Consider the following 112,594-nt stretch of genomic DNA (forward strand, 5'->3'; position numbering starts at 1 on the left):
GCGCGAGCAGGGTCAGCGCCACGAGCGCCAGCGCCTGCGTCACGATCACGGCGATGACGGTCGGGCGCGCGCGGAAGCGCCAGGCGCGTCGGACGAACCGCCAGGCCGGGTAGGCGCAGACGATCGCGAGCGCCAGGCTCAGCCAGGCGAGAATCCCCATTCCTCCACCCTATGTGCACGGCCCGGCGCGTCCCCGCGGCGACAGGAGGGCGCAGGTGAAAAGTCGCCCGAAGCGGGTGAGAGTCGGCTCAGACCGCGGGGGCGGCGGTCGACTCCCGGACGCTCACCCGAACCGGTGGCGCATCCACGCGCTCGACGCGCCCGCCGGACCGCATGGTCGCGTAGGCCTCGACCAGGTCGGCCGCGAGCTCGTCGGCGTCGAACGCGACCGTCGTCAGCCGCGGGATGAAGTCGGCCGAGGCCGCGTGGTCGTCGGCGCCGATGACGGACAGGTCGTCGGGGACGCGCAGCCCCACGTCGGTGAGCGCACGGATCGCGGCGATGGCGAGCCCGTCGTGCGCGGCCACGACGCCGGTCGGGGCCTGCTGGTCGTAGCGCAGCCCCCGCGCCCAGTCGCGCACCGTCGCCGCCGAGCTGGCGGCGTGCGTGATCGCGAGCGTCGCGCCCGCGGCGTCGGCGGCCTCCCGCGCACCCGCCAGCCGCTCGTCGGCCATGGTGGAGGTCGCGGTGGGCATCAGGAAGACGAGTCGCCGGTGGCCCAGCGCGATCAGGTGCTCGGCGGCGGCCTTGCCGAACGGTCGCTGCGGGATGACGAGGGTGGGTGCGTAGGACACCGGCGCCTCGCCGTGCACGATCAGGGCGCGCACGCCCGCGAGCCGCAGCACCTCGGTCGCGACCGCGTCGCAGCGCGCGGCCTCGGCGAGCACGGCCTCCGGCCGCAGCTTCGCCCACAGCTGTGCCGCCTCGGCGCCGGAGGCGGAGACGTCGGCGTGCCGGAGCGCGTCCGTCCCGTCGTCGACGGTGCGCGCCAGCAGTGCCTGGAGGGTGCGCTCGACCGTCGCGCCGTGATCGGCGGCGGAGGCGGCGACCACCAGGCCGGCCACGGCCTCCCCGCTCGCCAGCGACCGGGCCGCCGTGTTCGGCGTGTAGCCGAGCAGGCGGGCCGCTTCGAGCACGCGGTGCCGGGTGTCGTCGGAGACGCGCGAGTTCGGCTTGTCGTTGAGCACGAACGAGACGGTCGCGCGCGAGACGCCCGCCGCGAGCGCCACGTCGGCGCTCGTCGGGGCTTTGACGACCTGGGGTGTGAACATGCTGGGTTCAGTCTAGGTCGGAGCCGACAGGAGGTTACGCGTGTAATCAAAAACCGACCGATGGCTTGTATTCGGGCGCGGGGGTGGTTTATGGTTACGCGTGTTAGCACGCAACGACGCCTGCTCCTGAAAGGACTCCCCCGTGACACCGACGTCTGACGATCTCCCCGAAGGTCCCCGCCCGGTCCAGCCGACCGTCCCCTCCAACCTCACCGGCGTGCCGGACAGCGCCGCGCTCGGCTCGACGCTCACCACCGCCGGCTCCCCGTTCTCCGCCGCCCCCACCACGGCCACCTCCGCCCAGCGCCCCGAGAAGGTGAAGGTGCGCGGACCTCTGCTCAAGCTGATGATCTCGATGCTGGTCGCCAACTTCTCGATTTTCGCGATCTGGGGTGCGGTGCCGGGCATCCTGCTTCCGATCCAGATCGAGGGAATCGTCGGAAGCGCCGACAAGCAGGGGGCGTTCGGACTGGTTTCCGTGATCGGGGCGTTCGCGGCGATGATCGCACAGCCGATCGCCGGGCTCGTCTCCGACCGCACCCGCAGCCGCTTCGGTCGGCGCGCGCCCTGGATGGTCGCCGGAGTCCTTCTCGGTGGCCTCTCGCTGCTCTTCATGGGTGCCTCGAACGGAATCGTGCAACTCGCGGTCGCCTGGGTCATGGTGCAGATCTGCTTCAACTTCGCTCAGGGGCCGCTGAGTGCCATCCTCCCCGACCGAGTGCCGAGCGGTGCTCGTGGCACGTTCGCATCCTTCTCGGGATTCGGCCTGATGCTGGGCTCGCTCGGAGGGTCCATCATCGCGTCTCGCTTCATCGGTGCCATCCCCGCCGGGTATCTGACCTTCGCCGGTATCGCGCTCGTGGTGATCGTGCTGTTTGTCGTGTTGAATCCCGACAAATCGACGAAGAGCGCGCCGAAGCCGGCGTTCGATGTCGTCGTGTTCCTGAGGACGTTCTGGGTCAGCCCGCGCAAGCACCCCGACTTCTTCTGGGGCTTCACCGGGCGTCTGCTGCTCTACGCCGGGTACTTCATGGTGACGGGATACCAGCTGTACATTCTTCAGGACTACATCGGGCTCGGTGCACAAGGAGCGGGCAACTTCGTCCCGATCATGAGTCTCGTGAGCCTGGTCGCGATCCTCATTGCAACGGTGATCGGCGGTCCGCTCTCCGATAAGCTCGGGCGCCGAAAGATCGTCGTCATCGTCGCCGGTGTGGTGCTCGCCGTCTCGTTGGTCTTCCCTTGGATCATGCCGACCACCACCGGGATGCTCATCTTCGCTTTCGTTTCCGGGCTCGGCTTCGGTGCCTACCAATCCGTCGATACGGCCTTGATGAGCGAGGTGCTCCCGTCGAAAGACGACTTCGCCAAGGATCTGGGCGTGCTCAATATCGCAGCCACCCTGCCGCAAACCCTTGCTCCCGGCTTGGCCACTCTCATCTTCCTGGTGTTCGGCTATGTCGGTCTCTTCCCCATCGGTATCGTGATCGCGCTGCTGGGCGCGTTCGCCGTCCTGCCGATCAAGTCCGTCCGCTAGGAGCTCCGCAACCATGACCGACACCATCACCACCGAGGACGTCATCGCGGGCCTCCTCGGCTCCCTCTCGCTCGAGCAGAAGGTGCGCCTGCTCACAGGCGCCTCGTTCTGGACGCTGCACGACGAGCCGCAGATCGGCCTCGGCACGATCGTGGTCTCCGACGGGCCCGCGGGCATCCGCGGCCAGGTCTGGGACGAGCGCGACGCGTCCGCCAACCTCCCGTCGCCGACCGCGCTCGCCGCCTCCTGGGACGTCGAGCGGGTCTACCGGCTGGGGCAGCTGATCGCCGCGGAGGCGCGTCGCAAGGGCGTCGGCGTCGCCCTCGGCCCGACCGTGAACATCCAGCGCTCGCCCCGCGGCGGCCGCCACTTCGAGGCGTTCAGCGAGGACCCGTGGCTCTCGGGCGTCGTCGGCACGGCCTACGTGCAGGGCGTGCAGTCGGGCGGGGTCGGCGCGACGCCGAAGCACTTCGTCGCCAACGACAGCGAGACCGACCGCATGACGGTCGACGTGCAGGTCGACGAGCGCACACTGCGGGAGGTGTACCTCGCCCCGTTCGAGCGGATGGTCGTCGAGGGCGGCGCCTGGCTCGTCATGTCGTCGTACAACTCGGTCAACGGGGTCACCATGACGGAGAACGAGCTGCTGAGCTCACCGCTGAAGGACGAGTGGGGTTTCGACGGCGTCGTCGTCTCCGACTGGATGGGCGTGCGCGACACGATCGCCGCCGCCGCCTCGTCGCAGGACCTCGCGATGCCCGGCCCGCAGGGCGTGTGGGGCGACGCGCTGGTCGAGGCGGTCCGGGCCGGCTCGGTCGCCGAGAGCGCCGTGGACGAGAAGGTGCGCCGCATTCTCCGCCTCGCCGGCCGTCTCGGCGCGCTCGACGGGGTGGAGGCCGCCACGCCGCTCGCCGAGCCCTGGCCGCAGGAGAGCGTGGACGCGCTGCTCCGCGAGGCCGCGGCCGACGGGATGGTGCTGGTGCGCAACGAGGGCGGTCTGCTGCCGCTCGCGGCGGACGGCTCGGTGGCGGTCATCGGGCAGCACGCCCGCGTCGCGCGCAGCCAGGGCGGCGGTTCGGCCACCGTCTTCCCGCAGCACGTCGTCACTCCGCTCGACGGGATCGAGGAGGCGTTCGGCGCCGACCGCGTGCGGTTCGCGCCGGGGGCGAAGTCGACCGAGAGCGTCCTCCCCCTCGACGCCCGCGTCGCGGTCGACCCCGTCACCGGCGAGCCGGGCGTGCACGTGCGGTTCCTGGACGCGGACGGCGGCGTCGTGCTCGACGAGCACCGCCTCTCCGGCCGCCTGACCTGGCTCGGCGACCCCGTGCTCGGCGAGACCGCCGTGGTCGAGGCGACCGCGACCTTCACCGCCCCGGAGGACGGCGAGTACGCGGTCGGCTTCGCCGGCCTCGGCCTGTTCCGGTTCGAGGTCGACGGCGAGCTGAAGAGCGACGGCCTGTTCTTCCCCGACGGCACGGACCCGTTCATGGCGTTCCTCAACCCGCCCAAGCAGTCGTTCCCGGTGCAGCTCACGGCCGGGCAGACCGTGGAGCTGCGGCTCGAGCACCGCCCGCAGATGCAGGCCGGCCTCGCGGCCGTCATGTTCACCTTCGGCTACGAGGAGCCCTTCGCCGACCCGGAGGCCGAGCTGGAGCGGGCGGTCGCGCTCGCCGCGGAGTCCGAGACCGCGATCGTCGTCGTGGGCACGACCGAGACGCTGGAGTCGGAGGGCTTCGACCGCGCCGGCCTCAGCCTCCCGGACGGCCAGGACGAGCTGGTCCGGCGCGTGCTCGCGGTCAACCCGCGCACGGTCGTGGTCGTCAACTCGGGCGGCCCGGTGATCCTGCCGTGGCTGAGCGAGGCGCCCGCGGTGCTGCTCACCTGGTTCCCGAGGCAGGAGATGGGAGGCGCCCTGGCGGACGTGCTCACCGGCGCCCGCGAGCCCGGCGGCCGCATCCCCACCACCTGGGCGGCCAGCGAGGACGACGTGCCGGTCTGGCAGGTCGAGCCCGTCGACGGCAAGCTGTTCTACGACGAGAAGCTGAACGTCGGTTACCGCGAATGGGTGCGCCGCGAGCAGCTCGGCGGCCCGGCCCCGGCCATCCCGTTCGGCCACGGTCTCGGCTACACCGAGTGGGAGCTCGGCGACACCGCCGTCGACGGCCTGACGGTCAGCATCCCGGTGACCAACACCGGCGACCGCGCGGGCAAGCAGGTCGTGCAGGCCTACCTGTCGCGCGTCTCCGCGTCGGAGATCGAGCGCCCCGTCCTGTGGCTCGCCGGCTACGCCGTCGTGCACGCGCAGCCGGGGGAGACCGTGACCGCGACGATCACGGTCGAGCCGCGCAGCCTGCAGCACTGGTCGGTCGACGACCACGCCTGGCGCACCGAGCCGGGCACCTACGCGCTCCAGCTCGGCACCTCGGTCGCCGCGCTCGGCGCTCCGGTGGAGTTCACCGTCTAGCGTCCGTCTGGTCGTCGCAACACGCCGTCTCCGCACCTGCGGAGGCGGCGTGTTGCGTCAGGTGGATGCGGTGCCCGGCCCGCCCAGCTGCGCAAACCGGGCGCGCAGGCCGTCGAGCACGGCGTGCAGACCGACCGCGAAGGCGCCGTCGGCGGGAGGCGCGTCACCGACCGCGGCGGCGCGCGCCCGGTAGGCGGCGGCGAACGCCGGGACCTCCTCCTCGGCTCCCGCGGGATCGAACATATCGCCCGGGGCCACGGCGTCGAGGGCCGAGCCGAGGATGAAGGACTCGACCGCGACGATCGTCGGCAGCACCTCCGCCGCCGGCCAGCCTGCCGCGAGCATCGCGGCGACCACGGCGTCGTACATCCGCATCGTGCGCTTCGCCCCGCGCAGCGGCATCGTCGCGAGCATGGCGATGGTCGGGGGATGCCCGGCGAACGCGACGCGGTACGAGTACGCCCAGTGGAGCATCGCCCGGTCCCACGGCTCGGTCGCGAAGGCGCTGACGTCGATCCGGTCGCTGATCAGCTCCCGGATGCCCGCGATCACGTCCTCCTTGCCGTCCACGTGGTTGTAGAGGGCGCTGGGCCGCACGCGCAGGGCCTGGGCGAGGCGCGCCATCGTGAAGCCCTCCGAGCCGCTCTCGTCGAGCAGCCGGAGCGCGGCCTCCGCGATCAGGTCGCGGGTGAGCACGGTGGTGGTCGGCCGGCCGACGCGACGGGCCGGCCGGTCGGCCCGGGTGTCGTTCTGAGCCTCGGGCACGTTCACACCCTAACGCCCGGCCCGCCGACGAATTCTCCTCTTGCTCTTCCCCTCGCGGGGATCGTGCCCTAGTCTCTGACGAAATAAAAGAACGCCGTTCATTTAGCGGCGGTGGACTTCGGAGGTGCGATGGGCGCGACCGTCTTCGTCAACGGGACGATCCTCTCCGGCTACCGTGCGGACGCACGGGCGTCGGAGGCCGCGGCGGTGGTCGACGGCGTGGTCGTCGCGACCGGTGCCGAGGCCCTGGCGCTGCGGGGCACCGCGGACGAGGTGGTCGATCTGGCCGGCGGCGTGCTGGCCCCGGCGTTCGGCGACGGCCACGCCCATCCGCTCCAGGGCGGCCTCGAGAAGCTCGGCCCGCAGGTGCGGGCGTGCGGGAGCGTCGCCGAGATCGTCGCCTGCGTGAAGGAGTGGGCGGACGCGCATCCCGAGCAGGAGTGGATCTACGGCGGCAGCTACGACGCGACCCTCGCCCCCGAGGGGATGTTCGACGCCCGCTGGCTCGACGAGGCCGTGCCCGACCGCCCGGTCGTGCTGCGCGCCTGGGACTACCACACGGTGTGGGTCAACTCGGAGGCGCTGCGCCGGGCGCGCATCGACGCCGATACCCCGGAGCCTCCGCTCGGCCGCATCCCGCGCCGCCCGGACGGCACCCCGCTCGGCATCCTGCAGGAGCCCGGCGCCGTCGACCTGCTGCTGCCGGTCGAGCCCGGCCGCTCGCACGAGGACCGCGTGGAGGCGCTGCGCCTGGCGACCGCCGAGTACGCCGGCCTCGGCATCGCCTGGATCCAGGACGCCTGGGTCGAGCCGGCCGAGGTGGAGGCGTACCTGACCGCCGCCGAGCGCGGCCTGCTCTCCACCCGGGTCAACCTCGCCCTGCGCGCCGACCCGTTCCGCTGGCGCGACCAGGTACCCGGGTTCGTGGAGGCCCGCCGCCGGGTCGAGGAGCTGGGCGACCCGCTCCTCAGCGCCGCCACGGTCAAGGTCTTCGTCGACGGCGTGGTGGAGAACCACACCGCGGCGATGCTCGCCGACTACACCGACATCCCGGGCGACCGCGGCCTCCCGAACTGGGACGCCGCCCAGCTGGCCGAGGCCGCCGCCACCTTCGACCGCCTCGGCTTCCAGCTGCACCTGCACGCGATCGGCGACGCCGCCTGCCGCACCGCCCTCGACGTCTTCGAGCACGTCGAGGGCACGAACGGCCCACGCGACCGTCGCCCCGTCATCGCGCACGTGCAGCTCGCCGACCCCGCCGACCTGCCGCGCTTCGCCGCGCTCGGCGTCACCGCGAACTTCGAGCCGCTGTGGGCGCAGCTCGACCCGATGATGCTCGACCTCACGCTCCCGCGCCTGGGGCCCGAGCGCGAGCAGCTGCAGTACCCCATCCGCACGCTGCAGGAGAGCGCCCACATCTCCTTCGGCAGCGACTGGCCGGTCAGCGACAACGACTGGCGGCCCGGGATCGCCACCGCGGTCACCCGGCAGACCCCGGCACGCGTGCCCGACGCGGGATGGACCCCCGCCGAGCGCATCGCGTTGCCCGACGCGCTGGAGGCGTACTCCTCCGGCGTCGCCCGCCAGGCCTTCGCCGAGGCGACCCGCGGCGAGCTCGTCGTCGGCACCGCACCCGACCTGGTGTGGCTCGACCGCGACCCCCACGCGGGCGACCCGCACGACCTGCGCTCGGTGCGCGTGCTCGGCGCCTGGGTCGCCGGAGGGCGCCGGGCCTGAACCGCATCTGTTCCGTCCCGTTCCCTGCCGTTCTATCCCTCCCGTTCCGTCCCCTCCCGTTCCGTCCCCTCCCGTTCCGTCCCTCCGACCCCCAGCACGAACCCGAATGCACCACTCGACGTAGAGAGGCCCGCACCACATGACCACGACAGACCTGCCCGTCCAGCCCCGCCTGAAGCGGGCGCTTGGGCCGACCGCCCTCATCCTGTTCGGGCTCACCTATCTGGCGCCCGTCACCGTCTTCACGACGTACGGCATCGTCACGGAGTCCACGGACAACCACCTGCCGTCCGCCTACGTGGTCGCCCTGGTCGCGATGCTCTTCACGGCGCTCAGCTACGGCGCGATGGCGCGGGCCTTCCCCGTCTCGGGATCGGCGTACACGTACACGCAGCAGTCGTTCGGCGGCCATGTCGGCTTCCTCACCGGCTGGACGCTGATGCTCGACTACCTCTTCCTCCCGATGATCAACTTCCTGCTCATCGGCCTGTACCTGAACACGCAGTTCCCCGAGGTGCCGCAGTGGGTGTTCGCGCTCGCGTCGCTGCTGCTCGTGCTGCTGTTCAACGTGCTCGGCATCACCCTGGTCAACAAGCTCAACATCGCCATCGTCGCGCTCTCCGTGCTGCTCGTCGTCGTCTTCGCCGTGCTCGCCATCAAGGAGCTCGCCACCAACCCGTCGTCCGACACCCCGAGCCTGATCGAGCCGTTCCTCCCCGGATCCGGCGGCCTCGGCCCGGTCTTCGCCGGCGCCGCGGTGCTCGCCCTGTCGTTCCTCGGCTTCGACGCGGTCTCCACCCTGTCGGAGGAGGCCAAGAACCCCAAGCGCGACATCCCGCGCGCCATCATGCTCACCACCCTCATCGGCGGCGCCATCTTCATCGTCGTGTCGTGGCTCGGCGCACTGGTCTTCCCCGACTGGCACGACTTCGCCAACGTCGACTCGGCGGGCGTCGACCTGATGGCCAAGGTCGGCGGCACCTTCCTGACCTCCTTCTTCGTCGCCGTGTACGTCGTCGGCGCGTTCGGCTCCGGGATGACGACCCAGGTCAGCGTCTCGCGCATCATCTACTCGATGGGCCGCGACAAGGTGCTGCCCGGGATCTTCGGAAAGCTGCACTCGCGCTTCCACACCCCCTGGGTCGCCGCGATCGCCGTCTCGATCGTCTCCCTGCTGTCGCTCGTGCTCACCCTCGACGTCGCCGCCACGATGATCTCGTTCGGCGCGCTCGCCGCGTTCTCGATGGTGAACCTCTCGGTCATCCGCCACCACCTCTTCCCGAAGGGCGGCCGCGGCAAGCCGTCGGCCGGCGAGTGGCTCCGGTACGGTCTGCTCCCCGCGATCGGCTTCCTGCTCACCGTCTGGCTCTGGACCTCCCTCACCGCCACCACCTTCATCGTCGGCCTCTCGTGGGTCGCCCTCGGCGTCATCTACCTCGCCGTGCTGACCCGCGGCTTCCGCCGCAAGCCCCCGATGATGGACTTCTCCGAGCGCGAGGCCGTCCCCGCCGAGGCCTGACCGGCGGCCACCACCCCCGAACCCCGGCCCCACCCCGGCCGCCTCCGGAACTCCGGTGATCTCCACCGTCGCCCCCTCAATCGCCGTCCGAACGGCGAACTGAGCGGCGTGCCGGTTCGGGTCTCCGGAGTTCCGGAGGCGCCACGCCGCGCGCCGGCGCCCGGCGCCGTGGCACCGGAACTCCGGCGTCGGCCGACGCCGCGCCGGTTGGTTCGCCGTAAGTCCGGTGACTCGGAGGTGGTGGCGGTGGTTCGCCGGAATTCCGGCGTCGGTGGACGCCGCGCCGGTTGGTTCGCCGTAAGTCCGGTGACTTGGAGGTGGTGGCGGTGGTTCGCCGGAATTCCGGCGTCGGCGGACGCCGCGCCGCTTGGGTCGCCGGAGTTCCGGTGGGCAGGGTGTCATGGCGGCGGAACGCCGGGGCTCCGGCCCGGCCCGGCCCGGTCCGGGCCGGGCCGGGCAGCGGGTCTGCTTGACTGGGAGGCATGTTCCCGTACGAGCTGCTGCGCCGCCGGCCCGATGTGGAGGCGCCGAACCTGTTCGCCGCCGACGCGGCGGACCGGCTGCTCGCCGACACGGCCGGCGACGCGGTGCTCCGCCCGGGGCTCGTCGTGATCGGCGACGCCTACGGCGCGCTCACCCTGGCCGCGGCCGAGCGCGGCGCCCGCGGCATCCGCGTGCACCAGGATCCGCTGACCGGCGAGCGCGCGCTCGACGCCAACGCCGCCGACCTCGGCCCCGACCTCGCCCTACCGAGCGACGGCGTCTTCACCCACCACGCGCTCGACGAGTCGCTCGTCCGCGGCGCGACGACCGTGCTGCTGCGGCTGCCGCGCAGTCTCGAGGCGCTCGCCGAGATCGCGGCCCTCATCGCCGAGCACGCGCGCCCGGAGGTGCAGGTCTTCGCCGGCGGGATGCTCAAGCACATGAGCGTCGCGATGAACGGCGTGCTCGGCGAGGTGTTCGGCTCGGTGCAGGTGTCGCTCGCACGGCAGAAGGCGCGCGTGCTCACCGCGACGGAACCGCATCCCGCCGCCGCGATCGTGCTCGGCCGCTGGCCGGAACGCGCGTTCGACGACGAGACCGGCCTCTGGGTGTGCGCGCACGGCGCGGCCTTCGCGGGGGCGTCCGTCGACATCGGCACGCGCTTTCTCCTGAGCGTGCTGCCGCAGGCGGTCCCGGAGGCGCGCACGGCCATCGACCTCGGCTGCGGAACGGGCCTGCTCGCCTCCGCGCTCGCCGGCGCCCGCCCGGGGCTGCGGGTCATCGCCAGCGACCAGTCCGCCGCCGCCGTCGCGTCGGCGCGAGCGACCGCCGCGGCCAACCACGTCGGCGACCGGGTGACCGTGGTCCGGGATGACGGTCTCGCCTCCCAGCCCGACGCCACCGCCGACCTCGTGGTGCTCAACCCGCCGTTCCACATCGGCGGGGCCGTGCACACCGGTGCGGCGCATCGGATGTTCGCCGACGCGGCCCGCGTGCTCGTGCCCGGTGGCGAGCTCTGGGCCGTGTGGAACTCCCACCTGGGCTACCGTGCCGCGCTCGAGCGGACCGTCGGCCCGACCCGGCAGATCGCCCGCAACGCCAAGTTCACCGTGACGGCGTCGCGGCGGCCGTAGCACGCCCCACCACACCGCTGCATGCCGCCTATGGGCGGCTTCGAGCCTTCACACCGCTCCCGCTCCTCCTGGCAGCCCATTGCTATCCACGCGGCCATAGCCTCTCCCTGAGACCGGGGAATCGGGAGACCGGGGGAGCGGGACGGGACGGGAGCGAGATGGCACTGGCGATTCACCGGCCGCGCGTGCTGCGCGGCCCCGCCCTCGACGACCCCGTGATCGCCCCGGTGCTCGGCACCGACCGCCTCCTGCTGCGTCCGTACCGGGCGGGGGATGTCGTGGACTGGCTCGCGATCGAAGCCGACGAGCCGGTGCGCTCGGGCCTCGGCTGGCCGGTGCGCACCGAGCGGCAAGCGCTGGACCACTTCCGCGCGCGCCTGCACCACACCACGCTCAGCCAGGCCGACGACTTCCTCGCGCTCGCCGTGGAGCTCGACGACCACGTGATCGGCGACGTCTCCCTGCACCTGCGCACCATCGCGGTGGAGACGCGGAGCGTCGAGATCGGCTGGCTGCAGCGGTCGGACCGCTGGGGGCACGGCTACGCCACGGAGGCGGCGGAGGCGGCCCTCGACCTCGCGTTCGGGCGGCTGGGAGCGGTGATCGTGACCGCCGTGATCGATCGCGCCAACGAGCGGTCCGCGCGGCTGGCCCTGCGGCTCGGCTTCCGGCTCGCGGGTGCGACGGCCACCCGGACGACCTGGCTGCTCTCGCGGGCGGAGCATCCGGAAGCGACGACCGGATTCGATGGTCGCGTGGCCGATCGGCGACGATTTCCTCAGTAGGTGAGAGAACTCACAACCGGATCCGCATCACTTTTCTCTTGTGCACCCGACCCCTGGTTGCTAACGTCCCCCTATCGCATCGCCGCGACGGCCGCACCAGCGACACAGCCAGGGAGAGTGATGACCCAGACGAATTCCCGGCCGGCCTCCGCCGACCAGAACGGCGCTCCGAGCGCCCACCACAAGCTGCAGGCCGACGGGGTCAGCCGAGCAGGCTCCATCGTGATGGCCGTCGCGGGCAGCGCCCCGGCCTACTCCATCGCCGCCACCACGGCCACGCTCGTCGGGGCCGCCGGCCTGGGCGCGCCGGCCGCCCTGCTCTGGTGCGGCATCCCGATGCTCGGGATCGCGTGGGCCTTCCTCTACCTGGGCCGCATCGACGTGAACGCGGGGGCCACGTACTCGTGGGTTGCCCGGGCGCTGCATCCCGTGCTCGGCTTCCTCTCCGGCTGGGCGCTGGTGGTGTCGGCCACGATCTTCATGGTCGCGGGAGCCCTCCCCGCCGGGGCGATGACCGTCACGCTCTTCGCTCCGGAGGCGGCGGGCAACGTCCCGCTCATCACCGCGGTCGGCGCGGTGTGGTTCCTCGTCATGGCCGCCTGCGTGCTCTTCGGCGTGCACGTGACGGCGCGGGCGCAGTGGATCATGTCGGTGATCGAGGTGAGCATCCTGGTGCTGTTCGCGATCCTGATGATCGTGCGGGCCGCCACGTCGCCGCACGCCGGCCCGGACTTCTCGTGGGACTGGCTCGGCTTCGCGCACCTGACCGGCCCGGGCGTCTTCGTCGCCTCCGCCCTGATCGCGGCCTTCTACTTCTGGGGCTGGGACGTCAGCGCCAACCTCAACGAGGAGACCAAGGACGGCCACAAGAGCGCGGGGTCGGCCGGCATCATCGGCGTCGTCATCGTCTTCCTGCTCTTCGAGGTCTTCACCATCGCGACGCTGGTCATGCTGCCGCAGAAGACGATCGAGGCGAACAGCGCCAACATCCTCTCGGTGCTGGGGGATGCGGTGTGGCCGGGCATCGGCGGCAAGATCCTGGTCGTCGCGGTGGCGCTGTCGACCGTCGCGACGCTCGAGACCACGCTCATCCAGGTGACCCGCACCCTGTTCTCGATGGGACGCGACCACACGATCCCGTCGGCCTTCGGACGCATCCACCCGAAGTGGCGCACGCCCGCCTTCGCCACCCTCATCGTCGTCGGCGTCTCGGTCGTGCTGTTCCTGGGCTCCAACTTCCTCGGCAGCGTCGGCGACATCATGAACAACGCCATCCTGTCGATCGGCCTGCAGATCGCCTTCTACTACACGCTCGCGGGTGTCGCCGTGGTCGTCGCGTACCGCAAGGTGCTGTTCAAATCGGTGAAGAACTTCCTGCTGATCGGGCTGTGGCCGGCGATCGGCGCCGTGTTCATGGGCGTGATGTTCATCGCCTCCATCCCGAACAACGACCCGATCGTGAACCTGCTCGGAATCGGGCTGATCGTCCTCGGGATCCTGCCGCTGGCGCTCTTCTACCGCAAGGCGAAGGGCTACTACACGCGGCGTCCGCTGGAGCTGCCGGACGAGCTGGACGCGACGGCACCCGCCGGCATCGACGACCGCGACCCCGCCGCCTGAGGCCGACCCGGTCGCTGCGGGCGCGACTGCGGTCCCGCGGTACGTCTGCGCCGGGTCGTGCCGCGGCAGACGTACCGGGAGGCCGCCGTCGCCCGGTCAGGGCACGAAGACCACGCGCTCCGTCGCGCCCGGGTCGTCGCGCCACACGGAGGCGACGTCGCTGAGCGGCACCGCCCGCACGTCGATGTCGAACTCGCCCCGCGAGACGGCCTCGGCGATGGCGGGCAGCTCGGCGCCGAACTCCTCCGGTGAGACGGAGCCGATCCCGCTGCCGACGAGGTCGAGGCGCGCGGCGCGGAAGGCGGCCGACGGGATGCTCGCCGTCGGCCCGGCGACGGACCCGATCTCGATCCAGGTCAGCGGCGCGCCGCGATCGGTGCGGGCGGTCACGATGTCGGCCATCGCCTGCGCCGTGGGGGCGCCCCAGACGTAGTCGAGCACCACGTCGACGTCCGCCGCCTGCGACAGCTCGTCGAACCCGAGCGCGCGATCCGCGCCGTGCCCGAGCAGCGCCGCGGTGCGGTCGCGGTCGCGTCCCGCCGCAATGACCTCCGATGCCCCGAGTCTGCGGGCGACCTGCAGGGCGAGGCGGCCGGCGTTCCCGGTCGCGCCGAGGACGAGGACGCGCGCGCCCGGCCGGACGGCGGTGCGGCGCCGGAGCGCCACCCACGACGACATCACCGGGTTCATCGCCGCGGCGACGCGCACCGCGTCGATGCCGTCGGGGAGCGGGACGGTGGCGTTGCGCGGCACGACGGTGCGCTCGGCGAAGGTGCCCAGCTCGCTCTCGTGCACGAGCGCGTACCGGAGACGGCCGTCGGCGTCGCGCACGACGGCGTCGATCCCCGGGACGAAGGGCAGCTCGCCGGTGCTCGTGTAGTGGCTGCCGTCGGCCTGCGAGCGCACGCGCGGGTGGAGGGCGCCCGCGACCACCTCGACGGCCAGGGTGTCGTCGGTCGCGACCGGGTCGGGCCACTCGGCGTACTCCGGCGGGGTGTCGAACGATGTGACGACGGCGGCGCGCATGACTCCTCCAAATGGTTGGTATTGCGAACTATTCCATGATGGTTGGTAATACCAACCTTTGTCAAGTAGCCTCGGAGCATGACCGACAGACCCGACGACGCGCTCGTGGACGCCCTCGTGCAGACCTCGTTCGTCGTCACGGGGGTGCTCACCCGCGTGGCCGCCGAGCGCGACCTCTCCCTCACCCAGCTCCGGATGCTCGGTGTGCTGCGCGACCGCCGCCCCCGAATGGCGCAGCTCGCCGCCCTGCTCGGCCTCGACAAGTCCACCGTCTCGGGCCTGATCGAGCGCGCCGAACGCCGCGGCCTGGTCCGCCGGGTGCCCAGCGCCGACGACGCCCGGGCGGTGGAGGTCGTGGCGACCCCCGACGGACTCGCGCTCGCGCGCGACGGAGCCGAGCAGGTGGGCCGGGCCCTTCAGCCCCTCCTGAGCACGGTGGACGGCGCCGGCCGCACCGCGCTCACGCGGGAACTGGAACGGATGCTCTCCGCGCACTGAGCGCGACCGCCGGAGCCGCCGCCGGGAAGCGGAGCGTCGCGATCAGGCCGCCGCCCCGCCGCGGGACGAGCACGAGCTCGCCGCCGTGGGCTTCCGCGACGCTGCGCACGATGGCCAGACCGAGGCCGTGCCCGCGGGGCGCGTTCGGGGACTGCACCCGCCCCGCGCCGCGGACGAACGGCTCCGTGAGCGAGTCGACGAGCGCGGGCGACAGCTCCGGCCCCGAGTTCTCGATGCGCAGCTCGGCCGCTCCGTCGCGGGCGGAGGAGGTCGAGACTGCGATCGTCCCGCCGTCGCGATTGTGCAGCACTGCGTTCACGACGAGGTTGGCGACGGCCCGCTGCACGAGCGCGCCGTCGCCGACCAGCGGCGCAGGATGCAGCTCCCGCCGCACGCGGATGCCCCGCGCGGCCGCGATGCCGTCCACCTCGTCCAGCGCGTCCCGGGCGACATCGGCGAGATCGGCCGGTGCTGGCCGCACGGTTCCCGCACCGATCTCGGCGAGCGACAGCAGCGCGTCGACCGATTCGATGTTGCGGCGGTTCGTCTCGTAGACCCGCTCGGCCGCGGCGCGCAGGGCGTGCAGGTCGAGCTCGGGATCGCTGAGCGCCACCTCGAGGACGGTCTGGGTGGCGGCGAGCGGCGTCCGCAGCTCGTGCGACGCGTTCGCCGCGAACCGGCGGTTGGCCTGGAAGGCGCGGTCGAGCTTGCCGAGCATCTCGTCGAAGGTGTCCGAGAGCTCGCGGACCTCGTCGTGCGGCCCGGTCGACCCCACCCGGTGGTCGAAGGAGCCGGTGCCGGCCAGCTGCGCGGCGGCGTTGATCGCCTGCAACGGCCGCAGCACGCGCCCGGCGACGACCCAGCCGATCACGGCGCCGGCGGCGGCGAGCACCACGAGCACGACGAGCGAGACGATCAGGAGGGTGTTGAGCACATCCGCCTCGCTCTTGATCGAGATGGTGCTCGCCAGGGACGAGACGGAGTCGGACGGGCGAGCGGTCTCCGCGTATGCCGGCACCTGCGTCAGAGAGTCGGCCTGGACCGCCCCCATCGCCGTGATCTGGTAGGTCGGGATGTAGCGCATGAACACGTAGACGATGCCGAGCATGACGGCGCCGATCGAGGTGATCATCACCGCGTAGGTCAGGGTCAGGCGGGCGCGGATCGTCATCCGGGGGCGCGGGAGGGCGCGCACCGCCGGACCCGTCGGCGCGGTCATGCCGCACCCTCCAGCCGGTAGCCGCTGCCCGGGACGGTGTGGATCACCCAGGGCTCGCCGAGGCGCTTGCGCAGGGTCGACACGGTCACGCGGATCGTGTTGGTGAACGGGTCCGCGTTCGCGTCCCAGGCCTTCTCGAGCAGCGTCTCCGCGCTCACGACCCCTCCCTCCGCCTGAAGGAGCACCTCGAGCACGGCGAACTCCTTGCGGCTCAGCCGCACCAGCCGGCCCTCGCGGTAGACCTCGCGCCGGAACGGGTCGAGGCTCACGCCCGCCGCATCCAGCACCGGCGGGCGTGCCTCGCCCGGGCGCCGGCCGAGCGCGCGCAGCCGCGCGACCAGCTCGGGGAAGTCGAACGGCTTGGCGAGATAGTCGTCGGCGCCCAGCTCGAAGCCCGTCACCTTGTCGTCGAGGCGGCGGGCCGCGGTCAGCATCAGCACGCGGACGTGCGGGCGGTTCGCGGTCACCCAGCGGCACACGTCGTCGCCGTGGACGCCGGGGATGTCGCGGTCGAGGACGACGACGTCGTAATCGTTGACCGACAACTGCTCGATGGCCGTGTCGCCGTCGCCGGCGATGTCGGCCGCGATCGTCTCGCGGCGCAGACCGGTCTGCACGGCCTCGGCCAGGAACGCCTCGTCTTCGACGATCAACGCGCGCATGCCGACCCCTTCCCGGCGCCGCCGTCGGGAGGCGCGGCACCGCGGAGAGTCAAACACGGCGACCCTAACGAAAACGTAAAGGAATTCCTTTACGCCCGGGGAACGGGCCTCCCGGTGGAGTGGGACGTGCCCGCCGACCGGTGGGCGCCGCGAACGGAAGGACCACCATGTCGACCACCACCGGAAAGCGCGCCGTCGTCTCACGGCTCGCGCTCCTGTCCCTCGCCCCCGCGCTCCTGCTGGCGGTCAGCGCCTGCTCGGCCGGCCCCGACGAGCGGGGGCCGAGCGGAGGCAAGCCGTCCGCGGCTCCCGGATCCCTCGCCGAGTGGCAGCTCTCCATGTCCCGGTGCATGCGCGAGCACGGGGTCGATGTCGGCGACCCCTCGGCCGACGGGATGGGCGCGACCATCGACTCCCGCGGGCTGTCGGAGGACCAGCTCTCCGCCGCCAGCGAGGCGTGCTCCAAGAAGCTCGGCACGCCGCCTGCGATGACCGAGGCCGAGAAGAAGGCGGCGGACGAGGCGGCGCAGAAGATGATGATCACGATCGCGAAGTGCTACCGCGCGAGCGGCGTCGACGTCCCCGACCCGAAGCCGGGTCAGGGGCTGGACATCCCGAAGGACGCGCCGGCCGATGTGGCCGACAAGTGCGGCGGATCCGCCGACATGTCGACCACGAGCGTGCGGCCGTGACGGCGCGACGCCGGCGGGCGGCCTTCGTGATCGGGGGCGCCCTGGCGCTGCTCCTGGTCGGCGGGGCCGGGTTCGCCGCCGCCTCCGCGCTCGGCGACACCGCGCCTCCGGCGGCGAAGCGTCCGATGGGGGCGGGGGAGGCCGTCATCGAGCGCGGCACGCTCTCGGGGTCGGTCAAAGCGTCGGGGACGCTCTCGTACGCCGACCCGCACGATGTCGGTGCCGGGCGCGGGGGCGTCGTCACCTGGCTGCCGGCGGGCGGGGCGCAGATCGGCCTCGGCCAGTCGCTCTTCGCCGTCGACAACGTGCCGGTGTTCCTGTTCCACGGAGCCGTGCCCGCGTGGCGCGGGTTCGAGACCGGGATGGACGACGGACCGGACGTGACGCAGCTGGAGCAGAGTCTCGCCGCACTGGGGTACTTCAGCGGGACGCCCGACGCCCACTTCTCTGCGGCGACCGCGTCCGCGATCCGGGCGTGGCAGAAGGCCACCGGGCAGGAGCGCACGGGGGCGATCGAGCTCGGGGCCTTCGTCTTCCAGCCGGGGGATGTGCGCATCGCGGGCACGAAGGCGAAGCTCGGCGACCAGGTGGGCGGGGGAGCCCCGGTCGTCTCGGTCACGAGTCTCACCAAGCAGGTGCAGGTCTCCGTGCGGCTGTCGGATCAGAAGGTCGCGAAGGTCGGCCAGAAGGTCGTCATCGCGCTGCCCGGCGGCGCGACCACCGGGGGCACGGTGACCTCGGTCGGCGTGCCCACTCAACAGGATCCGACGGACGCGAACTCGGCAGTGGTGATCCCCACCGTCGTCGCGCTCGACGATCCGGCGGCGGCCGGCGACTTCCAGCAGGCGTCGGTGGTGGTCGACTTCCCGTCCGACACGCGCGAGAACGTGCTGTCGGTCCCGGTGGAGGCGCTGCTCGCGCTCCCGGGCGGCGGCTACGGGGTCGAGGTGCTGGGCGCCGGCGGCTCCACCCGGCGGGTGCCCGTCACCCCCGGCCTGTTCGCCGGCGGACGCGTGGAGATCTCGGGCGACGGCGTCGCCGAGGGGAAGAAAGTCGTGGTGCCGAAGGTATGAACGCGATCGTGACCCTGCGCGACATCGAGCGCAGCTATGGCGAGCCTCCCGTGCGCGCGTGCGCCGGCGTCTCCCTGACCATCGAGCGGGGTGAGCTGGTCGCCATCGTCGGGCCGAGCGGTTCCGGCAAGTCCACGCTCCTCAACCTCATCGGGACCCTCGACCGGCCCACCGCCGGCACCGCGCTCATCGACGGCGTGGATGTGGCGTCCCTCGACGATGCCGGACTCTCGGCCTTGCGCGCCTACCGCATCGGCTTCGTCTTCCAGCAGTTCCACCTCGCCGACGGCGTGAGCGCGCTCGACAACGTGGCCGACGGCCTCCTCTACTCCGGCGCGCCCCGGCGCGAGCGGAGGGAGCGGGCGCGGGAGGCGCTCGAGCGCGTCGGGCTCGGCCACCGGACCTCGCATCGGCCGCACGAGCTCTCGGGAGGCGAGCGTCAGCGCGTGGCCATCGCCCGCGCGGTGGTCGGCGATCCGCCGCTGCTGCTCGCGGACGAGCCGACCGGCAACCTGGATTCGGAGGCCGGCGCCGTGATCGTCGAACTGCTCCACGAGCTGAACCGGCAGGGCACGACCGTGGTCGTCATCACCCACGACGAGGGCATCGCGGCCAGCCTGCCGCGCCGCATCGCCGTGCGGGACGGCCGCGTGCTCTCCGACTCGGGGGTGGCCGCATGACCGCCCTCGAGACCCGCCCCGCCGACCCCGCGGTCCAGGAGGCTCTTCCGAGCTCCCGGCTGCGCGCCCGCGATCTGCTGCGGCTCGCCACGGCCGGGCTGCGGGCACGGCCGGCCCGAGCGGTGCTGTCGGCGCTCGGCATCGCCATCGGCATCGCCGCCATGATCGCGGTCGTCGGCATCTCGGCCTCGAGTCAGGCGCGGCTCAACCAGCAGCTCGCGAGCCTCGGCACCAACCTGCTGACGGCGACGCCCGGCAACAGCCTGTTCGGCGCACCCGCGAAGCTCCCGGCCGACACCATCCCGAAGGTCAGGATGATCGACGGCGTCGAGCGGGTCAGCGGCACCGCCGCGCTGAAGGCGAACGTCTATCGCAGCGACGTGATCGACGCCGCGGCGACCGGCTCGCTGGTCGTCATGGCCGCCGACCCCGACCTGCTCGACGTGACCGGGGCGACGCTCCGCGCCGGGAGGTGGCTCGACGCCGCCACCGGTCGCTACCCCGCCGTTGTGCTCGGCGCGACCGCGGCGCAGCGTCTGGGCATCGTCTCGCCGGGGTCGCAGGTGTGGCTGGGCGGCCAGTACTTCACGGTCATCGGCATCCTGGATCCGGTGCCGCTCGCGCCCGAGCTCGACACGGCCGCGCTGGTCGGCATGCCGGTCGCCGCGGAGCTCCTCGGCTTCGACGGCAGCCCGACGCGGGTCTACGAGCGGTCGACGGATGCCTCCGTCGCGTCCGTGCGCGACCTCCTGGGCCGCACGATCTCGCCGCAGGCCCCGGACGAGGTCACGGTCTCGCGCCCCTCGGACGCCCTGGCCGCGAAGAACGCCGCCGATCAGGCCTTCACCGGCCTGCTGGTCGGGCTGGGCTCGGTCGCCCTGCTGGTCGGCGGCATCGGCGTCGCCAACACGATGATCATCTCGGTGCTGGAGCGCCGGCGCGAGATCGGGCTGCGGCGTTCGCTCGGCGCCGCGCGCCGCCACATCCGGCGCCAGTTCGTGGCCGAGGCGCTCCTGCTCTCCGCGCTCGGCGGCGTGGCCGGCTCCGTGCTCGGCGCGGTCGTGACCGTCGCCGTCGCGGCGGCCAACGGCTGGCCGGCGACCGTGCCGCCGGCCGCGGTGGGCGTCGGGATCGTGGCGACCCTGGTGATCGGCGCGGTGGCGGGACTGTATCCCGCGATCCGCGCGGCGCGCATCCCGCCCACCGCGGCGCTCAGCGGGTGAGGGGGCACCGCGTGTACACCTGGCCCGCGTACACTCTCGCGCACAGACGACCGGCGACCAGGAGGAACGATGGCCGACGACACCCCTGCGACCGACCTGCGCGAGTACATCGAGCACTTGCGTGCCACCGGGTACACCGTGCAGGGCGGGCACACCCCCGACCCCGACCTGATCGACCCGGAGGGCAACCCGGTCTACACCTGGCAGGAGGGGTACCCGTACTCCGAGCGGATGTCGCGCGAGCAGTACGAGCTCGAGAAGTACCAGCTGCAGGTCGAGCTGCTCAAGTTCCAGTACTGGCTGGAGGACAACGACCGTCGGGCCGTCATCGTCTTCGAGGGGCGGGATGCGGCGGGCAAAGGCGGCACGATCAAGCGGTTCACCGAGCACCTCAACCCGCGCACCTCCCGGGTCGTCGCGCTGTCGAAGCCGAGCGACCGCGAGCGCGGCCAGTGGTACTTCCAGCGGTACGTGCAGCACCTCCCGACCGCCGGCGAGATCGTGATGTTCGACCGCTCCTGGTACAACCGGGCCAACGTCGAGCGCGTGATGGGGTTCTGCACCGACGAGGAGTACGAGACCTTCATGGCGCAGGCGCCCGCGTTCGAGAAGATGCTCGTCGACTCCGGCATCCACCTCACCAAGTTCTGGTTCTCGGTGTCGCGCACCGAGCAGCGCACCCGCTTCGCCATGCGTCAGCTCGACCCTGTGCGCCGGTGGAAGCTGTCGCCGATGGACATCGCCTCCCTCGACCGGTGGGACGAGTACACCGCCGCCAAGGAGGAGATGTTCCGCCGCACCGACAAGCGGCACGCCCCGTGGACGATCGTGCGCTCCAACGACAAGAAGCGCGCCCGGGTGAACGCGATGCGCTACTTCCTGAGCCAGTTCGACTACGACGGCAAGGACACGTCGGTCGTCAAGCGGCCCGACCCGCTGATCGTCATGCGCGGCAAGCGGCTCGACGCCGACGAGTAGGGCCGGGAGGCGGCGCTAGTCGAAGTCCTCGTCCTGCGCCGCCGGTTCGCGCCGGCGGCGCGGGCTGTCGAGCATCGACAGCCAGAACAGCAGCGCGAGCAGCCCGAAGATCACCAGCGCCGCCGCGAGGTCGCTCCACTGGAACGGGATGAACGACCCGTCGATCGACAGCACGAGCACCGTCTCGATCACCCCGAACACCAGGAAGAAGACCCCGAGCAGCAGGCGCGTCACCCGCACCCGGCCCCGGTGGTGCAGCTCCACCCGCCGGAACTCGACCATCAGCGTCAGCAGCAGAAGAGGCAGGATCTGCGCCAGGGCGGCCGCCGAGGCGCTGTCCATCAGGACGATGTGGAGATCCATCGGGTCGATCATCACCGTCAGCGTACAAGTGTGGGAGGCCCGGGTGCCGTATTGCCGTTCCTGTGGGTTTGCTATCGTGGCCGCCATCGTGCGGATCGAAGACAGGGGACCCATGAAGAACACGCTCGCGGCGCGTCTGACGCTCGCCGCCGTCTCGATCGTCACCGTCGCCGCCGCTCTTACCGGTTGCTCGGCGGCAGACCCCGGCGGCTCTGCGTCGACTTCGTCGCCGACGCAGACCGCTGCTGCGAAGGTCTCGCCCGATCAGTCCAAGGCCGAGGCCTGCACCGTGGTCAAGGCGGGATTCGACAAGGTCCAGAGGATGCAGGGCGAGGCGAGCGCTGCGATGTCGGACCCGCAGAAGGCGCTCGACCTGCTCGATCAGATGAACGACACCGTGACGTCCATCAAGGACCAGGTCGGCAACCCCGAGGTGAAGGCCCCGGTCGACAAGGCTGCGGCCGCCGTCAACGACCTCGCCACCCTCCTCCACGGCTACGTGAAGAATCCTGCGACCGCAAATTTCAGCGCGATCGGTGAGAAGTCGACCGCGCTCGCGCAGGCCATCTCCGACGTGAGCGGGATCTGCGCCTGACCGGCTGAGAGAAGGAGAGTCCGCGCGCTCACGGGAAGTTCAGTCTGATCGGGCCGAGGCGGTGTTCGTAGACGCGGAGAACCCGGACGCGATCACGAGCACCCGTGCCGAGGAGTAGTAGATCGCCTGGGCTTCGAGACGCCGTTTGGCCACGTTGCGGTCCTTGCACACGAGCAACTCAGCGCGGGAGGCCGCATCCTGGATCCAGTCCTCGTCCTTCACCGACTGAGACGCATCGGTTCCGTATCGCTCGTCCATCGTCGTGACCGCCCAGCCAGCGGTCCGGAGGCCCTCGGGAACGAGCCGCGAACCGAGACCGCGGTCGAGGAAGAGCGGCAGGGCCACGGCTACGCCGCGAGCTGATTCAGGAACAGCACATCGTCGTGCGCGACGCCGTAGTCGACCGCGACATCGGTCGGGGACTCGCCCGAACGGATCCTCCCGAGCACGTCCGCCACGGCGATTCCACGATCGGCAAGCGTTGGCTGGCCGCCGTTGATCGTGGGCTGCACCGTCACATTGAGTCCGGGATACTGCGGCAGCCGGAGGCGTTCGGCGTAGAGAGTCCCGAAGTCGATGCTCTTCAGATACTGGTCGACGACTTCGCTGAACGCCGCCTGGCCGTTGCGGACGACGATGAGGCGCCGGTCGAGTTCATCGTCCGAGTGGAGGAGGACTTCGACTCCGTCCGTCCGCAGTCGATTCGATGCCAGCGCGTACTCCAGACCGAGCTCGCGCTGGAGCGCCTCGACCGCCGGGCGGATGCGCTGCATCGGCAGGCCCGCCTTGCGAAACGCATTGATGACGAAGGCCTCTGTGAGCCCGATGAAGGGAACCGTGAAACCGCGCCCCCGATCGACCCCTGTGACGAGTGGCGCGCGCTGCGTCGAGCCGTCCGAATAGCCCGTGGTCCATCGCTGTACCGTCGACGGAGTGGCGCGGATGATCTGCGCGACCTCGCTTTGCGAGTACAGCGGCGTGAGGAACGCCTGGTCGATGGAGGGCTTGGCCATGCTCTGATCGTATCGAGGTGCGGGAAGGCGACCGAGATATCCACACAAACATGACGGAGCGCCCCTTCTCCACAGAGATTCGGTGCGACCGGTGCGTCTACCGGCTCGGCCAGTGCCAGGACGGCCGGTCGAGCAGGCCCTCCTGGCCCAGCACCACCGTCTCGCCGAACCGCTTCTCGAGCTCGACGCGACGGACCCCGTCGCCGTCCCCGTCGCCGGCCCCGGTCGCGCGGCCGATCGCGTCGAGCAGCACCTGGGAGTGGGTCACGACGAGGGTCTGCGCGTTCGCCGAGGCCGCGACGATGAGGGAACCGAGGGCGGGCAGCAGGTCGGGGTGCAGGCTGGTCTCCGGCTCGTTGACGACGAGCAGCTGCGGGGGTCGCGGTGAGAGCAGGGCGGTGGCCCACAGCAGGTAGCGCAGCGTGCCGTCCGAGAGCTCGGGCCCGGCGAGCGGGCGCAGGAGGCCGTGCTGCTGCACGGCGAGCGTGAACTGCGTGCCGTCGACGACGACCTCCACCCGGCTGCCGGGGAAGGCGTCCTCGATCGCGGCGTCGAACGCGTCACCGCCGCCGAGCTCGCGGATGGTCTGCACGGCGGCTGCGACGTCGGCGCCGTCCGCGGCCAGCACGGGGGTGCGGGTGCCGAGCTGGGGGAGGCGGGAGGGTGCGGTCGCGTCGGTCCGGAAGTGGTCGTAGTACCGCCACGACCGCAGGTTCTCGCGCATCCGGAGCACCTCGGGGGCGCGCACGGGATCGACGACCTCGGTGAGCAGGCTCTCGAACGGGCGCAGGGAGCGGCCGAGCTCGGTCCACGCGCCGTCGTCGTCCCGCACGCGCACGTGGCCGCCGCGACGCTCGGCGGCGATGCTCGACGGACGCGGCGCGCTGCCCGTCCAGAGCGTCTCCGCCTTGAGCTCGGGGTCGCGCTCGAAGGCGGACTTGCGGATGTTCGGCAGCCCGAGGTCGAGGGCGTACCCGAGGCCGTCGCCGTCGTCGTCGAGCTGGACGCCGAGCCGGAGGGAGATCGGGCCGCTGCGCACCGTGCCCTGCACCGGCGCCCGGCCCTCCCGCACCGCCCGGCCGATCTGCTCGGGACCGGCCCAGAGCGTCGAGTCGAGTCCGCCCTCCCGCGCCACCGCGACGACGACCTCGTCGCGACCGCACCCGGCGAGCAGCCGCAGCGACCGGTAGAGGGACGACTTACCGACCCCGTTCGCGCCGGTCACGACCGTGAGGCGGTCGAGCGGCAGCACGAGGTCGCGCAGCGAGCGGTAGCCGGCGACGGCGACGGTGGTGATCACGGGAGGATCGTACGGGCGACCACCGATGCCGCGGCAGCCCGGATTCGTCCACCAAGAACGGAATACCCCCTGGCCAATCAAAGTTGAGCTAAGTAGACTCAACTTTGCCACCACTCGGGAAAGGACACGAATGGCGAACATGCAGGGCGCGCCCTCCTCCCAGGAGGAGTCCAAGAGCGCGCTGGAGCAGTACGGCGTCAACCTCACGGAGATCGCCAAGAGCGGCAAGCTCGACCCGGTCATCGGGCGGGACGCCGAGATCCGTCGCGTCAGCCAGGTGCTGACCCGGCGCACCAAGAACAACCCCGTGCTCATCGGCGAGCCCGGCGTCGGCAAGACGGCCGTGGTCGAGGGCCTCGCCCAGCGCATCGTCGCGGGCGACGTGGCCGACTCGCTCAAGGGCAAGCAGCTGGTCTCGCTCGACCTGTCGGCGCTGGTCGCCGGCGCGATGTACCGCGGCCAGTTCGAGGAGCGGCTGAAGGCCGTCCTCAAGGAGATCAACGACGCCGAGGGCGAGATCATCACCTTCGTCGACGAGCTCCACATCCTCATGGGCGCGGGCGGCGGAGAGGGCTCCGTCGCGGCGTCGAACATGCTCAAGCCGATGCTGGCGCGCGGCGAGCTGCGACTCATCGGCGCGACCACGCTCGACGAGTACCGCGAGTTCATCGAGAAGGACGCCGCGCTCGAGCGCCGCTTCCAGCAGGTCTACGTGGGCGAGCCGAGCGTGGAGGACACGGTCGCCATCCTGCGCGGGCTGAAGGGGCGCTACGAGGCGCACCACGGCGTCACCATCGAGGACTCCGCGCTGGTCGCGGCGGCCTCCCTCTCGAACCGGTACATCACGGCGCGGCAGCTGCCCGACAAGGCGATCGACCTGATCGACGAGGCGGCCTCCCGCCTCAAGATGGAGATCGACTCGGCCCCGGTCGAGATCGACACGCTCCAGCGCGTCGTCGAGCGGATGAAGCTGGAGGAGTTCGCCCTCAAGAAGGAGAAGGACGAGGCCAGCAAGGAGCGCCTCGCCGCCCTCCAGGAGCGCCTGCGGGTGCAGGAGGACGAGCTCGAGGAGCTGCAGGGCCGGTGGCGTGCCGAGAAGGCCGCGCTCAACCGGGTCGGCGCGCTGCGCTCGCAGCTCGACGAGGCGAAGACCCGTCGCGACGTCGCGCTGCGCGACGGCCGCTACCAGGAGGCTTCGCGCATCGAGTACGAGACCATCCCGAGCATCGAGCGGGAGCTGGCGGAGGCCGAGCAGGCCGAGCACGAGCACCCGCGCATGGTGAACGAGCAGGTCACGGCCGACGACATCGCGGCGGTGGTGGCGGCGTGGACGGGCATTCCCGTCGACCGCCTCACCCAGGGCGAGACCGAGAAGCTGCTCCACCTGGAGGCGGAGCTCGGCCGGCGCATCATCGGCCAGAAGACGGCGGTGCGCGCGGTCGCCGACGCGGTGCGTCGCACGCGCGCCGGCATCTCCGACCCCGACCGGCCGACCGGATCGTTCCTGTTCCTCGGCCCGACCGGTGTCGGCAAGACCGAGCTGGCCAAGGCGCTCGCGGCGTTCCTGTTCGACGACGAGAAGGCCATGATCCGCATCGACATGAGCGAGTACAGCGAGAAGTTCGCCGTCTCGCGGCTGGTCGGTGCGCCTCCCGGCTACGTCGGCTACGAGCAGGGTGGTCAGCTCACGGAGGCGGTCCGCCGCCGGCCGTACTCGGTCATCCTGCTCGACGAGGTCGAGAAGGCGCACCCGGAGGTGTTCGACATCCTCCTGCAGGTGCTCGACGACGGGCGTCTCACCGACGGCCAGGGCCGCACGGTCGACTTCCGCAACACGATCCTCATCCTGACGTCCAACCTCGGCAGCCAGTACCTGGTCGACCCGACGTTGAGCGATACGGAGCGCGAGGAGGCGGTGCTGCAGCAGGTCCGCCAGGCGTTCAAGCCGGAGTTCGTGAACCGCCTCGACGACATCGTGGTGTTCTCGACGCTGAGCAAGGACGAGCTGGGCGAGATCGTCGAGCTCAACATCGACCGTCTGGTGAAGCGACTGACGGAGCGCCGGCTGGAGCTGGCGGTCACCCCGGACGCCCGCGCCTGGCTGGCCGAGCGCGGCTTCGACCCGATCTACGGGGCCCGGCCGCTGCGCCGCCTGATGCAGCGCGAGATCGACGACCGGCTCGCGACCGCGCTGCTGGCCGGCGAGATCCGCGACGGCGACCTGGTGCGCGTCGACCTCGCACCGGAAGGCGACCGGCTCACGGTCGCGGCCGCGCGGGACGTCGCCTAGCAGCGGCACGACGGCGGACGAAGGGGCGCACGGCATCCGCCGTGCGCCCCTTCTCTGCGTCTTCGCGCGCCGTCGCTAGGAACGCGGCGGGAAGACGCCCTGCAGGGCGATGATGTAGTTCAGCGCGAGGGACGGCTGGATGTTGTTGTGCGGCTGGCCGCCGCCGGTCACTCCGAAGGCGTTCGGTGCCAGCGACACGGAGGCCGCTGTGCCGTACGCCGCCTCGGTCACCCGGCCGACGCGGGGGATGGCGAACGACGCGTTGGTCGGGTCGCTCGTCGTCCCCGGTGTCGGCGTGGCGAGCACGCCGTGCGTGTGCGCGGGGATCTGGCTCTGCGTCAGAGCGACGGAGGCGGCTCCTCCCGACTCCCCGACGTACGGGAACTGGCCCGACTGGTCGGTGCCCATCGCGGTGGCGTTCTGGAGGTTCGGCAGCGCGAAGGTCGAGCGGCCGTCCCCGCCGTACCAGGTGCCCAGGAGCGAGAACAGCGCCGTGTTCTGCGAGATCGACAGCAGCTGGCCCTGGCAGAACGCCCAGCCGGTCGGCGCGAAGGTGAACCCGACGAGACGGATCTCGCCGACGAACGGGTTGGACATGCTGGCCTCAGTTCTGGGAGGGGAAGATGCCCGTGAGGGCGACGATGTACGACACCACGGTGTAGGGAGCCATGTTCTGGTGCGCCTGGCTCTGCCCGACCGACGCGACGGAGCCGGCGGACATGGTCGTGGTCGGGCTCGCCGCGTAGGCGGCCTTGCCCGGCTGCGCCAGGTAGGAGGTGCCCGTCGGCGTGGTCACGGTCGCCGACGCGGCGACGGAGGCGACATGGGCGTGCGGCGGCAGTTCGGTGACACTGAGCGTGTGGGTCGCCTCGCCGAACTGCCTTCCGAGAGGGTTGTCCATGCTGAACCCGACCGGGATCCGGCCGCGCAGGTCGGGCAGCCCGAACGTCGTTCTGCCGTCGCCGCCGAACTGCGTGCCGAACAGGGCGAAGAGCGGCTGGTTCTGGTTGATCGGCAGCAGCTGCCCGTTGCACAGCGACCAGCCTTTGGGCGGGAAGGAGAACGCGGCGAGGCGGATCTCGCCGATGAAGGGTTCGGACATCGGTGGCTCCTGGCTCAGGTCGGGGAGGGGAAGACGCCGTAGAGGCTGATGATGAAGCTCACCGTCACGTAGGGCTGGCGGTTCTCGTGGGGCTGCGAGCCGCCGGCCGGCGCGAGCTGTTGCAGGGCGAGCGCCGTCGAAGGCGTCGCCGACGAGTACGGCGCATCGGCCCACCCGGCGAGGTACGCACCCGACGCGCTCGACGTGGTCGGCGTGGCCGCCGCGACGGGGGTGTGCGTGTGGTTCGGCAGCTGCGTGAGGGTCACGGTCACCGCATCCGTCCCGCCCATCTCCCCCGGCGTGTACCCGTCGCTCGACGGCGGCACGCCCTGGTGGACCGGGAACCGTGCGCCCAGATCCGGAAGGCCGAAGGTCGATTGGCCGTCGCCGCCGTACGTCGTTCCGATCAGCTGGAAGAGGGTCTCGTAGTCGGAGATCGAGATCAGCTGGCCGCGGCAGAACATCCAGCCGGCCGGCTCGAAGTTTCCGGCGAACATGCGGATCTCTCCGACGTAGGGCTGGGACATCAGCTCTCCTTCTGCGGGGGCGGAGCCGGCGAGGTCGGCGCCGCCTGGGCGAACACCGCTTCGAGCGCGAGTCCGTCGGCGGTGCGGCCGGTCGGGACGAGGAACACCGGTTCGGCGATCGAGCCGACGACGAGCTCGTAGGTCTGCTGCTCGGCGGGCAGGTCGGCCCCGCTCTCGAAGCGGAGCGTGTACGCCACCCAGCCGTTGTCGACCCGGGCGGGGGAGACGTCGACGAGTCTCAGGGTGTACCCGGTGCCGTCGGGCGCCATCGCGCGCACCTCGCTGCCGGAGGCCGACTGCCAGTCGGCGTGGGTCGCGGTCATCCCTCGACCTCCGTGGCCATCAGGACGTAGCCGAACTGCTCGGAGACCACCTGGAAGCCGAACCGCTCGTAGAGGCGGCGCGCTCCGGCGTTCAGGCTCCAGACGGTGAGCGTCGCGTGCTCCGTGGTCCGGACGAGCTCGCCGAGCACCTCGGAGGCGATGCCGCGGCCGCGATGGGAGGCGAGGACGGCGATGTCGACCAGGTGCATCCGCCCGCCGTCGCGGTCGACGGTCACCGAGCCCACCGGGTCGTCGTCGACGGAGATGATCGCGGTCTCCGCGTGGGGGTGACGGGCGCGGCGGTCGGCCGCGTGCGCCCGGTACTGCAGGGCGAGCAGGGGATCGGCCTGGTCGGCGGGCAGGCCCGCGAACTCGGACCGGCGGCTGTCGAGGAACAGACGCCGCAGGAACTCGTCGTCCGCAGCGGTCGCCGCGCGCAGCCCGGCCGTCAGCAGCGTCATCACGCCGTCCGGTCGACGACGGCCTGCAGTGTGCGGGTCAGTCCGCCGCGCCCGATCGGGCTGATGAAGAGGGCGACGTCGGGCGCGCCCGCGCGGCTGAGCGTGAAGATCCCGTCGGCGGGGGAGTAGCCGTTCGCGGTGAAGAGCAGCAGGAAGCGGTGCTCGTCGCCCGCGGCATCCGGCGAGAGGTCCTCGACCGCGGTGAGGACCAGGTGGAGGGTGCGCTCGCCGTCGACGGCCGTGAAGGCCCGGCCGATCGCGGGCGTGAAGAGCGAGCGGACGGGGTCGGCGAGCCCGGCGGCCGGGGAGGCCGCGTGCGCCAGACCGGTGCTGGAGGCGGACACGGTGCGGGCGAAGGCCGGCGCGGCGGGGGCCAGCGCGACGAGACCGAGCCCGCCCAGAGCGGTGGCCATCACGGCGCGGCGCGACACCTCGGGCACGGTTGTCCTCTCTGGATGCTGTGCGCCGGACGGGAGGCGCGCAGCCTGGATGCGAGCTTAGGGCATCCCCGTTCGGCGCCTCTGGCCCTTAGAGAGGGGCCAACGGCCGGGATGGCGCGGCCACTAGCATCGAGAACGCCTGAATTCCCGAGCCCGGCGAGGAGCCCGACACCGATGCATCGCCTGCTTGCTCGTCGCCCGGCCGCTCGGGAGCTGGCCCTCGTCGCGACCGCGACCGTCACCGCCCTCGTCGCCGCCCTCCTCGGAGTCGGCATCGCCGCTCCCGCGTACGCGGCCGATCGGACCATCGCCGTGACGAGCACCGACGACGCCGACCCCAACGACGCGTGCACGACGCCGTCGATGGCGGACCCCGGCAGCCCGGTCACGCTGCGCGCCGCGCTCTGCGTCGCCTCGAACCTCGGCGGATCCACCATCGTCACCGTGCCGAACGGCACCTTCACCCTCGCGGACGGTGCGATCGACGTCGGGACGACGGCCGGGACGAGCATCACCATCCAGGGGACGTCGACGGCCGGGACGGTCCTGGTCGGCTCCGGCACGCAGCAGGTGCTCGCCCTCGACCCGCAGCAGGTCGGCGGCATCGCGGTCGCCATCGACAAGGTCACCGTGCGCGGCGGCGTGGACAACGTCTACGGCGGCGGCGCGATCATCGGCGGGTCCGGCAACGCCGCCGCCTCCGACTCGCTGGCGATCACGGCATCCAGCTTCACCGGGAACACGGCGAACACCACCGCTGGCGGGTCCACGGCGAACCCCGGCGGGGCCATCCAGTTCATCGGCGGCTCGCTGGACGTGCGGTCGACGACCTTCAGCGGCAACTCGTCCGGCATCGCCTCGGGCGGCGCCCTCTACTACCAGGCGACGGGCGCGACCTCGGGCGAGACGCTGAGCATCCAGGGCAGCACGTTCGCGAACAACCGGGCGACGGCCTCCGGAGTGAACGGAGGCGCGGCGGTCGCCGTCAGCGATCCGCACGGCGGCGCCTCGATGTCGATCTCCTCGAGCAGCTTCACGGGCAATGCGCCGGTCGGCGGCGCTTCGTTCCCGGGCGCGGGGCTCTGGCTCGACGGCGGCTCCCTCTCGGTGACGGGATCCACCTTCGCGTCGAACACGAATCCCGCCAACGCGGGCTCCGCGATCGCCGTGACGGGCGGCGCCCTCTCGGCCCGCTACAACCGGATCTCCGGGAACTCGGCCCCCGCGGTGAAGCAGTCCGGCGGCACGGCCGATCTCGCGCGCAACTGGTGGGGCTGCGTGGGCGGCCCCACGGTGACCGGCTGCGACACCGTCTCGGGCGCGGTCACGGCCGCGCCGTACCTGACCCTCGGGCTCACCGCGTCGCCGGCGACACTCGTCGCCCCGCAGAGCAGCACGACGCTCACCGCCAGTCTGCTCGCCGACTCGGCCGGCGCCTCCGTCGCCCCGTCGGACCTGACCGCGTTCGACGGCGCGACCGTCGCCTTCTCACGGACCGCGGGCGCAGCCGTCGTCATGCCTACGACCGCCGCGCTGTCCGGCGGGGTCGCCTCGTCGACCCTCGCGCTGGCGCAACCCGGGGCGGCCACCGCTTCCGCGACGCTGGGCAGCGGTTACGCCGTCACCACCGTCGCCATGTACGCGCCGCCGGCCTTCGTCACCGGGTCCACCGCGACGGGGGTCGTCGGGACGAACGGTGCCTTCACCGTGGCCACCACCGGCTACCCGACGCCGGCCCTCTCGCTGACCGGCACCCTCCCGGCGGGCGTCGGGTTCGTCGACAACGGCGACGGGACCGCGACCATCTCCGGCACGCCGACGGACGCCGCGAAGGACTATCCCGTGACCGTGCGCGCCGCCAACGCCGGGGGCGCCGTGGACCAGGCCCTCACCTACGTCCTGAACCAGACCTCGGCGATCACGAGTCCGAACACGGCCTCCTTCACGGCGGGGTCCGCGGGCTCGTTCACCGTGACCACCACCGGACGCCCGACGGCGGACCCGATCGCGGTCGCCGGCACGCTGCCCGCCGGGCTGACCTTCACCGACCACCACGACGGCACGGCGACGATCGCCGGCACCCCGGCCGCGAAGACCGGCGGCGTCCGCACGCTCTCCCTCACCGCCGGCAACGGCGTCGGAACGGCCGCCGCGCAGACGCTGACCCTGACGGTGCGGGAGGCGCCCGTCCTGACCGGCAGCGCGGTCGCGACGGCGACGGCGGGCCAGAGCTTCGGCTTCACCGTCACCACCGACCGCGGCTACCCCGTCCCGACGATCGCCGTGACGGGCACCCTGCCCGCGGGTCTCGCCTTCGTCGACAACGGCGACGGGACCGGCACCATCTCCGGCACCCCCACCGGCCCGGGCGGCGTCGCCACCCTCGGGGTCTCCGCGGACAACGGCGTCGCACCGGCGGCCTCCGCCGCCCTCGCCCTGACCGTCAGGGAAGTGCCGGTCGTCACGACCGCCCCCGCCGACCAGAAGGTCGTCGCGGGCGCGCCCGTGGTCTTCACGGCGGCGGCCTCCGGCTTCCCCGCGCCGACCGCGCAGTGGTCCGTCTCGACCGACGGCGGCGCCTCGTACGCGCCGATCGCCGGGGCGACGGCCACCACCTACGGGTTCACCGCCGCGGCCGGCGACGACGGCAACCGCTACCGGGTGACCTTCGACAACGCGGCCGGCTCCGTCTCGGCCGACGCCGCGCTCTCCGTCGGCACCGCGCCCGCGTTCAGCAGCGCGGCCGGCGCGACGTTCCTGCTGGACGGAACCGCGCACAGCGTCGCGGTCACCACCACCGGCTTCCCGAACGCCGCGCTCACCGCCTCCGGCCTCCCGGCCTGGCTCACGCTGACCGACAACGGCGACAAGACCGGCACGCTCGCGGGTACGCCGCCGGCCGGTTCTGCGGGAGTCCACACGTTCACGCTCACGGCCTCCAACGGCTATCAGCCGGACGCGACCCAGAGCTTCGCGCTGACCGTCACCGAGTCGCCGGCCATCACGAGCGCGCCGTCCGCCGGGTTCACGGCGGGCGCGGCCGGTTCCTTCACGGTGACCACGGGCGGCGGCTACCCGGCGACGGTCGGGCTGACCGCGACGGGGACGCTCCCGCAGGGGCTCCGCTTCGTCGACGCGGGCAACGGCACGGCCGTACTGAGCGGGACGCCCGCGGCGGGTTCGGGAGGCGTGTACAGCATCCAGGTGACCGCCGACAACGGCGTGGCCCCCGCGACGACGCAGACCCTGGCGGTCACCGTCGCCGAGGCCGCCGTGTTCACCGGCCCCTCGACCCTCGATGTCACCCGTGGCGTGGATGTCGACTTCGGCATCGCGACCGGCCACGCCTACCCGGCGGTCTCGACCGTGACCCTGACGGGCGCGCTGCCCGCCGGCCTGACGTTCACCGCCGGCCCGGACGGGACCGCCCGCATCACCGGGAGCACGACGGACGCCGTCGCGACCTCCACGGTCACGCTCACCGCCGTCGCGCCCGGCAGTGCGGACGTCACGCGCACCCTGACCATCGTCGTCGCCGATGCGCCGACGATCGCCCTGCCGCTCTCGCCGCCGACGGGGGACGGGCCGCTCGCGGGCGTTCCGTCCGGCGTCCAGCCGGGGCAGACGATCACCCTCGTCGCGGACGGATTCGCTCCCGACTCCCCGGTGACCTTCGGCCTCTACTCGGTGCCGGTCACGCTGGGCGTCGTCGACGCCGACGCGCAGGGCACCGCGCGTCTCACCGTCGTCATCCCCGCCGGGTACGAGGGCGCGCACACCCTCGTCGCGCTGGGGACCGCACCGGACGGGGACGAGCGCGTGCTGCGCACCGGCATCGTCCTGCCGACCGCGGACGGCGGCGGCACGGGTGGTTCGGGCGGCGGCACCACGCCGGGCGGTGCGGGTTCGACGTCGGGCTCCGGCGCCTCGGGCTCGGGCGCATCGGGGCTGGCCGACACCGGTCTCGACGCGACCCCGCTGCTGCTCCTCGCCCTCGCGCTGCTGGGTCTCGGCGCCGGGATGTTCGCGCGGCGCCGCGTGCGCGCCTGGCGCCGGCCGCCCATCGCCTGACAGCTGGGCGCAAGGGAGCCGGGCGTAGGCTCGCACCATGCGTGCAACCGTCCTGCACGGGGAGCGAGACATCCGTCTCGAAGAGGTCCCCGATCCCATCCTGTCCACCGGCGGAGACGCCATCGTCCGGGTCGTCGCGGCCTGCGTCTGCGGCTCCGACCTGTGGGGCTACCGCGGCGTCACCCCGACCCCCAAGCCCCGCCGCATCGGCCACGAGTTCGTCGGCGTCGTGGAGGCCGTCGGCCCCGACGTGCACACCATCAAGCCCGGCGACTTCGTCATCGCGCCCTTCTACGACTGCGACATGACCTGCATCAACTGCCGCAACGGCGTCAGCACGTCGTGCCTGCACGGCGGCTGGTGGGGCGGCAACGACCAGGTCGGCGGGTTCGCCGACGGCGGTCAAGGCGAGCGGGTGCGCGTGCCGCACGCCGACGGCACCCTCGTCGCGACACCCTCCTACCCCGCCGAGGAGCTCATCCCGAGCCTCCTGACCCTCTCGGACGTCATGGGCACCGGCCACCACGCCGTCGTGTCCGCCGGCGTCACCGAGGGCAGCACCGTCGTCGTGGTCGGCGACGGGGCGGTCGGACTGTGCGCCGTCCTCGCCTCCGCGCGCCTCGGCGCCTCCCGCATCGTCGCCATGTCGCGGCACGAGTCCCGCCAGGCCCTCGCCCGCGAGTTCGGCGCGACCGACATCATCGCCGAGCGCGGCGACGAGGGCGTCGTCGCCGTGAAGGCCCTCCTCGACGGCATCGGCGCGGACTGCGTGCTCGAGGCCGTCGGCACCAAGGAGTCGATGGACCAGGCCATCCGCTCCGCCCGCCCCGGCGGCATGGTCGGCTACGTCGGCGTGCCCAACGGCGGCCCCGAGCTGCCCGTCCGCCCCCTCTTCAACGGCAACATCGGCGTGAACGGCGGCGTCGCCCCCGTGCGCAACTACGTCGAGGAGCTGCTGCAGGACGTCTGGTCGGGCGCCATCCAGCCCGGCAAGGTCTTCGACCTGGAGCTGCCGCTGAGCGAGATCGCCGAGGCCTACGCCGCCATGGACGAGCGCCGCGCCATCAAGACCCTCGTGCGCCCGTAACCGGCGCCGCCGAAGTTCACGAAACGGCCCTCATTCCGCGCGGGATGGGGGCCCTTTCGTGAACCTCACTCAGGCTGGCGCCCCTGCAGAAGGCTGCGCACGTAGGCCATGACGACGGCGGCACCGATCAGCACGACCCCGAGAGGCGTCACGACACCGCCGACGATGCGGGAGACGAGGTCCAGGAGGGTGAGAATCCCCTGATCCACACCGGTCGCCGCGGTTCTGGCACTCGTGAAGAACCACGCGATGTTGGGGATGAAGATCGTCAGCACCGATCCGCAGATCGTCAGTGCGACGCCCCAGATGAGCACGGGCTTCGGTTGCAGGCGTGGGGATTCCATCACTCACTCCTTGGTCGAGTCTGCCGTGTACCTATGCGCGCCAGTCGTACGTGGCGCCCACGACGCCAGCAAGAGACATGCCCTGCATCTGTGTGTAGGCGAGGACGTTTCCCCACGGCACCGACCAGCTTCCGCTACTGCACGACGTGCTGTACCACGTGGCGTTGTTGCCGTTGAAGCCTTTGCCTTTCGTGCAGACGCTCGTGTCTGAGGTCTTGCTCCAGGAGTATGACCTCTGGTACCCGGGGTAGCCTGCGACCGCGCATCCCTGGACGCTCGTGGTGTAACCGAACATGCCTGCGACAGAGCGAACTGTCTCGCCGCATCCCGCCCGTGATTGCTCGACACGACCATGACTTTGCGGAGACCCCGTCGCGTCCGCGGCTTGCACCTCCTCGATGACCGAAGGAGCTTCACCCGCCTCGACGGTGACAACGACGTCCTGTCCCGAAGGAACGGCCACGATGAGTTCTCCCGCGAACGTGGCCGGGTCCAGTGCCCCATCAATTGCTTCGCCGGGGACGCCGATCGCGGAAGGCTCCGATTCTGGGGGCGTCGCACTTGCACTGGCACTTCCGGCGATGGTGCCGATGCCCGCGAGGACGGCTACGGCGAGGGCCGAGGTGAACTTCGATGTTCTCCGCATGATCTCTCCTTTGAGGACTCCACACGGGCGCGGACGAACACGCGGAACGTGTCTCGCCAGCGAGAGTCCCGGTCACCTCTGCGATCGAGGAGGTCGACCGGCTTACGAGCGTATAAGGCAGAAATACCAAGGTCTCAGCGGGCGCCAGTAGTTTCGCGCTCGGCTCGAGTAGCTAGAGGGACGAACTACGTAATGCATGCATTTCTCGGTGGCGATCGCGGTCGCCCAGGTGCGAGAAAGGGCCCTCATTCCACACGGAATGAGGGCCCTTTCGTGAACCTCGGCAGCGGGCGCGGCCCGCCGGCGCGCGCGTCAGGCGCGGACGATGACGACCTCGTCGAGGGGGCGGCGCACGCGCGGGGCGAGCTCGCGCTCGCGGAGCGGCTCGGGCAGCGCGTCGGCGTCGCCGACGGTGCCGAGCGCGGTGACCGAGACGGGCACGAAGCGCTCCTCGAGGCCGAACGCCTCGCGCAGGCCGTCGGCCTGGAAGCCGCCCATCTGGTGGGTGTGCAGGCCGTCGTGGTGGGCCTGGATGGTGAGGTGCGCGACCGCCTGGCCCACGTCGTAGGTGGCCCAGCGGCGCTCGGCGCCCTCGGCGTCGACGACCTCGGCCACGGCGACGATCAGCACGCTCGCGGCGCCGGCCCAGGCCTGGTTGAAGCCCATCAGGTTGGCGGCGATGCTGTCGAACTCGGGGGTGCCGCGGCGGGCGACGATGAAGCGCCAGGGCTGGGAGTTGTTGGCCGACGGCGACCAGCGCGCGGCCTCGAGGGCGGCGGTCAGCTTGGTCTCGTCGATGACGGCGGCGGTGTCGAACGCGCGCGGGCTCCAGCGCTCGGCGAGCGCGGGGAGCAGAGGTGCGGCGGTGTCGGCGGTGCGGGGCGCGACGTCGGTGAGCGACATGGGTGGATCTCCTCGAAGAGTGGATGGATGGCCTCGAGGCTCCATTGCCCGGCTATATCGATGTAAACACATCAACTCCGGGAGTATTCCGCGAGCGTTGCGATCCGTTACTTCGACGTGGAGGTCGGAGTGGGTGTCGGGAACGGCGTGTTCGTCGGCACCAGGTCGCGGTACTGCGCGAGGCCGCCGTCGAGCACCGGGACCTGCAGGGTCAGCGTCTCGGCGCCGTTCTCGAAGGTCACGTCGGTCAGCGACCCGGGCTTCGCGTCCAGCCCGTCGAACTCGACGGTCTCGCCGTCGGGCACGCCGAGCTGCACGACGCCGGACGGCTCCACCGACACGGACTCGCTGCCGGCCGCGGTGTGCACGCTCACGTCGAGCGACGACCTCCCCTGGTTGACGAGGCTGGCGACGAGGCCCGCGGGCCCCTCGCCGTCGGCCGCGGTCAGCAGCACGGCGTTGGCCACGTAGAGGTCGCCGACGGTGCCGCTGACGCCGTCGCTCGTCTCCTCGATGTGGAGGGTGTCCTGGGGCGCGAAGAGGTCGCAGCCGGTCAGCAGGAGCAGCACGGCGACCGAGAGTCCCGCTGCTGCACCGGCCCGCGCGCGGACGCGCGCCTTCGTCCGTGTGGATGCCATCACAGATTCTCCTCGTCCTCGTCGTCGCGCCAGGCGGCGATGTCCGCCACGTTGCCCTCGGGGTCGGCGAACGACCACCAGTACGGCTCCCGGGTGTTTTCGGTGAGCCGGCCGCCGGCGGCCAGCATCGCATCCACCCGCGCCGCCGCCTCCCCGCTCGGCACGGAGATGTCGATGTGGATGCGGTTGTGGTGCGTCATCGGGTGGTCGAGCTGCTGGAACGCGATGGCGGGGCCGCGGCCCAGCGGGTCGACGAGGTCCGCGTCCCCCATCCGGTCGTAGCCGAGAGCCGCCTGCCAGAAGGCCAGCACGGCCGGGATGTCGAGCGCGTGGATGCTGATCTGCACGGTCTGGGCGCGGGGCGCGGCGGGCTCGATCCCGAGCGCGCGGGCGGCCTGCGAGATGCGGGCCGCGAGGGCCTGATCGCGCGTGCTGATGTCTCCGACGTCGTGGCTGACGAGGCGCACGACGAGCGCTCCGTAGCGGAGGTCGAGGTCGGGATGATGGCCGGCCTCCTCGGCCAGGCGGGCGATCTCGGCGACGAGTGCGGCGCCGCGTTCGAAGGTGCCGGTGGCGAACCGCGTGACCGCTCCGTCGTACAGCACGGACCAGTCCTCGACGCCGTCGGCGTCGTGGAAGCGACGGGGAGTGATGCGGTCGTCCGTGCCCACGGGCCACAGCTTAGACCTCGGCCGGGGCGCGGCAGAAGCCTCCCTCGCGCGGTCGATTCTGTTAACGCCCGATGACGCCTGCGTAACAATTCGTCACATTCGCGCCCGATCCACTCAGCATCTTTGCGGGGTACAGGAATCGGAGTACGGGGTACAAAACCCGAGAGACCGTCACGTCTCGATCCCGAGCGAGCATTAACGCCCTTGATCAGGGATTCCACTCGCGCCACGCCCGGGATTCGCGTCGCCGACACGCCCGAGAAGCACTGTCCGCGTGTCTGCGGACAGCGGCCTCGGAGGGGGTCATCCGACGCGCCGACCCGCCCTGTCCACCCCTACTTGCGGGCCATCCCTGAGAACCAATACAACTTGAGCCACCCGAACAGACCAGATCCCCGCCGTCGTGGATGCCAACCCCATTCCCCCCGTGAGAGGTCCGCTCGTGTTCATCTTCCTGCTGCAGATCCGGCACATGCTGGGCGGCCATCCGGAGATCTATCTCTTCGCCGTCTACTCCGCCCTCATCTGGGTCATCTGGATCGTGAAGGTCCTGATGTCCCGCCGCTACCGGCCGTACACCGACGACTTCCACGGCACCACGAGCGTGGTCGTCCCGGTCGTCGACGAGCCGCTCGACCTGTTCCGCGACGTGCTCGGCCGCATGGTCGAGCAGCGTCCGGGCGAGATCATCGTGGTCATCAACGGCGCCCCCAACCCGGAGCTCGCCGAGGTGTGCGAGGAGTTCGCCCCGCTCGTCCGCTGGGTGCACACGCCGATCCCCGGCAAGCGCAACGCGGTCATGATCGGCACCAGGATGTCGACCGGCGAGATCACGGTGCTGGTCGACTCCGACACCGTCTGGACGGAGAACACGCTCAGCGAGCTGGTCAAGCCGTTCGCCGACCAGCGTGTCGGCGGCGTGACGACCAAGCAGCGCATCCTGGAGCCGGAGCGCAGCTGGATCACCCGCTGGGCCGACTGGCTCGAGAACTCGCGGGCGCTGTACTCGATGCCCGCCCAGAGCGTCGTCGGGCAGATCGGCTGCCTCCCCGGCCGCACGATCGCCTTCCGCCGGTCGATCCTGATGCGCGTCATGGACAAGTTCATGACCGAGAAGTTCCTCGGCGTGTTCCTCGAGGTCTCGGACGACCGCACCCTCACCAACCTCACGCTCAAAGAGGGCTACCGCACCGTCTACCAGCACACCAGCCTCTGCTACACGGACGCCCCGCTGAAGGTGAAGAAGCTCTTCAAGCAGCAGCTCCGCTGGGCACGCGGCAGCCAGTACAACACGCTCCGGATGCTGCCGTGGATGCTCGGCCACGCACCCCTGCTGGCGTTCTTCTTCGTGATGGACATCATCCTGCCGTTCGTCCTCGCCGGCGTGCTCGGCGGCTGGGTCTACCGGTCGATCACCGGCCAGGGCTACAACTTCTACGCGGGCTTCCTGCACGAGTACGGGGTGCAGGCCGGAGTCCTGACCGTGGTGGCGCTGATGGTCGCCTCGTCCGTGATCAGCATGTCGATCCGCCAGATCCGGCACCTCTCCGAGAAGCCCAGCGACTTCTTCCGGCTGCCGATCTTCATCATCGTCTCGACGTTCTTCCTCATGCCGATCCGGCTCATCGGGTTCTTCCGCATGGCGCACGCCAGCGGCTGGGGCACCCGGGCCGGGGCCTACGCCGGCGGTCCGGCGGAGATCACCACCGACGACGAGCTCGCGGCCCTCGGCGACGCCTCCGCGCCCGGCGCGCCCTCCGGCGATCTCCCGGACGCGGTCGGCGGCGTGACGACCGCGACCGCCCTGAAGAACGGGACCGGCCCCGCGGCCGGTCCCGCGATCGGCTCCGCCACCGGCAGTGTCACCGCCGTCGCGATCCGCCCGGCCGTCGCGCCGACCGTCACCGCCACGCGAGCGGAGGCCAAGGCCGCGAAGGCGGCCACCGCCACGGCCGCCAAGAAGACCTCGAAGCGGCGCCGGCTCAACCCGCTCGCCGCCATCCCGTACCTGATCGGCATCGCGATCCTGACCCTGGAGGCTCTGTTCCTTGTCTAGCCCCTCGATCTCCACCAAGACCGCATCCTGGTGGTCGCAGTCCCGCTCCCGGGCGCAGGCGACCGCCGCGGCGGCCATCGTCCTCACCGCGACCCTCGTCGGCATCTCCGCCTTCGTCTGGGCCTCTCCCACCGGCGCCCCGCTCCGTCAGGCCGTGGCCGACGCGACCGAGGCGATCACCCCCTACGCCGCGCAGAACGTCGAGCTGCGGCGCAACCTCCAGCGGGCGACCGAGACCATCGCCTCCCAGAAGGGCAAGCTGTCGGCGATGGAGAAGCAGGCCCTCGCCGCGCAGGCGTCGACGGCCAAGCAGCTCGCCACCGCGCAGCAGCAGGCCACGGCCGCGCAGAACCAGCTGAACAGCGTCAAGGCGCAGCTCGCGGCGGCCAACGCCAAAGCCGCGACCGGGTCGAAGAGCTCCGGGCACAGCGCCTCCGGCTCGGGCTCCGGCTCGTCGGGTTCGGGAGGCGGCACCACCACCCCGATCACGGCCCCGGCCCGCGCCGACCTCGTCGCGCCGACCAGCCGCTACTACGGCATGTACACCGAGCAGGCGCCGTTCAACTGGGCCACCTTCGACGCCACCAGCGCGAAGGTGGGGGTGGCCCCGAACCTCGTCGGCTACTTCAGCGGCTGGGACGAGACCTTCCGCGCCAACGCGGTCACCCGCGCCTGGGCGCAGGGCCGCATGCCGATGATGACCTGGGAGTCGCGGCCCATCAGCTCCGGCAACGACACGACCGACGCGCCCGCGTACTCGCTCCCGAAGATCATCGGCGGCGACTTCGACGCCTACCTGCACCAGTACGCGAAGGACATCGTGGCCACCGGGCTGCCGCTCGCGATCCGTCTCGACCACGAGATGAACGCCACCTGGTACCCGTGGTCCGAGACCGACGCGAAGGGCAACCCGATCAACGGCAACAACGTCGGCGACTACGTGAAGATGTGGCGCCACGTCCACGACATCTTCCAGCAGGAGGGCGCGAACAACCTGGTGATCTGGGTCTGGGCGCCGAACATCGTCAACAACCTCGCCGCCAGCCACAAGGTCGACGGCTACCTCGAGAACCTCTACCCCGGTGACGACTACGTCGACTGGGTCGGGCTGTCGGGCTACCTGCGCCCGCCGTACAAGTCGGACAACGACTTCAGCTTCGACTACACCTTCAAGCCGAGCCTCGACAAGCTGCGGGCCCTCACGAAGAAGCCGATCATCCTGGCCGAGATCGGGGCGTCCGAGACCGGCGGCTACAAGGCCAAATGGGTGACCGCCCTCTTCGACGGCCTCGCCCGGCCCGAGAACGACGACATCATCGGGTTCTCCTGGTTCAACCTCGCCGTCACGAGCTACGTCGAGGGGGTGCGCGCCACCAACGACTGGCGCATCGACTCCCGGGCCGACACGCTCTCGGCCTTCATCGCCGGCCTCACGAGACCGGAAGACCGCTTCACCCTCACCCCGGCTCCCTGAACTGCTCCGCCACACCGGAAGGACATGACATGACCACCACCAAGAAGGCCCCCAAGGAGCAGCCCGCTCCCCGTCTCAGCGTCATCGGCACCGGCTACCTGGGCGCGACCCACGCGGCGGCGATGGCCGAGCTCGGCTTCGACGTGATCGGGGTCGACACCGACCCGCGCAAGGTCGAGGAGCTGCGGGAGGGGCGCGCGCCCTTCTTCGAGCCCGGCCTGCCCGAGCTGATCCGGTCGAACGTGGCGGCGGGGCGGCTCGCCTTCACGACCGACATCGCCGAGGCGGTCGCGACCGCCGACGTGCACTTCATCTGCGTCGGCACCCCGCAGCAGTCCGGCTCCTTCGCCGCCAACCTGGCGTACGTGGAGGCGGCGGCCCGCGGCATCGCGGAGAACCTCACCCACGACGCCCTGATCGTCGGCAAGTCGACGGTCCCCGTCGGCACGGGCGCCCGGCTCCGTGCGATCGTCGCCGAGGCCGCTCCCGCCGGCGTGAACGTCGAGCTCGTCTGGAACCCGGAGTTCCTCCGCGAGGGCAAGGCCGTGGACGACACCCTCCACCCCGACCGCCTGGTCTTCGGCGGAACGACGGCGGCCTCCGAGGCGCTGCTGCGGCGGGTCTACGCCACGCCGATCGCCGAGGGGACGCCGGTGCTGGTCGCCGACCTCCCCACCGCCGAGCTGGTGAAGGTGAGCGCCAACGCGTTCCTCGCGACCAAGATCTCGTTCATCAACGCGATCGCCGAGGTGTGCGACGCGGCCGGAGCGGACGTCTCGCTGCTGGCCGACGCGCTCGGGCACGACAAGCGGATCGGGCGGCAGTTCCTCAACGCCGGTCTCGGTTTCGGCGGCGGCTGCCTCCCGAAGGACATCCGGGCGCTCATGCACCGGTCGAACGAGCTGGGCGCGCACGCGGCGGTCGGCCTCCTGCAGCAGGTGGACGAGATCAACATGGGCCGCCGCCAGCGCGTGATCGACCTGGCGCTGAAGTCGCTCGGCGGCTCGGTGCTCAACCGCCGCATCGGCGTGCTCGGTGCGGCGTTCAAGCCCGAGACCGACGACGTCCGCGACTCGCCGGCGCTGAACGTCGCCGCCGCACTGCACCTCCGTGGTGCGCAGGTCGTGGTCTACGACCCGCAGGCGCGCGGCACCGCGCAGCGCCTGTTCCCCACCCTCGGCTACGCGGACTCCATGGACGAGGCCGTGGCCGGGGCCGACCTGCTGGTCGTGCTCACCGAGTGGGACGAGTTCATCGGCGCCGACCCGGCTGCCCTCCGCGCCCTGGCCGCCGGCCGCACCGTCATCGACGCCCGCAACTGCCTCGACCCGGCGGCGTGGTCCGCGGCCGGCTGGGACGTGCTCGCGATGGGGACCGTCCCGACGGTCGCCCCGCTCGAGCGCGACCTCGCCGCGCTCGCCGCCGTCCGCTAGCTCACCCCGACCGACTGCTCCGCCTCCCGCTCCTCCCGCTCCTCCGATCGAAGGAACCGACATGACCAGTTACGTGACCAAGGCCGTGATCCCCGCCGCCGGGCTCGGCACCCGCTTCCTGCCCGCCACCAAGGCGATGCCCAAGGAGATGCTCCCGGTCGTCGACAAGCCGGCCATCCAGTACGTCGTGGAGGAGGCCGTCTCCAGCGGCCTCCACGACGTCCTCCTCATCACCGGCCGCAACAAGAACGCGCTCGAGAACCACTTCGACCGCAACACCGAGCTGGAGGACACGCTCGTCCGCAAGGGCGACACCGACAAGCTCCAGAAGGTCAGCCACTCCACCTCCCTGGCCGACATGCACTACGTGCGTCAGGGCGACCCGAAGGGGCTCGGCCACGCCGTGCTGCGGGCCAAGATGCACATCGGGCACGAGCCGTTCGCGGTGCTGCTCGGTGACGACATCATCGACGAGCGCGACCCCCTGCTCGCCCGGATGCTGGAGGTGCAGCACGCCCTCAACACCACCGTCGTGGCACTGATGGAGGTGCCGCCGGAGTCCATCCACCTGTACGGTGCGGCGGCGGTCGTCGAGACCGACGAGGACGACGTGGTGCGGATCACCGGCCTGGTCGAGAAGCCGAGCCGGGAGAACGCGCCGTCGAACTACGCCGTGATCGGTCGCTACGTGCTGCGCCCGGAGATCTTCGACATCCTCGAGAAGACGGAGCCCGGCAAGGGCGGCGAGATCCAGCTGACCGACGCGCTCGAAGGGCTCGCGACGGCTCCGGCGTGGACGGGCGGGGTGCACGGCGTCATTTTCCGGGGCCGCCGCTACGACACCGGTGACCGCCTCGACTACATCAAGGCCATCGTGCAGCTCGCCTCCGCCCGCGACGACCTCGGCCCCGGCCTCGTGCCCTGGCTGCGCGAGTTCGCGGACTCGATCGCGCCGGCGTCCGTGGCTCCGGTGGAGGCGGCGGCACCGTCCGCCCCGGCGCCCTCGGTGCCGGTGCTGCCCGCCGCAGCCAAGGCCGCGAAGCCGGCCGCCGCCAAGCGGGAGCGCGAGCGCGACCGGGAGCTCCTTCCCGTCGCGGGCGCCTAGCCGCGCGCCTCCGCCGCGCCTCTCCCGCGTCCGTCGCGCCGCAGTCCGAGCGACTGCGGCGCGACGGTACGACTGCGGCGCGACCGGACGACTGCGCCGCGGCGACGCGACGCGGTCGTCCCACAGCACCGCCGTCGCGCCGGCAGTTACGCTTCGGTCGTGAACCGGATGGCCTTGTGGGTCCCGTCGCAGAACGGCTTGATGGTGGAGACGCCGCACCGGCACAGGGCGACCGTGCGGCGCTTCTGCTCGACCGGCTCGCCGTCCGGCGTCGTGAGGTCGACGTGCCCGCGCACCAGGAGCGGCCCGTTCGGGCACACGACGATCTCCGGCGGCTCCTCGCTCGTCATGCCGTGACCTCCTCGCGCGTCCGCAGCGAGCTGCGGCCGGCCTCCCAGCTGTCGAGGATGTGCTGCCCCGCCAGACCGTCGACATAGAGGCAGGCCGCGGCGCCGAAGAGGATGTCGGGGAGCAGCTCCGGCTCGTCCTCCGCGAGCCCGCCCGCGAGGTCGCGGCCGGCGATCTGCTCGTGCACGGCGTCGGCCTCCACGTGCTCGTCGTAGTACTCGGTGACGTCCTCGTCGTAGCCGAGGCGGCGGAAGCCGTTGCCGTAGAAGCGGTTCGGGATGGAGGACGTCATCTCGAAGGCGGCGAGGTGGCCGGCGATGGCCCCGCGGAGGCGGCGGTTCATCCCGAACATCGACATCATCGTGAACGACGCCAGCGTGATGGCGGGGACGTCGTCGACGTACGCCCCGTACGTGTCGTCGAGCCCGAGGCCGCGCATGGTCCGGGCGAAGATCTCCGCGTGGATGCGGTGGGGACGGCCGCCGCCGTACTCGTCCGACTGCACCTCGACGAGCGCGGCCTTCGCGCGCCCGGTGAGACGCGGGATGGCCCAGGAGTGCGGGTCCGCCTCCTTGCGCGTGTAGATCGAGCGCTGGATGACGAACTCCCGCAGCTGCTCGTCGCCGGCCTTCTTGGCGATGTAGCGGGACAGGCTCGGGCCGCCGTCCTCGGCGGTCAGAGAGAAGAGGAATGCGGCGACGGCCTCGGCGTCGGCATCCGGCAGGTCGCCGACCGGGACGCGCTCGCGCAGCTGCTCCTCGAACCTGCGCTCGAGAAGGCGCCGGGCGACGACGATGTCCGGGTCCCACTCCCACTCGTCGTCGGCGTCGACGGTGCCGCCGTAGGAGAGGCCGTAGATGAGGTAGAGGCTGAGCTGGAGGTCGTCGTCGGTCAGCAGGTCGGGCCCGGCGGAGAGGGCCGCGCGGACCTCCTCGACGATGCCCTCCGCTGCGGTGCGGGAGTGCTGCGGAGCCTGGGGCAACGCCTGCAGGAGCGCCGCGCTGACCGGGCCGCGGGGCGTGATGCGTGGTGTCATGCCATCGACGGTGCCGTGACGGGGAGGAGCGATCAAGTGCTTGCCACGTCCGCTCTTCCGTGCATGGGAGGCGGTCGTCAGGAGATCAGCGCGGCCAGCCCCGCCGTCCCGCCCCGGGCGAGGGCGCGGCGCTGGCGGGTCGCGCCGTTGCCGTCGGTGAGCACGCGGGCGACGGTGTCGTGGACGAGGTCGGTGTCGCCGTGCTCCGCGAGCCCCGGACCGGCCGCGGCCAGCAGCGCCGCGGCGACCTCGGGGGCGGGCCGCAACCCTCCGTCGCGCGGGTCAAGGAGGTCGCCGGCGAGGCCGTCGCGGGCGGCGTGCCAGTGGGCGGCGTCCAGCAGCTCGGGTGCGAGCGCGGCCGCCCGGCCGTCGTCGTCGGGCGGTGAGACGACTAGCCCCCGTACCAGGGCCGCGAACGCCGCGCTCGTCGCACCGTCCAGTTGCGCGTCGAAGACCCGCACCTCCACCGTCGGGAATCGCTCCGACGGGCGCACGACCCAGTTGAGGGTCCCGGCGTCGCTGGTGCCGCCGACTCCGCTCAGCGCGGCGGCGCGGCGGTCGTAGTCGGCGGCGTCGGCGAACGCGGGAGGGACGCCGTGCGTGGTCCAGCGCCGGCTGTGGATGGCGCGCCAGCTGTCGAAGCCGGTGTCGGCGCCTTGCCAGAACGGCGAGTTGGCCGAGAGGGCCAGCAGTGCGGGCAGCCAGGGCCGGAGCCGGTTGAGGGCGACGACGGCCTGCTCGCGGTCGTCGACCCCGACGTGCACGTGCAGCCCGTTCAGTTGGTGGTCGGGGACGACGAGCCCGAACCGGGAGGCGATGTCGCGGTAGCGATCCTGGTCGGTCACCTGCGCATCCCGCGCCGTGCGGTAGGGCAGGCCCACGCCCGCGGCCAGCAGACCGGCGGACGCCGCCCACTCGCGCAGTTCCGCACGGAAGCCTTCCAGCGCGCCCGACACGTCCGCGGCGGTGCGGCAGACCCGCGTCGCGTACTCGAGCTGGGACGGGAAGAACTCGGGCGTCACGGCTCCGCCGTCCTCGCGCCGACCCCCGAGGGCGGCGATGGCCTCCGCCGCGCGATCGACGGGCGTCAGCGTGAGCGGATTGAGGAGCACGAACTCCTCCTCCGCACCGATCGTCGTCCGCACCCCGGGCTCCCTCCGTCGTCCCGGCCAGTAGACAGGCTGCGACGGCGCGGCACAACGGCTTGACGCGGAGCGGTTGTGCGCCCACCGTGTTCTGCGGAAAGGGGATCGGATGGGGTTCGATGACAGCGAGGGCGGCGCGTCGCCGATGTTCGACGGGTTCGTCGTGGAGGACATCGCCGTCCCGGGCGGGACCGTGCATGTGCGGCACGCCGGGTCGGGCCCGGTCGTGCTCCTCCTCCACGGGCACCCGCGGACCGGATCCACCTGGCACCGCGTGGCGCCGCGCCTCGCCGCACTCGGCTTCACGGTCGTCGTGCCCGACCTGCCCGGGTACGGCGCATCCCTCGCGCCGGATCCCACCCCCGACCACGCGCCCCACTCGAAGCGCGCGAGCTCCGAGCGGCTGCTCGCGGCGATGCACGCCCTCGGCCACGAGCGCTTCGCAGTGGTCGGTCACGATCGCGGCAGCTACGTCGCCTTCCGGATGGCGATGGACCATCCCGAGGCCGTCTCGCGCGTGGCCCTGCTCGACTGCATCCCGATCGTCGAGCATCTGGAGCGCATCACCCCGGAGTTCGCCACGCAGTGGTGGCACTGGTTCTTCTACCTGCAGCCCGAGACGCCGGAGCGCGTCATCCTCGCCGACCCCGACAGCTGGTACCACGGCGACCCGCGGGTCATGGGCGCCGAGAACCACGCGGAGTGGCGGGAGGCGACGCGCTCGCCGCGGGTGGTCCGCGCCATGCTCGAGGACTACCGGGCCGGCCTCACCGTCGACCGTGCGCACGAGGAGGCCGACCGCGCCGCCGGCCGCCGGCTGACCCAGCCCCTCCTCGTCCTGTGGTCGACGCGGGACGACCTCGAGCAGCTTTTCGGCGACCCGCTGGTCATCTGGCGCGACTGGGCGGACGACGTGCGAGGGCACGGCATCGACTCCGGCCACCACATGGCGGAGGAGGCGCCCGGCGAGCTGACCGACGCGCTCGCGGCCTTCCTGGGTGCGGGCACGACCGAGGGCGCGGGGGTCCACCCCGGCGTACACTCCGCGCCATGACCGCCGCGAAGATCCTCCTCATCCGCCACGGCGAGAGCGTCGCCAACGTCGCCGCGACCGCCGCAGAGGCCGCCGGGGCGGAGACGATCGACGTCACGGCGCGCGACGCCGACGTGCCGCTGTCCGCGCTCGGCGAGCGACAGGCCGCCTCCCTGCGACCGCGCTTGCAGGACGAGCTGGGCGCCGAGTGGGACCGCGCGCTCGTGTGGAGCTCGCCCTACCGGCGCGCGGTGGACACGGCACAGCTGGCGCTGGGAGACCGCGCGTTCGCCGTCGACGAGCGCCTCCGCGATCGCGAGCTCGGCATCCTGGACGCCCTCACCGCCCGCGGGGTGGACGCGCGACTGCCCGACGAGGCCGCCCGTCGCCGCTGGCTCGGCAAGTTCTACTACCGTCCGCCCGGCGGAGAGGCGTGGACCGACGTCGCGTTGCGCCTGCGCTCCTTCGCCGGCGAACTCGGCCCCGCCGACGGCCGGACGGTGCTCCTGTTCACGCACGACGCCGTGGTGAGCCTGTTCCTCTATGTGCTCCTCGGCTGGACGGAGGAGCAGCTGAACGCGTTCCTCGCCGACCGCGTCGTCGGCAACGCGACCGTGACCACCCTCGTCGCGGACGGCCCGGCCTGGTGGGTGGAGGCGTTCTCCGACGACGCCCACCTCGCCGCCGCCGGCCTCCCGGCGACCGAGCATCCTGGAGCCGCCCGTGTCATCGACTGACCGCGATCCCGTGAAGGTCGACCTCACCCTGCTGCGCGCCTGGCCCCTTCCCGAACCGGGAGGGTCGAAGCGGTCGCGCGGGGAGGTGGTCGTGGTCGGCGGGGCCGGGCGCTCGCCGGGTGCCGCCCTGCTCGCCGGGCGCGCGGCCCTGCGCGTCGGAGCCGGGCGCCTCACCCTCGCGGGCGGGGAGTCCACCGCGGCGGAGGTGGCCGTCGCCCTCCCCGAGTGCGGTGTGGTCCCGCTGAGCGAGGGCCGCGGCGGCAGCGTGCGGGGTCGCTCGATCGCGGCGGCGGCCGCGGATCTGCGGTCCGCCGACGCCGTGCTGCTCGGTCCCGGTCTCGACGACATCCGCGAGACCGCGTCCATACTGCGCCGCCTCCGCGCCGTCGCCGGACGCGACACCACCGTCGTGCTCGACGCCTACGCCCTGGGCGCCCTCGCCGGGAGCCCGAACCGCGGCCGGTCACGGCGACGCATCCTCACGCCCAACTCGGAGGAAGCTGCGGTGCTGCTGGGCCGCCGGCTGCGTGACGAGCGGGCCGACCTCCTCGAGATCGCCCGACGCTACCGTGCCGTGGTCTCGTGCCACGGCGTCGTCGCCGACCCCGACGGCCGCCTCTACCTCCTCGACGACGGCGGGCCGGGCCTCGGGACCTCCGGGAGCGGCGACGCGCTCGCCGGCGCGATCGCCGGTCTCGCCGCGCGCGGCTGCACGCCGGCCCAGGCCGCGGTGTGGGGGACGTACCTGCACATGGCGGCGGGAGTCTCGCTCGCCCGCACCATCGCCCCGCTCGGATTCCTCGCCAGCGAGATCGTCGACCGCCTCCCGCGCGAGCTCGACGCGGTCGAGCAGTCCGACGCCGACTGACCGCGCGACCGAGTTCGCCCGCGCTAGTGCCGGCTCCCGGGACGATCGCGGTGCGTCGCCGCGGCGCGCTCGTCCCTCGCCGCCGCACCCGCCCACCCAACGATGCGACCTCCGGATGACGCGAGCGCCGCCTCCCCTCGCCTACCGTCGGATCATGACGATCCACGGGACGGCGTCCACCCCACGTGTCGCACCCCTCCGCGCGCGCTGGCTGCGGCCGACGGCGTCGTTCCTCCTCGCGGCCCTCGGCGCCGTCGCGGTCGGCGGTCTGACGAGCCTCGGTCAGCAGTACCTCCCCGAGTGGCTCAGCTCCTTCGCGAACTCGGCCGGGGGATGGGCGATGCTCGCGTTCGCACTCGTGTGGCTCAGCCGTGCGCGACCGGTGGCCGGCGCCGTCCTCGGAGCGGTCGCCTTCCTCCTGATGGTGGAGGGATACGGAGTGGTGTCGGCCTGGCGGGGCCACTTCTACGCCGACCCCTTCTCCTCGATCTGGACCGGAGTCGCCCTCGTCGCAGGCCCGGTGCTCGGGCTGTCCGCGGCGGTCGCCCGTCACGGCACGCGCCTCTGGTCCGCGCTCGCGGTCGTGCCATTGTCGGCCGTGCTCCTCGGTGAGGGGGTCTGGGCGCTCGTCCGCATCTCCGACACCACGAGCCCCGTCTACTGGACCGTGGAGATCGTCCTCTCCGCCCTCTTCGTGGCCCTGGCGATCAGGCGGAGGCACCTCTCGCTCCGCCCGTCGGTGATCGTCGTCGTCGCGTACCTCGCCGGCGCCGCGGTCTACGCCGCACTCTGGATGCTCCTCGACGCGTGGATGTGACAGCAGCGGACCCGTCCGCCGCCGACTGCGGTTCCGCGGGACGAGTGCGGCGCGGCGACGGCGCGCAGACATCCCGCGACACCGCAGTCGGCGGCGACGGCGCGCAGGTGTCCCGCGACACCGCACTCCGTGGCGTCGGCGCGCAGGTGTCCCGCGACACCGCACTCCGTGCCGTCGGCGCGCAGACGTCCCGCGACACCGCCCTCCGTGCCGTACGGTCGGAGGCATGGCGACCAACGAGACCGTGCTGACGATCGACATCGACGCGAGCCCCGGACGCGTCTTCGCCACCCTCGCCGACCTCGACGGGTACCCGAGTTGGCTGCCGCGCACGCGCACCTCCGCCGGGGGAGCCGCGATCGCGAAGGAGACCGCCTACACGGACGCGAGCCTCATCGGCACGGCGCAGGGAACCGTCCGCGAGTACGAGCCCGACCGGCTCCTCGTCTTCGAGCAGGCCGCTGCTCCCCGGCGCTCCGGCGGCAGCAGGCTGGCCATCGTCATCCGCTACGAGCTGACCCCGATCGACGGCGGGACCCGTGTCGTCCGGACGGGCGCCGTCACCGCACGCGGCCTGATCGGCATCGTCCGGCCCCTCGCCGCCGCTGCGATCAGGTCGGAGAACCGGCGGACGCTCCGCGTGCTCAAGGAGCACCTCGAGCAGCGGTAGCGCCCGCCGCCGGTCAGTCCAGGCCCAGTCGCTTCAGCGTGTGCTTCTCGCTGTGCCCGGCGTCGGTCTCGATCTCGTCGACGGCGATCGGGATGTTCGGGCCGACCGCGAGCCAGACGAAGCCGTCGCGGTGCACCAGCGGCACCAGGTCGGTCGTGCCGTCGCGCAACAGCGTGCGCACCCGCTTCAGCAGGGCGTAGCCCTCGGAGGGGCGGGTCACGTACGTCTTGCGGCGATAGTGGACCACGTGGGCGACGGTCTTGGCGCCGAGCCCCGCGATCTCGCTGTCGGGGAGGGGGTCGGCGTGCTGGGTGTCGGTCATGACCCGGACGGTACGCCGTCGGGAGGCCGCTGGCGAGCGGTGCCGCCGCTCCCGATAGCGTGGATGGATGGACACCCCTGCCTCCGCCCTGCTCGATCGGCTCGCGGATCGCGCCTGGCCGGCGCTCGAGAGCGAGCCGCTCGGCTCGTGGACTCTGCGAGCCGCGGGCGGCGTCACGAAGAGGGCGAACTCCGTGCTCGCCATCGGCGAGGCACCCGCGATCGGCGAGGCACCCGCGATCGGCGAGACGCCCGCCATCGGCGAGGCGGTGGATGCAGCCGAGCGTTGGTACGCGGCGCGCGGGCTGCCCACGGTGTTCCAGGTGAGCCCCTCGGCGTCGGCCGCCCTCGCTCCCGAACTCCGGCGCCGCGGGTATCGCTCCGGTTCGGCCACCCGCATCCTCGTGGCCGAGCGCGCCGCGGTCGCCTCGACCGCTCAGGACGCCGCAGCGGCCATCACCGTCGCGACCGCTCTCTCCTCCGGCTGGCTGGACACCTGGTGGGCGGTGGACGGGCGCGGCGGCGACCCGGAGCGCCGCACCGTCGAGCGCATCCTCGCGGGCGGCCCCGCCCTGTACGCCTGGGCCGGCACGGCCGAGGCGCCGGACGCCGTGGCGCGGCTGGCCCTCGTGGGCGAGTGGGGCGGTCTGTACGCGGTGGCGACCCTCCCCTCGGCGCGGCGGCGCGGGCTCGCGCGAGCGCTCACCGCGGCGCTGGCGCGGGAGGCCGGCGAGCACGGTGTCGGGCGCCTCTGGCTGCAGGTGCTCGCCGACAACTCCGGAGCGATCGCGCTCTACGAGAGCCTCGGCTTCGTGCCCGCCTCGGGCTACACCTACTGGGAGTCGCCGCAGTCGGGGCGTTAACCCACGATGTCGGGCGGTATGGACACTAGGGTTAGTCCACACTGCCCGACATCGTTTCGGGGTTACGGCCGGTGGATATTCGGGTTTCCCCGACCGCTCTTGAAGACTAACCGAAACCCGGTCCTCCGTGTGGGTCAAATGGAGGACAAAACCTGTACCCCACTACCCCAATTCGGGGGAGGGATTCGGTTGCTACGACACGGTTAACCCACGATGCCGGGCGGTGTGGAGACTAGGGCTCGATCCACACTGCCCGGCATTCGATCGGGGTGGCGGCCGGTGGAGATTCGGGTTTCCCCGGCCGCGTATCCAGAATAGCGGACCTGTCGGCCAAATGGAGGACACATTTGTACCCCGATGCGGCCCCAGATCGAGGGGTATCCGGGGGACAGGAGTCCGCTCAGGCCGCGCCGAGCTCCTGCACGAGGGCCGCCACGAAGGCGTCGATGTCCTGCTCGGAGGTGTCGAACGAGCACATCCAGCGCACCTCGTTGCGGGCCGCATCCCAGTCGTAGAACCGGAAGTGCCCGCGCAGGCGGTCGGCGACGCCGGCGGGCAGCGTCGCGAAGACGCCGTTCGCCTGGGTCTCCTGGCTGAACCCGACGCCCTGGATGCTGCCGTCGGCGACGCCGCGCTCCAGCGCGGACCGCAGGCGGGTGGCCATCGCGTTCGCGTGGCCGGCCGAGCGCAGGTAGAGGTCGTCGGAGAGCAGGGCGATGAGCTGCGCCGAGATGAACCGCATCTTCGAGGCGAGCTGCATGTTCAGCTTGCGCAGGTAGATCAGGCCGTCGGAGGCCTCCGGGTTCAGCACGACCACGGCCTCGCCGTAGAGCATGCCGTTCTTCGTGCCGCCGAAGCTCAGCACGTCGACGCCGGCGTCTGTGGTGAAGGCGCGCAGCGGGACGCCGAGGGTGGCGGCCGCGTTCGAGATGCGGGCGCCGTCCATGTGCAGCTTCATGCCGAGACCGTGGACGTGGTCGGCGATCGCGCGGATCTCCTCGACCGTGTACGCGGTGCCGAGCTCGGTCGTCTGCGTGATCGACACGACCAGCGGCTGCGCACGGTGCTCGTCGCCCCAGCCCCAGGCCTCCTGGTCGATGAGCTCGGGGGTGAGCTTGCCGTCCGGGGTCTCGACCGGGAGCAGCTTGAGGCCGCCGACGCGCTCGGGCGCCCCGGCCTCGTCTGTGTTGATGTGCGCCGTCTTGGCGCACACGACGGCGCCCCAGCGCGGCACCATCGACTGCAGGCCGACGACGTTCGCGCCCGTGCCGTTGAACACCGGGAACACCTGGACGCCCTCGCCGAAGTGCTCGGCGAAGACCTCGTGGAGGCGCTCGGTGTAGACGTCCTCGCCGTAGGCGATCTGGTGGCCCTGGTTGGCCGCGGCGATCGCGTCGAGGATCTCGGGGTGCACGCCCGCGTAGTTGTCGGAGGCGAAGCCGCGGAGGTTCAGATCGTGGAGTTGTAGCGTCACCCGTCCATCCTCGCAGGATTCGCGACCAGCGGGATGCGCGTGCCGTTCACGTCGGCCGCCGGGCTCTGCCAGAGGCGCACGACCTCCTCGCCGAGCCGCTCCTCCAGGCCCGCGAGGGTCTTCACGACGAACACCACTGCGGCCGCGTCGGGCGCCTCCTTGCGGAAGCCCTGGGCGACGGCGCGGGTCCACGCGTCGGCCGCCGCCTTCGCCGCGGCGTAGTTCGCGCCTCCCGCGTACGGTGCATCGACCGCCGTCGACGAGACGATCGCCAGTCGGCCGGCGGGGGAGGTGACCAGGTCGTCGTAGAACACCCGGGTCGTGTTGCGCAGGGTGCGGAAGGCGCGCTCCAAGAAGTCCCAGTCCTCGTCCGACTGCCCGGTCAGGCCGCCGCCGCCGCGCCAGCCGCCGACGAGGTGGATCAGGCCGTCGACGGCGCCGAACTTGAGGTGGATGCGCATCGCCAGCTCGGCGACGGCATCCCGGTCGGCGAGGTCGCAGACGCGGGTGTCGACGCCCGGGACCGCGGCGGCGAGCGCGTCGAGCGCCTCCTCCCGGGTGCCGACGGCGAGGACCGTCGCGCCCGCTGTCGCCAGCGCACGCGCGACGGCCTCGCCGCTGGTGCTGGTCGCTCCCGCGATCAGCACCAGCCGGCCGTGCAGAGGCAGGGCGTCCGTCACGCGGCGTCCGTCGTGCCGGTGATCCCGGCCGTGGACTCGATGACCGCCGCCATCTTCTTGTTCAGCGCCTCGTAGAACATCGAGAGCGGGAACTCGTCGTCCAGCACCGCGTCGGTGTAGCCCTTCGGCGCACCGGCGAGGATCTCGTCGGAGAGTCCGCGCGCCCAGTTGGAGGCGGGGTGCGGGGTGAGCGTCTGCGTCAGCATCTCGTACGCGGCCAGCCAGTGCGAGACCTTCGGCCGGTCGATCGACCGCCAGTAGAGGTCGTTGATCTGGTCGCTGAGGGCGACGACCACGTCCGGCACGGACTCCCAGTCGATGGTGAGCTGGGTGTCGGTCCAGTGCAGCACGTCGTGCTGGTGCATCCACGCGAACAGCAGCTGGCCGCCGAGCCCGTCGTAGTTGCGCACGCGGCTGCCGGTGATCGCGAAGCGGAAGATGCGGTCGAAGATCACTGCGTACTGCACCAGGTGGGCGTGGTCGCGGATGGCGCGCTGCGCCTCCGACAGCTCCGCGTCCGGGAGGGCCGACAGTGTCCGCTCGAGGCGCACCGACTCGCGGAACGCCGTCAGGTCGCAGCGCAGCTCCTCCAGGGAGTAGAGGAAGAACGGCATCCGCTGCTTGATCATGAACGGGTCGAACGGCAGGTCGCCGCGCATGTGGCTGCGATCGTGGATGATGTCCCACATCACGAAGGTCTCCTCCGTGAGGTGCTGGTCGTCCAGCATCGCGGCCGCGTCGGCCGGCAGCTCCAGCTTGGTGATCTCCGCGGCGGCGCGCACCACCCGGCGGTACCGGGCGGCCTCGCGGTCCTGGAAGATCGCGCCCCAGGTGAACTGCGGGATCTCGCGCATCGCGACCGTCTCGGGGAAGAGGACGGCCGAGTTGGTGTCGTACCCGGGGGTGAAGTCCACGAAGCGCAGCGCGACGAAGAGCTTGTTGCCGTACTCGCCGGCCTCCAGCTCCGCCACGAACTCCGGCCAGATCACCTCGACGAGCACGGCCTCCACGAGGCGGTTCGCGCTGCCGTTCTGCGTGTACATCGGGAAGACGACCAGGTGGCCGAGTCCGTCGACGCGGTGCTGCTGCGGCTGGAACTCGTTGAGCGCGTCCAGGAAGTCGGGGACGCCGAAGCCCTCGTCGGCCCAGCGGGTGAAGTCCCGCTGCAGCGCCGTGAGGTAGGACGCGTCGTGCGGGAAGAACGGAGCCAGCTCGTCGATCGACTCGATGATCGCGGTGACGTGGCTCGCGGCGGCCGGGCGGTCGAACTCCTGCTCGACCGAGCCGTCCTTGACCTGCAGCGCCTGCAGGGCGACCGCGGCCTCCTTGAGTCGGAGCCACGCGGGATGCGTCGCGACCTCGCGCACCGGACGGGCGTCCTCGACGACCTCGGGTTCTCCGACAATCGCGTTCTGCGTGAACTGGGAAACGGACTGAGACATTGACGAACCTCCCGTCATCGGTCGGCCGCAGGCTCGCGGCAGTGCGGACGCGCGAAATCGCGCCCTCGCTCGAGCCTATCCGGGGATCGCGGACGTTTCTTTGCCCGGTTCGGCGGAATCGTGCGTGAAATCAACGAACCGCGCAGGATTCGTCAACGCGATGGCGCCTCCCGTGCGGTTCGGTAATCTCGGCAGCGTGACGAACGACGCGACGGAGGTGCAGGAGGCCCTCGCCGCGGTCGCGGATCCCGCCGACGCCGACTTCCTGCAGCGCTTCTTCAAGACCGGGCCCGGCGAGTACGGCGAGGGCGACGTCTTCATCGGTGTGCGCGTGCCGCAGACGCGCGCCGTCGCGAAGCGGTTCGAGGGGATGCCGCTGGAGCAGCTCGACGTGCTCCTCGACAGCCCCGTGCACGAGCACCGCCTCGCCGGGCTGATCATCCTGAACCGGGCGTTCGAACGCGCGAGCCGGCCGCGCGACCGGGACGACGCGGCGCGCGAGCGCCTGGCCGCTTTCTACCTCGCGGCCGTGCGCCGCGGGCGGGTGAACAACTGGGACCTCGTCGACTCGTCCGCCGAATTCGTGCTCGGCGCGTGGCTGTGGGACCGGCAGCGCGACCTGCTCGACGAGCTCGCCGCGAGCGACGTGCTGTGGGAGCGGCGGGTCGCGGTGCTCGCCACCTTCGCCTTCATCCGCCGCGGCGACGCTTCCACGACCCTCGCGCTGGCCGAGCGTCTGCTCACCGATCGCGAAGACCTCATGCACAAGGCCGTCGGGTGGATGCTGCGGGAGGTCGGCAAGCGCGTCGACCGCGCACTCCTCCTCGCCTTCCTCGACGACCACGCCGCCCGCATGCCGCGCACCATGCTCTCCTACGCCACCGAACACCTCGACCCGCGGGTCAGGGCCGAGTACCGCGCGGCACGCTGACGGCGCGGCCGCTCCGGCCCCAGGCAACTCCGGAGATCCGGCCCGACTTGCCCCGATCCTCCGGCCGAGCGGCGTCGTGAGCGGCGCGTCGCTCCTACTCTCCGGAATTGACCGGAGCCGGAGCCGCCGCTCCCCGCGCGACCCGCGGCCGCAGCGCCGGCGCACTGATGAACGCGGCCGCCATCAGCGCGACGACCAGCCAGAGCGCTCCGAGCAGTCCGGTCGAGTGGGCGACGAGGCCGAGCACCGGAGGCCCGGCCAGGTTCGCGATGTAGCCGATGGAGGCGACGACGCTCACCCGGGCCGCCGCGTTGCCGCCGCCTTCCGCCGCCGCCGACATCCCGAGCGGGAAGCCCATCGAGACGCCGACAGCCCACAGCACGACGCCGACGAGCACCATCCACAGCTCGCCGCCGAGGATGAAGAGGAGCAGGCCGGCGATGCCGAGCGCCGTCGTCCAGCGGATGGTCGCCACCCGGCCGAGCCGGTCGACCACCGGGCCGCCGAAGATGCGGGTCGCCGCCTCGCTGGCCGCGAAGATCGTGAAGAACAGGGCGGCGATCGCGGCGGTCTGGCCGTGGTCGTCCTTCACCGAGAGCGTCAGCCAGGTGTTGGCGGACCCCTCGCCCAGCTCGACGCCCAGCATCACGACGCCGATCACGAGCAGGCGCACGTCCATCCAGCCGCGCAGCCACTGCCGAACGCGCACGCCGACAGGAGGTCGCGGTGCGTCGTCGGCGACGGTCTCGGGTGCGGCCGCGGGGATGGCGCGGGCCATCGCCAGCGTCACCACCACGACGACGACGCCCAGCGCCATGAACTGGGCCGAGGGCGCGATGCCCAGTGCGGCGCAGGCCGCCCCGATCCCCGAGCCGACCGCCGCGCCGACCGACCAGGCCGCGTGCATCAGCGGCATGAGCGTCTTGGCCGCCGCCTGCTCGATCGCGGCGCCCTCCACGTTGATGAGCACATCCAGCGTCCCGATGCCGAGGCCGACGGTGACGAAGCCGAGCGCCACGAGCGGGACCGACTGGGCCAGCAGGGCACCGCCCATCAGCACGAGCGACCCCGCGATCGTGAGCAGCGCCGTCGACACCGCCCACCGTCCGCCGAGGCGACCGAGCAGCGGCGTCGAGATCCCCAGGCCCGCGATCGAGCCCACCGTGGAGCAGGCGATCAGGATCCCCACCGTCGGAGTGTCGATGTTGAGCTCGCGCATCAGCTCCGGGAGGCGTGGCCCCCAGGTCGCGATGGTGACCCCGCCGAGGCCGAACGCGGCGATGATCGCGTTGCGCCAGCGGACGAGGGTGCGGCGGTCGAGAGTGGTCTGCGTCATCACAGTGACCTCGGATCGGAGGGGACGGGCACGGGAGCAAAACCGACCAGTGATCGGTGTTCCCGTCGATCGTACACGCCGCACGCGACGCGCTCGCCTGCGATGATGGACGGATGGCGAGAACGGTTCGGGGTGCACGTGTGCTCATCACCGGGGCCGCGTCCGGGATGGGGCGGCTCTACGCGGAGCGCGCGGTGCGCGAGGGCGCCCGCGCGGTGGTCCTCTGGGACCGCGACGCGGCGGCGCTCACCGCCCTGACCGACGCCTTGCGGGCCGAGATCCTCGCCGGCCGCACCGCCGCCGCCTGGGGTGCGCCCCCGCGCTCGCCGTCCTCCGCCGCCGGCGCTCCCGTCACCAGCGTCCACCCGTACTTCCTCGACCTCGGCGAGCTCGGCGCCATCGCGCAGAGCGCCCAGGCCGTCCGCCGCGAGCTCGGCGGCATCGACGTGCTCATCAACAACGCGGGCATCGTGCGCGGCAAATACTTCTGGGAGCACGACAACGGCGACGACACCCGCCCCACCATGCAGGTGAACGCGCTCGCCCCCATGTACGTGACCCGCGAGTTCCTGCCCGGGATGATCGAGAGCCCCCGCGAAGCCCGCATCGTCAACATCGCCTCCGCCGCCGGCACCCTCTCCAACCCCCGCATGAGCGTCTACGCCGCGAGCAAATGGGCCGTCATCGGCTGGAGCGACAGCGTGCGCCTCGAGCTGGAGCAGCAGGGCTTCGGTCACGTCAAGGTGACCACCGTCGCCCCCAGCTACATCGACACCGGCATGTTCGAGGGCGCCCGCGGGCCGCTCCTCACCCCGGTGCTGACCCCCGAGTACGTCGTCGACAAGGTCTGGAAGGCCATGCTCTCCGGCCGCCCCCTGCTCATGCTCCCCTGGTCCGTCGGCTTCGCCCGCCTGCTCAAGGGCGTCCTCCCGACGCGGGCGTGGGATGCGGTCGCCGACAAGCTCGGCGTGTACCACTCGATGGATCTGTTCACGGGGCGTCGGCCCTAGGCGCACCCCGGCGCGCAGTCGTCAGCGGTCCAGCGCGCTCCCGACCACGGCGAGCGGTCCGGCGAGGAGGTCGCTGAGCAGGCGTGCGTAGCGTCCGTCCGGGTCGAGATCCGGGTCGAAGACGGTGACGGAGACGCCGACAGCGTGCGGGGCGAGCTCTCGCACGAGCCCGCTCAGCTCGTCGGCGTCGAGGCCGCCGGGGTCGGGGCTGTCCACCGCGGGCATCACGCTCGGGTCGAGGATGTCCACGTCGAGCTGCAGCCAGTATCCGGTGCCCGCGGCCGCGCGGAGGCGGGCGGCCAGCGCGGCCGGTGCGGTCTCCCGGGCCTCGCGTGCGGAGACGACCGCGCCGAGCACGCCGCGCGCCTCTGCCGCATGCTCGTCGTCGTCCCGGTGGCCCAGGTGAGCCGCGCGGGCGGGGTCGATGTACGGTCCGAGCCGGTCGATGTCGGAGATCGCCGGCCAGTGCAGCCCGACCGCGGCCGCGAGGTCCTCGCCGGCGACGCTGGCGCACACGGCGCTGTTGCCGGGGTGCCGGAAGTCGGTGTGGCCGTCGAGGTGGAGCAGGCCGGCACCGCCTCGGCGCGCCAGGGCGACGCCGATCCCGACGAGCACGCTGCAGTCGCCGCCGACGACGATCGGGGCGTCCCCGGCGTCGAGGATCGACGTCACCCGGTCGGCGAGGCGCCGGGCGTGCTCGACGAGCGCGGCCTCGTTGCGGACGCGGCCGGGCACGCGCGTCGCGTCATCGTCCACGTAGCGGCCGGGGATGACCACCCCGGCATCGCGCGCCCCGTTCGCCAGCAGACGCTCATGGAGTCCGGCCTCCCGCAACGCCTCTGGCGCCTTGGCGGAACCGGGAACGCTCCCGGGCCGCGGCGGGCGCAGGCCCAGATTCGTCGGAGCCGAGACGAGTGCGATCATGCTGGCAGCCTGCCAGGTGTGCCCCGGTGGGGCGACGATCCGCGCCGGGCGGAACCGTTCCACCCCCGAATGGGTCGCGAATCTGAGAGAACTCACATAAAGTCTCCCCTACGCACGTCACCGCGGTCGTGTGGAAGGGAGCAATCGTGAGCGATCCGTCCTGGACCCAGGTGGTCAAGACCGTTGAATCCGAGCAGCCGGAGCTCAAGCGGGCGCTCGGCCCGGGGCTGCTCCTGTTGTTCATCGTCGGCGACATCCTCGGAACGGGCGTCTATGCCCTCACCGGACAGGTGGCGGCGGAGGTGGGAGGCGCGGCCTGGCTGCCGTTCCTGCTGGCGTTCGCGGTCGCTACGGTGACCGCCTTCTCGTATCTCGAGCTGGTGACGAAGTACCCGCAGGCGGCGGGGGCCGCGCTCTACACGCACAAGGCGTTCGGCATCCACTTCTTCACCTTCATCGTGTGCTTCATCGTCATGACGTCGGGCATCACGTCGGCATCGACGGCGTCGCGCGCGTTCGCGGTGAATCTCACCGTCGGCTTCGGGATCCCGGACGAGAACCTCACGACGATGCTGATCGCGCTCGCGTTCATCGTGCTCATCATGCTCGTCAACCTGCGGGGGGTGACGGAGAGCGTGTGGCTGAACGTGGTCCTCACCCTCGTGGAGCTCTCTGGTCTGCTGCTGGTGATCTTCATCGGCATGTGGGCGATCGCGGGCGGCAACGCGGACTGGTCGCGCGTCGTGGCGTTCGAGACCCCGGAGGACAAAGGGGTGCTGCTGGCGGTGAGCACGGCGACCTCGCTGGCGTTCTTCGCCATGGTCGGCTTCGAGGACTCGGTCAACATGGCGGAGGAGACCAAGGAGCCGAGCCGCATCTTCCCGAAGATGATGCTGAGCGGGCTGGGCATCGCCGCCGTGATCTACGTGCTGGTGTCGATCACGGTCGTCGCGCTGGTCCCGATCGGTCAGCTCGCCGGCAGCGAGACGCCGCTGGTCACGGCGGTCGAGGCGGCCGCCCCGGGCTTCCCGATCAACGACCTCCTGCCGTTCATCTCGATGTTCGCGGTCGCCAACACGGCGCTGATCAACATGATGATGGCCAGCCGCCTGCTCTACGGCATGGCCAAGCAGGGCGTGCTGCCGCCGTTCCTCGCGAAGGTGTCGCAGAAGCGCCGGACGCCGTGGACCGCCATCCTCTTCACGTCGGCGCTCGCCGTGGCCCTCATCGTCTACGTGTCCCTCGACCCGAAGGGCTCGATCGTGGCGCTGCTCGGAGGCACGACCTCCCTGCTGCTGCTCGCCGTGTTCGCGGTCGTCAACGTGGCGGTGCTCGTCCTGCGCAAGCAGCCCGTCGACCACAAGCATTTCCGCTCGCCGACGGTGCTGCCGATCGTCGGCGGTCTGACCTGCCTCTACCTGGTGTTCCCGTGGACGTCGGGACGCCCGACCGGCCAGTACACGATCGCCCTCGGGCTACTGGCGATCGGGATCCTGCTGTGGGTCGTCGAGCGCCTCTACTCCCGAATGGCGAAGCGTCGGGACGCCCCGCAGCAGGCGGATTCCGAGCGGACCGACTCGCAGCGGGCCGACTCAGAACAGGCCGACTCGCAGCGGGCCGATTCGGAGCGCTGACGCAGCGAACGGCGCCGGTGCGTGGTCGCACCGGCGCCGTTCTGCGCGTTCTAGTTCGCGGACCGATCAGACCGTCTTGCCGCGGTCGACCTCACCGCGCCAGGAACCGGACTCGGTGCCCTGCGACTCGATGAACTCCTTGAAGTTCTCGAGGTCCTTCTTGACGGCGTGGTCGTCGAGGCCGAACACGGCGCCGATCTTCTCGAGCGCGTCGGACGGCGCCCACTCCAGCTGGACGGTCACCTTGGTCTCGGTGTCGGACAGTCGGTGGAACGTGACGACGCCCGCGTGCTCGGTGTCGCCCGCGACGGACTTCCACGCGACACGCTCGTCCGGGAGCTGCTCGGTGATGACCGTGTCGAACTGACGCTCCGCGCCGCCGATCTTCACGCGCCAGTGGTTGGTGGTGTCGTCGACCTGGCGGATCTCCTCGACCTCGTCGAGGAAGTGCGGGAAGGACTCGAACTGGGTCCACTGGTTGTACGCGGTCGAGACCGGGACGTTCACGTCGATGGACTTGGTCACTGCAGCCATTGCTGCTCCTTTCGCTGGCTTCTGGTTTCCCGTCGAACGGTAGGCCGGGCAGCGGTCAGGTACAGGGCCTGGACTTCACAGGTGGATGGTGCGACGCAACGCGATGCGACGCAACGCGATGCGACGCGATGGGCCGCGTCCGCTCAGGCCCAGCGGCGGTTCGCCCACCGCTCGAACAGACCGACGAGGGAGTCCGTCGCCTTGCCGAGCAGGGCCAGCAGGATGATCGCCAGGAAGAGCCGGTCGGTGCGTCCGTTGTTCTGGGAGTCGCTCAGCAGGAAGCCGAGTCCCATGGAGGAGGCGATGAGCTCGGCCGCGACCAGGAACAGCCACGCCTGCGCGAGCGCGAGCCGCAGGCCCGAGATCACCGCGGGCAGGACGGACGGCAGCTGGACCGTCGTGAACAGCCGCACGCCGTTCAGCCCGAACGCGCGACCGGCCTCCACGAGGTGCCGGTCGACATGCTTCAGGGAGGCCGCCACCGTCGTGTACACGGGGAAGAAGGCGCCGATCGCGATCAGGATGATCTTGGAGTCCTCGCCGATCTTGAACCACAGGATCAGCAGCGGCACCCAGGCGAGCGACGGAACCGCGCGCACCGCGGCGAGGGTGGAACTGAACAGGATGTCCGCGAGCCTCGAGAGCCCGACCACGGCACCGAGCACCAGGCCGAGCGCCGCGCCGCAGGCGAAGCCGATCAGCACGCGCTGTGTCGAGATCGCGATGTAGAGCCCGAGCAGCCCGCGCTGGGCGAGATCGACCGCCGCGTTCCAGACCATGGTCGGGGACGGCAGCTGCGCGGACGTGAACGCACCGGAGGTGCTGGCGAGCTGCCAGACCACCAGGATGATCGCCGGCAGGACGAGCCCGCCGGTGATCCGCACCCAGCGCCGGGAGAGGAACGGCGTGCGCGCTGCGAGCGCTCCGCCTTCCACCACCACGCGCGGTCCGTCGGGCGGCCGGGGTGTCTCCCGTGCGACGGAGGTCGCACTTCCGACCTCGCCGCCGGGGCCGCCGACGACGATCAGCGGGCCGTCGCCCTCCGGTGCGTTCTGATACGACATGGCCGGGTCAGCCTCCGATGGCGCTCGGGTCCGCCTTCTTCGCGAAGGTCGGGTCGAGCAGGCTCTTCAGCGCCGCGTCGATGTTCGACTGCGAGGCGACGTCGCCGGTCTGGACGAAGATCGGGCCGACCTTCTTGAGCACCTTCAGCTGCGCGTCACCGGGGATCGGCGAGACGTCGAGGTTGGTGCGCTCGGTGATGACGGTGGTCGCGACCGGGAGGGAGATGCTGGCGGCGTCCGCGAGGATCTGCGACGTCTCGTCCTGGTGCTTCAGCGCCCAGGCGCGGGCGTACTCGTAGGTGTTCACGACGGTCTGCGCCACGTCGGGCTTGCTCGACACGAAGGACTCCGTCGCGTTGAGGAATCCGTAGGTGTTGAAGGCGACGTTGCGGTAGATCAGCTTGGCGCCGGAGGCCTGCGCGTTCGCCATGATCGGGTCGAGACCGGCCCAGGCGTCGACCGAGCCGTTCTGCAGCGCGGCCCAGCCGTCGGCGTGCTGGAGGTTCTGGATGGTGACGTCGTCGGCCGAGAGCCCGTTGGCCTCCAGCGCCTGCAGCAGGAAGAAGTAGGGGTCGGTGCCCTTGGTCGCGGCGATCTGCTTGCCCTTGAGCTCCTTCACGTCGGTGATGGTCGAGTTCGGGCCGACCACCAGGGCGGACCACTCGGGCTGCGAGAAGATGTCGATCGTCTTGATCTGCGAGTCGTTGGAGCGGGCGAGCAGCGCCGCCGATCCCGCGGTGGAGCCGACGTCGATGGCACCGGAGCGGAGGGCCTCGTTGGCCTTGTTGGAGCCGGCGGACTGCACCCAGTTGACCGTGATGTCCTGCTTGGCGAGGGCCTTCTCGAGCCAGCCCTCCTTCTTGATCACCAGGCTGAGCGGGTTGTAGGTGGCGAAGTCGATGTTGAGCGTTCCGCCCTTCGTGACCGTGCCGGGGGTGCTGCTGGCGGCGGCGCCCGAAGCCGAGCCCTCTCCCGCGACGCAGCCCGAGAGCAGCAGTGTCGCCGCGGCGGCGGCCGCCACGAGGGCGGTGACGATGGTGGGTGTGCGGCGCATGAGGCCTCCTGGTCCGTGGCTCGGTCGAGCCGTGCTGTGTGGGTGCGGTGGTGAGGTGCTGGTGCTGGTGCTGGTGCTGTGGTGCCGGTGGTGCGGATGGTGCTGGATCGAGCCTCCCGTGCGGTGCCGGTCCGCGGGGGTGGGACCGCCCGATCGGTGGAGTCAGACCAGTGAGGCCTCGGTTGTGGATGACATTCGACCGCCGGCCGGCGCGGAGCCCGCGTGCGCGTTCCCGTGCCGGTCGATGCCGAGTCCGTCGAGCAGGTCGGCGCGCAGTTCGGCGAGCTCCGCCGACCCGCGGTCGCGCGGGCGCGCGCCGGGCACGGTCGTGATGCTGCGGATGGTCGCGCCCGCGCGCCCCGGCTCGGCGCCCAGCAGGATGATGCGGTCGGCGAGCTGCAGCGCCTCGTCGACGTCGTGTGTCACGAGCAGGATGGTCGCGGGCGCCGCGGAGTGCACGTCGACGAGGAGGTCCTGCATCTTCAGCCGGGTCAGGGCGTCGAGGGCGCCGAACGGCTCGTCGAGCAGCAGGACGCCGGGGTTGCGGGCCAGGGCGCGAGCCAGCGAGGCGCGCTGCGCCATGCCGCCGGACACCTCCCGGGGCCGGAGGGCGGCGGACGCGGAGAGTCCGACGAGGTCGAGCAGCCGGGCGACGCGTTCACGACCGGCCGTGCGGTCCAGCCCGTGCGGCAGCCCGAGGGCGACGTTGTCGGCCAGGGAGCGCCAGGGCAGCAGCCGCGGCTCCTGGAAGCCGACCGCGCAGCGCGGGTCGACGCCCGCGACCGCGGAACCGTCGATCAGGGCAGCACCCGCGGTCGGGTGGTCGAGACCTCCGGCGATGCGCAGCAGCGTGGACTTGCCGCAGCCGCTCGCACCGAGGATGGCGACGACCTCGCCCGCCTCGACCCGCAGGGAGACATCGCGCAGCACGGGGCGCACCTCGCTCGCCGCGCCGCGCTTCGTGGGCGCCGCGAAGGCGCGACCGACTCCGGCGAACTCGACGGGGTAGGCGGACGATGTCTCGGACATGGTGCTCCGACGCTACCGAAGCGCCCGCATGCCCGCCCGGGCGATGAAACGTGGCGTAACGAAACCTTGCCCGCTGGGCCGTGGCGACTCCGCGGCGGGCGCGCCGGGTGGGTCGGGCGCGTCCGGTGTCAGCCGAAGATCATCGGTCGGTCTTCGTCCTCGTCGCCGGGGTCGTCGGTGAGCTCCACCAGCACCGGCACGTGGTCGCTCGGGGCGTCGCCCTTGCGCTCGTCGCGGTGGATGGAGGCTCCCGCGACCCGGTCGGCGAACGCCTCCGACCCCATGATGAAGTCGATCCGCAGGCCCTCGTTGCGCGGGAACCGCAGCTGCTTGTAGTCCCAGTAGGTGTAGCCCTGTGGCACGAGCGGCCGCACCACGTCGGTGAGGCCGGCGGCCTCGAACGCCGAGAACGCCGAGCGCTCCGGGGGAGAGATGTGCGTCGAGACGCCGGGGATGAGGCTCGGGTCGCCGACGTCGGAGTCCAGCGGGGCCACGTTCCAGTCGCCCATCAGCGCGAGCGGGAGGTGCGGGTTCTCGGCCAGCCACCGGCGGGTGTCCTCCGCCAGCGTCGCGAGCCAGTCGAGCTTGTAGTGGTAGTGCGGGTCGTCGAGGGCGCGGCCGTTCGGCACGTACAGGCTCCAGAGCCGCACGCCGTCGACGGTCGCGCCGATCGCGCGCGCCTCCGTTGGCAGGTCGGGGCCGTCATGGCCTTTCAGGAAGCCGGGCATGTCCGGGAACCCGATCTGCACGTCCTCGATCGGCAGACGGCTCGCGATCGCGACGCCGTTCCACTGGTTCAGGCCGTGCAGCACGACCTCGTATCCGGCGTCCTCGAACGGTCCGTACGGGAACTGCTCCGGCTTGCACTTGATCTCCTGCATGGCCAGCACATCCACGTCTTCACGGACCAGCCAGTCCACGACTCGGCCGACTCGGGTGCGGATGGAGTTGACGTTCCAGGTGGCGACACGCATGCACCGATCGTATCGGGGGGCCCGCCCCCATAGAATCGGGACGTGACCGACGCACGACAGCAGCTCATCGACTACATCTCGGCCGACGCCGTCTTCCACGGGGACTTCACGCTCACGAGCGGAAAGAAGGCCACGTACTACGTCGACCTGCGCAAGGTCAGCCTCGACCACCGGGTCGCCCCGCTGATCGGCCAGGTCATGCTCGACCTCATCGCCGACATCCCCGACGTCTCCGCCGTGGGCGGGATGACGATGGGCGCCGACCCGGTCGCCGCCGCCATCCTGCACCAGGGCGCTGCACGCGGCGCGGAGTATGACGCGTTCGTCGTGCGCAAGGAGCCGAAGGACCACGGCCGCGGCAAGCAGGTCGAGGGCCCGGACCTCGCCGGCAAGCGCGTCATCGTCCTCGAGGACACCTCGACCACCGGAGGCTCCCCGCTCAAGGCCGTCGAGGCGCTGAAGAAGGTCGGAGCGGAGATCGCCGCCGTGGCCGTGGTCGTCGACCGCGACACCGGCGCGCGCGAGATCATCGAAGCCGCCGGTTACCCCTACTACGCTGCGATCGGCCTGAAGGATCTGGGGCTGGCCTAGTGGCCGATCACCGCGACCCGGCGAACGGAGACGGCGACGACGCCGAAGCGCCGCCGAGCTCTGCTGCGCCCGGAGCGGAGGAGCCGGAGTTCGGCAGCCCCGAGTGGCTGTTCCGGGAGCTGGGCACGCAGCCCGAGGTCGTCGAGCCCGACGAGCCGGAGCCCGCGCCCCTGTCGCGTCGTGCACGTCGTGCCGCCGCCGCGGAGCCCGTCGAGCCGAGCGAGCCGACCGCGCCCGCCGATCCGGGGGATGACGCCGAAGGGACCGGTCCCCAGGCGGAGCCGGCCGCGGGACCCGCGCCGTTCACCTGGAACCTGACGCCGGGAGCCGGCGAGGACCCGCTCGTGGTGAACACCTCGTCGAAGCCCGTCGAGCCCGGGGTGCCGCTGGTGCCCGCGGTGCCGGTGGAGGCGTCGGGGCCCGAGGGCGCGGAGGCGGAGCCGGAGTCGAGCGTGCCGGTTGAGCCGAGCGTGCCGGTCGAGCCGAGCGTGCAGGAGCCGACTTTGCCGGAGCCGACGCTTCCCGTCGAGCCGAGCCAGCCTGGCCCGACCGTGCCGGAGCCAACGCTCCCCGGTGCACCGAGCCTTCCGGAGCCGACGTTGCCCGTTCAGCCGAGCGTGCCCGAACCGGCGGAGCCCGAGCCTGCTCTTCCCGAGCCTCCCCGATTCAAGGCGCCGGTCTCGGAGCCCACTGTCCCGGTGGTCCCTGTGGTCCCGGGGCTTCCGGAGCCCCCGACCGTGCCGCCGGTCGCCGCGGAGACGCCCGCCGCCTCGGAACCGCTCGTGCCGCCGGTGGCGGCCGAACCGCCCAGCTTCCTCGCGTCGCTGCGAATGCCCAAGCCTCCCGAGTGGGACGAGCCGGCCGCACCCGCCGAGTCGACCGCCCCGGCCCCGCAGGCCGCCGACGGGCAGCAGCCCGGCGGCGAGCAGGATGACACCGCGCCGGAGGAGCCGCAGGGCCACGGCCTCGCAGCGCTCCTCGGATACGGTGCGCCCGCCTCTGATGCCCCGTCCTCCCGCTCGGTGATCGGCGACACGACCGGCATCATCCCCATTGTCCCCGGATCCCTCACGCCGCCCGCACCCACCGTGCTGCCGCCCGCGACCGTGCTGCCCCCGGCCACTCCTCCTCCCGCCGCTGCGGAGCCGCCCGCCGCCCCACTGCCTCCCGTCACGCCTCCGCCGGTGGTCCCGCCCGCGTTCGCAGCCCCGACCCCGCCGGCCGAGCCGGTGCTCCCGCCGCCGCACGCCGCGGACCTCGTCGAGCCGGCGCCCGACAGCGCAGGTGTGCCGACAACGAAGCTCGACACGTCCGAGATGGCTGCCCTGCTCGCCGCCCGCATCGGCGACCCGGACCCGCTCGCGCCCGTCACTCCCGTCGAAGCGCCGCCCGCGGCCGCCGCGGCCGAGCCGACCACGGTTCTCCCGGTCGTCGAGTCCGTGTTCTCGGAGTCGGTGCCCGTCGCGCCCGAGCCCGCCGCCGATCCGCTCGACGCGGAGTCCGACCAGCCTGAGGATGAGGCGGAGCCGGACGACGGCATCGCCGCACTCTTCGGCGACGTCGCCGAGCCGGAGGCGGAGGACGAGCCCGAAGCCGACCTCGAGCCCGAACTCCAGCCCGCGTCCGACACCCCTCCCGCGTCCGACACCCCTCCCGCGTTCGCGGCCCCCGCTGACCCGGTCCCCGCTGACCCGGTCCCCGCCGACCCGGCCACCGCCGAGCCCTCCCCCGCCGACACCATCCTCTTCCCCGAACAGGGAGCCGCCGAGCCGAGCGCGGCGATGGAGGGCCCGCAGCTCACCGAGCCGTTCACGGAGCCCTTCTCCGCGCCGTTCACCGGCCCGCTGACCGTGCCGGAGGAGACCCTCCCCGCGCCGGCCTTCGCCGCCGACCCCACGGTCGTGATCCCGTCCGCGGCGACGCCGCCGATCGCCCCGCCGCCCGAGCTCCCGGCGGACGTGCCCGGCAGCCCGACCACGTCCGGCGGCGGCCCCGGCGACACGACGGGGACCACCCCGCCGGAGCGTCCGCGCAACCCGCGCAACAACCGCATCCTCTTCATCGTGGCCGGTGCGCTCGCGGTGATCCTTGTGCTGATCGGCCTCTTCGCTCTCGGCACGCGCCTGCCCTCGCTCTTCGGAGCGTCCGCGTCGAGCCCGAAGGCCTCCGGGTCGACGTCCCCCTCGGCGACCCCGACGCCGACTCCCACCCCGACGCCCACGGTCACCCCGAAGCCGGCGGCCCCCGCCGCGGCCGGCGTCGCCGCGTGGGATGCGCTGGGCGGCGGCGAGTGCATCGAGCCGTACACGACGCCCTGGGCGGAGTCGTTCACGGTGGTCGACTGCGCGGCGCCGCACACCGCGCAGATGGTCTACACGGGCATCCTGAACCCGGACATCGCGGCCCCCTACCCGGGCGCCGACGCGCTGGGGCAGCAGATCAACGGCCTGTGCACCGCGCCGGGCGTGATCGATCTGAACGCCGCCGCGGCGTACACCGGTCTGCAGGTGCAGGGCACGTTCCCGGCGACCGAGGAGCAGTGGAAGTCCGGGCAGCGCGCGTACTACTGCTTCGCGACCCGCTCGACGGGCGAGCCGATGACGTCGTCGGTCGCGGGGCCGGGCCCGACCGGCTGACCTACGCGGACCAGTCCGCCTCGTAGAGCGAGAGCGCTGAGGCCGGGTTGAGTGCGCGTGCCGACGCGAGCAGCTCGTCCGCCTCGTCGTGGCCGGGCATGGTCACGTTCACCACGACCGTGTCGCGCTCGGCGCCGGTGCCGAAGAAGCCCTCCGCATCGAGGTCGGCGAGCGCACCGGTGATCGCGTCGAAGAGGGCCTCGTTGACCGCGCGCGGCCGGTCGTAGGGGTTGCCGAACGTGTCGAACAGGCGCTCCACCTCGGCGAATCCCTCGTCGCCGAACAGGTCGAACGGCGAATCGTTCTCCGCCCAGCGCAGTTCGTCCCTGCTCACGACCATCCCACGCATCCGGTAGTCGTCGACGACGCGGGCCTGCCCCTCCGCCGAGATCGCGGTCGGCACCGGCCGGTGCGCGAGCGGCGTGGTCCACAGCCCGAAGTAGTAGAACGACTCGGGATGCTCGCGACGCAGGTCCGTCCACGCGGCGCGCGCGGCCTCGCGGATGGCGGCCCGCACGCGGTCGTACGCGGCGGGGTGGTGCTCGAGGGTCACGCCGTCAGAGGTCCGATTCCACGGGCTCGGGGGAGAGCAGGTCGCGCACGCCGCTCAGGATCTCGTCGGGACGGAACGGGTAGCGGTCGATCTCGGCCTGGTCGCTGATGCCGGTGAGCACCAGGATGGTGTGGAGGCCCGCCTCGATGCCCGCGACGACGTCCGTGTCCATCCGGTCGCCGATCATGGCGGTGTTCTCGGAGTGGGCGCCGATGCGGTTGAGCGCCGAGCGGAACATCATCGGGTTGGGCTTGCCGACCACGTAGGGCTCCATGCCGCCGGTCGCCTTGGTGATCATGGCGGTCACGGCGCCGGTCGCGGGCATCGGGCCCTCGGCGCTGGGGCCGGTCGCGTCCGGGTTGGTGGAGATGAACCGGGCGCCGGCGCCGATGAGGCGCACGGCCTTCGTGATCGCGTCGAACGAGTAGCTGCGGGTCTCGCCGACCACGACGTAGTCGGGGTTCGTGTCGGTCATGATGAAGCCGGCCTCGTGCAGCGCGGTCGTCAGACCGGCCTCGCCGATGACGTAGGCGCTGCCGCCGGGCTTCTGCGACTTGAGGAAGTCGGCGGTGGCGAGGGCGGAGGTCCAGATCGACTCCTCCGGCACATCCAGACCCGAGGCGCGGAGCCGGGCGGCGAGGTCGCGCGGGGTGTAGATGGAATTGTTCGTCAGCACGAGGAACGGCGTGCCGTTGTCGCGCCACTGCTGGATGAGATCCGAGGCACCGGGCAGCGCCTGGTTCTCATGGACGAGCACGCCGTCCATGTCCGTGAGCCAGCATTCGATCTCGTCGCGTCGCGCCACGCAAACCCCTTCCGATGGAGACTGGACGCCACCAGCTTAGAGGGCGGGCGGCTACGCTGGCTGGGTGGATCACCCGGGACCGTCGCACGAACTCACCACCCACGGCGTCGGGCCCTGGCCGGGCGAGTGGCCGGAGGGCGACCACTACGACCCCGAGCTGCTGCGCCAGGGCGACACCCGCAACGTGATCGACCGCTACCGCTACTGGCGGATGGAGGCGATCGTCGCCGACCTCGACGAGCACCGGCACCCGTTCCATGTCGCGATCGAGAACTGGCAGCACGACATGAACATCGGGTCGATCGTGCGCAGCGCGAACGCGTTCGCCGCCGACACCGTGCACATCATCGGCCGCCGCCGGTGGAACAAGCGCGGCGCGATGGTGACCGACCGCTACCAGCACGTCGTGCACCACGAGGATGTGGAGGCGTTCGTCGCGTGGGCGCGGGAGGCCGGCCTCCCGATCATCGCGGTGGACAACGTCCCCGGGTCGGTGCTCATCGAGACCTTCGCCCTGCCGCGCGAGTGCGTCCTGCTGTTCGGGCAGGAGGGGCCGGGGCTCTCGCAGCCGGCGATCGACGCCGCCGACGCCGTGATCGAGATCTCGCAGTTCGGCTCGACGCGCTCGATCAACGCCTCCGCCGCCGCCGCGGTCGCGATGCACGCCTGGATCCTGCAGCACGTGCGCTTCTGACCCCGCCCACATTTGGCACAAATGCGGGGTTTGGCACCGGATTCGCGACATTTGGCACAAATGTGGGCGCCCGCGCCGCGCGGCGGGGCGGGGTCAGCGGTTCTCGCGGCGCCAGACGATCTTGAGGCCCGACCAGTCGGTCGAGAGCGCGGCGACCTTCACATCGACGAGCCCGCGGTCGAGGGCGGCGTCGCGCAGGAGGTTCTCGTCGAGGTCGCTCACGTGGCCGGCCGCCTTGCGCGGCCACGCTGCCCACAGCATCCCGTCGGGCCGGATGCGGGAACCGATCGCGTCGAGCTCGCCCAGGTACTCCGCCGCCTCGCGGTAGAACGCCAGCACGAGCCCGGCCGGCCCGTCGTCCGCGGGATCGAGCCACTCGATCGGCTCGGGAGCGCCGGGCCCGTCGAGAGGGATGCGCCAGCCGGGGTCGGCGTGCAGCAGCTGCGCGCGCATCCCGGGCTTCAGCCCGAGCTTCTTCCACAGCGGCGTGCCGGAGTACCCGGCCGGAGCGCTCATTGCTCTGCGCGCCGGCCCGACGTCTCGGCGATGCGCGCGACGTCGGCCGCGTCGAGCTCGTAGACGGTCTCCCCGTCATCGGGCCCCGGTGCGGTGACGATGAGCGCTCGCACGGGCTCGTCGTCCGGGAGGTCGATCACCGCGAAGCCGGAGCCGCGCACGGCCCGCTCGCCCGGCGCCGGCCAGAGCACGTCGGTCGTGTTCGCCACGGCCGGGGCGACGACCAGCGGGATGTACCCGGGGTCGGTCTCGGTCACCAGCGCGTGGTGGTAGTGCCCGGCGAGGATCGCGCGCACGTCGCCCTCCCGGCACGCCTCGAGCAGCGGCTCGGGATCGATCAGCCGCAGCGACTCGAAGAGCCCGGTCGTGGGAGGGGTCGGGGGATGGTGCAGCACGACGACGGTGCCGTGGTCGGCCGACTCGGAGAGGATCTCCCGCAGCCGCTCCAGGCGCTCCTCGCCGACCTCTCCGTAGCCGGAGCCTGCGACGGTGGAGTCCACGGTCACGATCCGCAGGCCGCGCACCTCGACGACGCGCTCGCGCTCGCCGAGGACCTCCTCGAACGGCTCGGCCAGATCGTGATTGCCCATCGCGTAGACGACCTGCGCGCCGCGCTCGGCGGCCCACGGCTCCAGCAGCCCGGAGAGGATGCGGTACGACTCCGCCGAGCCGTCCTCGGACAGATCGCCCGACACGACGACCGCATCCAGGGCTCCGAGGGAGGACGCCCGCTCGAGCACCCGCTCCAGCGCGGCACGGGTGTCGACGAGGTCGTAGTGCCGACGGCCGTCGCCGAAGAGGTGGGTGTCGCTGAGGTGCAGGATGCGGTGGGAGGCGGTCACGCGCCGAGCCTAGCGCGCACGGGTGACGGCGCCTCCCACCCCACCCGGGCTATCCGATCAGCGACGGCCGCAGGTCGCGCAGCGTTCGGAAGTGCGTCATCCGCGTCACGCCGATCGCCGAGACCAGCAGCGCGATGAGCAGCCACAGCCCGAGCACGCCCGCGTCGGCCCAGGCGGTGGCGGGGTTGCCGCCGTACATGAGCTGGCGGATCCCGTCGACCGCGTACGACATCGGCAGCACATGGTGCAGGGCGGCCAACGGGCCCGGCAATGTCTGCCAGGGGAAGGTGCCTCCCGCGGTCACGAGCTGGAGCACCATCAGCACCAGGCCGAGGAACTGCCCCACACTGCCCAGCCAGACGTTCAGCGCCAGGATGATGGCGGCGAACGTCAGGGACGCCAACGCCATGAGGCCGTACATCCCGACCGGGTTCTCGATGCGGAAGCCGAGGGCGCCGGCCACGATCGCGAACAGCCCGACCATCTGGATGGCGCCGAGCAGTCCCGGCGTCAGCCAGCCCGCGAGGGTGATCTTGACGGGCGAGTGCAGCGCCGTGATCGCGCGGCGCGAGACGGGCTTCACGATCAGGAACAGCGCGTAGATCCCGATCCAGCCGGCCAGCGCGACGAAGAACGGGGCGAGGCCGGCGCCGTACGTGCCGGCGGAGGTGATGCTGTCGTTCTTCAGGTTGACCGGGTCGGAGATCGTCGACGCCTGCTTCTTCTGCAGCTCGGGGGAGTTGTCGGGGATCTGCTTCACGCCGTCCTGGAGGCCGTCGCTCAGGGTCGTCGTGCCGTCGTGGAGAGTGGTGAGGCCGTCGCGAAGCTGTGCCGCGCCGCTCGCCGCGGTGCCCGCGCCGGTGGCGAGCTGGGTCGCGCCGGCCTGTGCCTGCGCCGAGCCGCTGGCGACCTGCGCCGCGCCTCCCGCGACCTGGTCGGCGCCCGCGGAGAGCTGGTTGACCTGCCCGACCGCGTTCTGGATCTGGCTGTTGCCCGACTGCACCTTGCCGTCGATGTCGCCGATCGCGGCCTGGACCTGGGCGATGATGGCCGGATCGACGTTGTCGGCTTGCAGCTGAGCAATCAGCTTTTGACCGACCGCGGGTGCGTCCGCCGCCAACTGCGCCGCGACCTGCCCGGCCTCGGTCGCCTTGCCCGCGACCTCCTTGTTGCCGGTGGCGACCTTCGCCGCCCCGTCGCTCACCTGCTGGGCGCCCGACGCGAGCTGGCCGAGCGAGCTCGCCAGGGTCTGGGACCCGCTCGCGAGCTGGGCCGTGCCGTCGGCGAGGGACGACGCCCCCGACTGGGCCGTGGCGCTGCCGTCGACCAGCTGGTTCGCGCCGTCCGCGGCCTTCACCAGGTTGGAGCGGATGTCGGAGAGCCCGAGGAGGAACTGCGCCGCAGCCTCCTGGTTGACCTGCTTGACGATGGAGGTGCGGATCTTCTCGGCCGCCTGGGTGCCGATCGTCGACGCCAGGTAGCTGTTGGTGTCGTTGGTCGTGAGCGTCACGATGGCGCGGTGCGGGCTGTCGCCCGACGCCGAGGCGAGCGCCGACGAGAAGTCGGACGGGAAGGTGATGCTGAAGTCGTACTTCGAGTCGTCGACGCCGCTCGCCGCCGATCCCGACTTCACCCGGTGCCAGTCGAACGAGCCGTCCTCGATCAGCTGGTCGGCCACCTGGTCGCCGTAGTTGATGTCCTTGCCGTCGACCGTGGTGCCGGTGTCGTCGACGACGATCGCGGCGGGGATCTTGTTGAGGTTCGCGTACGGGTTCTGGTTGGCCCACAGGTACAGGCCGCCGTAGAGCACGGGCACGGCCATGAGGGCGATGAGCGCCACGATGGCCATCGGGTTGGCGGTCAGGCGGCGGAACTCCGCCGCGATCATCTGCGGGATCTTCATGCGTTCTCCACGATCAGGTCGGGAAGGTCATCGGTGTCGTCGCGGCCCGGGTCCTCGTCGAAGGTCGCGGGGGCGGAAGCGGTCTCGTCGAGTCGCGAGACGAGGGAGGCGGCGGCGATCGCCGCGGCGGAGGCGTCGCCGGCCACGACGAGCACGGCGATGCCGCGGCCCGCCAGCTCCCGGGCGAACGTCCACCATTCGCTCGGGTCGCCGCCGTGGCGGTCGGGGGAGACGATCACGAGACCGTCGACGCCCTTCCGCATCAGGGCGAGCTCGGCGAGCAGCCGGATGCGCACCGTCGGCGGCACCGTGCCGATGCCCCAGCGCGCGTACTCCGAGGCGCCCAGCTCGTTCAGGCGCTTGTTGACGGCGATGGGATGGGAGGCGCGGCCGGCGAACATCAGCTCCTCGGCCACGATCCCGGCGACGGTCACATCGGCTGCGGGCTCGCACACGTCGGGCGCGTCGATGAGGGCGATGCGCCGACGCATCGCGCGGTAGTCGGTGGCGCCGTCGATCGTGACGACGCCGGCGTCGGGGCGCATCCGCCCGGAGGCGATCAGGCCGAGCACGGTCGGGCGCTGCTCGGTCTCGGCGCGTGCGAGCACGGCCTGACCGTTCGCGAAGGCGACGCTGGTCGGCGGCAGGGCGGCGTTGCGCGGGCCCTTCGCGACTGAGTCGAGGGCGATCTTCATCGGTTCATCTCCGGGGTGAATGCGAGTTCGGGTGTGTTGTCGATGAGCGCGTCGGCCTCCTGCCAGCCGAGACCCGCCGCGCCGAGGCCGGCCAGCATGACCAGCCGGTGCCCGGCGGCGCGGGAGAACCCGGCGCGCGTCGCCTCGTCGAGCACGGCGATCGCCGCGTTCTCGATGAGGCGGGTGACCGTCTCGCGGTCGAGGTCGGTGCGCACCTGGCCGGCGGCCATCCCGCGCTCGACCGTGGACCGCAGGCGCTCGCGGGCCGGGTCGAGGGCCGTGGCCACCATCTGCCGGTGCGGCCCGCGCACGGCGAGGGCGGCGCTGACGCGGATGTGCTCGACCTCGGCCCAGAGGGTCGCGCCGAAGAGCGCGATCTCGACGCGGGCGTCGGGATGCGACACCGGGTCGAGCAGGGCGGCCAGCCGGGCGGCGCCGCGGGTGAAGACATCGATGAGCAGGTCGTCGCGGTTGGCGAAGTGGCCGTACAGCGCGCGGCGGCTGAGGCCCGCGCGCGCGGCGATGGTCTCGAGGGAGGCGTCGATGTCCTCGTTGAGAGCGGCCGCTGCGGCCACGAGGAGGGCCTCCCGGTTCGCGGCGGCATCGCGTCGCGGAGCGCGGGCAGGGGAGGCGGTCATGCCTCGATCTTACGCTTCTTGCACACTACTGTGCAACTTAGTGCGGCGGAGGGGAGGCGGAGGGGAGGCGAGGTGGCGGCGGCGGGCGGCGTCAGGGCGCGCGGGAGTGCGGAGCGGTCGGGCGGCGCGGGAGCGGCGGCCGGTCAGGCCGCGCGGGAGCGGGCGGGCGGCGTCAGGCCGCGCGGGAGTGGGCGGGCGGAGGCGCCGGAGGCGCCGGAGTCGGCGGAGGCGCAAGCGGCGCCCTCGGGCGCGACCGCGGCACGAGGTCGCCGAGCCGCACGGATCGACGGGCGGCGACGGCGGCGAACAGCAGCGCGATCGCGCCCACCGCGCAGAGCACGAGCAGCCCGATGTCGCCCCACGCGCCGCCCGCGTCTCCCGCGGCGATGGCGCGCAACCCCGAGAGCGCGGGCGCGGTCGGCATCGCCGCGGCGAGGGAGGCCACCGCCGGCGGGACCGTGGACGACATCCCGGACACCAGCGCGAGCAGCCCCACGACGAGCGCGAGCAGCCGGCCGACGCCGCCGAACGCCGCGGCCAGCGCCTGGTTGATCAGGCAGAACACCGCGCCGACCAGGGCCCCGGCGATGGCCAGCTCGAGCCAGACGTCGGGCCGCAGGCCGAGCCAGAACTGCGCGAGTCCGGCGGCGAGCACCCCCTCCCCGGCGCCGACGAGCGCGGTCACCCCGGCCGCTCGCAGGGCGATGCCCACCGAGGGAGCCGTGGTCATCAGATCGCGGCCGGGAACCGCGCGCCGGGCATACGCGGTCGCCAGGGCGCCGACCCAGAGGGCCAGCACGAGGAAGAGCGGCACCGTCGCGACGCCCGGTGGCGGAGCCTTCTGCGTCGCGACGACAGGTTGCGCGACGACCGCCGTGAGCGTGGCGATGTCCGCGGGCGAGTAGGTCGGGATGTCCTTCACCGCCGTGTCGAGCCCGCTGCTCAGCTGCTGCGCGCCCGCATCCACCTGGGCGGCGCCCGACGCAGAGGAGGTGGCGCCGCCGCTGAGGGAGGCCGCTCCGCTGCTGGTCTGCGCCGTCCCGGAGGCCAGCTGCGCAGCGCCCGCCGCGGACTGATCGATGCCGTCGACGACCCGGGGCAGGGCCGCGGCGAGCTGCTGGTTGCCCGTGGCGACCCCGTCGGCGACGGTGTCGAGCGTCCCGACGGCGCTGTTCGCCTGCTGCAGCGTCGCGAGCGCGGCGGTGACCGCCGCGCATCCGGGACCCGGACAGACCTGCGCCTGCGCCTGGGCGAGGGAGGCCGTCGCGGCCGACACCTGCCCGGCGGCGGCATCCGTCGCCCCGGCCACGGCGGTCGCGCCGCGAGCCAGCTGGGCGGACTGCGCGGGCAGCGACGCCGTCTGATCGCTCAGCGTCGAGAGGCCGGAGGCGAGGGACTGCGCGCCGGCGTCGACCGACTGTGCGCCGGTCGCGAGGCTGGCGGCGCCCGCGGCGAGCTGCTGCGTCCCCTGCGACAGCGCGTCGGCCCCGCTCGCGAGGCTCGTGGCCCCGGAGGCCGCGCTCCCGATCTGCGTGTTGATCGTGTTGAACCCCTGGTACACGTTGCCGAGGTACTGCACGGTGAGCTGGCGGCCGAGCGCGGCGGTCGCCGTCTGCGTGATCGCGGCCGTGAGGGCCGGGTCGAGCAGGGCGACGGCGGCCCCGGTCCGCACGGTGATCGACGCCTGCTTCGCCTGCGCGGCGGGTCCCGAGAACGAGAGGGCGTTCGCCGAGAAGGAGGAGGGGATCGTCACGACCGCGGCATAGCGCCCGCTGGACAGGCCAGCGCCGGCCTCCGCGTCGTTCGTGAGCACCCAGTCGAAGTTCTGCGGGTCGGCGGCGGGCGGCGCCTCGGCCGGGACGGGCGTCGGGCTGGGAGTCGGGGTCGCGGTCGGTGCGGGCGTCCCCGTCGACGTCGACGCGCCTCCCGATACCGTCGCGGACCCTCCGCTCATCAGCGCCCCGGCGAACTGTCGCCCGAGCGGGACGGTCTGCCCGTTCACCGTGACCGGGGTGTCGTCGTTGACGATGGCGGCGGTGACGCGGTCGAGGTTCTGCCCGGGCGCCCAGAGGGCCCAGGCCAGCACGCCCGCGACGATCAGGGGCACCAGGGCGAGGCCGGTGAGCGTGAGCGGCGCGAGCCGTTCGGTGCCCGCCCGGGCGGAGAAGGGGGTGCGTCTCATGGCTGGGGCTCCGGTTCCGTGAGGAGGGTGGAGGTGGTGACGTGCCGCACCGCGCCGAGCGGGACGAGCCCGTCGAGGTCGGCGTCGATGCCGCCGCCGAGCACGAGGGTGAGCGGTTCCCCGGTGTCGCGCGCGTCGGTCCACGCCCGGTCGAGGGCGACGGCGAGTTCGGCGCGCGCCGACGCGCCCGCGGTGCGGTCGGCGCCGTCGACGACCAGGATGCGCGGGTCGCCGCGCAGTGCGACGCGCACCGCCGCGATCGGATCGGCGCCGTCGCCCACCCGGGCCAGTCCGACGCGGGCGCGCACGGCACCCCGGCGCACCGGGAGCAGCAGGCCCGCCACCTTCAGCCGGCCGCCGGTCACCGGCGCGCGCCCGGCGATGCCGTAGAGGGCCGCGCCGACCGCGGCGGGATCGGCCTCCCGGATCACCAGTACGTCGCCCGCAGGGACCATGGCGTCGACCGTCGCGAGCGTGCGGTCGTGGCCGCCCATCCGCGCGCCCTCGGCGGCGATGGCGATGCGATCGCCGGGCTCCGGCCAGTCGGCGGCGTCGAGCTCGCGCTGGAGCGCCTCCCCCTCGATGTCGAAATGGGGAAGGGCGCGGTCCAGCCACCGCGGCATCCACCAGGCCGCGCGCCCGAACAGCACGAGCACCGCCGGGATGAGCGTCATGCGCACGATGAACGCGTCTATCACCACGCCGACCGCGAGGCCGACGGCGATGGGCTGGATGGAGGCGTCCCCTTCCGGGATGAACGCGGCGAAGACGGCGAACATGATCGCGGCGGCGGCCGTCACGACGCGCGCCGAACCGGCGAACCCGCCGTGCACCGCCTCGCGCGGCGCCGCCCCGCGCACGTGCTCCTCCCGCATCCGGCTGGCGAGGAACACCTCGTAATCCATCGCGAGCCCGAAGAGCACGCCCATCAGGATGATCGGCATGAAGCTGATCACCGAGCCGACGTGGGCGATATGGAGGGGGCCGGCCAGCCAGCCGCTCATGAACACCAGGCTCGACACCCCGAAGGCGGCGCCGATGCTGAGCAGGTAGCCCAGCGCGGCCGTCACCGGCACGACGATCGAGCGGAAGACCATGGCCAGCAGCACGAGCGAGAGCCCCACCACCAGCAGCGCGAACGGCAGGAGCGCGCCGGCGAGCCGCGCCGAGATGTCGATGCCGGCGGCGGTGTAGCCGGTGACGGCGAGATCGATCCCGTACTCGCGCTCGAAATGGTCGTGCATCGAGCGGAGCGTCGCCACGAGGGCGCCCGTCTGCTCGGAGTCCGGCGCTCCCGTCGGCACCACCTGGGCGATGCCCGTGTCGCCGTCGGGGTTCGGCGTGGCGAGCGGGACGGCCGCGACGCCCGACACCGTGCGCAGCTCGGCCGCGAGGTCGTCCATCAGGCCGACCGGGTCCGAGCTCCCGATGACGGAGCCGGTGACGATCAACGGTCCGTTGTAGCCAGGGCCGAAGCGGTCGGCGACCAGGTCGTAGGTGATGCGGGCGGGCTCCTGCTCGTCGAGCGATCCCGCGTCCGGGAGGGAGAGCCGCAGCGAAGCGGCCGGGAGCGTCGCCAGCCCGAGCAGCACGACGATGCCGAGCACCGTGACGAGCGGCCACCGGGTGATGGCCCGCACCCAGCCGAGGGCGACGGGATGCTCGGACCGCGGCCGCCGCGGGCCGGCGGCGCGACTCGCGGCGCGTTTCGCCGCACGCGCCGCCGCTCGACTCGCGCCTCGCTTCGACGGCCGCGCCGGCTCCCCGCGGTAACGCCGCGCCACCACCTTCATCCCGCCGAATCCGAGCAGCGCCGGAGTGAGCGTCGTCGACAGCAGCACGGCGATCGCGACCCCGAGGGCCGCCGCCACACCCATCGTCGTCAGGAAGGGGATGCCGGCCACCGCGAGCCCGAGCAGCGCGATGATCACCGTGACCGCCGCGAATACGACCGCGGAGCCGGCGGTGGCGACGGCGCGCGCGGCGGACTCCTCCGGCGGCATGCCGTGCTTCACCTGCTCCTGGTGCCGCGAGATGATGAACAGCGCGTAGTCGATCCCCACCGCCAGGCCCAGCATGAGCGCCAGCAGAGGTGTCGTGGAGGCGATGGTGAGCCAGTGCGTGGCCGCGAAGATCAGCGAGAGCGAGATCAGCGAGCCGAGCAGGGCCGTCACGAGCGGCATCCCGGCGGCGACGACCGACCCGAAGGTGAAGAGCAGCACGACGAACGCGATCAGGATGCCGACGAGCTCGGTCACGCTGATCCCCGCCGCCGACTGCGAGAACACCTGGCCGCCGACCGCGACCTGCGAGCCCGACGGCAGCTGCTTCAGAAGGTCCTTCCCGGCCTCCTGCAGCGCCTCCATCGTCGACGGCTCGACCGCCGTCTGCGCGACCGAGAGCTGGATGGGCACCAGCGCCGCCGACCCGTCGGCGCTGAGGTTGCCGCTCGACGGTCCCGAATACGGGGAGGAGGCGCTGGTGACCTGCGGGATGTGCCCGATCGCCGTCACCGACCGCTCGACCGCGGACTGGAACGCGGGGTCGTCGACGCTGCCGCCCGGCGGCGCGACCGCGATCAACTGCGCCGACGCACCGCTCACCTGCGGGAACGTCCGGGCGAGCGCGTCGAGCGCCTCCTGCGACTCGGTGCCCGGGATGCTGAACGTGTTGTCGGTCCCGTGGCTAAGCAGCGCGCCTCCCGCACCGATCAGCACCGCGACCAGCAGCCACAGGGCGAGGACCCTCCGGCGCCGCCGGAAGGCGATCCGGCCCAGCGCGTACAGGAAGGACGCCACGGCGCCAATGTAGAACTTTCCTCAGCTCCTCGGCAATGGCCCTGGCAGTGGCTGTGGCACTGGCCCTGCCTCGTCCCGGACGCCCCTGACGGCCCCCGCACACGGGTCGCGATAGGATCGAGTGCAGCGGTCGTCCGTGTGACGCACCGGTGCGCCCATCCATCGAGAGGACGTGGACAGTGCCCGCGATCGTGATCATCGGCGCCCAGTGGGGCGACGAAGGCAAAGGCAAAGCGACCGACCTCCTCGGCAGCCGCATCGACTACGTGGTCAAGTTCAACGGCGGCAACAACGCCGGGCACACGGTCGTCGTCGGGGACGAGAAGTACGCGCTCCACCTGCTGCCGTCGGGGATCCTGACCGAGGGTGTGACCCCGGTCATCGCCAACGGCGTCGTCGTCGACATCGAGGTGCTCTTCGAGGAGCTGGACGGGCTGATCGCCCGCGGCGTCGACGTCTCGCGCCTCAAGGTCTCGTCCAACGCGCACGTGATCACGCAGTACCACCGCACCATCGACAAGGTGACCGAGCGCTTCCTCGGCAAGCGCCAGATCGGCACCACCGGTCGCGGCATCGGCCCGACCTACGCCGACAAGATCAACCGCGTCGGCATCCGCATCCAGGACCTCTTCGACGAGAACATCCTGCGCCAGAAGGTCGAGGGCGCCCTCGACCAGAAGAACCACCTGCTGGTGAAGGTCTACAACCGCCGCGCGATCTCGGTCGACGAGATCGTCGAGCAGCTGCTGAGCTACGCGGAGCGCCTGCGCCCGATGGTCGTCGACTCCTCGCTGCTGCTGCACCGCGCCCTCGAGGACGGCAAGTACGTGCTCTTCGAGGGCGGCCAGGCGACGATGCTGGATGTCGACCACGGCACCTACCCGTTCGTCACCTCCTCCAGCTCCACGTCGGGCGGCGCGGCCATCGGCTCCGGCATCGGCCCGAACCGCATCGACCGCGTCATCGGCATCGTCAAGGCGTACACGACCCGTGTCGGCGCTGGCCCGTTCCCGACCGAGCTGTTCGACGAGTGGGGCGAGTTCCTGCGCGAGCGCGGCTTCGAGTTCGGCACCACCACCGGCCGCCCGCGCCGCACCGGCTGGTACGACGCCCCCGTCGCCCGCTACACGGCGCGCATCAACGGCGTCACCGACTTCGTGCTGACCAAGCTCGACACCCTCACGGGCATCGAGCGCATCCCGGTCTGCGTCGCCTACGACGTGGACGGCGTGCGGATGGACGAGGTCCCGGCGTCGCAGAGCGACTTCCACCACGCCGTCCCGATCTACGAGGAGTTCCCCGGCTGGACCGAGGACATCAGCGGCGCGCGCTCGTTCGACGACCTGCCCAAGAACGCCCAGGACTACGTGCTCACTCTCGAGCGCATGTCCGGTGCGCGCATCTCGGCGATCGGCGTGGGTCCGGCCCGCGACGAGATCGTCGTGCGCCACGACCTCGTCGACTGAGCGCGGGTTCGAGATTCACGTCGTGGCGGCTATCCGCACTGCGATAGCCGCCACGACGTGAACTTCGCCGTCAGAACCAGGTGCTGAGGCGCGGCGGCACGGCCGTGCGGAAGAGCCGGTCGAGCGCCGTCACGTCGCCCTCGATCCTGCCGGCCACACCGAGCGCGCGGGCGAAGTCGTGGCCGAGGTACACGCTGCCGAGCGACGCGACCGGCAGGGTCACGTCGGGGGCGTCCGCGGTCTCAGACACGGTCGCGACCCCGTCCGTCACGGACAGGCGGAAGCGGCCTCCCGCCAGGCCCAGATCGTCGACCACGTCGAGCACCAGCTCGCCGTCGCGCTCGTAGCCGCGCGCCGCGAGAGCGGCAGGGACGTCCAGGATGCGCACCCACAGGTGGTCGCGGATGCCCGTGACGGCGGCGCCGCGGATGTCAGAGACGAGCGCCGGCAGCGGCTCGTCGACGCCGAGGACGCCGGCGCGCACCTCGGCGACGAGGTCGAGCTCCAGCAGGAACCGCCACAGCGCGGTGAGCGCCTCGTCGGTCGCAGCGGCGAGGTGGTTGACCTCCACCGTGTGCCGCACGAAGTCGTCGCTCCCCTTCACGGCGAAGCTGACGAACCCCTCCGGCTCGCCCGACAGGGAGTCGTAGCGCACCAGGCGGTAGCGCTCCGGGTTCTCGGTGCCCGCCACCGGGCCGATCAGCCGGTCGGACAGGTACGGGGAGAGTCCGATCTCGCCCGGACGCGCGGCCATGACGGCGTCGAGCACGGCGCGCCCGGTCTCGCGGTACTCGTCGGGCTCGGTGAAGGACAGCCGGCCGGTCGTCGGGCCGCCCGCCCAGCGCACGCGCTTGGTGTCCACGCTCCAGTCGCTGACGAACGTGGCAGGGCCGAAGCCCCAGCGCCCGTAGATCACGGACTCCGAGACGGTGAGGATCGCCAGCGGCACCCCCAGCGCGTGCGCGGTGCGCAGCTCGCCGCCGAGCAGGGCGCGCGCGATCCCCCGGCGGCGGTGCGTCGGCGCGACGGTCACCGAGCTGATCGCCCACGCCCCGACGCGATCGCCGCCCGGCACGGTCAGCGGAGCGACCCACGAGTTCACGGTGCCGACCGGCTCCCGCGACGGCAGGAGGTCGTCGTACACGGCGGTCGTGCGACGGTCCGCGAGCGTCGCACGCCCCTCCGCCAGCACCTCCTTCGACGGAGCACCGCTGTGGAACCCGCGCTGATCGGCCCGCAACCACTTGTCGAACGCCTCCGCATCGGACGTGTCGACCAGGGCGAGCCGCAGGCCCGCCTCCTCGACCTCGTGGGCGGACTGCTCGTCGACGGGCGCGTTCTCGTAGCTCTGGTTCACCTCTCCACCGTACCCACCGGCCGTCCTCCGCCGCGAGGACCGGTCGATCCCTCTGAAGGATGACGCCGCCCGCGCAGGATGACGCCGTCGTCCGATGTGCGGCGCGCGGGCCGCGGCGAGCATGGAGGCATGAACGCTTTCGTCCCCGCCCCTCCGGTGCTCAGTGCCTCGGGGCTCACCAAGACCTACGGCTCCGCCGCGGCCCTCGCCGGTGTGGATGTCGCCATCGCTCCGGGCGAGTCCGTCGCGATCATGGGCGCGTCCGGCTCGGGCAAGACCACCCTCCTGCACTGCCTCGCCGGCATCGTGCGCCCCGACGCGGGATCGGTCGTGCTCGCGACCCCGCACGGTGCGGTGGAGGTGACGGCGCTGGGGGAGGCCGAGCGGTCGCGTCTGCGGCGGGAGGCGTTCGGCTTCGTGTTCCAGCAGGGCCTGCTGCTGCCCGAGCTCACCGCCGTCGAGAATGTCGCCCTTCCGCTCATGCTGGCGGGTGCGCCGCGTGCGGCCGCCGAGCAGGACGCCGCCACCTGGCTGGCGGCGCTCGGGCTCGGCGGGATGGAGCAGCGCCGCATCGGCCAGCTCTCGGGTGGCCAGGCGCAGCGTGTCGCCATCGCGCGCGCCCAGGTCGGCGGGGCGTCCGTCGTCTTCGCGGACGAGCCGACCGGCGCGCTCGACTCCCGGACCTCCGCCGAGGTGATGGATGCGCTCATCGCCTCCACCACGGGCCGTGGCCGCGCCCTCGTCGTCGTCACCCACGACGACGGGGTCGCCGCGCGGTGCTCGCGCGTGCTCCGCCTGGCGGACGGCCGCATCGTCGACGAGGTCCGCACGCGGACGGAGGAGTCGCGATGACCACGCTCCGCCTCGCCTGGCTGTTCGCGCGTCGCGGCGCCGCGGACCGCTCCACCATCGTGCTCCCCATCGTCGCGTTCTCGATCGTCACCACACTGCTGCTCATCGTCGCGGGAGGCGCGCAGGCCTTCTTCTCCTGGACGGACGACATCGCCCCGGTCTACCAGGGCCTCGCGGTCATCGCCCTCGCACTGCTCGTGGTCCCGCTGATCGCGCTCGGCGGATCGGCCGCGCGGCTGTCCGCACGGCGGCGCGACGACCGCCTCGCCGGGCTGCGGCTGCTCGGTGCGACGCCGGCCACGGTCACCGCACTCACGGTGATCGAGTCGACACTCCTCGCCGTGGCGGGCGCGCTGGTGGGCGTCGTGCTCTCGCTGGCGCTCGCGCCGCTGGTGGGCCTCATCCCGTTTCGCGGCGAGCCGCTCGGGATGTCCATCCTGCTCGGCCCGGGCTGGATCGCGCTCGCCGTGATCGGCGTCGGCGCGCTCGCAGCCCTCAGCGCCGTCATCGGCCTGCGCCGCGTGGTCCTCTCGCCCCTGGGCGTGCGCACCCGCCAGGACGCGCCCCGCACCCACTGGGTGCGTGTCGTCATCGCGGTCGTCGTGATCGGCATCGTGTATCTGGCGATGAGCGCGCTCGGCGGCTTCGGCGGGGTCGCCGTCATCATCGCCGTGCTCGGCGCCGGTTTCGGCGGCGCCATCGCCGTGCTGAACCTGGTGGGGCCGTGGGTGCTCCGGATGCTCGCCTCGCGCCAGGCGCGCCGCGCGCAGACGCCGCGCCGCCTCCTCGCCGCCCGCACGATCCTCGAGTCGCCGAAGGCGGCCTGGCGGCAGGTCTCGGGAGTGGCGATGACGAGCTTCATGGCCGTCTTCGCCGGAGTCGGCGTCGCGCTCATCGGCAGCGTGGGCGACACCGACCCGCAGAGCGCGCAGCTCGTCGCCGACATCCGCACCGGCGTGCTGATCACGGTGATCGCCTCGTTCCTCATGGTCGCCTGCTCGGCCGGCGTCAACCAGGCCGCCGCCATCCTCGACCGGCGCGACCTGTACGTGAGCCTGGACCGGCTCGGGATGCCGGTGAGCGAGATGAACGCCGCTCGCGGTCGCGCCGTGCTCTCGCCGCTGCGCATCACCACGGTCGGGTCCGCCCTGGTCGCCGGAGTGGTGGTGTTCCCGCTCGCCGGGCTCAGCCTCATCGTCGCGCCGGCGAGCATCGCGGTGATCGTGGGCTGCCTCGCGGCCGGCATCGGGCTGGTCTGGCTGGCCCTGCTCGCCACACGTCCCGTGCTGACCCGCGTGCTCGCGGAGCCGTCGCCCAGCCTCTGACCCGATAGGGTCGGAGCATGGGTGACACCGAGTCAGACGAGGCCGCCGTGGAGCGGCTGCACAGCATCCGGCAGAGCATCGACAACATCGATGCGGCGGTCATCCACATGCTGGCGGAACGGTTCAAGTTCACCCAGCAGGTCGGTGCGCTGAAGGCCGAGCACGGCCTCCCGCCGGCCGATCCGGAACGCGAGCGGGAGCAGATCCAACGCCTGCGCGCGCTCGCGGAGGAGAGCCACCTCGACCCGGCGTTCGCGGAGAAGTTCCTGAACTTCATCATCGCCGAGGTCATCCACCACCACGAGCGCATCGCCACCGAGAGCGGCAAGTAGCCGATGGTGTGGGACCCGACAGCGCTGCCGGACGCCATCGGCCGCACCGTCGTCATCACCGGCGGCAACGCCGGAGTCGGCTACTTCACGGGCGAGCAGCTCGCGAGGGCGGGCGCGCGCGTCGTGCTCGCCTGCCGCGATCCCGAGCGGGCCGAGGCCGCGGTCTCGGCGATCCGCCGCCGCGTCCCCGGCTCCCGCGTCGAGGCGATGCCCCTCGACGTCACCGACCGTGGGTCGATCGACGCGGCTGCCGAGCACCTGCGCGAGCGGGAGCGGGTGGATGCGCTGGTGCTCAACGCGGGCATCGTGCACCCGCCGCGCGAGCGCGAGACCGACGCGGTCGGCAACGAGCTGGTGCTCTCGACGAACGTGCTCGGTCACGTCCGGCTCGTCGCCGGAGTGTTGTCGGCGCTGGAGCGCACCCCCGGCTCCCGCATCGTCTCCCTCGGCTCGCTCGCGACCCGGCTCGGACGCCTGCGGCTCGACGACCTCCAGCTGGAGCACTCCTACACGTCCTGGCGGGCCTACTCGCGTTCGAAGATCGCCGCCCAGGCGTTCGGGTTCGAGCTCGACCGGAGGCTGCACGCCGCGGGGAGCGGTATCAGCAGCCTGGTGGTGCATCCCGGGTACTCGACCTCCGGCCGGAGCCCCGGGATCCGCGGGGTCAACCAGCCGACGCGGGCCAAGCGGTTCGTGGACAATCTCCAGGCCGGATGGACGCAGGGCAAGGACCACGGCGCCTGGGCTCCGGTGCGCGCCGTGCTCGACCCCGACCTCACCGGCGAGGACTACATCGGACCGGTCGGACGCACCAAGGGCATCCCGACCCACCTGCACCCGACCCGGGAGTCGCGTTCGCCGCGCGTGGGCGAGCGGCTGTGGCCGCTGCTCGAGGAGGCCGCGGGCGTCGAGCTGCGCATCGGCTGACGCGTCGGGCGTTCCGGCCCTGCTTGGGCTCCGCTCGGATTGCTCCGGCTGCTCCGGTGCCTCTGGCCGCTCGGATCGCTCCGGCGCCTCAGACCGCCCGGGTTGTTCCGGCGCCTCCGGCTACTCCGGGACGACCGTGATGGAGAGCAGCCGCTGCCCCTCGGGGACGGCGGCGCGGAGGGCGTCGCGCGCCGCGGCGTAGTCGGCGCCGTCGGCTTCGATCTCGGTCACAGCGGCGGGACGCATGACGCCGGTCGCGATCACGCGGCCGCCGCGCGGCATGGCGTTGTGGACGCGGAGCAGCTCGTACCCGTCGGGCACCTGCTCGTCGACCAGTGCACGCGCCGTCTCGGCGTCATCCGCCTCGGCCGTCAGCTCGCTCGTCTCGCTGCTCTGCACCATTCCGCGGACCTTCATGCCTCCACGCTATCGCCTTATACACCCGCACTGTTGACGCGTCTCCCAGTCGGCGTTCAGTCCGCTGGAGTGGGCTGAGTCCATGGAAATCGCATACACCGCCATCGCCCACGCCTCCGGTGGAGGCCGCGACGGGCACGTCCGCAGCGAGGACGACCTGCTCGATCTCGACACCCGTCCGCCGAAGGAGCTCGGCGGCTCCGGTGAGGGCACCAACCCGGAGCAGCTCTTCGCGGCGGGTTACGCCGCCTGCTTCCTGAGCGCACTCCACGCCGTGGGCCGCGCCGAGAAGCAGAACACCACCGACGCCGGCGTCTCGGCGAGCGTCGGCATCGGCCCGAACGGCGAGGGCGGCTTCGCCCTTGAGGTCGAGCTCGACGTCTACGTGCCCAACGTCAGCCGCGAGGTCGCCGAGGAGCTCGGCGAGAAGGCCCACCAGGTGTGCCCGTACTCGAACGCCACGCGCGGCAACATCCCCGTGAAGATCACCATCGTCGACTGACGAGGCGCTGTACCGCGAGAGGTGAGTTGTTGCGGGTCCCGGTAGCCCGGGACCCGCAACAACTCACCTCTCGCGCGTCTGTCAGTCGTCCTCCGGGGTGAAGATCGCCTCGATCGGGCGGTCGAACAGCTTCGCGATCCGGAACGCCAGGGGGAGGGACGGGTCGTACTTGCCGGTCTCGAGGGCGTTCACGGTCTGCCGCGACACCCCGAGCCGCTCCGCCAGCGCCCCTTGCGAGAGCGCGTGCTCATCGCGGAGAGTCTTCAGCTCGTTCTTCATCGCAGCTTGATCGCGATCGACGCGACGAGCCAGGCGAGCATCCCGCCGCCGTACAGCCACCAGCCGAGTCCCGGGATGTCGAGGCCCGCGACCGCGAGGAACCCGGCGATGACGGCCAGCAGCATGGTGACCACGAAGCCGACCGCGAGACCCTTCAGCGTCTGAAGGAGTTCGAATTCATCGGAGCGCAGCACGAACCGGACGAGCACCACGGCCACGGCCGCGACCGGCACGACCGGTGCCAGTGCCCAGAGGAAACGCACGGGGTCGTCGCCGTCGAGGTCTCCCCACACGAGCGACGCCACGAGGACGAGGACGTAGGCCACCATCCCGAGGCCGAATTGGAGAGCGAAGCTGCGCGTGCGGCGACGCTCGCTCGGTCCGACGGTTCGAGTGTCAAGTTCGCTTGTCATGCCTCCACTCTCCCGCACAGAGGCTGTGTATGTCAAGCATACTTGACAGAGACTTTGCGAAGGGTGACGTGTTGCGGGTTGCGAGGCGTCAGCACCCGCAACGACTCACCTCTCGCGCGTCGGCTCAGACCGCGACGCGGCCGACCTTCTCGGTCTTGTCCCAGCGGGCCTCGGCCCCGGCGAGCTCCTTGAAGTAGGAGTCGAGCGTGATCGCGCAGAGCAGCGATCCGTACCCGGCCAGGTAGATGAAGACCGGAGCCAGCCAGCGGAGGCCCTTCCGCTTCTCGACGACCCGAGCGAGCCAGGCGACGAGCATCGAGAACGGGATCCAGATGTAGATCAGCAGGGTCAGGACGAAGAGGGTCGATTCGCTCAAAGTGACGCCGAAGAGCCCGGGCAGTCGGACGAGCATCAAGGTGGGGAAGAGTGCGGTGACCATCACCAGCATGTTGATGATGCCGGGGAACAGGATCACATGGCCGAGCGCCCGGCCCGTGGTCCTGCTGTCCGTCAGCGAGCCGAGGATGAGCACGAACAGATAGGCGAGCGCTGCACTGATCCAGAGCGCGCGGAACACCCCGGTCGCGAAGGGCGACTGCAGGAAGAGCAATCCGGTCAGGCCGATGGCGGAGAGCACCATGATCAGGGGCAGCAGCCAGAGGCTGAACCAGACGATGCCGAAGGTCCACGCGCCCAGGTGGTGCTGCTTCGACGGCCGGAACCAGACCTTCGAGTAGCGGGCCGTGACCGTCACATTGCCCCGGGCCCAGCGCAGCCGCTGCTTCCAGAGGGCGTCGACCCGACTCGGCTCCTCGGCCAGCACGTGCGCGTGCGGCTCGAAGACGACCTTGCGGCCGTTCAGCTGCGTCTCGAAGGTGGTGATGGTGTCCTCGGCGAGGGACGAGGTGTCGATGCGGCCGCCGATGGCGACGAGGTTCTCGCGGGTGTGCAGCTGGGCGCCGCCGGCGAGACACGCTTGCGCTCCGAGCACGTTCTGCGCGCGGCGGGCGGCGGGCTGCGAGAGCACGTACTCCACACCGATGAACTTGGTGAGGTAGTTGCGCCCGACGCTGCTGCCCTCGCGGATGTACGCCGAGACGGCGCCCACCTCGGGGTCGGCCAGGTGCCGCGTCATGCGCCGGAGGGAGTCGGGCAGGTAGATGACGTCGGCGTCCATGACGAGGAGCGCCTCCATCCAGTCCTCCTCCAGGATGCGGCTGATGCCGTGGTTGAGGGTGTGCGCCTTGCCCTGGCCGCCCTGCTCACGCCGGAGCAGGAAGACGTTGCCGGGGTACTGCTCGGCGCGGCTGCGGACCACATCCGGGGTGTCGTCGGTGGAGGCGTCGTCGACGACATAGATGCGCAGCGCCTTCTTGGGGTAGTCAAGCTTCATCAGCCGGTCCACGGAGGCGCCGATCACGGCGCCTTCGTTCCAGGCCGGGACGACGATCGCCACGCGCGGGAGGTACGGCGCGGCCTTCTTGTAGTGGTTGATCCAGGCGTGGAACGGGATCACGAAGAAGGTCGCCGCTGCGGCGATCACCGGGATGAAACCGGTCAGGGCGAGGATCAGGCACACGATCACGCCGATCCATTGCAGAACGCCCACGACATCCACCAGGAAACTCCCCTCGTCTACCCGCAACCCTACAGCGGGAGCGCCCCCGGACAGCGGAAAGCGGGCCCCGTCGGTGGACGGGACCCGCTTGTGCACAGGGCGCTATGAGCGGGGTGCTCCCAGGGAGCCGCCCGCTGCCAGCTTCATGAGGTCCGAGCTCAGGTCGATGCCGAACTCGTCGCCCCCCGCCGAGCCGAACTCGTGCTGGTAGTGGTCCCATGAGGCGTCGGTGATCTTCGCCTCCACCTCGCTCTCCATGAGCACGACCAGCTCGCGTGCGGCCCGGTCGATGCGCTTGCCGAGGGACTTGTCCTGCCAGTCCTCGGTCGAGGCGAACACCGACGTCGGGGTGGTCATCGTGCGCAGGAAGGCGAACATCGAGCGCATCTGCTCGTCGACCACGAGCGCGTGCCGGGCGGTGCCGGCCGTCGCGCCGAGCACGACCGGCTTGGCGATGAGCAGGTCGTTGTCGATCACCTGGAAGAACGACGTGAACAGTCCGCTCGGGCCGGCCTTGTAGACCGGCGCGGTCGCGATGATGCCGTCCGCCGCCTTCAGCGCGTCGATCGCCTTCGTGAACTTCGGCCCGAGGTGCCCGGAGGCGAGCGCGCCGGAGAGCTCCGGCAGCAGCTCGCGCAGGTCGAGGTGCTGCGTCTCGACGGTGCGTCCGTCGCGCTGGGCGGCGGCCTCCACGCGCAGCGCCAGCCGGTCGGCCAGCATCTTGGTGGACGACGGGTCGCTGACGCCGGCGTTCACCACCACCACGCGGAACGGCCGCTGATCGGTGTTCGTCATCACGTCCTTCTCTCGATCTCAGGCCCCGCCGCTCAGAGCGACGGGTAGCTGGCCTGGAACTGCTCCTCGGTGTCCTGGTAGGGGGAGGCGCCGGTCACGTTGTCGCCGCGGTTGGTGTTGGGGCGCGGCTGGCGGGGCTCCGCGTCGCCGTACTTGGCGGCGACGAGCGAGGCGTGCGTGGGGGCGTCGGGGGCCTCCGGGTCCTTGCGGGCCTCGGTCTCCTTGCGGAGCACGGGGATGACCTCCTCGCCCAGCAGGTCGAGCTGCTTGAGCACGGTGCTGAGCGGCAGGCCGGCGTGGTCCATCAGGAACAGCTGGCGCTGGTAGTCGCCCGCCCATTCGCGGAAGGTCAGCGTCTTGTCGATGACCTCCTGCGGGCTGCCGACGGTGAGCGGGGTCGCCTCGGTGAACTCCTCCATCGTCGGGCCGTTGCCGTAGACGGGGGCCTCGTTGAAGTACGGGCGGAACTCGTTCTTCGCGTCCTGCGAGTTCTTGGCGATGTACGCCTGGCCGCCGAGCCCGACGATCGCCTGCTTGGCGGTGCCGTGGCCGTAGTGCTCGTAGCGCTCGCGGTAGAAGGCGATCAGGCGCTGGTAGTGCTCCTTGGGCCAGAAGATGTTGTTCGCGAAGAAGCCGTCGCCGTAGTAGGCGGCCTGCTCGGCGATCTCGGGCGTGCGGATGCTGCCGTGCCACACGAAGGGCGGCACGTCGTCGAGCGGGCGCGGGGTGGAAGTGAAGCCCTGCAGCGGCGTGCGGAAGCGTCCCTCCCAGTCCACGACGTCCTCGCGCCACAGGCGGTTCAGGAGGTTGTAGTTCTCGAGCGCGAGCGGCAGGCTCTGGCGGATGTCCTTGCCGAACCACGGGTAGACCGGGCCGGTGTTGCCGCGGCCGAGCATCAGGTCCATGCGGCCCTTGGAGAGGTGCTGGAGCATCGCGTACTCCTCGGCGATGCGCACCGGGTCGTTCGTGGTGATCAGGGTCGTGGAGGTGGTGACCGTCAGGGTCTTCGTCAGCGCCGCGATGTGCGAGAGAAGTGTCGTCGGGGACGAGGAGAAGAACGGCGGGTTGTGGTGCTCGCCGATGGCGAAGACGTCGAGGCCGACCTCCTCCGCGTGCTTGGCGATCGTGACGATCCCCTCGATGCGCTCCGCCTCGCTCGGGGTGTGGCCCGAGACCGGGTCGCGGGTGATGTCGCTGACGGAGAAGATTCCGTACTGCATGGCTGCTCCTTGTGGGTTCGTCTCGCCGTTTCTATGCAAACGCATACAACGCTCCGCCGGCCGGAGTATTCCCGGCCTCCAGTCTGGCCTCCGGAAGGGAGATCCGGCCAGCCGTCGCAAAGGTCCGGACAGAGTGCGGCGCCGGGTCCGAATCCCGCCAGCCGGCGTCGGGGGCAGCCGCTAGCCTCGCAGAGTGAAGGTCGCGCTGCAGTTCGTCGCCATGGGGCTCATCTGGGGAGCCAGCTTCCTGTTCATGAAGATCGCCCTCGACGGGGTGTCCTTCGGTCAGGTCGCCTGGGCGCGCCTCGTGTTCGGCGCGATCACGCTCGGCGTCATCGTCCTCGTCATGCGCGGCCGGCTGCCGCGCGAGCCGATCGTCTGGCTGCACTTCACCGTCGTCGCGATCACCTACTGCGTCGTCCCGTTCCTGCTCTTCGCGTGGGCCGAGCAGTACGTGTCGTCGAGCCTCGCCAGCATCTACAACGCGGTCACCCCCATCACCACCGCCATCATGGTGACCGTCGCGTTCCGCGTCGAGAAGCTCAACCGCGACCAGGTGCTCGGCGTGCTGATCGGCGTGGTCGGCGTCGTGGTCGTCGTCGGGCCGTGGAGCGTCGCCGCCCTGACCGGCAGCCTCTGGGGGCAGCTCGCCTGCCTCGGCGCCGTCACCTGCTACGGCTTCAGCTTCGGTTACATCCGCCGCTTCATCAGCCACCGCGCCATCCCCGCGACGACCACCGCCTTCCTCAACATCGGCATCGCCGCCGTCATCATGCTGGTGCTGACCCCGTTCGTCGCGCTCGGCCCGATCACCTTCAGCTGGCCGGTGCTGCTCAGCCTCCTGGCGCTCGGGATGCTCGGCACGGGCGTCGTCTACATCTGGAACATGAACGTGCTGCGGGCCTGGGGGCCCACGGCGACCTCCGGCGTGACCTATGTGACCCCGGTGGTGGGCGTCGCGCTCGGCATCCTGGTGCTGGGCGAGCACCTCAGCTGGAACGAGCCCGTCGGGGCGCTCATCGTGATCGCGGGCATCCTGCTCACGCAGCAGCGGGTGCGGATCTTCTCCCGCCGCCAGGCCGAGCTGGCGGGTCAGCGCAGCGCGTAGCCGCCGTCGACGTAAAGGGTCGACCCCGTCGTGTACGTGCTCGTGAAGAGGTGGATGACCGCGTCCGCGATCTCGTCCTCGGTGCCGGGGCGGCCGAGGACCGTCGTGGCGCTGAAGCCGCTGAAGGCCGCCTCCCGCACCTCGGCGGAGCGCTGGGACCACAGGTTGCCGTCGATCGTCCCGGGCGCGATCGCGTTGACGCGCACGGGCGCCAGCTCGACGGCGAGGCCGCGGGCCAGGCCTTCGATCGCGGCGTTCGCGGCGACGTAGGCGGCGGCCGGTCCCGCGGGACGCACACTCGCCGCGCCCGACATGAGCACGACGGAGGCGTCGCGGGTCAGGAGGGGGAGCGCGGCGTGGACGACCCGGTACTGGCCCCAGAACTTCGATTCGAACGGGCTGCGTGCCTCCGCGATCGTGGAGGTCGTGAACGGGCCCGTCGTGTAGCTGGCGGCCGTCGTCAGGAGCGCGTCGACCGCCTCCACCGGCTCGAAGAACCGTGCGACGGAGTCGTCGTCGGAGGTGTCGACCACGCCCCAGGATGCGGCGTCGCCCAGCTCGGCGGCGGCGCGCTCGAGGGTCGCCGGGGTGCGTCCGCCGAGGCGCACGCGGGCGCCGGCGGCCACGGCCTGGCGCGCGACGGCGAGCCCGATGCCGGAGCCGCCCCCGATCAGGACGACGGAACGGCCGGCGAGGCGCTCGATGCTGTGCTGGGTCATGGTGCTCCCAGCCTGTCAGGCCGGTCCGCCGTCACGGAATCGTGTGACCGCCCGTGTCGTGCGGCGGCAGCCGAACGACAGGCGCCGACCGTCAGGCGACGACCGGGCCGAAGCGCTCCGGGAGGGTGGAGCGGTGCGTCGCGCGCAGCTCCTCCAGGCCGACGGTGAACTGGTCCTGCACCTCGAGCACCGGCTGGGTGCCGACCTCGGCGTCGGTGACGCCGATGCGCAGGATCGGGACGCCCCGGCCCTCGCAGAGACCGCGGAACTTCACGTCGTCCTCGCGCGGCACCGAGACGATCACGCGGGCGGTCGACTCGCTGAACAGCGCGGTCGCCGCATCCACACCGTCGCGGTCGACGATCTCGCCCAGCCACACGCGGGCGCCGACGCCGAACCGCATCACGCTCTCGGCGAGGGCCTGCGCGAGGCCGCCGTCGGCGAGGTCGTGCGCGGACGAGACGAGACCCTCGACCGAGGCCGCGTGCAGCGTCTCGGCGAGCGTGCGCTCCGCGGCCAGGTCGACCGCCGGCGGGCGTCCGCCGAGGTGACCGTGGATGGTGCCGGCCCACGCGGAGCCGTCCAGCTCCTCGCGGGTGACGCCGAGGAGGTAGATGTTCTCGCCCTCGTCCTGCCAGCCGGCGGGGATGCGGCGCGCGACGTCGTCGATCACGCCGAGCACGCCGACGACCGGGGTCGGGAAGATCGGCACGTCGCCGGTCTGGTTGTAGAAGGAGACGTTGCCGCCGGTGACGGGGATCTCGAGCTCCAGGCAGGCGTCCGAGAGACCCTCGACGGCCTGCGAGAACTGCCACATGACCTCGGGATTCTCCGGGCTGCCGAAGTTGAGGCAGTCGGTGACCGCGGCCGGAACGGCACCGGAGGCGGCGACGTTGCGGTAGGCCTCGGCCAGGGCGAGCTTCGCGCCCTCCTTCGGGTCGAGCTGGCAGTAGCGGCCGTTCGCGTCGGTGGCGATGGCGAAGCCGAGGCCGCTCTCCTCGTCGACGCGGACCATGCCGGCGTCGTCGGGGAACGAGAGGGCCGTGTTGCCGCCGACGAAGTAGTCGTACTGGTCGGTGATCCAGCCCTTGTCGGCCAGGTTGGCCGAGCCGAGCAGCGCCAGCACCTGCTCGCGCAGGGCGTCGCCGCCCTCGGGGCGGGGGAGGCGGGAGGCCGAGTCGGCCTGCAGCGCGTCGATCCAGGTGGGGTAGGCGACCGGGCGCTCGTAGACCGGGCCGTCGACCGCGACGGTGCGCGGGTCGACATTGACGATCTCCTCGCCCTTCCAGTTGATGACGAGGCGGCCGGTCTCGGTGACCTCGCCCAGCACGCTGGTCTCGACATCCCACTTGGCGGTGACGGCGAGGAAGGCGTCGAGCAGCTCGGGCTTGACGACCGCCATCATGCGCTCCTGGCTCTCCGACATGAGGATCTCCTCGGCGGTGAGCGACGGGTCGCGCAGCAGCACCTTGTCCAGCTCGACGTACATGCCGCCGTCGCCGTTGGAGGCGAGCTCGCTCGTGGCGCAGGAGATGCCGGCAGCGCCGAGGTCCTGGATGCCCTCGACGAGCTTGTCGCGGAACAGCTCCAGGCAGCACTCGATGAGCACCTTCTCGGCGAACGGGTCGCCGACCTGGACCGCGGGGCGCTTGGTCGGGCCGCCGGCCGAGAACGTGTCGGAGGCGAGGATGCTCGCCCCGCCGATGCCGTCGCCGCCGGTGCGGGCGCCGAACAGCACGACCTTGTTGCCGGCGCCGGAGGCGTTGGCCAGGTGGAGGTCCTCGTGGCGCAGCACGCCGACCGACAGTGCGTTGACCAGCGGGTTGCCCTGGTAGATCGGGTCGAAGTAGGTCTCGCCGCCGATGTTCGGCAGCCCCAGGCAGTTGCCGTAGAACGAGATGCCCGAGACGACGCCGTGCACGACGCGCGCCGTGTCCGGCTCGTCGATGGCGCCGAAGCGCAGCTGGTCCATCACGGCCACCGGGCGCGCGCCCATCGAGATGATGTCGCGCACGATGCCGCCGACGCCGGTCGCAGCGCCCTGGAAGGGCTCGATGTAGGAGGGGTGGTTGTGCGACTCCACCTTGAAGGTGACCGCCCAGCCCTCGCCGACGTCGACCACGCCCGCGTTCTCGCCCATCCCGACCATGAGGTTCTTCTTCATGGCCGGGGAGACCTTCTGCCCGAACTGGCGCAGGTAGATCTTCGACGACTTGTAGGAGCAGTGCTCCGACCACATCACCGAGTACATCGCCAGCTCGCCGCTGGTGGGGCGGCGGCCGAGGATCTCACGGATCTGCGCGTACTCGTCCTCCTTCAGGCCGAGCGCCGCGAACGGCTGCTCCTTCTCGGGAGTCTCGATCGCGTTCGCGACGGTGTCGACGACGTGCTGGGCGGTGGTGTCGGTCACGCGGGCACTCCAGGCTGCAGGCGGAAGCGGGGGGATCGACCCCAGTCTACCGGGGCTCAGGCGGGACAGCGCTCCGAGGGGATGGCGTCCGCCCGGCCCTGGCCGATCGGGAGGACCGACGCGTTCGCGATCTGGATGTCGGAGACCACGCCGTTCATCACCGCGAACACGATCCAGCCGCCCGATCCGTCGGTCAGCCCGTACCCGGTGGTGATGTCGTTGTAGGTGTACGTCTGCGGGATGCCCGGATAGGCCGCGAGGAGTTCGTCGAGGGTGGAGCTGATCCCGATCCCCTCGGCCGTGCGCGGAGTGATCGCATGGTCGTCCGATCCCCTGCCGAAGTTGCCGAACTGGATCGCCGCGGTGCGTCCCGACCCGTCGGCGGCGGCGACGAAGGTGAATCGCATCCCGCCGGGCGAGGTCAAGACGGAGAGCTGCCCGACGCAGACCGAGTCGGTCTCGTCCGCGAAGGCCGGGAGTGCGCCGCTCTGCTCTGGCAGCGTCGAGCCGAGCTTCACCGGTCCGACACCGTCGAAGTCGATCGTCCAGGTGGCGGGGTCGGCCGGGTCCAGCGTCGACGTGGGGGTGGGTGTCGCCGTGGGGGTGGGAGTCGGGGTCTCGGTCGGCGTCGGGGTCGGCACGAGGGTCGGGGTCGGGCTCGTCACGGGCGCCGGGTCGAGGAGGCCGGAGCTGAGGGCGTAGGCGACGCCGCCGCCGGAGATGCCCACGGCCAGCAGCACGAGGGTCACCACGAAGGCCGTGCGCTTGCGGCCGCGGCCGGCGCGTTGTGAGGCGGCCGTGGTCACGATCAGCTCGCGGATCGCCGCTTTGCGGCGCGGGTCGAAGGTGGGCTCGGTCATCGTTCTCCTCCGTTCTTCCGGTCGTTCGTATCGGCGGCGCCGTCCTCGCCGAGGAGCTCGGCGAGGTGCGCCTTGGCGCGGGACAGTCGCGATTTCACGGTCCCGGGTGCGACGCCGAGGGCTTCGGCGGCATCCGTCGTGCTCAGCTCCTCGAACACGCAGAGCGTGATGATGTCCTGGTCGCGTTTCGGGAGCCGGGCGAGGGCGGCGCGCACGGAGGCGCGGCGCGCGTCGGTGTCGAGCCGGTCGTCCACGACACCGGAGTGGTCGGGGGCGTTCTCGGGCGGGGGGAGATGGCCGAGCGCCTCCCGGTAGCGCCGGGACGAGCGCAGATGGTTGCGGTGGACATTGTTCGCGGTCACCAGCAGCCAGCCGATCACCGAGCCGTTCACCACGCGCATCGCATCGCGTCGCCGCCACGCCTCCAGGAAGACGACCGCGGTGACGTCCTCAGCGTCGTGCACCGACGACGTCAGCCGCAGTGCCTGCCGGAACACGCGTTCGTGGTGCAGATCGAAGAGAGCGCCGAACGCGTCGGCGTCTCCGTCATGTATGCGATCGAGCACAGCGGGCTCGTCGAGCAGATATCCCCTCACATCTCTATAGTGTCCGCAGCGCGGGGTGCGGTTCCCGACGGACGGGCCGAACGTCACGACACGCCCTCCCGGGCCGTGGACGGGCGCGCGGAAGGGCGTGTCGTGGCGGATGAGGGGCGCTCATCCACAGGTGGTGCGGTGGTGCGGCTGGTGCGGCTCAGGTGTCGAGTTCGACGACCTCGGCGGTCGGCGCGTTCTTCTGCACGGACGCGATGCCGTTCTTGGCGCCGGACTTGCTGGCGTACCCCTCCGAGGTCGCGATGGTCTCGCCGTTGGCGGCCTTCAGCCGGAAGCGGTACTCGCCCGCCTTGTCCTTGTAGAGCTCGAACTTTCCTGCCATGGTGCCCTCCGTACTCGTGACGTGGTGCGAACACGCGACACAGTAGTGGGCGCGAGCGGCGGTGGGGAGTACCGGCTCAGGAGAGCTTCGGCGGCCCGATCACGAGCAGCGCGGCCATGATGACGACCGCGAGGACGGCCAGCGACGTGGCGAGCACCGCGACGTGCGTCAGCATCCAGCGGAACAGCCTCCCGAACCGGCTGTGGTCGCGGGGATCGTCCGTGGGGGTGGTCCGCCAGCCGCCGTCGAGCCGGCCCGTGCGGTCGGCCCAGAGGTCGAAGGGCACGGTGGCGTACGGGACGACGGCCGTCGCGACCGCGAGCACGATGAGCGGAAGGCGCCAGCGCTGGTTGACCCCGATCAGGGCGGCCGTGATCGCGTACGCGATGAACACGAAACCGTGGGTCGGTCCGGCCACCGCCACGGGCCAGTCGCCCACCCCGACGGCGTACTTGAGCACCATCCCCGCGATGAGGAGGGTCCAGGTGATCGCCTCGGCGACGGCGAGGATGCGGTACAGCAGGCGGGGGGTCATGCCTCCAGCCTGACGGATCGCCGCCGCCGGCGAATCACCCGAAAGTACGAACGCGCTCCTCGAGCTGGTCGACGTCGCGGGCCGCACCCTTGTCGGCGGAGAGGGCCATCGCGGCGTAGGCGCGCAGCGCGGCCGACACCGGACGGTCGCGGTCGAGCGGGCGGTAGCCGCGCCCGGACTCGAGCGCTTCGCGGCGGGCGTCGAGCACGGCGTCCGGCACGTCCAGGCGCAGCGCGCGGGTGTGCACGTCGATGCTGATGATGTCGCCGTCCTCGACGAGCGCGATCAGGCCGCCGGCCGCCGCCTCGGGCGAGACGTGCCCGATCGAGAGGCCGGAGGTGCCGCCGGAGAAGCGGCCGTCGGTGATGAGCGCGCACTTCGCGCCCAGCCCGCGGCCCTTCAGGAACGACGTCGGGTACAGCATCTCCTGCATCCCGGGCCCGCCGCGCGGTCCCTCGTAGCGGATGACGACGACGTCTCCCTCGTTCACGCGCTTGCCGAGGATCGCCTCGACCGCGGCCTCCTGCGAGTCGACGACGACCGCCGGTCCGCTGAAGGTGAGGATGCTCTCGTCGACGCCCGCGGTCTTCACCACGGCGCCGTCGGGGGCGAGGTTGCCGCGGAGGATGGCGAGGCCGCCGTCCTTCGAGTAGGCGTGCGCCACATCCCGGATCACGCCGGTCTCGGCGTCGAGGTCGAGCTCGTGCCAGCGCTCCGACTGCGAGAACGCCGACGACGAGCGCACACCGCCGGGCGCCGCGTGGAACAGCTCGATCGCCTCGGGCGTCGCCGAGCCGCCGCGGATGTCCCAGTCCGAGAGCCACGCGTCCAGCGTCGAGGCGTGCACGGTGTGGACGCCGCGGTCGAGCAGACCCGCGCGGTCGAGCTCGCCGAGCAGCGCGGGCACACCGCCGGCGCGGTGCACGTCCTCGACGAGCGCGGCGCCGTTGGGCGCGACCTTCGACAGGCACGGCACGCGGCGCGACAGGGCGTCGATGTCGGTCAGGTCGTAGTCGATCCCGCCCTCTCGGGCCGCGGCCAGCAGGTGCAGGATGGTGTTGGTCGAGCCGCCCATCGCGATGTCGAGCGCCATCGCGTTGCCGAAGGCCGCGCTGGTCGCGATCGAGCGGGGGAGCACGGACTCGTCGTCCTGGTCGTAGTAGCGGTGCGCCAGCTCGACGGCGGTCGCGCCGGCCTTCTCGTAGAGGGCGCGGCGGGCGGTGTGCGTCGCCAGGGTGGAGCCGTTGCCCGGCAGCGCCAGCCCGAGCGCCTCGGTGAGGAAGTTCATCGAGTTGGCGGTGAACATCCCGGAGCAGGAGCCGCAGGTCGGGCAGGCGTTCTCCTCGATGCGGAACAGGTCCGTGTCGCTCACGCTGTCGTTCGCGGAGTCGGCGATCGCCGAGATGAGGTCGAGCTTGCGCACGGTGCCGTCGACGAGCGTGGTGCGGCCGCCCTCCATCGGGCCGCCCGAGACGAAGACGACGGGGATGTTGAGGCGCAGCGCCGCGAGCAGCATCCCGGGCGTGATCTTGTCGCAGTTGGAGACGCAGACGATCGCGTCGGCGCAGTGCGCGTTGACCATGTACTCGACGGAGTCGGCGATCAGCTCGCGCGAGGGCAGCGAGTAGAGCATGCCGCCGTGGCCCATGGCGATGCCGTCGTCGACCGCGATCGTGTTGAACTCGCGGGCGATGCCGCCCGCGTCGTGGATGGCCTGCGAGACGATGCGGCCGACCGGCTGCAGGTGCGTGTGGCCGGGGACGAACTCGGTGAAGCTGTTCGCGACCGCGATGATCGGCTTGCCGAAGTCTTCGCGGGCGACGCCGGCGGCGCGCAGCAGTGCGCGGGCGCCGGCCATGTTGCGGCCGTGCGTGACGGTGCGTGAACGGAGTGGAGGCATGCTCCCATCCTTCGGGCGGCGGCTCGGGAGCGGAAGTCAGCGTTGATACTAGTAGTGAGAGCACTAGTATCGAGCTCGTGCCTGACACCGAGGACCGCCGCCGCGAGCTCGGGCGCTTCCTGCGCTCCCGCCGCGAGCAGGCTCCGCGCGCCGACTACGGCCTCCCGCCGGTCGGCCGCACCCGCGACGTCGGCCTGCGCCGCGAGGAGGTCGCCTACCTCTCCGGCGTCAGCGTCACCTGGTACACCTGGCTGGAGCAGGGGCGTCCGATCAACCCGTCGCGCTCGGTGCTCGACGCCGTCGCCCGCACCCTGCGCCTCCCGCTGCCGGAGCAGGAGTTCGTGCTCTCCCTCGCCGGGTTCGGCCTCGCGCCGACGGTCGCGGCACGGGCGGTGGAAGATGCGCCTCCCCACCTCCAGCGGCTGCTCGACGCGATCGACCCCAACCCGGCGTTCGCGCTCGCACCCGACTGGGGCATCGCGGGTTGGAACGACGCCTACACCCGGCTGTATCCGCGGGTCGGGGACGTACCTCCCGAGGACCGCAACCTGCTGTGGCTGGTCTACACCGACGACGCCGTGCGGGAGCTGCTGCCGGACTGGGATGTGACGAGCGCGCGGTTCCTCGCCGAATTCCGGGCCGAGACCGGCGCGCGGGCGGGCGATCCGGGCGTGCGGGCGCTCGTGGAGCGGTTGCGCGCGGCGAGCCCGGAGTTCCGCGCGGCGTGGGAGCACTACGACATCAGCGGGTTCGCCTCCCGCGAGCGGCTCTTCCGCCTCCCGAGCGGCGTCACCGCGCGCTTCGAGCACCACCAGCTGACGCCGACCGACCACCCCGAACTCCGCCTGGTCGTCTACACCCCGCTGGCGTAGCCCCCGAGCACAGCAAAAGTGCGCCGAATCGAGCGGATTCGGCGCACTTTTGCTGTGCTCGGCGGCTGGGGACCGGGTTCAGGCCTCGACGAGGGCCGAGCGGATGACGGAGGTGAAGAAGGTGAGGCCGTCGACGCCCGAGCGCATGGCGTCGGAGGTGTCGGGGCCGAAGCCGGGCTCGACCGCGTGCTCCGGGTGCGGCATGAGGCCGACCACGTTGCCGCGCTCGTTGCGCACGCCCGCGATGTCGTTGAGCGAGCCGTTCGGGTTGACGCCCTGGTAGCGGAACGCCACCAGGCCCTCGCCCTCGAGGCGCTTGAGCTCCTCGGCCGAGGCGATGAAGCCGCCCTCGCCGTTCTTGAGCGGGATGACGATCTCCTGGCCCTGCTCGAAGCCGCTGGTCCACGGGGTGTCCGTGTTCTCGACGGTCAGCGACTGGTCGCGGCGGATGAAGTTGCCGTGGTCGTTGCGGATCAGGCCGCCCGACACGAGGTGCGCCTCGGCGAGCATCTGGAAACCGTTGCAGATGCCGAGCACGGGGACGCCCTTGGCGGCCGCGTCCACGACCTCGGTCATGATCGGCGAGAGGCTCGCGATCGCGCCGCAGCGCAGGTAGTCGCCGTAGCTGAAGCCGCCCGGGAGGACGAGCGCGTCGACGCCCTGGAGGTCGTGCTCGCCGTGCCAGAGCGCGACCGGCTCGGCACCGGCGAGGCGCACGGCGCGAAGGGCGTCGCGGTCGTCGAGCGAGCCGGGGAAGGTGATGACGCCGATGCGCATCAGGCGCCGGCCTCGTCCGGGTAGTGGATGCCCACGACGTCCTCGATCACGGAGTTGGAGAGGATCTCGTCGGCGATCTCGCGGACCGCGGCGCGCGTGGCGTCGTCGATCGGGCCGTCCACGGTCAGCTCGAAGCGCTTGCCCACACGGACGCCGCTGAACTGACCCTTGCCGATGCGCGAGAGGGCGCCGGCGACGGCCTTGCCCTGCGGGTCGAGCAGTTCGGCCTTGGGCATGACTTCCACAACGATCGTCGACAAAGGTGCGCTCCTGCTCGCTCGCGGTCGGGGGTTCGCCTGCGATTCTACCGTGCGGCGGCGGCCACGCGATCCGGCCCGGCGATGCGGGAGGCATGGGCGACGGCCCGCTGCTCGAGCGTGTTCCGCAGGCGCGCGAACAGGGCGGCGGAGGCATCGCCGGGCCAGCCGTCGGGCAGCGCGGCGGGCGGGAGTCCCGGGTCGCGATAGGGGACCACCCGCCACTCGTCGAGCGCGCGCACCCACAGTGCGAACGCCTCTTCGTCGCCGATCGCGGGCGAGACGTCGACCGAGCCGAAGCGGTCGAGGAACGCCTCGTGCACGCGGCGGATGGCGGGGAGGTCGTACCAGGACGCGAGACCCGTGGAGAGGTCGCTGCGGGCCGCCGCGTCCACGAACAGCACGGCGTCGAACTCGGCCACGACCTCCGCCAGCTCCTGCTCGAGGGCGGCCGGGCCGATCCACAGGCCGTCCGCGACCGTGCCGCAGCCGATCGCCGCGAGCCGGCGGCGCAGCTGGTGCCGCAGCGACCGCTGGCGCTCCGGGAACGAGTACGACACGAGGCACCACGCCGTCGCGGGGCGGCGCTCGCCGAAGATGCGCGCGTCGCCGCGCTCCAGCATCGGCACGGCGGCCGGGTCGAGGGCGTAGCCGGGCGCGCCGCCCTCGCCTGCCGCTCGCCGCAGCACACCGCGCGCGACGAGCCGGGCGATGCTCGACCGCGCCGTGGCGGGCGGGATGCCGAGCGAACCGAGCAGCTGCACCGTGCCCGCGGCGGACATCCACCCGCCCAGCGGGCGCAGCATGCTGCCCACGATGGTGCGCAGCAGCGCGGTGGCGCTTCCGGAGTTCGCCTCGAGATCCTCGCGGAGGGCGACCTCAGTCATGCGTCAGCTCGCCGAGCACATCGCGCACGGCGGACATCCCCCGCCACACCTCCTCGAAGCTCGTGCTCAGCGGCGACAGCCCGATGCGCAGCCCGTTCGGGTTGCGGTAATCGGGGATGACGTCCTGCTCCCAGAGGGCAGCGGTCACCTCGCGCATGGCCGGGTGGTTGACCGTGACGTGGCCGCCGCGACGGTCCGGGTCGCGCGGGCTCGCGAGCGTCGCGCCGAGCGGGGCGAGCCATTCGTCCGCGAGCGCGACCGCGAACTCCGTGAGGGCGACGGACTTCGCCCGCACCGCCTCGATGCCGGCCTCGGCGAGCATGGCGATCGTGTCCTGCATGGCGAGCATCCCGACGACCGGCGGAGTGCCGCTGATGAACCGGCGGATGCCGTCGGCCGGGCGGTACTCCGGCCCCATCGCGAAGACGTCGCTGGTGCCCATCCAGCCCTGGATCGGCTGGGCGAGCCGGTGCTGGAGGCGCGTGGCGACGTAGCCGAACGCGGGGGATCCCGGTCCGCCGTTGAGGTACTTGTAGGTGCAGCCCGCGGCGAGGTCGACGCCCCACGCGTCCAGCTCCACCGGGACGGAACCCGCCGAATGGCAGAGGTCCCACAGCACGAGCGCGCCCGCGTCGTGGGCGATCCGCGTGATCGCGGGCACGTCGGCGAGGAACCCGGAGCGGTAGGCGACGTGGCTCAGCACGACGAGCGCCGTCTGCGGCCCGACGACGGCCGCGACCTGCTCGGGGGTGACGCCGGCCTCGGTGTCCGCCTCGATCCAGACCAGGTCGAGACCGCGCTCGCGGGCGATCCCGTCGAGCAGGTAGCGATCGGTCGGGAAGTTGTCGGTGTCGAGGACGATCTGGGTGCGGTCGGGGCCGGCGTCCACGGCGGCGCGGGCGAGCTTGTAGAGGACGACCGTGGTCGAGTCGCCGATGAACGTCTGACCGGCGGCGGCTCCCAGCGCGGCATCGCCGAGGGCGTCGCCGATCGTGAACGGCAGCTCCATCCACGCCTCGTCCCAGCCGCGGATGAGGCGGCCGCCCCAGCCGTCGAGCAGGAATCGCTGCACCCGCTCGACGCTCGCGAGGGTGGGGCGGCCGAGCGAGTTGCCGTCGAAGTAGGCCGTGACGCCCGTGCCGTCGGGCACGCCGACGAAGCGCTCGCGGTAGGTGGCGAGCTGGTCGGCGCCGTCGAGCGCGCGGGCGGCCGTGAGCGGGTCGGGCGCGAGGAGGGCGGAGGTGGTGGCGTCGTCGGTCATGGGAGCGGTCCTTCGGTGCTCGAGGTGGGAGGGGAGGAGGGCGTGGGGGAGGGGTGGGGTGAGGGCGCGTGCGTGTGCGTTCTCGTGCCCGGGTCCGGGCTGGGGCCGGGGAGGTCTGCGACGTGGAGCCCGCGGGCGGTCGCGAGCCAGGCGGGGAGCTGGGCCGGGTCGACGGGAGGGGCGCCGGGAACCCAGGCGATCCGCGGGCCGATCGGCGCTTCCGGGCTGAGGTGGCCGTCGCCCGAGTCGCCGGCGATCGAGCGCAGCAGGGCCGTGCCGTCCAGGCCCGCGGAGAGGAGGGCGGTGAGCTCGCGGGCGTTCACCCCGAGCGGGAGCGGTCCGTTGCCGAGGTCGGTGCCGTAGAGCACGCGTCCGCCGGCGGCGGCGAAGCGGCGCAGGTTGTCGACGGCGATGCTGCTCTCGATGGTCGCGGCTCCCCAGCCGTGGATGTCGAGCGTGGAGATCCAGCTCATCCCGCGACCGGCGGCGTCGGCGATGACCCGATCGGAGAGGCGTTCGCTGAACGGCGTGTGCGCCAGCTGGGCGACGCCGGCGTGGATGGCGCGAGTGGTCTGGCCGGTGCCCTGTGCGTGCGCGACGACGGGCAGCCCAGCGGTCACGGCCTCCTCCACAATGGCGGCGAGAGTGGCGTTGTCCACTGTTTCGCCGGCCTCGCTGTTGAGGGCGACCTTGATGCGGGAGGCTCCTGCTATGACCTGTTCACGCACCGCTCGCCGCGCCTCCCGAGGTCCCCCGACCTCCCGTGCCGCGGCGGAGGGAGCCCAGCCGGAACGCGTGGGATAGCCGCCGGGCGCGGTGAGGAAGGCGCAGGCGATCGTCACGCTCGGCCATCGCTGATCGTCGTGCAGCCAGGTGGACGCGATCTCCGGGCTCCAGCCGAGGTCCGCGGCGTGCGTGATGCCGTTCCGGAAGAGTGCCGCGGGGTCGACGAGGCCGAGGTGCACGTGGTGGTCGGTCAGGCGGGGGAAGAGGGTGCCGCCGAGGTGGTGGAGGTCGGTGGTGCTGCCGGGGAGAGGGGGGTTCGAGGTCTGGTCGATCGGTGCCAGGTGGTCGCCGCGGAGTCGGTACGTGGTCGGGCCGAGGAAGCCGTCGCCGGTCCAGACGGCGTCGAATGCGAGGGTGACGGGGGCGTCCGCGGCGGCGTCCGTGGGGGCGTCCGCGTCGGACGTGACCGCGCCGGCGGGGTCCGCGTCCGGGCTCACCGGGGTGTGCCGATCTCGGTGCGGACGGCGTACAGCTCGGGGAAGAACGTCAGCTCGAGCGCCCTCTGCAAGAAGTTGACGCCGGAGGAGCCGCCGGTGCCGATCTTCATACCGATCGTGCGCTGCACCGTCTTGAGGTGCCGGAACCGCCAGAGCTGGAAGTTGTCCTCCAGGTCGACGAACTCCTCGCAGGCCTCGTACTCCGACCAGTGGGCGTCCGCGTTCTCGTAGATGTCCCGGAAGACGGGGACGAGCTCGGGAGTGAAGACGTGGGCCTGGGTGACGTCGCGCTCCAGCACGACGTCCGGCACGGCGTAGCCGGCGCGGGCGAGGTAGCGGAGGAACTCGTCATAGACGCTCGGCTGCTCCAGCAGTTCGGCGAGCAGGGCGTGGGCGGCGGGATCGCTCGCGAACACGCTGAGCATGCGGGCGTTCTTGTTGCCGAGCACGAACTCGACGGCGCGGTACTGGTACGACTGGAATCCGGACGAGTTGCCGAGGAAGCCGCGGAACTCGGCGTACTCGGTCGGCGTCAGCGTCGCGAGCACGGACCATTGCTCGGTGAGGGTCTTCTGGATGTGCTTCACGCGGGCGATCCGCTTGAGCGCCGGCGCCAGCTGGTCGGCGCGCAGCAGATCGCGGGCCGATTCGAGCTCGTGCAGCACCAGCTTCAGCCAGAGCTCGGTGGTCTGGTGCTGCACGATGAACAGCAGCTCGTCGTGGTGCTCCGGCCGGCTGACCGGGTGCTGCGCGCCCAGGAGCGTGTCGAGGTCCAGATAGGAGCCGTACGACATCCGCTCGCGGAAGTCGGTGACGATGTCTGGCTCGATGTCGCGGGTGTTCCCGTCCACACTCATGCTGCAATTCTGCGCCGACCGTCACGAATACGCAACAGGAAAGGAGAGTCGGAAGGAGATCCAGGAGGAGGTCGCGAAGGAGGTCGCGGAGGGATTCCAGGAGGTCGCGGGGGACGGCGTCGGGCTCCGTCCCCCGCGACGGGTCAGCCTCGCTCGGCCCGGCGGCGCCGCCAGGAGACGGTGGCGGCGAGCGCCAGTCCCAGCGCGATCAGGGCCGCCGCGGCGGCGAGCGGTGTCACAACGTCGGACCCCGTGTGGGCCAGAGACCCGATCGGGGCAGCAGCGGCGGGCGTCGCTCCCGGAGCCGGGGCCGGCGCCGCGGGCGTGCTCGGGGGAGTGCCGCCGGCGTTCGGCTGGGCCGGTTCGGTCGGGGTCACGACCGGGCGGACGAACCCGAAGTCCAGCGTCAGGTCCGCGGCGCGGTTCGTGGTGAGGTCGCCGGACGTAGCCGCCCAGGTCGAGCTGTCGACGGCCCGGTCGGAGCCGGCGCCGGCCGTGGTCGGCGTGAGTCCGGTCAGAGCCTGGGCCGAGGCCGCACGGTCGATCGTGACCGTGTAGTGCTGCCCGGCCGGGAGAACGGGCAGCCCCGGGAAGAGGTAGTGGCCGTCGGCATCGGTGGTCGCCGGACCGACCGGCGCACCGCTCACGTTCGTCACGGGGCCGCCGTCCGGTCCGGTGAGCACGAGCACGACGCCGGGGATCCCCTGCTCGCCGGTGCTCTGGAGGCCGTCCCGGTTCGTGTCGAGCCAGACGAAGTCGCCGACGGAGACGCTCTGGTCGCCGTCGCCGGAACCGCCGGCCGAGGTGCGCTTGATGGTGGAGGTCTTGGTCACCGTCGTGCCGGGGTAGCTGATCGTGACCGCGTTCGAGTAGGTGCCGAGACGCTGGTCCGTGATGGTCCCCGTGTAGCGGATGTCGACGAACTCGCTGGCGTGCACCGCGTCGAGCACGACGTGGAGGCCGGCGGCCGTGCACGACACCGTGTACCGCGACGGGTCGACCGGGGTGCTCGGCGTCCCTCCGGCCAGGCTGGTGCGGGCGGTGACGGTGATCGAGGGGCAGTCGATCGCGCTCCCGGCGCCGATCGTGTCGACGACGTCGACCGGCCCGGCGTACCCGGTCTGATCGCCCGGCAGCTGGACGACCCAGGAGATGTTGCTCGACGGGTCGCGGGTGCCCTCGTACGATCCGTCGGTCCAGCCGGATCCCTTCCACGCACCGCGCGAGGTCGGGACCGGCTGCGGTCCGCAGTTCACGGTGCACGGCGTGGGAGTCGGCTTCGGGGCGATCGTGACGGTCGTCAGGGTCGAGCCGAACGTCAGCTGGACCGGACCGCCGGTCTCGGTCACGGTGGTGTGATCCCATTGCGCCGTGAAGTGGCCGGTGCCGGCGACGTCGTCGTGGGTCGCCACGTAGTCGGTGAGGGTGAAGACCGCGGTCCGCCCGCTCCAGGCGGCGGTCGCGATCGGGGTGCCGTCCGGAGCGTCGAGGCTGAAGCGCGCGAGGCTCGCGGCGGCCAGCTCGGGCGGCAGCATCAGCGAGAAGGTGTCGCCGGGGGCGCTGCCGTCGGGGACGGCCCAGTCGAAGCTCAGGACGAGCTTCTCGCTGTAGCCGTAGGAGGACTTGTCGGTCGTGACGTTCGAGATGGCGCCGGGGATCTCGGCCGCGCCGGCCGGAGCCGTGGCGACGAGCAGGCCGCTGACCGCGAGGAGGCCGGCGAGGAGCGCGGCGACGAGGCGGGCGGGACGGGTGGTGGAACGGGTGCGCGCGTTCGGGTCGCGCGCGGCGGTGCGATGCATGACGGTCCTTCGTTCGGGTTCGGACGGTCCTGCGCACGCCGGACGGCGCCTGCCGGTGGCCGGCGGGCACTGATCGGGCGGACGGGGTTTCGGGTCTCCCCGGGTCGCGCCTTCGGGTGGCGGACCGCTCGGAGCGCGCTCGGGTGTGCGCTCGGAGAAGGGACGGGGCAGTGCGCGGATCATGACGCGATTCGCGCGAATCGATCGAAATCGGTCGAGTCGCGTCATGATCCGGCCTCCTCCGCGTCTCTTGGATGCGGCGCTCCAGCCGCCTCCCTCCTTCCCGACCCAGCGACCCGACTCACGATTGAGAAGCCCGATGTCCCCTCGCGACCCGCAGCGTGCGCAGCCCTCCCGGCGCCCGCTGCTCCGTCGCGCGCCCCGGCCCGAGCCCGTGGACGAGGTCTCCGACGGCGACCTCGTCGAGCGGTCCCGGTCGGGGGACGAACGCGCCTATGCGGAGTTGTGGCGCCGGCACTCCCGCGCCGGCCTCGCCGTTGCGCGGTCGGCGTCCTCGAGCATCGACCCGGACGATCTGGTCGCCGAGGCGTTCACGAAGATCTTCCAGGCGGTCCAGAACGGCAAGGGCCCGCAGGTCGGCTTCCGCCCCTATCTCTTCACGACCATCCGCAACCTCGCCGCGTCGTGGGGCAGGGACCGCAAGGAGACCCCCCTCGAGGACGCCGAGACCATCCCGGACCCCGAGACCACCGAGTCGACGACCCTGAAGGCGCTCGACCGCTCGCTGACGGCGCAGGCCTTCCGCTCCCTCCCGGACCGGTGGCAGGAGGTGCTCTGGTACTGCGACGTCGAGCAGCTGAGCCCGGCGACGGTCGCCCCGCTCCTCGGCCTCGCGCCCAACAGCGTCTCCGCGCTCGCCTACCGGGCGCGGGAGGGGCTGCGCCAGGCGTGGATCCAGGCGCACCTCCAGTCCCTCGACGAGGACTCGGAGTGCCGGTGGGTGACCGACCGGATGGGCGCCTACACGCGGAACAAGCTCGCCACCCGCGACACCGTGCGGTTCGAGAAGCACCTCTTCTCCTGCGCCCGCTGCACCATCGTGCTCGGCGAGGCCGAGGAGGTCGGCTCGCGCCTCGCTCTCATCGTGCTGCCCCTGACCGTCGGGGCCGGCGCTGCCGCCGCGTACGCGGCCTGGATCCAGGGCGGCCACAACGCCGTCGCGGCGACCGCCGGAGCTGCGACCCCCATGCCGTCCTCCGTCTCGAGCGCCGTCTCCTCCGCGGGCGCGTCCGGCGGCACGGCCGCGGGCGGCGCGGCGAGCGGGGTCGCGATCGCGGGCTGGACGACGGGAGGCGCACTCCTCGCCGCCGCGGCGGTCGCCGGAACCTTCGTGCTCGGACCACAGCTGTTCCCCTCCAGCGGCGACCACGGGCCCTCGGCCCCGATCGTCGCGGCCGCCCCTCCGTCGTCGGCCGGGGGAGCGCCGGGTGGCGTGGCGAGCGGCCTCCCCCAGACGCCCGTCGTCGCTCCACCCGCGAACCCGCCGGTGACCCCGCCCGCGACTCCGCCCGCGCAGGACGCGCCCGCCGACCCGGCCCCGACCGCACCGTCGACTCCCGCCGCACCGAAGACGCCCGCCGGCCCCGCGACGCCCGTCGCGCCGACGAAGCCGACCACGCCCACGAATCCGACGAATCCGACGAACCCGACGAACCCGCAGCCGCCGCTCGCGCCCGTCGTCACGTCGCCGTGGGATGCGACGCGCGCCACCTCCGCCACGTTCGTGGACATCGCAGGCACCGGCACCCCGGGCGCCGTCGTCTCGGTGGTCGCGCAGCGCGCAGGCACTGCCCGCGCCGCCGCCACCTCCACGGGTACCGGCGCCGCCTCCGCCACGGGTACCAGCGCCGCCTCTGCCGCCCCGGTCCCCGCCACCTCCACCACCCCGAACGCCTCCACTGCCTCCACGCCCCTCGGCACCGCGACCGTCGATTCCGCCGGCACCTGGGCCCTCACCGCCGACCTCTCCGCACTGACCGACGGCGCGTGGACGCTCGTGCTCGTCCAGGCGACGACGGCCGGCTCCTCCGCGCCCACCGTGCTCGGGCTCATCGTCGACCGGACGGCGCTCCCGCCGGTGATCACGTCCGTCGACACCGGCTCCGGCGACCTCGCCGGCCGGATGGCCCCGATCGTCTCCGGGACCGCCGAGCCCGGTGCCAGCGTCGTGGTCTCCGACGGCGACCGCCCGCTCGCGACGGTGACGGCCGACGCGACCGGAGGCTGGAGCACCGGGGAGCTGATCCTCGCCTCCGCGAACTACTCCCTCACCGCGCGCCAGACGGATCCGGCGGGCAACGTCTCCGAGCCGTCTGCGGTGGTGAACGGCACCGCGAGCGTGCCCGGTGTGCTCGCGGTCGGAGCGCCCCTCTCCGTGATCCTCATCGTGCACGACGCCCCGGGCGCGACGGTCGAGGTGTGGGTGGACGGCCTCTCGACCGGCAGGACCATCACCCTCGACGACAGCGGAAACGGCTACACGGCGTTCGTGCTGGAGCCGGGCGAGCACCGCGTGGGCGCGGTCGTCGTCTCCGGCGACCGGCACGGCGTGCTGGCCGACGCGTTCGTCCGCGTCAGCCGCCCCTGAGCGCAGGCCCGACCGGGCCACCGGAGGAGATCCCGCGCGGTTCGCCCTGCATCTCCTCCGTTCCCTGCCCTTCTCGCGCGCGTCGCGGTCGGCCCCCTCCGTTACCGACGCCGGCTTCACCGGAGGAGATAGCCCGCGGCTCGCCCCGCACCTCCTCCGTTCCCTGCCCTTCTCGCGCGCGTCGCGGTCGGCCCCCTCCGTTGCCGACGCCGTCCCGCCACCCCCGCCACCCGCGCCACCCCCGCCACCCCCCGACTCCCCTGAGTCGTTCACCTGCCGGTTACCCGGCCGTCGCGCCACCGTCGTCCCCGCGGCCTAGCGTGTGCCCTACAGGAGGGGCGGAATGGGCAGGCACTACGATCTGGCGATCGTCGGCAGCGGCATCGTCGGCCTCGGTCACGCGGTGGCGGCGCTGCGCCGGGGGCTGACCGTCGCCGTCCTCGATCGCGCCTCCGGGCCGTACGGCGCCTCGGTGCGCAACTTCGGTCATCTGTGCGTGACCGGGCAGGACGGGGAGGCCAGGGCGTACGCCGAACTGGCCCGCGAGCTGTGGCTGACGCTCGCTCCGGAGGCCGGGTTCTGGCTGCGGGAGTCGGGCACCGTCGTCGTCGCGCAGGCGCCGGACGAGCTGGCGGTGCTCGAGGAGTTCCGTGAGCAGCGGGGCGGCCGGCAGGTGCGGATGCTCACGCCGGCGGAGGTGCGCGAGCGCATCCCCGTCGCCGATGGCGTCGCGATGGGCGGCGCCTTCCTGCCCGCCGATCTGCAGGTGGACCCGCGCGAGGCGGCGCCCGCGATCGTCCGCTGGCTGGATGCGCACGGCGTCGACTTCTACTGGCAGACCGCCGTCGGCGGGGTGCAGACCGGCACGGTCCACACCTCCCGCGGGCGTCTCGCCGCCGACGCGGTGGTCGTCGCGGTCAACCACGACGTCGAGCAGCTCTTCCCGGGCGTCGCCGAGGCGCACGGGATGGTGCGGTGCAGTCTCGACATGATGCTCGTCGATGCGGAGCTCGACCACCCGCTCGCCGCCCCGCTCCTCACCGGCTGGTCGCTGGTGCGTTACCCGGGCTTCGCCCGCACGCCGAGCGCCGGCGCCCT

The 112,594-nt window shown here is 72.0% G+C and carries 106 protein-coding genes and 1 pseudogene (1 of these 107 cut by a window edge); 43 read left to right on the top strand and 64 right to left on the bottom strand.

The features are described 5' to 3' along the window. Nucleotides 1-248 precede the first annotated feature (248 nt). Entirely contained in the window at nt 249-1,271 is a 1,023-nt protein-coding gene (locus BGO91_RS17410; protein ID WP_290473997.1) for a LacI family DNA-binding transcriptional regulator, read from the bottom strand. A 217-nt stretch (nt 1,272-1,488) separates the two neighbouring features. Here BGO91_RS17410 and BGO91_RS17415 point away from each other — a divergent pair, with 217 nt between their 5' ends. Next, on the top strand, nt 1,489-2,808 hold the full coding sequence (locus BGO91_RS17415; RefSeq protein WP_290473998.1) for an MFS transporter: 1,320 nt from the start codon (nt 1,489-1,491) through the stop codon (nt 2,806-2,808). 13 nt (nt 2,809-2,821) lie between these two features. Continuing rightward, a complete protein-coding gene (locus BGO91_RS17420) occupies nt 2,822-5,272 on the top strand; it encodes a glycoside hydrolase family 3 C-terminal domain-containing protein (protein WP_290473999.1) in 2,451 nt (816 codons plus the stop codon). A gap of 57 nt (nt 5,273-5,329) precedes the next feature. On the opposite strand, the gene BGO91_RS17425 is transcribed toward BGO91_RS17420, so the two are convergent. Beyond that, a complete protein-coding gene (locus tag BGO91_RS17425; RefSeq protein WP_290474000.1) occupies nt 5,330-6,037 on the bottom strand; it encodes a TetR/AcrR family transcriptional regulator C-terminal domain-containing protein in 708 nt (235 codons plus the stop codon). Nucleotides 6,038-6,166: 129 nt separating this feature from the next. Between BGO91_RS17425 and BGO91_RS17430 the strand changes: the two genes are divergently transcribed. The 5 genes from BGO91_RS17430 (at nt 6,167) to BGO91_RS17450 (ending at nt 13,314) form a co-directional block, all read left to right on the top strand. Continuing rightward, entirely contained in the window at nt 6,167-7,774 is a 1,608-nt protein-coding gene (locus BGO91_RS17430; RefSeq protein ID WP_290474001.1) for an amidohydrolase, read from the top strand. Nucleotides 7,775-7,913: 139 nt separating this feature from the next. Next, nucleotides 7,914-9,293 carry an APC family permease gene (locus BGO91_RS17435; RefSeq protein ID WP_290474002.1) on the top strand — a complete coding sequence of 460 codons (1,380 nt, stop codon included), beginning with the start codon at nt 7,914-7,916 and terminating at the stop codon, nt 9,291-9,293. Nucleotides 9,294-9,775: 482 nt separating this feature from the next. Further along, nucleotides 9,776-10,909, top strand: a complete 1,134-nt coding sequence (locus BGO91_RS17440) for a methyltransferase (protein WP_290474003.1) — start codon at nt 9,776-9,778, stop codon at nt 10,907-10,909. Between the two features lie 158 nt (nt 10,910-11,067). Further along, nucleotides 11,068-11,694, top strand: a complete 627-nt coding sequence (locus tag BGO91_RS17445) for a GNAT family N-acetyltransferase (RefSeq protein ID WP_290474004.1) — start codon at nt 11,068-11,070, stop codon at nt 11,692-11,694. 120 nt (nt 11,695-11,814) lie between these two features. Beyond that, a complete protein-coding gene (locus BGO91_RS17450; protein WP_290474005.1) occupies nt 11,815-13,314 on the top strand; it encodes an APC family permease in 1,500 nt (499 codons plus the stop codon). Between the two features lie 96 nt (nt 13,315-13,410). On the opposite strand, the gene BGO91_RS17455 is transcribed toward BGO91_RS17450, so the two are convergent. Then, a complete protein-coding gene (locus BGO91_RS17455; protein ID WP_290474006.1) occupies nt 13,411-14,340 on the bottom strand; it encodes a zinc-binding alcohol dehydrogenase family protein in 930 nt (309 codons plus the stop codon). A gap of 78 nt (nt 14,341-14,418) precedes the next feature. Between BGO91_RS17455 and BGO91_RS17460 the strand changes: the two genes are divergently transcribed. After that, complete coding sequence (locus BGO91_RS17460) at nt 14,419-14,838, top strand: MarR family transcriptional regulator (protein WP_290474007.1); 420 nt, start codon at nt 14,419-14,421, stop codon at nt 14,836-14,838. On the opposite strand, the gene BGO91_RS17465 is transcribed toward BGO91_RS17460, so the two are convergent. Next, complete coding sequence (locus tag BGO91_RS17465) at nt 14,801-16,057, bottom strand: HAMP domain-containing sensor histidine kinase (RefSeq protein WP_290474008.1); 1,257 nt, start codon at nt 16,055-16,057, stop codon at nt 14,801-14,803. The genes BGO91_RS17460 and BGO91_RS17465 overlap by 38 nt on opposite strands. Continuing rightward, nucleotides 16,054-16,719, bottom strand: coding sequence for a response regulator transcription factor (locus BGO91_RS17470; protein WP_290474009.1), 666 nt, complete (start codon nt 16,717-16,719; stop codon nt 16,054-16,056). Before BGO91_RS17470 ends, BGO91_RS17465 begins: the two co-directional genes overlap by 4 nt. A gap of 167 nt (nt 16,720-16,886) precedes the next feature. Here BGO91_RS17470 and BGO91_RS17475 point away from each other — a divergent pair, with 167 nt between their 5' ends. From BGO91_RS17475 to ppk2, 5 genes are all read left to right on the top strand, one after another. Further along, on the top strand, nt 16,887-17,411 hold the full coding sequence (locus BGO91_RS17475; RefSeq protein ID WP_290474010.1) for a hypothetical protein: 525 nt from the start codon (nt 16,887-16,889) through the stop codon (nt 17,409-17,411). Beyond that, entirely contained in the window at nt 17,408-18,484 is a 1,077-nt protein-coding gene (locus BGO91_RS17480) for a peptidoglycan-binding protein (protein WP_290474011.1), read from the top strand. The genes BGO91_RS17475 and BGO91_RS17480 overlap by 4 nt, the downstream gene beginning before the upstream one ends. Beyond that, a complete protein-coding gene (locus BGO91_RS17485; protein ID WP_290474012.1) occupies nt 18,481-19,164 on the top strand; it encodes an ABC transporter ATP-binding protein in 684 nt (227 codons plus the stop codon). The genes BGO91_RS17480 and BGO91_RS17485 overlap by 4 nt, the downstream gene beginning before the upstream one ends. Beyond that, a complete protein-coding gene (locus tag BGO91_RS17490) occupies nt 19,161-20,387 on the top strand; it encodes an ABC transporter permease (protein WP_290474013.1) in 1,227 nt (408 codons plus the stop codon). The genes BGO91_RS17485 and BGO91_RS17490 overlap by 4 nt, the downstream gene beginning before the upstream one ends. 69 nt (nt 20,388-20,456) lie before the next feature. After that, complete coding sequence (ppk2, locus tag BGO91_RS17495) at nt 20,457-21,365, top strand: polyphosphate kinase 2 (RefSeq protein WP_290474014.1); 909 nt, start codon at nt 20,457-20,459, stop codon at nt 21,363-21,365. A gap of 15 nt (nt 21,366-21,380) precedes the next feature. Here ppk2 and BGO91_RS17500 read toward each other — a convergent pair whose 3' ends face one another. After that, on the bottom strand, nt 21,381-21,728 hold the full coding sequence (locus BGO91_RS17500) for a hypothetical protein (RefSeq protein WP_290474015.1): 348 nt from the start codon (nt 21,726-21,728) through the stop codon (nt 21,381-21,383). Nucleotides 21,729-21,840: 112 nt separating this feature from the next. Between BGO91_RS17500 and BGO91_RS17505 the strand changes: the two genes are divergently transcribed. Beyond that, the gene (locus BGO91_RS17505) at nt 21,841-22,323 is read left to right on the top strand and encodes a hypothetical protein (protein WP_290474016.1); all 483 of its coding nucleotides are present in this window, start codon (nt 21,841-21,843) and stop codon (nt 22,321-22,323) included. 39 nt (nt 22,324-22,362) lie between these two features. On the opposite strand, the gene BGO91_RS17510 is transcribed toward BGO91_RS17505, so the two are convergent. From BGO91_RS17510 to BGO91_RS17520, 3 genes are all read right to left on the bottom strand, one after another. Beyond that, nucleotides 22,363-22,668, bottom strand: coding sequence for a hypothetical protein (locus BGO91_RS17510; RefSeq protein WP_290474017.1), 306 nt, complete (start codon nt 22,666-22,668; stop codon nt 22,363-22,365). Between the two features lie 2 nt (nt 22,669-22,670). Continuing rightward, nucleotides 22,671-23,336 carry a DUF433 domain-containing protein gene (locus BGO91_RS17515; RefSeq protein ID WP_290474018.1) on the bottom strand — a complete coding sequence of 222 codons (666 nt, stop codon included), beginning with the start codon at nt 23,334-23,336 and terminating at the stop codon, nt 22,671-22,673. A 97-nt stretch (nt 23,337-23,433) separates the two neighbouring features. Further along, nucleotides 23,434-24,636, bottom strand: coding sequence for an AAA family ATPase (locus BGO91_RS17520; RefSeq protein ID WP_290474019.1), 1,203 nt, complete (start codon nt 24,634-24,636; stop codon nt 23,434-23,436). A gap of 130 nt (nt 24,637-24,766) precedes the next feature. On the opposite strand from BGO91_RS17520, the gene BGO91_RS17525 reads away from it, so the two are divergent. Further along, on the top strand, nt 24,767-26,926 hold the full coding sequence (locus BGO91_RS17525; RefSeq protein WP_290474020.1) for an AAA family ATPase: 2,160 nt from the start codon (nt 24,767-24,769) through the stop codon (nt 26,924-26,926). 75 nt (nt 26,927-27,001) lie between these two features. On the opposite strand, the gene BGO91_RS17530 is transcribed toward BGO91_RS17525, so the two are convergent. The 6 genes from BGO91_RS17530 to BGO91_RS17555 are packed head-to-tail and all read right to left on the bottom strand — an operon-like array spanning nt 27,002 to nt 29,779. Beyond that, complete coding sequence (locus BGO91_RS17530) at nt 27,002-27,523, bottom strand: tail fiber protein (RefSeq protein WP_290474021.1); 522 nt, start codon at nt 27,521-27,523, stop codon at nt 27,002-27,004. A 7-nt stretch (nt 27,524-27,530) separates the two neighbouring features. Continuing rightward, entirely contained in the window at nt 27,531-28,028 is a 498-nt protein-coding gene (locus tag BGO91_RS17535; RefSeq protein WP_290474022.1) for a tail fiber protein, read from the bottom strand. A 14-nt stretch (nt 28,029-28,042) separates the two neighbouring features. After that, nucleotides 28,043-28,555, bottom strand: coding sequence for a tail fiber protein (locus tag BGO91_RS17540; RefSeq protein WP_290474023.1), 513 nt, complete (start codon nt 28,553-28,555; stop codon nt 28,043-28,045). Continuing rightward, nucleotides 28,555-28,878: a hypothetical protein gene (locus tag BGO91_RS17545; protein ID WP_290474024.1), complete on the bottom strand. Its 324-nt coding sequence runs from the start codon at nt 28,876-28,878 to the stop codon at nt 28,555-28,557. Before BGO91_RS17545 ends, BGO91_RS17540 begins: the two co-directional genes overlap by 1 nt. Next, nucleotides 28,875-29,339 (bottom strand): GNAT family N-acetyltransferase, encoded by a 465-nt coding sequence (locus tag BGO91_RS17550; RefSeq protein ID WP_290474025.1) that lies wholly within the window; start codon nt 29,337-29,339, stop codon nt 28,875-28,877. The genes BGO91_RS17545 and BGO91_RS17550 overlap by 4 nt, the downstream gene beginning before the upstream one ends. Then, nucleotides 29,339-29,779: a hypothetical protein gene (locus BGO91_RS17555; protein ID WP_290474026.1), complete on the bottom strand. Its 441-nt coding sequence runs from the start codon at nt 29,777-29,779 to the stop codon at nt 29,339-29,341. Before BGO91_RS17555 ends, BGO91_RS17550 begins: the two co-directional genes overlap by 1 nt. A gap of 174 nt (nt 29,780-29,953) precedes the next feature. Here BGO91_RS17555 and BGO91_RS17560 point away from each other — a divergent pair, with 174 nt between their 5' ends. Both BGO91_RS17560 and BGO91_RS17565 read left to right on the top strand, forming a co-directional pair. Next, nucleotides 29,954-33,850, top strand: coding sequence for a putative Ig domain-containing protein (locus tag BGO91_RS17560; protein WP_290474027.1), 3,897 nt, complete (start codon nt 29,954-29,956; stop codon nt 33,848-33,850). A gap of 37 nt (nt 33,851-33,887) precedes the next feature. Further along, nucleotides 33,888-34,937, top strand: a complete 1,050-nt coding sequence (locus BGO91_RS17565; RefSeq protein WP_290474028.1) for a zinc-dependent alcohol dehydrogenase family protein — start codon at nt 33,888-33,890, stop codon at nt 34,935-34,937. 65 nt (nt 34,938-35,002) lie between these two features. Here the strand turns inward: BGO91_RS17565 and BGO91_RS17570 are convergent, their stop codons facing one another. The 5 genes from BGO91_RS17570 to BGO91_RS17590 form a co-directional block, all read right to left on the bottom strand. Continuing rightward, entirely contained in the window at nt 35,003-35,281 is a 279-nt protein-coding gene (locus BGO91_RS17570; RefSeq protein WP_290474029.1) for a hypothetical protein, read from the bottom strand. A 31-nt stretch (nt 35,282-35,312) separates the two neighbouring features. Next, nucleotides 35,313-35,927 carry a hypothetical protein gene (locus BGO91_RS17575; RefSeq protein WP_290474030.1) on the bottom strand — a complete coding sequence of 205 codons (615 nt, stop codon included), beginning with the start codon at nt 35,925-35,927 and terminating at the stop codon, nt 35,313-35,315. Between the two features lie 312 nt (nt 35,928-36,239). Continuing rightward, nucleotides 36,240-36,830: a nitroreductase family protein gene (locus BGO91_RS17580; protein ID WP_290474031.1), complete on the bottom strand. Its 591-nt coding sequence runs from the start codon at nt 36,828-36,830 to the stop codon at nt 36,240-36,242. Nucleotides 36,831-36,937: 107 nt separating this feature from the next. Then, the gene (locus BGO91_RS17585; protein WP_290474032.1) at nt 36,938-37,468 is read right to left on the bottom strand and encodes a hypothetical protein; all 531 of its coding nucleotides are present in this window, start codon (nt 37,466-37,468) and stop codon (nt 36,938-36,940) included. Further along, nucleotides 37,468-38,139, bottom strand: coding sequence for a VOC family protein (locus BGO91_RS17590; protein WP_290474033.1), 672 nt, complete (start codon nt 38,137-38,139; stop codon nt 37,468-37,470). The genes BGO91_RS17585 and BGO91_RS17590 overlap by 1 nt, the downstream gene beginning before the upstream one ends. A gap of 442 nt (nt 38,140-38,581) precedes the next feature. On the opposite strand from BGO91_RS17590, the gene BGO91_RS17595 reads away from it, so the two are divergent. From BGO91_RS17595 to galU, 4 genes and pseudogenes are all read left to right on the top strand, one after another. Beyond that, nucleotides 38,582-40,195: a glycosyltransferase family 2 protein gene (locus tag BGO91_RS17595; RefSeq protein WP_290474034.1), complete on the top strand. Its 1,614-nt coding sequence runs from the start codon at nt 38,582-38,584 to the stop codon at nt 40,193-40,195. Further along, complete coding sequence (locus BGO91_RS17600; RefSeq protein ID WP_290474035.1) at nt 40,188-41,669, top strand: glycoside hydrolase family 26 protein; 1,482 nt, start codon at nt 40,188-40,190, stop codon at nt 41,667-41,669. Before BGO91_RS17595 ends, BGO91_RS17600 begins: the two co-directional genes overlap by 8 nt. A 29-nt stretch (nt 41,670-41,698) precedes the next feature. Continuing rightward, entirely contained in the window at nt 41,699-43,102 is a 1,404-nt protein-coding gene (locus tag BGO91_RS17605) for a UDP-glucose/GDP-mannose dehydrogenase family protein (RefSeq protein ID WP_290474036.1), read from the top strand. A gap of 61 nt (nt 43,103-43,163) precedes the next feature. Further along, nucleotides 43,164-44,051: pseudogene (gene galU, locus BGO91_RS17610) on the top strand (UTP--glucose-1-phosphate uridylyltransferase GalU); the annotation flags it as partial. Between the two features lie 302 nt (nt 44,052-44,353). Here the strand turns inward: galU and BGO91_RS17615 are convergent. The 3 genes from BGO91_RS17615 to BGO91_RS17625 form a co-directional block, all read right to left on the bottom strand. Further along, entirely contained in the window at nt 44,354-44,557 is a 204-nt protein-coding gene (locus BGO91_RS17615; RefSeq protein ID WP_290474037.1) for a CDGSH iron-sulfur domain-containing protein, read from the bottom strand. Then, on the bottom strand, nt 44,554-45,591 hold the full coding sequence (locus BGO91_RS17620) for an iron-containing redox enzyme family protein (protein ID WP_290474038.1): 1,038 nt from the start codon (nt 45,589-45,591) through the stop codon (nt 44,554-44,556). The genes BGO91_RS17615 and BGO91_RS17620 overlap by 4 nt, the downstream gene beginning before the upstream one ends. Nucleotides 45,592-45,668: 77 nt before the next feature. Then, nucleotides 45,669-46,736 carry a YbdK family carboxylate-amine ligase gene (locus BGO91_RS17625; protein ID WP_290474039.1) on the bottom strand — a complete coding sequence of 356 codons (1,068 nt, stop codon included), beginning with the start codon at nt 46,734-46,736 and terminating at the stop codon, nt 45,669-45,671. A gap of 109 nt (nt 46,737-46,845) precedes the next feature. On the opposite strand from BGO91_RS17625, the gene BGO91_RS17630 reads away from it, so the two are divergent. The 5 genes from BGO91_RS17630 to BGO91_RS17650 all read left to right on the top strand — a co-directional run bounded on the left by BGO91_RS17630 (nt 46,846) and on the right by BGO91_RS17650 (nt 50,861). After that, the gene (locus BGO91_RS17630) at nt 46,846-47,790 is read left to right on the top strand and encodes an alpha/beta hydrolase (RefSeq protein WP_290474040.1); all 945 of its coding nucleotides are present in this window, start codon (nt 46,846-46,848) and stop codon (nt 47,788-47,790) included. After that, the gene (locus tag BGO91_RS17635) at nt 47,787-48,506 is read left to right on the top strand and encodes a histidine phosphatase family protein (RefSeq protein ID WP_290474041.1); all 720 of its coding nucleotides are present in this window, start codon (nt 47,787-47,789) and stop codon (nt 48,504-48,506) included. The genes BGO91_RS17630 and BGO91_RS17635 overlap by 4 nt, the downstream gene beginning before the upstream one ends. After that, the gene (locus BGO91_RS17640) at nt 48,493-49,374 is read left to right on the top strand and encodes an NAD(P)H-hydrate dehydratase (RefSeq protein WP_290474042.1); all 882 of its coding nucleotides are present in this window, start codon (nt 48,493-48,495) and stop codon (nt 49,372-49,374) included. The genes BGO91_RS17635 and BGO91_RS17640 overlap by 14 nt, the downstream gene beginning before the upstream one ends. Before the next feature lie 154 nt (nt 49,375-49,528). Next, the gene (locus BGO91_RS17645) at nt 49,529-50,191 is read left to right on the top strand and encodes a DUF6518 family protein (protein ID WP_290474043.1); all 663 of its coding nucleotides are present in this window, start codon (nt 49,529-49,531) and stop codon (nt 50,189-50,191) included. 226 nt (nt 50,192-50,417) lie between these two features. Further along, on the top strand, nt 50,418-50,861 hold the full coding sequence (locus BGO91_RS17650) for an SRPBCC family protein (protein ID WP_290474044.1): 444 nt from the start codon (nt 50,418-50,420) through the stop codon (nt 50,859-50,861). Between the two features lie 13 nt (nt 50,862-50,874). Here the strand turns inward: BGO91_RS17650 and BGO91_RS17655 are convergent, their stop codons facing one another. Continuing rightward, complete coding sequence (locus tag BGO91_RS17655) at nt 50,875-51,183, bottom strand: hypothetical protein (protein ID WP_290474045.1); 309 nt, start codon at nt 51,181-51,183, stop codon at nt 50,875-50,877. A 67-nt stretch (nt 51,184-51,250) separates the two neighbouring features. Between BGO91_RS17655 and BGO91_RS17660 the strand changes: the two genes are divergently transcribed. Further along, nucleotides 51,251-52,045, top strand: a complete 795-nt coding sequence (locus BGO91_RS17660; RefSeq protein ID WP_290474046.1) for a GNAT family N-acetyltransferase — start codon at nt 51,251-51,253, stop codon at nt 52,043-52,045. Between the two features lie 400 nt (nt 52,046-52,445). Here BGO91_RS17660 and BGO91_RS17665 read toward each other — a convergent pair whose 3' ends face one another. From BGO91_RS17665 to BGO91_RS17675, 3 genes are read right to left on the bottom strand one after another with little or no spacing between them, the layout of a single operon-like run. Continuing rightward, complete coding sequence (locus BGO91_RS17665) at nt 52,446-53,519, bottom strand: low specificity L-threonine aldolase (RefSeq protein ID WP_290474047.1); 1,074 nt, start codon at nt 53,517-53,519, stop codon at nt 52,446-52,448. Next, a complete protein-coding gene (locus BGO91_RS17670) occupies nt 53,516-54,199 on the bottom strand; it encodes an SDR family NAD(P)-dependent oxidoreductase (RefSeq protein ID WP_290474048.1) in 684 nt (227 codons plus the stop codon). The genes BGO91_RS17665 and BGO91_RS17670 overlap by 4 nt, the downstream gene beginning before the upstream one ends. Beyond that, the gene (locus tag BGO91_RS17675; protein ID WP_290474049.1) at nt 54,196-55,641 is read right to left on the bottom strand and encodes a DUF6421 family protein; all 1,446 of its coding nucleotides are present in this window, start codon (nt 55,639-55,641) and stop codon (nt 54,196-54,198) included. The genes BGO91_RS17670 and BGO91_RS17675 overlap by 4 nt, the downstream gene beginning before the upstream one ends. Before the next feature lie 124 nt (nt 55,642-55,765). On the opposite strand from BGO91_RS17675, the gene BGO91_RS17680 reads away from it, so the two are divergent. Then, nucleotides 55,766-56,572 (top strand): DNA alkylation repair protein, encoded by an 807-nt coding sequence (locus BGO91_RS17680; protein ID WP_290474050.1) that lies wholly within the window; start codon nt 55,766-55,768, stop codon nt 56,570-56,572. Nucleotides 56,573-56,666: 94 nt separating this feature from the next. Here BGO91_RS17680 and BGO91_RS17685 read toward each other — a convergent pair whose 3' ends face one another. Next, nucleotides 56,667-57,908, bottom strand: coding sequence for an MFS transporter (locus BGO91_RS17685; protein WP_290474051.1), 1,242 nt, complete (start codon nt 57,906-57,908; stop codon nt 56,667-56,669). Nucleotides 57,909-58,021: 113 nt separating this feature from the next. Between BGO91_RS17685 and BGO91_RS17690 the strand changes: the two genes are divergently transcribed. After that, entirely contained in the window at nt 58,022-58,918 is an 897-nt protein-coding gene (locus tag BGO91_RS17690; protein ID WP_290474052.1) for an SDR family NAD(P)-dependent oxidoreductase, read from the top strand. Nucleotides 58,919-58,939: 21 nt separating this feature from the next. Here the strand turns inward: BGO91_RS17690 and BGO91_RS17695 are convergent, their stop codons facing one another. After that, a complete protein-coding gene (locus BGO91_RS17695; RefSeq protein WP_290474053.1) occupies nt 58,940-59,842 on the bottom strand; it encodes an arginase family protein in 903 nt (300 codons plus the stop codon). Nucleotides 59,843-59,988: 146 nt separating this feature from the next. On the opposite strand from BGO91_RS17695, the gene BGO91_RS17700 reads away from it, so the two are divergent. After that, a complete protein-coding gene (locus tag BGO91_RS17700) occupies nt 59,989-61,476 on the top strand; it encodes an APC family permease (RefSeq protein WP_290474054.1) in 1,488 nt (495 codons plus the stop codon). A 66-nt stretch (nt 61,477-61,542) separates the two neighbouring features. Here the strand turns inward: BGO91_RS17700 and BGO91_RS17705 are convergent, their stop codons facing one another. The 5 genes from BGO91_RS17705 to BGO91_RS17725 form a co-directional block, all read right to left on the bottom strand. Beyond that, complete coding sequence (locus BGO91_RS17705; protein WP_021762627.1) at nt 61,543-62,010, bottom strand: SRPBCC family protein; 468 nt, start codon at nt 62,008-62,010, stop codon at nt 61,543-61,545. Between the two features lie 143 nt (nt 62,011-62,153). Next, nucleotides 62,154-63,074, bottom strand: coding sequence for an ABC transporter permease (locus BGO91_RS17710; RefSeq protein WP_290474055.1), 921 nt, complete (start codon nt 63,072-63,074; stop codon nt 62,154-62,156). A gap of 7 nt (nt 63,075-63,081) precedes the next feature. Next, nucleotides 63,082-64,128 carry an aliphatic sulfonate ABC transporter substrate-binding protein gene (locus BGO91_RS17715; protein WP_290474056.1) on the bottom strand — a complete coding sequence of 349 codons (1,047 nt, stop codon included), beginning with the start codon at nt 64,126-64,128 and terminating at the stop codon, nt 63,082-63,084. A 162-nt stretch (nt 64,129-64,290) separates the two neighbouring features. Next, entirely contained in the window at nt 64,291-65,157 is an 867-nt protein-coding gene (locus BGO91_RS17720; protein WP_290474057.1) for an ABC transporter ATP-binding protein, read from the bottom strand. 128 nt (nt 65,158-65,285) lie between these two features. Further along, the gene (locus BGO91_RS17725) at nt 65,286-66,131 is read right to left on the bottom strand and encodes an exodeoxyribonuclease III (RefSeq protein WP_290474058.1); all 846 of its coding nucleotides are present in this window, start codon (nt 66,129-66,131) and stop codon (nt 65,286-65,288) included. A gap of 42 nt (nt 66,132-66,173) precedes the next feature. Between BGO91_RS17725 and pyrE the strand changes: the two genes are divergently transcribed. Next, nucleotides 66,174-66,722 carry an orotate phosphoribosyltransferase gene (gene pyrE, locus BGO91_RS17730; RefSeq protein ID WP_290474059.1) on the top strand — a complete coding sequence of 183 codons (549 nt, stop codon included), beginning with the start codon at nt 66,174-66,176 and terminating at the stop codon, nt 66,720-66,722. Continuing rightward, nucleotides 66,722-69,358: a septum formation family protein gene (locus BGO91_RS17735; protein WP_290474060.1), complete on the top strand. Its 2,637-nt coding sequence runs from the start codon at nt 66,722-66,724 to the stop codon at nt 69,356-69,358. The genes pyrE and BGO91_RS17735 overlap by 1 nt, the downstream gene beginning before the upstream one ends. A 1-nt stretch (nt 69,359) precedes the next feature. On the opposite strand, the gene BGO91_RS17740 is transcribed toward BGO91_RS17735, so the two are convergent. Both BGO91_RS17740 and BGO91_RS17745 read right to left on the bottom strand, forming a co-directional pair. Beyond that, nucleotides 69,360-69,911: a DUF4303 domain-containing protein gene (locus BGO91_RS17740; RefSeq protein WP_290474061.1), complete on the bottom strand. Its 552-nt coding sequence runs from the start codon at nt 69,909-69,911 to the stop codon at nt 69,360-69,362. A gap of 4 nt (nt 69,912-69,915) precedes the next feature. Next, nucleotides 69,916-70,716: an HAD-IIA family hydrolase gene (locus BGO91_RS17745; RefSeq protein ID WP_290474062.1), complete on the bottom strand. Its 801-nt coding sequence runs from the start codon at nt 70,714-70,716 to the stop codon at nt 69,916-69,918. Nucleotides 70,717-70,780: 64 nt separating this feature from the next. Between BGO91_RS17745 and BGO91_RS17750 the strand changes: the two genes are divergently transcribed. Then, on the top strand, nt 70,781-71,410 hold the full coding sequence (locus BGO91_RS17750) for a TrmH family RNA methyltransferase (protein WP_290474063.1): 630 nt from the start codon (nt 70,781-70,783) through the stop codon (nt 71,408-71,410). 93 nt (nt 71,411-71,503) lie between these two features. Here the strand turns inward: BGO91_RS17750 and BGO91_RS17755 are convergent, their stop codons facing one another. The 7 genes from BGO91_RS17755 to BGO91_RS17785 form a co-directional block, all read right to left on the bottom strand. Next, a complete protein-coding gene (locus BGO91_RS17755; RefSeq protein ID WP_290474064.1) occupies nt 71,504-71,926 on the bottom strand; it encodes a DUF3052 domain-containing protein in 423 nt (140 codons plus the stop codon). Continuing rightward, nucleotides 71,923-72,768 carry a metallophosphoesterase gene (locus tag BGO91_RS17760; RefSeq protein WP_290474065.1) on the bottom strand — a complete coding sequence of 282 codons (846 nt, stop codon included), beginning with the start codon at nt 72,766-72,768 and terminating at the stop codon, nt 71,923-71,925. The genes BGO91_RS17755 and BGO91_RS17760 overlap by 4 nt, the downstream gene beginning before the upstream one ends. 49 nt (nt 72,769-72,817) lie before the next feature. Next, nucleotides 72,818-74,671, bottom strand: a complete 1,854-nt coding sequence (locus tag BGO91_RS17765; protein WP_290474066.1) for a YhgE/Pip domain-containing protein — start codon at nt 74,669-74,671, stop codon at nt 72,818-72,820. Further along, on the bottom strand, nt 74,668-75,366 hold the full coding sequence (locus BGO91_RS17770) for a hypothetical protein (protein WP_290474067.1): 699 nt from the start codon (nt 75,364-75,366) through the stop codon (nt 74,668-74,670). The genes BGO91_RS17765 and BGO91_RS17770 overlap by 4 nt, the downstream gene beginning before the upstream one ends. Continuing rightward, nucleotides 75,363-76,004, bottom strand: coding sequence for a TetR/AcrR family transcriptional regulator (locus BGO91_RS17775; protein ID WP_290474068.1), 642 nt, complete (start codon nt 76,002-76,004; stop codon nt 75,363-75,365). Before BGO91_RS17775 ends, BGO91_RS17770 begins: the two co-directional genes overlap by 4 nt. A 172-nt stretch (nt 76,005-76,176) precedes the next feature. Beyond that, nucleotides 76,177-78,186 (bottom strand): hypothetical protein, encoded by a 2,010-nt coding sequence (locus tag BGO91_RS17780; RefSeq protein ID WP_290474069.1) that lies wholly within the window; start codon nt 78,184-78,186, stop codon nt 76,177-76,179. Continuing rightward, nucleotides 78,183-80,984, bottom strand: coding sequence for an MMPL family transporter (locus BGO91_RS17785; RefSeq protein ID WP_290474070.1), 2,802 nt, complete (start codon nt 80,982-80,984; stop codon nt 78,183-78,185). The genes BGO91_RS17780 and BGO91_RS17785 overlap by 4 nt, the downstream gene beginning before the upstream one ends. A 179-nt stretch (nt 80,985-81,163) precedes the next feature. Here BGO91_RS17785 and BGO91_RS17790 point away from each other — a divergent pair, with 179 nt between their 5' ends. Then, a complete protein-coding gene (locus tag BGO91_RS17790) occupies nt 81,164-82,450 on the top strand; it encodes an adenylosuccinate synthase (protein ID WP_290474071.1) in 1,287 nt (428 codons plus the stop codon). 70 nt (nt 82,451-82,520) lie between these two features. On the opposite strand, the gene BGO91_RS17795 is transcribed toward BGO91_RS17790, so the two are convergent. After that, entirely contained in the window at nt 82,521-83,807 is a 1,287-nt protein-coding gene (locus tag BGO91_RS17795) for a GNAT family N-acetyltransferase (protein ID WP_290474072.1), read from the bottom strand. Between the two features lie 129 nt (nt 83,808-83,936). Between BGO91_RS17795 and BGO91_RS17800 the strand changes: the two genes are divergently transcribed. Genes BGO91_RS17800 through BGO91_RS17815 form a run of 4 tightly spaced genes read left to right on the top strand, consistent with a single transcriptional unit; the run spans nt 83,937 to nt 87,243 of the window. Further along, nucleotides 83,937-84,659: an ABC transporter ATP-binding protein gene (locus BGO91_RS17800; RefSeq protein WP_290474073.1), complete on the top strand. Its 723-nt coding sequence runs from the start codon at nt 83,937-83,939 to the stop codon at nt 84,657-84,659. Then, entirely contained in the window at nt 84,656-85,984 is a 1,329-nt protein-coding gene (locus BGO91_RS17805; RefSeq protein ID WP_290474074.1) for an FtsX-like permease family protein, read from the top strand. The genes BGO91_RS17800 and BGO91_RS17805 overlap by 4 nt, the downstream gene beginning before the upstream one ends. 17 nt (nt 85,985-86,001) lie before the next feature. Then, entirely contained in the window at nt 86,002-86,316 is a 315-nt protein-coding gene (locus BGO91_RS17810; protein ID WP_290474075.1) for a chorismate mutase, read from the top strand. A gap of 3 nt (nt 86,317-86,319) precedes the next feature. After that, complete coding sequence (locus tag BGO91_RS17815) at nt 86,320-87,243, top strand: SDR family NAD(P)-dependent oxidoreductase (RefSeq protein ID WP_290474076.1); 924 nt, start codon at nt 86,320-86,322, stop codon at nt 87,241-87,243. A 120-nt stretch (nt 87,244-87,363) separates the two neighbouring features. Here BGO91_RS17815 and BGO91_RS17820 read toward each other — a convergent pair whose 3' ends face one another. Further along, nucleotides 87,364-87,660 carry a hypothetical protein gene (locus BGO91_RS17820; protein ID WP_290474077.1) on the bottom strand — a complete coding sequence of 99 codons (297 nt, stop codon included), beginning with the start codon at nt 87,658-87,660 and terminating at the stop codon, nt 87,364-87,366. 82 nt (nt 87,661-87,742) lie between these two features. Here BGO91_RS17820 and BGO91_RS17825 point away from each other — a divergent pair, with 82 nt between their 5' ends. Further along, the gene (locus BGO91_RS17825; RefSeq protein ID WP_290474078.1) at nt 87,743-88,162 is read left to right on the top strand and encodes an organic hydroperoxide resistance protein; all 420 of its coding nucleotides are present in this window, start codon (nt 87,743-87,745) and stop codon (nt 88,160-88,162) included. Nucleotides 88,163-88,243: 81 nt separating this feature from the next. Here BGO91_RS17825 and BGO91_RS17830 read toward each other — a convergent pair whose 3' ends face one another. From BGO91_RS17830 to BGO91_RS17850, 5 genes are all read right to left on the bottom strand, one after another. Then, nucleotides 88,244-88,441: a helix-turn-helix transcriptional regulator gene (locus BGO91_RS17830; protein WP_290474079.1), complete on the bottom strand. Its 198-nt coding sequence runs from the start codon at nt 88,439-88,441 to the stop codon at nt 88,244-88,246. Continuing rightward, nucleotides 88,438-88,854: a hypothetical protein gene (locus BGO91_RS17835; RefSeq protein ID WP_290474080.1), complete on the bottom strand. Its 417-nt coding sequence runs from the start codon at nt 88,852-88,854 to the stop codon at nt 88,438-88,440. The genes BGO91_RS17830 and BGO91_RS17835 overlap by 4 nt, the downstream gene beginning before the upstream one ends. Nucleotides 88,855-88,978: 124 nt before the next feature. After that, a complete protein-coding gene (locus tag BGO91_RS17840; protein WP_290474081.1) occupies nt 88,979-90,463 on the bottom strand; it encodes a glycosyltransferase family 2 protein in 1,485 nt (494 codons plus the stop codon). 111 nt (nt 90,464-90,574) lie between these two features. Beyond that, nucleotides 90,575-91,267 carry a CE1759 family FMN reductase gene (locus tag BGO91_RS17845; RefSeq protein WP_039923067.1) on the bottom strand — a complete coding sequence of 231 codons (693 nt, stop codon included), beginning with the start codon at nt 91,265-91,267 and terminating at the stop codon, nt 90,575-90,577. Nucleotides 91,268-91,299: 32 nt separating this feature from the next. Continuing rightward, nucleotides 91,300-92,487, bottom strand: coding sequence for an LLM class flavin-dependent oxidoreductase (locus BGO91_RS17850; protein ID WP_290474082.1), 1,188 nt, complete (start codon nt 92,485-92,487; stop codon nt 91,300-91,302). A gap of 193 nt (nt 92,488-92,680) precedes the next feature. On the opposite strand from BGO91_RS17850, the gene BGO91_RS17855 reads away from it, so the two are divergent. Then, on the top strand, nt 92,681-93,595 hold the full coding sequence (locus BGO91_RS17855; protein ID WP_290474083.1) for a DMT family transporter: 915 nt from the start codon (nt 92,681-92,683) through the stop codon (nt 93,593-93,595). On the opposite strand, the gene BGO91_RS17860 is transcribed toward BGO91_RS17855, so the two are convergent. The 7 genes from BGO91_RS17860 to ilvD form a co-directional block, all read right to left on the bottom strand. Beyond that, the gene (locus tag BGO91_RS17860) at nt 93,580-94,314 is read right to left on the bottom strand and encodes an SDR family oxidoreductase (RefSeq protein ID WP_290474084.1); all 735 of its coding nucleotides are present in this window, start codon (nt 94,312-94,314) and stop codon (nt 93,580-93,582) included. The genes BGO91_RS17855 and BGO91_RS17860 overlap by 16 nt on opposite strands. 91 nt (nt 94,315-94,405) lie before the next feature. Beyond that, complete coding sequence (gene purL / locus BGO91_RS17865) at nt 94,406-96,724, bottom strand: phosphoribosylformylglycinamidine synthase subunit PurL (RefSeq protein WP_290474085.1); 2,319 nt, start codon at nt 96,722-96,724, stop codon at nt 94,406-94,408. A 56-nt stretch (nt 96,725-96,780) separates the two neighbouring features. After that, nucleotides 96,781-97,584, bottom strand: a complete 804-nt coding sequence (locus BGO91_RS17870) for a hypothetical protein (RefSeq protein WP_290474086.1) — start codon at nt 97,582-97,584, stop codon at nt 96,781-96,783. Further along, nucleotides 97,581-98,180, bottom strand: a complete 600-nt coding sequence (locus BGO91_RS17875) for an RNA polymerase sigma factor (protein WP_290474087.1) — start codon at nt 98,178-98,180, stop codon at nt 97,581-97,583. The genes BGO91_RS17870 and BGO91_RS17875 overlap by 4 nt, the downstream gene beginning before the upstream one ends. 157 nt (nt 98,181-98,337) lie before the next feature. Continuing rightward, nucleotides 98,338-98,520: a YegP family protein gene (locus BGO91_RS17880; protein ID WP_290474088.1), complete on the bottom strand. Its 183-nt coding sequence runs from the start codon at nt 98,518-98,520 to the stop codon at nt 98,338-98,340. A 76-nt stretch (nt 98,521-98,596) separates the two neighbouring features. Further along, on the bottom strand, nt 98,597-99,055 hold the full coding sequence (locus tag BGO91_RS17885) for a DUF3817 domain-containing protein (protein WP_290474089.1): 459 nt from the start codon (nt 99,053-99,055) through the stop codon (nt 98,597-98,599). Between the two features lie 34 nt (nt 99,056-99,089). Then, on the bottom strand, nt 99,090-100,955 hold the full coding sequence (ilvD, locus tag BGO91_RS17890; protein WP_290474090.1) for a dihydroxy-acid dehydratase: 1,866 nt from the start codon (nt 100,953-100,955) through the stop codon (nt 99,090-99,092). 77 nt (nt 100,956-101,032) lie between these two features. On the opposite strand from ilvD, the gene BGO91_RS17895 reads away from it, so the two are divergent. After that, nucleotides 101,033-101,827: a helix-turn-helix transcriptional regulator gene (locus tag BGO91_RS17895; RefSeq protein ID WP_290474091.1), complete on the top strand. Its 795-nt coding sequence runs from the start codon at nt 101,033-101,035 to the stop codon at nt 101,825-101,827. A gap of 78 nt (nt 101,828-101,905) precedes the next feature. On the opposite strand, the gene purQ is transcribed toward BGO91_RS17895, so the two are convergent. From purQ to BGO91_RS17930, 7 genes are all read right to left on the bottom strand, one after another. Next, the gene (gene purQ, locus BGO91_RS17900; RefSeq protein WP_290474092.1) at nt 101,906-102,604 is read right to left on the bottom strand and encodes a phosphoribosylformylglycinamidine synthase subunit PurQ; all 699 of its coding nucleotides are present in this window, start codon (nt 102,602-102,604) and stop codon (nt 101,906-101,908) included. Continuing rightward, a complete protein-coding gene (gene purS, locus BGO91_RS17905) occupies nt 102,604-102,864 on the bottom strand; it encodes a phosphoribosylformylglycinamidine synthase subunit PurS (protein ID WP_021758062.1) in 261 nt (86 codons plus the stop codon). Before purS ends, purQ begins: the two co-directional genes overlap by 1 nt. 44 nt (nt 102,865-102,908) lie before the next feature. Beyond that, nucleotides 102,909-103,748, bottom strand: a complete 840-nt coding sequence (locus tag BGO91_RS17910; protein WP_290474093.1) for a PaaX family transcriptional regulator C-terminal domain-containing protein — start codon at nt 103,746-103,748, stop codon at nt 102,909-102,911. Beyond that, nucleotides 103,741-105,009, bottom strand: coding sequence for an aminotransferase class V-fold PLP-dependent enzyme (locus tag BGO91_RS17915; protein WP_290474094.1), 1,269 nt, complete (start codon nt 105,007-105,009; stop codon nt 103,741-103,743). The genes BGO91_RS17910 and BGO91_RS17915 overlap by 8 nt, the downstream gene beginning before the upstream one ends. Next, nucleotides 105,006-106,232, bottom strand: coding sequence for an amidohydrolase family protein (locus BGO91_RS17920; protein WP_290474095.1), 1,227 nt, complete (start codon nt 106,230-106,232; stop codon nt 105,006-105,008). The genes BGO91_RS17915 and BGO91_RS17920 overlap by 4 nt, the downstream gene beginning before the upstream one ends. Beyond that, nucleotides 106,229-107,089 carry a tryptophan 2,3-dioxygenase gene (gene kynA, locus BGO91_RS17925; protein ID WP_290474096.1) on the bottom strand — a complete coding sequence of 287 codons (861 nt, stop codon included), beginning with the start codon at nt 107,087-107,089 and terminating at the stop codon, nt 106,229-106,231. Before kynA ends, BGO91_RS17920 begins: the two co-directional genes overlap by 4 nt. Before the next feature lie 143 nt (nt 107,090-107,232). Then, nucleotides 107,233-108,888: an SdrD B-like domain-containing protein gene (locus tag BGO91_RS17930; protein ID WP_290474097.1), complete on the bottom strand. Its 1,656-nt coding sequence runs from the start codon at nt 108,886-108,888 to the stop codon at nt 107,233-107,235. A 319-nt stretch (nt 108,889-109,207) separates the two neighbouring features. Here BGO91_RS17930 and BGO91_RS17935 point away from each other — a divergent pair, with 319 nt between their 5' ends. Beyond that, complete coding sequence (locus BGO91_RS17935) at nt 109,208-111,496, top strand: sigma-70 family RNA polymerase sigma factor (RefSeq protein WP_290474098.1); 2,289 nt, start codon at nt 109,208-109,210, stop codon at nt 111,494-111,496. Between the two features lie 343 nt (nt 111,497-111,839). Continuing rightward, nucleotides 111,840-112,594, top strand: the 5' portion of a protein-coding gene (locus BGO91_RS17940; protein ID WP_290474099.1) for a TIGR03364 family FAD-dependent oxidoreductase. 400 nt of this gene lie beyond the right edge of the window; 755 of the gene's 1,155 nt are visible here — the first part of the coding sequence; its start codon is at nt 111,840-111,842; its stop codon lies off the right edge, out of view.

The sequence above is a fragment of the Leifsonia sp. 71-9 genome, from assembly GCF_001898805.1.
Lineage (GTDB): Bacteria > Actinomycetota > Actinomycetes > Actinomycetales > Microbacteriaceae > Leifsonia.

Bases quoted from the DNA above. Each gene is read 5' to 3' on its own strand.
- BGO91_RS17935 (WP_290474098.1), top strand. From the start codon at position 109,208: ATGTCCCCTCGCGACCCGCAGCGTGCGCAGCCCTCCCGGCGCCCGCTG.
- BGO91_RS17725 (WP_290474058.1), bottom strand. From the start codon at position 66,131: ATGCGTGTCGCCACCTGGAACGTCAACTCCATCCGCACCCGAGTCGGC.
- BGO91_RS17930 (WP_290474097.1), bottom strand. From the start codon at position 108,888: ATGCATCGCACCGCCGCGCGCGACCCGAACGCGCGCACCCGTTCCACC.
- BGO91_RS17580 (WP_290474031.1), bottom strand. From the start codon at position 36,830: ATGTCGCTCACCGACGTCGCGCCCCGCACCGCCGACACCGCCGCACCT.
- BGO91_RS17550 (WP_290474025.1), bottom strand. From the start codon at position 29,339: ATGACGCTGCTGACGGCCGGGCTGCGCGCGGCGACCGCTGCGGACGAC.
- BGO91_RS17450 (WP_290474005.1), top strand. From the start codon at position 11,815: ATGACCCAGACGAATTCCCGGCCGGCCTCCGCCGACCAGAACGGCGCT.
- BGO91_RS17570 (WP_290474029.1), bottom strand. From the start codon at position 35,281: ATGGAATCCCCACGCCTGCAACCGAAGCCCGTGCTCATCTGGGGCGTC.
- BGO91_RS17815 (WP_290474076.1), top strand. From the start codon at position 86,320: ATGGTGTGGGACCCGACAGCGCTGCCGGACGCCATCGGCCGCACCGTC.
- BGO91_RS17810 (WP_290474075.1), top strand. From the start codon at position 86,002: ATGGGTGACACCGAGTCAGACGAGGCCGCCGTGGAGCGGCTGCACAGC.
- BGO91_RS17540 (WP_290474023.1), bottom strand. From the start codon at position 28,555: ATGTCCCAGCCCTACGTCGGAGAGATCCGCATGTTCGCCGGAAACTTC.
- BGO91_RS17545 (WP_290474024.1), bottom strand. From the start codon at position 28,878: ATGACCGCGACCCACGCCGACTGGCAGTCGGCCTCCGGCAGCGAGGTG.
- BGO91_RS17530 (WP_290474021.1), bottom strand. From the start codon at position 27,523: ATGTCCAACCCGTTCGTCGGCGAGATCCGTCTCGTCGGGTTCACCTTC.
- BGO91_RS17780 (WP_290474069.1), bottom strand. From the start codon at position 78,186: ATGAGACGCACCCCCTTCTCCGCCCGGGCGGGCACCGAACGGCTCGCG.
- BGO91_RS17505 (WP_290474016.1), top strand. From the start codon at position 21,841: ATGAAGAACACGCTCGCGGCGCGTCTGACGCTCGCCGCCGTCTCGATC.
- BGO91_RS17515 (WP_290474018.1), bottom strand. From the start codon at position 23,336: ATGGCCAAGCCCTCCATCGACCAGGCGTTCCTCACGCCGCTGTACTCG.
- BGO91_RS17565 (WP_290474028.1), top strand. From the start codon at position 33,888: ATGCGTGCAACCGTCCTGCACGGGGAGCGAGACATCCGTCTCGAAGAG.
- BGO91_RS17755 (WP_290474064.1), bottom strand. From the start codon at position 71,926: ATGAGCGCTCCGGCCGGGTACTCCGGCACGCCGCTGTGGAAGAAGCTC.
- BGO91_RS17720 (WP_290474057.1), bottom strand. From the start codon at position 65,157: ATGTCCGAGACATCGTCCGCCTACCCCGTCGAGTTCGCCGGAGTCGGT.
- kynA (WP_290474096.1), bottom strand. From the start codon at position 107,089: ATGAGTGTGGACGGGAACACCCGCGACATCGAGCCAGACATCGTCACC.
- BGO91_RS17585 (WP_290474032.1), bottom strand. From the start codon at position 37,468: ATGGCATCCACACGGACGAAGGCGCGCGTCCGCGCGCGGGCCGGTGCA.
- BGO91_RS17850 (WP_290474082.1), bottom strand. From the start codon at position 92,487: ATGCAGTACGGAATCTTCTCCGTCAGCGACATCACCCGCGACCCGGTC.
- BGO91_RS17800 (WP_290474073.1), top strand. From the start codon at position 83,937: ATGAACGCTTTCGTCCCCGCCCCTCCGGTGCTCAGTGCCTCGGGGCTC.
- BGO91_RS17770 (WP_290474067.1), bottom strand. From the start codon at position 75,366: ATGAAGATCGCCCTCGACTCAGTCGCGAAGGGCCCGCGCAACGCCGCC.
- purQ (WP_290474092.1), bottom strand. From the start codon at position 102,604: ATGCGCATCGGCGTCATCACCTTCCCCGGCTCGCTCGACGACCGCGAC.
- BGO91_RS17870 (WP_290474086.1), bottom strand. From the start codon at position 97,584: ATGACCGAGCCCACCTTCGACCCGCGCCGCAAAGCGGCGATCCGCGAG.
- BGO91_RS17490 (WP_290474013.1), top strand. From the start codon at position 19,161: ATGACCGCCCTCGAGACCCGCCCCGCCGACCCCGCGGTCCAGGAGGCT.
- BGO91_RS17650 (WP_290474044.1), top strand. From the start codon at position 50,418: ATGGCGACCAACGAGACCGTGCTGACGATCGACATCGACGCGAGCCCC.
- BGO91_RS17675 (WP_290474049.1), bottom strand. From the start codon at position 55,641: ATGTCTCAGTCCGTTTCCCAGTTCACGCAGAACGCGATTGTCGGAGAA.
- BGO91_RS17430 (WP_290474001.1), top strand. From the start codon at position 6,167: ATGGGCGCGACCGTCTTCGTCAACGGGACGATCCTCTCCGGCTACCGT.
- BGO91_RS17500 (WP_290474015.1), bottom strand. From the start codon at position 21,728: ATGGATCTCCACATCGTCCTGATGGACAGCGCCTCGGCGGCCGCCCTG.
- BGO91_RS17880 (WP_290474088.1), bottom strand. From the start codon at position 98,520: ATGGCAGGAAAGTTCGAGCTCTACAAGGACAAGGCGGGCGAGTACCGC.
- BGO91_RS17455 (WP_290474006.1), bottom strand. From the start codon at position 14,340: ATGCGCGCCGCCGTCGTCACATCGTTCGACACCCCGCCGGAGTACGCC.
- BGO91_RS17655 (WP_290474045.1), bottom strand. From the start codon at position 51,183: ATGACCGACACCCAGCACGCCGACCCCCTCCCCGACAGCGAGATCGCG.
- BGO91_RS17575 (WP_290474030.1), bottom strand. From the start codon at position 35,927: ATGCGGAGAACATCGAAGTTCACCTCGGCCCTCGCCGTAGCCGTCCTC.
- BGO91_RS17470 (WP_290474009.1), bottom strand. From the start codon at position 16,719: ATGCGCGCGTTGATCGTCGAAGACGAGGCGTTCCTGGCCGAGGCCGTG.
- BGO91_RS17420 (WP_290473999.1), top strand. From the start codon at position 2,822: ATGACCGACACCATCACCACCGAGGACGTCATCGCGGGCCTCCTCGGC.
- BGO91_RS17695 (WP_290474053.1), bottom strand. From the start codon at position 59,842: ATGATCGCACTCGTCTCGGCTCCGACGAATCTGGGCCTGCGCCCGCCG.
- BGO91_RS17845 (WP_039923067.1), bottom strand. From the start codon at position 91,267: ATGACGAACACCGATCAGCGGCCGTTCCGCGTGGTGGTGGTGAACGCC.
- BGO91_RS17435 (WP_290474002.1), top strand. From the start codon at position 7,914: ATGACCACGACAGACCTGCCCGTCCAGCCCCGCCTGAAGCGGGCGCTT.
- BGO91_RS17805 (WP_290474074.1), top strand. From the start codon at position 84,656: ATGACCACGCTCCGCCTCGCCTGGCTGTTCGCGCGTCGCGGCGCCGCG.
- BGO91_RS17535 (WP_290474022.1), bottom strand. From the start codon at position 28,028: ATGTCCGAACCCTTCATCGGCGAGATCCGCCTCGCCGCGTTCTCCTTC.
- ilvD (WP_290474090.1), bottom strand. From the start codon at position 100,955: ATGCCTCCACTCCGTTCACGCACCGTCACGCACGGCCGCAACATGGCC.
- BGO91_RS17460 (WP_290474007.1), top strand. From the start codon at position 14,419: ATGACCGACAGACCCGACGACGCGCTCGTGGACGCCCTCGTGCAGACC.
- BGO91_RS17645 (WP_290474043.1), top strand. From the start codon at position 49,529: ATGACGATCCACGGGACGGCGTCCACCCCACGTGTCGCACCCCTCCGC.
- BGO91_RS17485 (WP_290474012.1), top strand. From the start codon at position 18,481: ATGAACGCGATCGTGACCCTGCGCGACATCGAGCGCAGCTATGGCGAG.
- BGO91_RS17825 (WP_290474078.1), top strand. From the start codon at position 87,743: ATGGAAATCGCATACACCGCCATCGCCCACGCCTCCGGTGGAGGCCGC.
- BGO91_RS17715 (WP_290474056.1), bottom strand. From the start codon at position 64,128: ATGCGCCGCACACCCACCATCGTCACCGCCCTCGTGGCGGCCGCCGCC.
- BGO91_RS17915 (WP_290474094.1), bottom strand. From the start codon at position 105,009: ATGACCGACGACGCCACCACCTCCGCCCTCCTCGCGCCCGACCCGCTC.
- BGO91_RS17445 (WP_290474004.1), top strand. From the start codon at position 11,068: ATGGCACTGGCGATTCACCGGCCGCGCGTGCTGCGCGGCCCCGCCCTC.
- BGO91_RS17685 (WP_290474051.1), bottom strand. From the start codon at position 57,908: ATGACGCAGACCACTCTCGACCGCCGCACCCTCGTCCGCTGGCGCAAC.
- BGO91_RS17635 (WP_290474041.1), top strand. From the start codon at position 47,787: ATGACCGCCGCGAAGATCCTCCTCATCCGCCACGGCGAGAGCGTCGCC.
- BGO91_RS17765 (WP_290474066.1), bottom strand. From the start codon at position 74,671: ATGAAGATCCCGCAGATGATCGCGGCGGAGTTCCGCCGCCTGACCGCC.
- BGO91_RS17410 (WP_290473997.1), bottom strand. From the start codon at position 1,271: ATGTTCACACCCCAGGTCGTCAAAGCCCCGACGAGCGCCGACGTGGCG.
- BGO91_RS17440 (WP_290474003.1), top strand. From the start codon at position 9,776: ATGTTCCCGTACGAGCTGCTGCGCCGCCGGCCCGATGTGGAGGCGCCG.
- BGO91_RS17885 (WP_290474089.1), bottom strand. From the start codon at position 99,055: ATGACCCCCCGCCTGCTGTACCGCATCCTCGCCGTCGCCGAGGCGATC.
- BGO91_RS17835 (WP_290474080.1), bottom strand. From the start codon at position 88,854: ATGACAAGCGAACTTGACACTCGAACCGTCGGACCGAGCGAGCGTCGC.
- ppk2 (WP_290474014.1), top strand. From the start codon at position 20,457: ATGGCCGACGACACCCCTGCGACCGACCTGCGCGAGTACATCGAGCAC.
- BGO91_RS17475 (WP_290474010.1), top strand. From the start codon at position 16,887: ATGTCGACCACCACCGGAAAGCGCGCCGTCGTCTCACGGCTCGCGCTC.
- BGO91_RS17830 (WP_290474079.1), bottom strand. From the start codon at position 88,441: ATGAAGAACGAGCTGAAGACTCTCCGCGATGAGCACGCGCTCTCGCAA.
- BGO91_RS17525 (WP_290474020.1), top strand. From the start codon at position 24,767: ATGGCGAACATGCAGGGCGCGCCCTCCTCCCAGGAGGAGTCCAAGAGC.
- BGO91_RS17660 (WP_290474046.1), top strand. From the start codon at position 51,251: ATGGACACCCCTGCCTCCGCCCTGCTCGATCGGCTCGCGGATCGCGCC.
- BGO91_RS17820 (WP_290474077.1), bottom strand. From the start codon at position 87,660: ATGAAGGTCCGCGGAATGGTGCAGAGCAGCGAGACGAGCGAGCTGACG.
- BGO91_RS17705 (WP_021762627.1), bottom strand. From the start codon at position 62,010: ATGGCTGCAGTGACCAAGTCCATCGACGTGAACGTCCCGGTCTCGACC.
- BGO91_RS17465 (WP_290474008.1), bottom strand. From the start codon at position 16,057: ATGACCGCGCCGACGGGTCCGGCGGTGCGCGCCCTCCCGCGCCCCCGG.
- BGO91_RS17860 (WP_290474084.1), bottom strand. From the start codon at position 94,314: ATGACCCAGCACAGCATCGAGCGCCTCGCCGGCCGTTCCGTCGTCCTG.
- BGO91_RS17615 (WP_290474037.1), bottom strand. From the start codon at position 44,557: ATGACGAGCGAGGAGCCGCCGGAGATCGTCGTGTGCCCGAACGGGCCG.
- BGO91_RS17620 (WP_290474038.1), bottom strand. From the start codon at position 45,591: ATGACACCACGCATCACGCCCCGCGGCCCGGTCAGCGCGGCGCTCCTG.
- BGO91_RS17910 (WP_290474093.1), bottom strand. From the start codon at position 103,748: ATGACTGAGGTCGCCCTCCGCGAGGATCTCGAGGCGAACTCCGGAAGC.
- BGO91_RS17710 (WP_290474055.1), bottom strand. From the start codon at position 63,074: ATGTCGTATCAGAACGCACCGGAGGGCGACGGCCCGCTGATCGTCGTC.
- BGO91_RS17775 (WP_290474068.1), bottom strand. From the start codon at position 76,004: ATGACCGCCTCCCCTGCCCGCGCTCCGCGACGCGATGCCGCCGCGAAC.
- BGO91_RS17630 (WP_290474040.1), top strand. From the start codon at position 46,846: ATGGGGTTCGATGACAGCGAGGGCGGCGCGTCGCCGATGTTCGACGGG.
- BGO91_RS17690 (WP_290474052.1), top strand. From the start codon at position 58,022: ATGGCGAGAACGGTTCGGGGTGCACGTGTGCTCATCACCGGGGCCGCG.
- BGO91_RS17605 (WP_290474036.1), top strand. From the start codon at position 41,699: ATGACCACCACCAAGAAGGCCCCCAAGGAGCAGCCCGCTCCCCGTCTC.
- BGO91_RS17560 (WP_290474027.1), top strand. From the start codon at position 29,954: ATGCATCGCCTGCTTGCTCGTCGCCCGGCCGCTCGGGAGCTGGCCCTC.